This window comes from Mesorhizobium sp. BR1-1-3, from assembly GCF_020165455.1.
Taxonomy (GTDB): Bacteria; Pseudomonadota; Alphaproteobacteria; order Rhizobiales; family Rhizobiaceae; genus Mesorhizobium; species Mesorhizobium ciceri.
This window is the reverse complement of the sequence record NZ_JAIUIC010000014.1, coordinates 56135-170654: the sequence shown is the minus strand read 5'-3', so window position 1 is coordinate 170654 and position 114520 is coordinate 56135. Positions and strand designations below refer to the sequence as shown.

The 114520-nt window shown below is 61.4% G+C and carries 105 protein-coding genes, 4 tRNA genes and 2 pseudogenes (2 of these 111 cut by a window edge); 56 read left to right on the top strand and 55 right to left on the bottom strand.

Translation table 11 applies throughout. From position 1 onward, the window contains the following. A protein-coding gene (locus tag LB559_RS27020) for a L,D-transpeptidase (RefSeq protein ID WP_013531220.1) crosses the window boundary here: on the top strand, positions 1-23 show its final stretch. 406 nt of this gene lie to the left of the window's left edge; the window shows 23 of its 429 coding nt (coding positions 407-429); its start codon lies beyond the left edge, outside the window; the stop codon is at positions 21-23. Between the two features lie 60 nt (positions 24-83). On the opposite strand, the gene LB559_RS27015 is transcribed toward LB559_RS27020, so the two are convergent. The 10 genes from LB559_RS27015 to LB559_RS26970 form a co-directional block, all read right to left on the bottom strand. Further along, positions 84-1073 carry a lipid A biosynthesis lauroyl acyltransferase gene (locus tag LB559_RS27015; protein WP_224675400.1) on the bottom strand — a complete coding sequence of 330 codons (990 nt, stop codon included), beginning with the start codon at positions 1071-1073 and terminating at the stop codon, positions 84-86. Between the two features lie 4 nt (positions 1074-1077). Beyond that, entirely contained in the window at positions 1078-2106 is a 1029-nt protein-coding gene (locus LB559_RS27010; protein WP_013531222.1) for a zinc-binding dehydrogenase, read from the bottom strand. A 36-nt stretch (positions 2107-2142) separates the two neighbouring features. Further along, positions 2143-3420, bottom strand: coding sequence for a beta-ketoacyl-ACP synthase (locus LB559_RS27005; RefSeq protein ID WP_013531223.1), 1278 nt, complete (start codon positions 3418-3420; stop codon positions 2143-2145). 43 nt (positions 3421-3463) lie between these two features. Further along, a complete protein-coding gene (locus LB559_RS27000; protein ID WP_064993697.1) occupies positions 3464-4654 on the bottom strand; it encodes a beta-ketoacyl-ACP synthase in 1191 nt (396 codons plus the stop codon). A 56-nt stretch (positions 4655-4710) separates the two neighbouring features. After that, a complete protein-coding gene (locus LB559_RS26995) occupies positions 4711-4992 on the bottom strand; it encodes an acyl carrier protein (RefSeq protein ID WP_010909964.1) in 282 nt (93 codons plus the stop codon). A 230-nt stretch (positions 4993-5222) separates the two neighbouring features. Next, complete coding sequence (locus LB559_RS26990; protein WP_224675399.1) at positions 5223-6365, bottom strand: slipin family protein; 1143 nt, start codon at positions 6363-6365, stop codon at positions 5223-5225. 357 nt (positions 6366-6722) lie between these two features. Next, a tRNA-Asn gene (locus LB559_RS26985) sits at positions 6723-6789 on the bottom strand. Between the two features lies 1 nt (position 6790). Then, a tRNA-Tyr gene (locus tag LB559_RS26980) sits at positions 6791-6864 on the bottom strand. Positions 6865-7093: 229 nt separating this feature from the next. Continuing rightward, complete coding sequence (locus tag LB559_RS26975) at positions 7094-7642, bottom strand: histidine phosphatase family protein (protein WP_064993694.1); 549 nt, start codon at positions 7640-7642, stop codon at positions 7094-7096. A gap of 103 nt (positions 7643-7745) precedes the next feature. After that, positions 7746-7943, bottom strand: coding sequence for a hypothetical protein (locus LB559_RS26970; protein WP_224675398.1), 198 nt, complete (start codon positions 7941-7943; stop codon positions 7746-7748). Positions 7944-8267: 324 nt separating this feature from the next. Here LB559_RS26970 and LB559_RS26965 point away from each other — a divergent pair, with 324 nt between their 5' ends. The 3 genes from LB559_RS26965 (at position 8268) to LB559_RS26955 (ending at position 11981) form a co-directional block, all read left to right on the top strand. Continuing rightward, positions 8268-9218 carry an AEC family transporter gene (locus LB559_RS26965; RefSeq protein WP_224675397.1) on the top strand — a complete coding sequence of 317 codons (951 nt, stop codon included), beginning with the start codon at positions 8268-8270 and terminating at the stop codon, positions 9216-9218. Positions 9219-9408: 190 nt separating this feature from the next. Continuing rightward, positions 9409-10866, top strand: a complete 1458-nt coding sequence (locus LB559_RS26960; protein ID WP_013531228.1) for an NAD-dependent succinate-semialdehyde dehydrogenase — start codon at positions 9409-9411, stop codon at positions 10864-10866. 92 nt (positions 10867-10958) lie between these two features. Further along, positions 10959-11981: an aldose epimerase family protein gene (locus LB559_RS26955; RefSeq protein ID WP_027160469.1), complete on the top strand. Its 1023-nt coding sequence runs from the start codon at positions 10959-10961 to the stop codon at positions 11979-11981. Between the two features lie 10 nt (positions 11982-11991). Here the strand turns inward: LB559_RS26955 and LB559_RS26950 are convergent, their stop codons facing one another. After that, positions 11992-12912, bottom strand: a complete 921-nt coding sequence (locus LB559_RS26950; RefSeq protein ID WP_224675396.1) for a sugar kinase — start codon at positions 12910-12912, stop codon at positions 11992-11994. 152 nt (positions 12913-13064) lie between these two features. Between LB559_RS26950 and LB559_RS26945 the strand changes: the two genes are divergently transcribed. Beyond that, entirely contained in the window at positions 13065-13514 is a 450-nt protein-coding gene (locus LB559_RS26945) for a FixH family protein (protein ID WP_024503807.1), read from the top strand. Between the two features lie 7 nt (positions 13515-13521). Next, positions 13522-14721, top strand: a complete 1200-nt coding sequence (locus LB559_RS26940) for a cytochrome-c peroxidase (protein WP_063172348.1) — start codon at positions 13522-13524, stop codon at positions 14719-14721. A gap of 1 nt (position 14722) precedes the next feature. On the opposite strand, the gene LB559_RS26935 is transcribed toward LB559_RS26940, so the two are convergent. Beyond that, on the bottom strand, positions 14723-15175 hold the full coding sequence (locus LB559_RS26935; protein WP_013531233.1) for an Lrp/AsnC family transcriptional regulator: 453 nt from the start codon (positions 15173-15175) through the stop codon (positions 14723-14725). A 163-nt stretch (positions 15176-15338) separates the two neighbouring features. Here LB559_RS26935 and putA point away from each other — a divergent pair, with 163 nt between their 5' ends. Next, complete coding sequence (gene putA, locus LB559_RS26930) at positions 15339-18950, top strand: bifunctional proline dehydrogenase/L-glutamate gamma-semialdehyde dehydrogenase PutA (protein WP_224675395.1); 3612 nt, start codon at positions 15339-15341, stop codon at positions 18948-18950. Positions 18951-19064: 114 nt separating this feature from the next. Here putA and LB559_RS26925 read toward each other — a convergent pair whose 3' ends face one another. The 4 genes from LB559_RS26925 to LB559_RS26910 form a co-directional block, all read right to left on the bottom strand. After that, positions 19065-19379, bottom strand: coding sequence for an antibiotic biosynthesis monooxygenase family protein (locus LB559_RS26925; RefSeq protein WP_027039045.1), 315 nt, complete (start codon positions 19377-19379; stop codon positions 19065-19067). Between the two features lie 62 nt (positions 19380-19441). Then, entirely contained in the window at positions 19442-20275 is an 834-nt protein-coding gene (locus LB559_RS26920; protein WP_224675394.1) for a TonB family protein, read from the bottom strand. Positions 20276-20549: 274 nt separating this feature from the next. Continuing rightward, positions 20550-20993, bottom strand: coding sequence for a hypothetical protein (locus LB559_RS26915; RefSeq protein WP_224675393.1), 444 nt, complete (start codon positions 20991-20993; stop codon positions 20550-20552). A 5-nt stretch (positions 20994-20998) separates the two neighbouring features. Further along, positions 20999-23197 carry a TonB-dependent hemoglobin/transferrin/lactoferrin family receptor gene (locus LB559_RS26910; RefSeq protein WP_224675392.1) on the bottom strand — a complete coding sequence of 733 codons (2199 nt, stop codon included), beginning with the start codon at positions 23195-23197 and terminating at the stop codon, positions 20999-21001. Positions 23198-23395: 198 nt separating this feature from the next. Between LB559_RS26910 and hemP the strand changes: the two genes are divergently transcribed. The 5 genes from hemP to LB559_RS26885 are packed head-to-tail and all read left to right on the top strand — an operon-like array spanning position 23396 to position 27514. Then, a complete protein-coding gene (hemP, locus tag LB559_RS26905; RefSeq protein WP_063172343.1) occupies positions 23396-23602 on the top strand; it encodes a hemin uptake protein HemP in 207 nt (68 codons plus the stop codon). A gap of 23 nt (positions 23603-23625) precedes the next feature. After that, positions 23626-24687 (top strand): hemin-degrading factor, encoded by a 1062-nt coding sequence (locus LB559_RS26900; protein WP_224675391.1) that lies wholly within the window; start codon positions 23626-23628, stop codon positions 24685-24687. Between the two features lie 11 nt (positions 24688-24698). Continuing rightward, positions 24699-25607 (top strand): hemin ABC transporter substrate-binding protein, encoded by a 909-nt coding sequence (locus tag LB559_RS26895; RefSeq protein ID WP_224675390.1) that lies wholly within the window; start codon positions 24699-24701, stop codon positions 25605-25607. 11 nt (positions 25608-25618) lie between these two features. Further along, complete coding sequence (locus tag LB559_RS26890; protein WP_224675389.1) at positions 25619-26716, top strand: FecCD family ABC transporter permease; 1098 nt, start codon at positions 25619-25621, stop codon at positions 26714-26716. A gap of 6 nt (positions 26717-26722) precedes the next feature. Next, a complete protein-coding gene (locus LB559_RS26885; protein ID WP_224675388.1) occupies positions 26723-27514 on the top strand; it encodes a heme ABC transporter ATP-binding protein in 792 nt (263 codons plus the stop codon). A gap of 123 nt (positions 27515-27637) precedes the next feature. Here LB559_RS26885 and rirA read toward each other — a convergent pair whose 3' ends face one another. Then, positions 27638-28102: an iron-responsive transcriptional regulator RirA gene (rirA, locus tag LB559_RS26880; RefSeq protein ID WP_013531245.1), complete on the bottom strand. Its 465-nt coding sequence runs from the start codon at positions 28100-28102 to the stop codon at positions 27638-27640. 277 nt (positions 28103-28379) lie between these two features. Here rirA and LB559_RS26875 point away from each other — a divergent pair, with 277 nt between their 5' ends. The 3 genes from LB559_RS26875 to LB559_RS26865 all read left to right on the top strand — a co-directional run bounded on the left by LB559_RS26875 (position 28380) and on the right by LB559_RS26865 (position 30903). Next, the gene (locus tag LB559_RS26875) at positions 28380-29675 is read left to right on the top strand and encodes a DUF445 domain-containing protein (RefSeq protein ID WP_224675387.1); all 1296 of its coding nucleotides are present in this window, start codon (positions 28380-28382) and stop codon (positions 29673-29675) included. Between the two features lie 111 nt (positions 29676-29786). Continuing rightward, a complete protein-coding gene (locus LB559_RS26870) occupies positions 29787-30215 on the top strand; it encodes a phasin family protein (protein ID WP_024503818.1) in 429 nt (142 codons plus the stop codon). Positions 30216-30405: 190 nt separating this feature from the next. Then, the gene (locus LB559_RS26865; RefSeq protein ID WP_013531248.1) at positions 30406-30903 is read left to right on the top strand and encodes a MaoC family dehydratase; all 498 of its coding nucleotides are present in this window, start codon (positions 30406-30408) and stop codon (positions 30901-30903) included. 37 nt (positions 30904-30940) lie between these two features. Here the strand turns inward: LB559_RS26865 and LB559_RS26860 are convergent, their stop codons facing one another. Further along, positions 30941-32395, bottom strand: a complete 1455-nt coding sequence (locus tag LB559_RS26860) for an MFS transporter (protein ID WP_013531249.1) — start codon at positions 32393-32395, stop codon at positions 30941-30943. Between the two features lie 128 nt (positions 32396-32523). Between LB559_RS26860 and LB559_RS26855 the strand changes: the two genes are divergently transcribed. Further along, positions 32524-33417, top strand: a complete 894-nt coding sequence (locus LB559_RS26855; RefSeq protein WP_224675386.1) for a LysR family transcriptional regulator — start codon at positions 32524-32526, stop codon at positions 33415-33417. A gap of 49 nt (positions 33418-33466) precedes the next feature. Here the strand turns inward: LB559_RS26855 and cml are convergent, their stop codons facing one another. Further along, positions 33467-34663 carry a CmlA/FloR family chloramphenicol efflux MFS transporter gene (cml, locus tag LB559_RS26850; RefSeq protein WP_224675385.1) on the bottom strand — a complete coding sequence of 399 codons (1197 nt, stop codon included), beginning with the start codon at positions 34661-34663 and terminating at the stop codon, positions 33467-33469. Positions 34664-34897: 234 nt separating this feature from the next. Then, the gene (locus tag LB559_RS26845; RefSeq protein ID WP_224675384.1) at positions 34898-36301 is read right to left on the bottom strand and encodes a PLP-dependent aminotransferase family protein; all 1404 of its coding nucleotides are present in this window, start codon (positions 36299-36301) and stop codon (positions 34898-34900) included. Between the two features lie 104 nt (positions 36302-36405). Here LB559_RS26845 and LB559_RS26840 point away from each other — a divergent pair, with 104 nt between their 5' ends. Beyond that, entirely contained in the window at positions 36406-37296 is an 891-nt protein-coding gene (locus LB559_RS26840) for a DMT family transporter (protein WP_224675383.1), read from the top strand. A gap of 18 nt (positions 37297-37314) precedes the next feature. Here LB559_RS26840 and LB559_RS26835 read toward each other — a convergent pair whose 3' ends face one another. The 4 genes from LB559_RS26835 to LB559_RS26820 form a co-directional block, all read right to left on the bottom strand. Continuing rightward, the gene (locus LB559_RS26835; RefSeq protein ID WP_024503823.1) at positions 37315-38355 is read right to left on the bottom strand and encodes a zinc-dependent alcohol dehydrogenase family protein; all 1041 of its coding nucleotides are present in this window, start codon (positions 38353-38355) and stop codon (positions 37315-37317) included. A 94-nt stretch (positions 38356-38449) separates the two neighbouring features. Further along, positions 38450-38929, bottom strand: a complete 480-nt coding sequence (locus tag LB559_RS26830; RefSeq protein ID WP_224675382.1) for a DUF4262 domain-containing protein — start codon at positions 38927-38929, stop codon at positions 38450-38452. Next, a complete protein-coding gene (gene maiA, locus LB559_RS26825) occupies positions 38919-39569 on the bottom strand; it encodes a maleylacetoacetate isomerase (protein ID WP_024503824.1) in 651 nt (216 codons plus the stop codon). The genes LB559_RS26830 and maiA overlap by 11 nt, the downstream gene beginning before the upstream one ends. Before the next feature lie 4 nt (positions 39570-39573). Beyond that, positions 39574-40269, bottom strand: coding sequence for a fumarylacetoacetate hydrolase family protein (locus LB559_RS26820; RefSeq protein ID WP_024503825.1), 696 nt, complete (start codon positions 40267-40269; stop codon positions 39574-39576). A gap of 175 nt (positions 40270-40444) precedes the next feature. Between LB559_RS26820 and LB559_RS26815 the strand changes: the two genes are divergently transcribed. Beyond that, complete coding sequence (locus LB559_RS26815; protein ID WP_024503826.1) at positions 40445-41128, top strand: response regulator; 684 nt, start codon at positions 40445-40447, stop codon at positions 41126-41128. A gap of 35 nt (positions 41129-41163) precedes the next feature. Here the strand turns inward: LB559_RS26815 and LB559_RS26810 are convergent, their stop codons facing one another. Together LB559_RS26810 and LB559_RS26805 are read right to left on the bottom strand one after the other, a co-directional pair. Then, a complete protein-coding gene (locus LB559_RS26810) occupies positions 41164-42504 on the bottom strand; it encodes a hybrid sensor histidine kinase/response regulator (RefSeq protein ID WP_224675381.1) in 1341 nt (446 codons plus the stop codon). Positions 42505-42518: 14 nt separating this feature from the next. After that, entirely contained in the window at positions 42519-43703 is a 1185-nt protein-coding gene (locus tag LB559_RS26805) for an FIST signal transduction protein (protein WP_050592709.1), read from the bottom strand. Positions 43704-43966: 263 nt separating this feature from the next. Here LB559_RS26805 and LB559_RS26800 point away from each other — a divergent pair, with 263 nt between their 5' ends. The 5 genes from LB559_RS26800 (at position 43967) to LB559_RS26780 (ending at position 50894) form a co-directional block, all read left to right on the top strand. Beyond that, a complete protein-coding gene (locus tag LB559_RS26800) occupies positions 43967-44464 on the top strand; it encodes a (2Fe-2S)-binding protein (protein ID WP_013531265.1) in 498 nt (165 codons plus the stop codon). 113 nt (positions 44465-44577) lie between these two features. After that, positions 44578-46926: a xanthine dehydrogenase family protein molybdopterin-binding subunit gene (locus LB559_RS26795; RefSeq protein WP_013531266.1), complete on the top strand. Its 2349-nt coding sequence runs from the start codon at positions 44578-44580 to the stop codon at positions 46924-46926. 113 nt (positions 46927-47039) lie between these two features. After that, positions 47040-47837, top strand: coding sequence for an FAD binding domain-containing protein (locus LB559_RS26790; RefSeq protein ID WP_224675380.1), 798 nt, complete (start codon positions 47040-47042; stop codon positions 47835-47837). A 407-nt stretch (positions 47838-48244) separates the two neighbouring features. Next, complete coding sequence (locus LB559_RS26785; protein WP_013531268.1) at positions 48245-49267, top strand: acyltransferase family protein; 1023 nt, start codon at positions 48245-48247, stop codon at positions 49265-49267. Positions 49268-49514: 247 nt separating this feature from the next. Beyond that, the gene (locus LB559_RS26780) at positions 49515-50894 is read left to right on the top strand and encodes an OFA family MFS transporter (RefSeq protein WP_013531269.1); all 1380 of its coding nucleotides are present in this window, start codon (positions 49515-49517) and stop codon (positions 50892-50894) included. Between the two features lie 259 nt (positions 50895-51153). Here the strand turns inward: LB559_RS26780 and LB559_RS26775 are convergent, their stop codons facing one another. The 3 genes from LB559_RS26775 to LB559_RS26765 form a co-directional block, all read right to left on the bottom strand. Beyond that, positions 51154-51651: a GNAT family N-acetyltransferase gene (locus tag LB559_RS26775; protein WP_224675379.1), complete on the bottom strand. Its 498-nt coding sequence runs from the start codon at positions 51649-51651 to the stop codon at positions 51154-51156. Next, positions 51648-52406 (bottom strand): copper homeostasis protein CutC, encoded by a 759-nt coding sequence (locus tag LB559_RS26770; RefSeq protein ID WP_411970122.1) that lies wholly within the window; start codon positions 52404-52406, stop codon positions 51648-51650. The genes LB559_RS26775 and LB559_RS26770 overlap by 4 nt, the downstream gene beginning before the upstream one ends. A gap of 97 nt (positions 52407-52503) precedes the next feature. Next, positions 52504-52935: a cupin domain-containing protein gene (locus LB559_RS26765; protein WP_224675377.1), complete on the bottom strand. Its 432-nt coding sequence runs from the start codon at positions 52933-52935 to the stop codon at positions 52504-52506. Between the two features lie 224 nt (positions 52936-53159). On the opposite strand from LB559_RS26765, the gene LB559_RS26760 reads away from it, so the two are divergent. From LB559_RS26760 to LB559_RS26750, 3 genes are all read left to right on the top strand, one after another. Further along, on the top strand, positions 53160-53648 hold the full coding sequence (locus LB559_RS26760; protein WP_013531273.1) for an Hsp20 family protein: 489 nt from the start codon (positions 53160-53162) through the stop codon (positions 53646-53648). 152 nt (positions 53649-53800) lie between these two features. Further along, complete coding sequence (locus tag LB559_RS26755; RefSeq protein ID WP_224675376.1) at positions 53801-54172, top strand: hypothetical protein; 372 nt, start codon at positions 53801-53803, stop codon at positions 54170-54172. Beyond that, the gene (locus LB559_RS26750; RefSeq protein WP_318014184.1) at positions 54072-54515 is read left to right on the top strand and encodes a DUF982 domain-containing protein; all 444 of its coding nucleotides are present in this window, start codon (positions 54072-54074) and stop codon (positions 54513-54515) included. Before LB559_RS26755 ends, LB559_RS26750 begins: the two co-directional genes overlap by 101 nt. Before the next feature lie 504 nt (positions 54516-55019). On the opposite strand, the gene LB559_RS26745 is transcribed toward LB559_RS26750, so the two are convergent. Next, positions 55020-55268 (bottom strand): hypothetical protein, encoded by a 249-nt coding sequence (locus LB559_RS26745; RefSeq protein ID WP_024503835.1) that lies wholly within the window; start codon positions 55266-55268, stop codon positions 55020-55022. 664 nt (positions 55269-55932) lie between these two features. Between LB559_RS26745 and LB559_RS26740 the strand changes: the two genes are divergently transcribed. Continuing rightward, on the top strand, positions 55933-57252 hold the full coding sequence (locus LB559_RS26740; protein WP_224675375.1) for a tyrosine-type recombinase/integrase: 1320 nt from the start codon (positions 55933-55935) through the stop codon (positions 57250-57252). A 154-nt stretch (positions 57253-57406) separates the two neighbouring features. Here LB559_RS26740 and LB559_RS26735 read toward each other — a convergent pair whose 3' ends face one another. Continuing rightward, positions 57407-57721: a multiprotein-bridging factor 1 family protein gene (locus LB559_RS26735; protein ID WP_224675374.1), complete on the bottom strand. Its 315-nt coding sequence runs from the start codon at positions 57719-57721 to the stop codon at positions 57407-57409. 89 nt (positions 57722-57810) lie between these two features. Between LB559_RS26735 and LB559_RS26730 the strand changes: the two genes are divergently transcribed. Further along, entirely contained in the window at positions 57811-58473 is a 663-nt protein-coding gene (locus LB559_RS26730; RefSeq protein WP_224675373.1) for a hypothetical protein, read from the top strand. Between the two features lie 36 nt (positions 58474-58509). Here the strand turns inward: LB559_RS26730 and LB559_RS26725 are convergent, their stop codons facing one another. From LB559_RS26725 to LB559_RS26715, 3 genes are all read right to left on the bottom strand, one after another. Beyond that, positions 58510-58722: a helix-turn-helix transcriptional regulator gene (locus LB559_RS26725; protein ID WP_224675372.1), complete on the bottom strand. Its 213-nt coding sequence runs from the start codon at positions 58720-58722 to the stop codon at positions 58510-58512. Between the two features lie 315 nt (positions 58723-59037). Further along, positions 59038-59379 carry a hypothetical protein gene (locus LB559_RS26720; protein WP_224675371.1) on the bottom strand — a complete coding sequence of 114 codons (342 nt, stop codon included), beginning with the start codon at positions 59377-59379 and terminating at the stop codon, positions 59038-59040. A gap of 203 nt (positions 59380-59582) precedes the next feature. Next, positions 59583-59858, bottom strand: a complete 276-nt coding sequence (locus tag LB559_RS26715; RefSeq protein ID WP_224675370.1) for a hypothetical protein — start codon at positions 59856-59858, stop codon at positions 59583-59585. A gap of 849 nt (positions 59859-60707) precedes the next feature. On the opposite strand from LB559_RS26715, the gene LB559_RS26710 reads away from it, so the two are divergent. Then, positions 60708-61343, top strand: a complete 636-nt coding sequence (locus LB559_RS26710; protein WP_224675369.1) for a helix-turn-helix domain-containing protein — start codon at positions 60708-60710, stop codon at positions 61341-61343. Between the two features lie 327 nt (positions 61344-61670). Here LB559_RS26710 and LB559_RS26705 read toward each other — a convergent pair whose 3' ends face one another. The 8 genes from LB559_RS26705 to LB559_RS26670 all read right to left on the bottom strand — a co-directional run bounded on the left by LB559_RS26705 (position 61671) and on the right by LB559_RS26670 (position 71050). Next, the gene (locus LB559_RS26705) at positions 61671-62330 is read right to left on the bottom strand and encodes a hypothetical protein (protein ID WP_224675368.1); all 660 of its coding nucleotides are present in this window, start codon (positions 62328-62330) and stop codon (positions 61671-61673) included. 442 nt (positions 62331-62772) lie between these two features. Next, positions 62773-63183 (bottom strand): hypothetical protein, encoded by a 411-nt coding sequence (locus tag LB559_RS26700; RefSeq protein WP_224675367.1) that lies wholly within the window; start codon positions 63181-63183, stop codon positions 62773-62775. Positions 63184-63788: 605 nt separating this feature from the next. Then, complete coding sequence (locus LB559_RS26695) at positions 63789-64487, bottom strand: YoaK family protein (protein ID WP_224675366.1); 699 nt, start codon at positions 64485-64487, stop codon at positions 63789-63791. Positions 64488-65020: 533 nt separating this feature from the next. After that, the gene (locus LB559_RS26690; RefSeq protein ID WP_224675365.1) at positions 65021-66067 is read right to left on the bottom strand and encodes a cytochrome d ubiquinol oxidase subunit II; all 1047 of its coding nucleotides are present in this window, start codon (positions 66065-66067) and stop codon (positions 65021-65023) included. Positions 66068-66070: 3 nt separating this feature from the next. Continuing rightward, positions 66071-67495, bottom strand: a complete 1425-nt coding sequence (locus LB559_RS26685; protein WP_224675364.1) for a cytochrome ubiquinol oxidase subunit I — start codon at positions 67493-67495, stop codon at positions 66071-66073. Between the two features lie 2 nt (positions 67496-67497). Then, positions 67498-69795: an FdhF/YdeP family oxidoreductase gene (locus LB559_RS26680; RefSeq protein ID WP_224675363.1), complete on the bottom strand. Its 2298-nt coding sequence runs from the start codon at positions 69793-69795 to the stop codon at positions 67498-67500. Positions 69796-69968: 173 nt separating this feature from the next. Further along, positions 69969-70433 carry a DUF1348 family protein gene (locus LB559_RS26675; RefSeq protein ID WP_224675362.1) on the bottom strand — a complete coding sequence of 155 codons (465 nt, stop codon included), beginning with the start codon at positions 70431-70433 and terminating at the stop codon, positions 69969-69971. A 101-nt stretch (positions 70434-70534) separates the two neighbouring features. Beyond that, on the bottom strand, positions 70535-71050 hold the full coding sequence (locus tag LB559_RS26670; protein WP_224675361.1) for a Dps family protein: 516 nt from the start codon (positions 71048-71050) through the stop codon (positions 70535-70537). Between the two features lie 296 nt (positions 71051-71346). Here LB559_RS26670 and LB559_RS26665 point away from each other — a divergent pair. Beyond that, positions 71347-72005, top strand: a pseudogene (locus LB559_RS26665) (transposase); the annotation flags it as partial. Positions 72006-72104: 99 nt separating this feature from the next. Here LB559_RS26665 and LB559_RS26660 read toward each other — a convergent pair. Beyond that, positions 72105-72734 (bottom strand): uracil-DNA glycosylase family protein, encoded by a 630-nt coding sequence (locus LB559_RS26660; RefSeq protein ID WP_224675360.1) that lies wholly within the window; start codon positions 72732-72734, stop codon positions 72105-72107. Between the two features lie 1748 nt (positions 72735-74482). On the opposite strand from LB559_RS26660, the gene LB559_RS26655 reads away from it, so the two are divergent. The 8 genes from LB559_RS26655 (at position 74483) to LB559_RS26620 (ending at position 80661) form a co-directional block, all read left to right on the top strand. Then, positions 74483-75634: an HlyD family secretion protein gene (locus LB559_RS26655; RefSeq protein ID WP_127269550.1), complete on the top strand. Its 1152-nt coding sequence runs from the start codon at positions 74483-74485 to the stop codon at positions 75632-75634. Next, positions 75631-77196, top strand: a complete 1566-nt coding sequence (locus tag LB559_RS26650) for an MDR family MFS transporter (RefSeq protein ID WP_224675359.1) — start codon at positions 75631-75633, stop codon at positions 77194-77196. The genes LB559_RS26655 and LB559_RS26650 overlap by 4 nt, the downstream gene beginning before the upstream one ends. Positions 77197-77489: 293 nt before the next feature. Next, positions 77490-77930: a nuclear transport factor 2 family protein gene (locus LB559_RS26645; protein ID WP_224675358.1), complete on the top strand. Its 441-nt coding sequence runs from the start codon at positions 77490-77492 to the stop codon at positions 77928-77930. A gap of 9 nt (positions 77931-77939) precedes the next feature. Then, positions 77940-78428, top strand: coding sequence for a Gfo/Idh/MocA family oxidoreductase (locus LB559_RS26640; protein WP_224675357.1), 489 nt, complete (start codon positions 77940-77942; stop codon positions 78426-78428). Then, complete coding sequence (locus LB559_RS26635; protein ID WP_224675356.1) at positions 78421-79458, top strand: zinc-binding dehydrogenase; 1038 nt, start codon at positions 78421-78423, stop codon at positions 79456-79458. Before LB559_RS26640 ends, LB559_RS26635 begins: the two co-directional genes overlap by 8 nt. 42 nt (positions 79459-79500) lie before the next feature. Further along, complete coding sequence (locus tag LB559_RS26630; protein ID WP_224675355.1) at positions 79501-79857, top strand: hypothetical protein; 357 nt, start codon at positions 79501-79503, stop codon at positions 79855-79857. Positions 79858-79912: 55 nt separating this feature from the next. Beyond that, a complete protein-coding gene (locus tag LB559_RS26625; RefSeq protein WP_224675354.1) occupies positions 79913-80122 on the top strand; it encodes a DUF2945 domain-containing protein in 210 nt (69 codons plus the stop codon). A gap of 2 nt (positions 80123-80124) precedes the next feature. Further along, positions 80125-80661 carry a DUF488 family protein gene (locus tag LB559_RS26620; RefSeq protein ID WP_224675353.1) on the top strand — a complete coding sequence of 179 codons (537 nt, stop codon included), beginning with the start codon at positions 80125-80127 and terminating at the stop codon, positions 80659-80661. 140 nt (positions 80662-80801) lie between these two features. Here the strand turns inward: LB559_RS26620 and LB559_RS26615 are convergent, their stop codons facing one another. Next, a complete protein-coding gene (locus tag LB559_RS26615; protein WP_224675352.1) occupies positions 80802-81581 on the bottom strand; it encodes a carbon-nitrogen hydrolase family protein in 780 nt (259 codons plus the stop codon). A gap of 380 nt (positions 81582-81961) precedes the next feature. Here LB559_RS26615 and LB559_RS26610 point away from each other — a divergent pair, with 380 nt between their 5' ends. The 7 genes from LB559_RS26610 to LB559_RS26580 all read left to right on the top strand — a co-directional run bounded on the left by LB559_RS26610 (position 81962) and on the right by LB559_RS26580 (position 94503). Next, positions 81962-82804, top strand: coding sequence for an alpha/beta fold hydrolase (locus tag LB559_RS26610; RefSeq protein WP_224675413.1), 843 nt, complete (start codon positions 81962-81964; stop codon positions 82802-82804). A 233-nt stretch (positions 82805-83037) separates the two neighbouring features. Further along, positions 83038-84072: a DUF4331 family protein gene (locus tag LB559_RS26605; protein WP_224675351.1), complete on the top strand. Its 1035-nt coding sequence runs from the start codon at positions 83038-83040 to the stop codon at positions 84070-84072. A gap of 75 nt (positions 84073-84147) precedes the next feature. Beyond that, the gene (locus LB559_RS26600; protein WP_224675350.1) at positions 84148-84738 is read left to right on the top strand and encodes a HupE/UreJ family protein; all 591 of its coding nucleotides are present in this window, start codon (positions 84148-84150) and stop codon (positions 84736-84738) included. A gap of 548 nt (positions 84739-85286) precedes the next feature. Further along, positions 85287-85928: a response regulator transcription factor gene (locus LB559_RS26595; RefSeq protein WP_224675349.1), complete on the top strand. Its 642-nt coding sequence runs from the start codon at positions 85287-85289 to the stop codon at positions 85926-85928. Position 85929: 1 nt separating this feature from the next. Then, on the top strand, positions 85930-86307 hold the full coding sequence (locus tag LB559_RS26590; protein ID WP_224675348.1) for a response regulator transcription factor: 378 nt from the start codon (positions 85930-85932) through the stop codon (positions 86305-86307). A gap of 239 nt (positions 86308-86546) precedes the next feature. Then, positions 86547-92090 (top strand): ATP-binding sensor histidine kinase, encoded by a 5544-nt coding sequence (locus tag LB559_RS26585; RefSeq protein WP_224675347.1) that lies wholly within the window; start codon positions 86547-86549, stop codon positions 92088-92090. Positions 92091-92238: 148 nt separating this feature from the next. Beyond that, a complete protein-coding gene (locus tag LB559_RS26580) occupies positions 92239-94503 on the top strand; it encodes a PAS domain-containing protein (protein WP_224675346.1) in 2265 nt (754 codons plus the stop codon). Between the two features lie 29 nt (positions 94504-94532). Here LB559_RS26580 and LB559_RS26575 read toward each other — a convergent pair whose 3' ends face one another. Both LB559_RS26575 and LB559_RS26570 read right to left on the bottom strand, forming a co-directional pair. Continuing rightward, a complete protein-coding gene (locus tag LB559_RS26575; RefSeq protein WP_224675345.1) occupies positions 94533-95279 on the bottom strand; it encodes a response regulator transcription factor in 747 nt (248 codons plus the stop codon). A 378-nt stretch (positions 95280-95657) separates the two neighbouring features. Further along, positions 95658-96470: a sensor histidine kinase gene (locus LB559_RS26570; protein WP_224675344.1), complete on the bottom strand. Its 813-nt coding sequence runs from the start codon at positions 96468-96470 to the stop codon at positions 95658-95660. Positions 96471-96698: 228 nt separating this feature from the next. On the opposite strand from LB559_RS26570, the gene LB559_RS26565 reads away from it, so the two are divergent. Both LB559_RS26565 and LB559_RS26560 read left to right on the top strand, forming a co-directional pair. After that, positions 96699-97733 (top strand): cupin domain-containing protein, encoded by a 1035-nt coding sequence (locus LB559_RS26565; protein ID WP_206517119.1) that lies wholly within the window; start codon positions 96699-96701, stop codon positions 97731-97733. A gap of 143 nt (positions 97734-97876) precedes the next feature. Next, positions 97877-98710, top strand: coding sequence for an SDR family NAD(P)-dependent oxidoreductase (locus tag LB559_RS26560; protein ID WP_224675343.1), 834 nt, complete (start codon positions 97877-97879; stop codon positions 98708-98710). Between the two features lie 411 nt (positions 98711-99121). Here the strand turns inward: LB559_RS26560 and LB559_RS26555 are convergent, their stop codons facing one another. The 3 genes from LB559_RS26555 to LB559_RS26545 form a co-directional block, all read right to left on the bottom strand. Next, positions 99122-99721 (bottom strand): HdeD family acid-resistance protein, encoded by a 600-nt coding sequence (locus tag LB559_RS26555; RefSeq protein ID WP_224675342.1) that lies wholly within the window; start codon positions 99719-99721, stop codon positions 99122-99124. A 140-nt stretch (positions 99722-99861) separates the two neighbouring features. Then, positions 99862-100356 carry a hypothetical protein gene (locus LB559_RS26550; protein WP_224675341.1) on the bottom strand — a complete coding sequence of 165 codons (495 nt, stop codon included), beginning with the start codon at positions 100354-100356 and terminating at the stop codon, positions 99862-99864. Beyond that, positions 100343-100849 (bottom strand): helix-turn-helix transcriptional regulator, encoded by a 507-nt coding sequence (locus tag LB559_RS26545; RefSeq protein ID WP_224675340.1) that lies wholly within the window; start codon positions 100847-100849, stop codon positions 100343-100345. Before LB559_RS26545 ends, LB559_RS26550 begins: the two co-directional genes overlap by 14 nt. Positions 100850-101237: 388 nt before the next feature. Between LB559_RS26545 and LB559_RS26540 the strand changes: the two are divergent. After that, positions 101238-101513 (top strand): annotated as a pseudogene (locus LB559_RS26540) (AraC family transcriptional regulator N-terminal domain-containing protein); the annotation flags it as partial. Positions 101514-101843: 330 nt separating this feature from the next. Here LB559_RS26540 and LB559_RS26530 read toward each other — a convergent pair. Both LB559_RS26530 and LB559_RS26525 read right to left on the bottom strand, forming a co-directional pair. Continuing rightward, entirely contained in the window at positions 101844-102092 is a 249-nt protein-coding gene (locus tag LB559_RS26530) for a conjugal transfer protein TraD (RefSeq protein WP_224675339.1), read from the bottom strand. A 1-nt stretch (position 102093) separates the two neighbouring features. Next, positions 102094-102420, bottom strand: a complete 327-nt coding sequence (locus tag LB559_RS26525; RefSeq protein ID WP_224675412.1) for a conjugal transfer protein TraD — start codon at positions 102418-102420, stop codon at positions 102094-102096. Positions 102421-102592: 172 nt separating this feature from the next. Between LB559_RS26525 and traA the strand changes: the two genes are divergently transcribed. Next, positions 102593-105640 (top strand): Ti-type conjugative transfer relaxase TraA, encoded by a 3048-nt coding sequence (traA, locus tag LB559_RS26520; protein WP_224675338.1) that lies wholly within the window; start codon positions 102593-102595, stop codon positions 105638-105640. Between the two features lie 236 nt (positions 105641-105876). Here the strand turns inward: traA and LB559_RS26515 are convergent, their stop codons facing one another. From LB559_RS26515 to LB559_RS26505, 3 genes are read right to left on the bottom strand one after another with little or no spacing between them, the layout of a single operon-like run. After that, positions 105877-106416, bottom strand: coding sequence for a hypothetical protein (locus tag LB559_RS26515; RefSeq protein ID WP_140690361.1), 540 nt, complete (start codon positions 106414-106416; stop codon positions 105877-105879). Between the two features lie 6 nt (positions 106417-106422). Then, positions 106423-106971 (bottom strand): hypothetical protein, encoded by a 549-nt coding sequence (locus tag LB559_RS26510; protein WP_224675337.1) that lies wholly within the window; start codon positions 106969-106971, stop codon positions 106423-106425. A gap of 54 nt (positions 106972-107025) precedes the next feature. Next, positions 107026-107346: a hypothetical protein gene (locus LB559_RS26505; protein WP_224675336.1), complete on the bottom strand. Its 321-nt coding sequence runs from the start codon at positions 107344-107346 to the stop codon at positions 107026-107028. A gap of 134 nt (positions 107347-107480) precedes the next feature. Here LB559_RS26505 and LB559_RS26500 point away from each other — a divergent pair, with 134 nt between their 5' ends. Then, on the top strand, positions 107481-107753 hold the full coding sequence (locus tag LB559_RS26500; protein ID WP_224675335.1) for a hypothetical protein: 273 nt from the start codon (positions 107481-107483) through the stop codon (positions 107751-107753). A gap of 322 nt (positions 107754-108075) precedes the next feature. Here the strand turns inward: LB559_RS26500 and LB559_RS26495 are convergent. After that, positions 108076-108150, bottom strand: a tRNA-Asn gene (locus LB559_RS26495). A gap of 224 nt (positions 108151-108374) precedes the next feature. Between LB559_RS26495 and LB559_RS26490 the strand changes: the two genes are divergently transcribed. From LB559_RS26490 to LB559_RS26465, 6 genes are all read left to right on the top strand, one after another. After that, positions 108375-108632: a hypothetical protein gene (locus LB559_RS26490; protein WP_024503836.1), complete on the top strand. Its 258-nt coding sequence runs from the start codon at positions 108375-108377 to the stop codon at positions 108630-108632. 288 nt (positions 108633-108920) lie between these two features. Continuing rightward, positions 108921-108994, top strand: a tRNA-Cys gene (locus LB559_RS26485). A gap of 90 nt (positions 108995-109084) precedes the next feature. Next, a complete protein-coding gene (locus LB559_RS26480) occupies positions 109085-109753 on the top strand; it encodes a protein-L-isoaspartate O-methyltransferase family protein (protein WP_224675334.1) in 669 nt (222 codons plus the stop codon). Positions 109754-109934: 181 nt separating this feature from the next. Beyond that, the gene (locus tag LB559_RS26475) at positions 109935-111326 is read left to right on the top strand and encodes a TolC family outer membrane protein (protein WP_013531279.1); all 1392 of its coding nucleotides are present in this window, start codon (positions 109935-109937) and stop codon (positions 111324-111326) included. Positions 111327-111541: 215 nt separating this feature from the next. Beyond that, positions 111542-112363, top strand: a complete 822-nt coding sequence (locus LB559_RS26470) for a PopZ family protein (protein ID WP_027160437.1) — start codon at positions 111542-111544, stop codon at positions 112361-112363. A 219-nt stretch (positions 112364-112582) separates the two neighbouring features. After that, positions 112583-114520: the 5' portion of a valine--tRNA ligase gene (locus LB559_RS26465; RefSeq protein ID WP_224675332.1), read on the top strand. Its footprint extends 846 nt past the window's final position; 1938 of the gene's 2784 nt are visible here — the first part of the coding sequence; the start codon lies at positions 112583-112585; the stop codon falls past the right edge of the window.

The window sequence follows — 114520 nt, the reverse complement described above, 5'->3', positions numbered from 1 at the left end:
CGCGCATTGTCGTCACCAACTAAGGCGGTTCAGGTTCGCTGTTGTCTGCTGGCGCTGGGCTAACCCCACGCCAGCAGCTCTGCCTAAGCGTTTGGGACCGCCTTTGCCTGCGGTCGCTTTCGACGCCCGCCGCTGATCTCCCACCTTTTGTGGAACCACATCCACTGGCCGGGATCTTCTCGCACCCAGCGCTCGACGACGTCGTTGAGACGCTGGGTGGTGGCGCGGACATCGACGCTGCCGTCAGGGGTGCGCGGCAAGGTCAACTTGTCCTCGATTTCGAGCCGGAAGCGGTTGCCCGGCAGCCTGACGCAGCGCGCCGGATAGACGTCGCAGTCGTAGTGGCGGGCAAGGGTGGCCAGCACGCGATTGCTCTGGCAGGGACGGCCGAAGAATGTCGTCTCCAGTCCATTGGAGAATTTCTGGTCGACAAGGATGCCGATGTTGCCGCCGTTCTCCAGAACCCCGGCCAGGGCGAATGACGCGCCCGCCATGGATGGCAGCAACGAGCCCATGGTCGAGCGGCGCGTCGAGAGGATGTAGTCGGCGAGATAGGGATTGTTAGGCGGGCGAAACAGCGCAGTGATGTTCATGCCGAAAGTCGCGGCCGCCACCGGCAGCAATTCGAAATTACCGAGATGACCGGTGAAGACGATGTGCGGCTTCTCTTCGCTGGCTATTTCGACGAAGTGGTCAGCTCCCTTGACCTCGACGCGGCCGGGCTCGCTGGCCGCGGGGTCGTAGTCGAAGAGGGCGTCGAGAAAGATGTATTCCGCGGCCAAGCGAGCCATGTTGCCCCACATGTCGGAGGCGATCGCCTGGATTTCGGCTTCGCTCTTTTCCGGATAGGCCTTGCGCAGATTGTCGACGGCGACCTGATGGCGTCCCACCCGGGGGCCGACCAGGCGTGCGACGCGGTCGGCGAAATTCAGCGCACTGTCGGCCGGCAGCAGGCGCAGGACCGAGATGATCATCATCGCCGCCCGCGCCACCAGCCAGTAATTGAGCTGGCGCAGTTGCCTGCCGTAACGAAATTTGAGGTCCCGGCGGAACTTCTTGAATACAGAGGTCAAGGCTCTAGCCGACGCGCAGGATGATCTTGCCGAAAACGTCGCGGCCTTCCATGCGCTTCAGCGCGGCGTCGATACCGTCGAAGCCGACTTCGGTGTCGATGACGGGTGCGACTTGTCCCGCCGCCATTTTCTGCATGGCGTTGGCCATGTTTTCCATGCGGCAGCCAAAGGAGCCAAGCAGTTTCAATTGCTGCTGGAACAGCTGCATCAAATTGATCTGCGTCGACACGCCGGAGGTCGAACCGCAGGTCACCAGGCGGCCGCCACGCTTCAGGCACAGCATCGAGGCGGCGAATGTGTCGGCGCCGACATGTTCAAAGACGACGTCGACGCCCTTCTTCTTGGTCAGCTTGCGCACGACGCCCTCGAAACGGTCGTCGCGGTAGTTGATGACATGGTCGGCGCCGAGCGCCTTGGCCTTGTCGATCTTGTCGTTGGAGCCGACCGTAGTGATGATCGTGCAGCCCATCCGCTTGGCCAGCTGGATGGCCGCCGAGCCGATGCCGGATCCGCCGGCATGGATAAGGATGGTTTCGCCGGGTTGAAGCCTGGCGTTGTCGAACAGCATGTGCTCGACGGTGCCGAAGGTGACGGGCGCCACCGCCGCCCCGATGTCGGTCACGCCGGGCGGGGCAGGGACCAGCAGGCGGGCCGGCAGATTGATCTTCTCCTGCGCGAAACCGTCGAGATGGAAACCGTGCACGCCCGAAACATGTTCGCAAAGGTTGTCGCGGCCTTCGCGGCAGGCTCGGCAGAGGCCGCAGGTGCGCGCGCCATAGATCGACACCAATTGTCCGGGCAGCAGGCTGGAAACGCCGGGGCCAACCGCCTCGACCTCGCCGGATGCCTCCGCGCCGACGACCAGCGGCAGCTTGCGCTTGGCGAAGGCCATGCCGCGCCAGCCCCAGACGTCGATATGGTTCAGCGCTACTGCCTTGATGCGCAGCGTGACTTCGCCGAGTGCCGGCGGTGGAGGAGGCGGCAGGTCCACCGTCTCAAGACGGCGGTCCTCTATAAGTTGCAATGCGCGCATGGGGCCTGTCGGTTCAGTCTGGCTGAAAAAGGTCGCTTAGACCGGTTCCCGCGCCATGACAAGGCAAGTGTTCTGGCCGCCGAAGCCGAAGGAGCTCGACAGAACGGTGCGGACCTCGGCGTTGCGCTTCTTGTTCGGCACCACGTCGAGCACGATCGCGGGGTCGGGATTGTCATAGTTGATGGTCGGCGGAATGACGCTTTCGCGCATCGTCATCAGCGAGAAAGCCGCCTCGACAGCGCCTGCCGCCGACAGTGTGTGACCGATCATCGATTTGTTCGACGAGACCGGCATCGAGCCGATCCGCTCGCCGAACACCGTCGACAGCGCCAGATGCTCCATCTTGTCGTTTTCGGGCGTCGAGGTGCCGTGGGCATTGACGTAGTCGATCTCGTCTTCACCCAGTCCGGCATCGACGAGGGCGGCGCGGACCGCGGCGATGGCCGGTGAAGCGTCCGGTTTGGAGCGGGTGCGGTGGAAGTCGTCGGCCTTCTCGCCGCAACCGCCCAGGACGCCGAGAATAGTCGCGCCGCGAGCCAATGCCGTCTCAAGCGATTCCAACACCAGCGCCCCGGATCCCTCGGCCAACACGAAGCCGTCGCGATCCCTGGAGAAGGGTTTCGACGCCTTTTCGGGGATGTCGTTGTGCGTGGAGAGCGCCGAAAGCAATGAGAAACGGATCAATGCCTCGGCGGTCGCGGAACCGTCCGCGCCGATCGACAGCGCACGGTCGCATTCGCCGCGTCGGATCGCCTCGACACCGAGCTGAATCGCGGTGGCGCCTGAAGCGCAAGCCGTCGACAGCGTGATCGGCAGACCACGCGTGCCAAGGCGATCGGCAAGGCGGCCGGCGATCGAACCGAACTGGGTGGTCTCGAAAATATCCAGCTCTTTCAAGCTACGCGCGACCCGAAGCAGTCTTTCGGCGGCGGTGTCATCCTTGTCCTTGTCAGAATTGTAGAGCGAGAAGCGCTCGGCCCAGTCGAGTTCGACTGGCGGCGATGCGAGGAAGAGCGGTCCGCCGAAATCGCTGGAATCAAGACCGGCTTCGCTCACCGCTTCTAAGCCCGCAAGCTCGGCTAGCTCATAGGTGAGTGGGCTGGCGCCTTTCGAGCTCGACGGCAGGAAATCGACCATGCCGGAGATGCGGGTGTTCAATTGATCGATGGGAAAGCGGGTGATCGGGTGAATGCCCGACTTGCCGGAGGTCAGTGCCGCCCAATTGTCTGATTTGCCGACGCCAAGCGAGGTCACCACGCCGATGCCGGTGACGGCGACGATCGGCCTGCCCATGTGATCTCTGAGATTGGCCATCCGGGAGCCCTCTTATCGTTGCAGCATGGATCGTGGAGCCGCGTTACGCGGCATTGACCAGCGCCATGCCCTCGAATTGGTGATAGCCGATCGCCGTTGCAAGGACGGATTGGGGAACGCCTTCGAACGGCGTCTCGGCTGCGGCATCAAAAACAGGATAGGCGGCCTTGCGGTCGACAGCGAGTGCCGCCAGTGCCACGGCGAAAGGAAACTGTGCTTCCTTCATGTGCCCGGTCAGCGTCGAGAAGCCACGCGCGGCGATCGCCGGATTGGCATCGAGCGCTGCCTTCTCGGCTGTTGTCGCCGCATGCGCCCCCGATGCGCCCGACAGGGTCAGCAATTTGCCGTTCGGCAATGCAGCCTGCTTGAGCAGTGCGGCGATCTCGGCGTCGAGTTCTCCCCGTGGCCGCCGGGCGCGGCCGGAGACGACCGGTCCAAGTTCTGCATAGATCTTGCGGCCGCGGCTCATCGCGTGTTCGCGCTGCTCCAGCACCAGGAAGGCGCCGCCGGAGCCGGTCACGACGCCCCCGCCCTCAGTGCCCTGTCTTTGCCAAACCGGCTTCCATGGGCCGCGATGCAGATAGCCGGCGAGTTCATAGCCGAGCAGCATATCGGAATGTTCGGTCTGGAAGGCGCCGCCGACCAGGATATGCGTCGACTGGCCCGAGCGGATGCGTGCGGCGGCCGTTTCAACCGCGGCGACACCGGCACCTTCCTCGCCCATGAAGGTTCTGGACGAACCGGTGACCTTGTGGACGATGGAGATGTTGCCGGCGAGCAGGTTGGACAATTGGGCCAGAAACAGTGTCGGGCGCAATTCGGTGGTCAATTTCTCGTTGAGCAGTACATCGCGGTCATTGCGGCTTTCCGAAGCGGCGAGAATGGCGGCATCGACCGCCTCGTCGCGCTCGCCGCCGCCCGCCGCCACAACCATGTCCATGGTCGCGCAGAGTTCGTCATCGCCCTTGATGCCGGCGTCGTCCAGTGCAAGGCCGGCAGCATAGGTGCCGAGCCTCTGCCAGGTTTCCATCTGGCGCTGATCGCCACGCTTGGCGATCTGCAGGTTCCAGTCGATCTCAGGCAGCGGATGGACAGTATAGGGTGCAAAGCGCGTCGCTTCGAGCACCGGCCGCGGGCCCGGTTGCGCGAGCTTCTGCCAGTGGGCGTCAGGACCTTCCCCCAGCGAGGAGACAAGGCCGATACCTGATATGACGACGTCGCGGGGGCTGCTCATGTGCGGCTTTGTGGGTCAGGCGGCAGAGCGCGTCAAGATCATGCGCTTAACTGACGTCAGGCGGTCTTGGCGGCGACCAGCGCGTCGATCTTGGCGCACAGGTTCTTCATGACGAAGTAATCGTCGGTCGAAGCCTTGCCGTCATTGACCTCCTGGGTCCACTTTTCCAGCGGCACCTTGATGCCGAATTCCTTGTCGATGGCAAAGACGATGTCGAGAAAATCGAGGCTGTCTATGCCGAGATCGTCAATCGTGTGGCTCTCGGGCGTGATGGTGTCGATATCGATCTCGCTGGTGTCGGCAATGATCTTGGCGACTTTGTCGAACGTGGTGGACAAGGGCTTTTCCTTCGGTTGCGGGCGGAATCTGTCCGCATCTTGTTTGGGCGCTGTCTAATCGGTTTTTTCCGGCAGGAAAAGGCCTGATACGCCGGGCGCAGATGGGTAGGGTTCCTTCGAAACGCAAGAAGGGGCGCCGGTTTACCCGGCGGCCCTTCTGTTGACGCAACGTCAGCCTTATTTCGATGCGTGTCGTTTTTCCAAAAGCGGAACACTTTTGGCGACATGCATCAGCTGTCGCGAAGCTTGACCAGATCGTTCAGCAGCCCGCCCGTTCCGTTGTGGACGGTCAGCCGCTCGACCTTGCCGGCGATGGTTTCCAGCGCCTCGAGCTCCTTCAGCCGCAGCATCACCGGGTTTTCCGCCATCACCCTGGCCGTGTTGAGGAGGGAACGGGTCGCGTTCGTCTCCTCGCGGCGACGGATGATGTTGGCCTCGGCCTGTTTTTCGGCCGACACCACCTGGTTGAGGATCTCGCGCATCTCGCCCGGCAGGATGACATCCTTGAGCGCGATATCGCTGACCTCCACGCCGATCTCGGCCATGTCGGCGCGGACCTTGGCTGCCGCTTCCTCATCGACCGTCACCTTCTTTTCGAGGATCTGATCGAGTGTCAGCGCGCCAAGCGTCTTGCGGAAGGCATATTGCAGGGCGCGGTAGAGGGCTTCGGAGAAGTCCTTCACCATGCTGACCGCCTTGACCGGATCGACGACCCGGTATTCGGCTGCGATGTTGACGCGGATCGTCACGCGATCCTTGGTCAGCACTTCCTGCCCGGCAACGTCGAGCGACTGGCGCTTGAGGTCGACGACCTTGATCTGCACCATGCGTCCGACGTTCCAGAAGCCATGCACGCCCGCCGTCAGCGTCCTGACCAGGACACCGTCGATGAACAGCAGTCCGGCCTGACCATCGACGACCGGATGGACGGACATCAATTCCGCCTTCCGGGCCTGGCCGAGCCGGCGCATGATCGCCGCATCGATGGCGAGATCGACTGACGTGTCGATCAGCGTCACCTTCCACGGGCCGGCATCCGTCCACAGCACGAGCTTGCGGTCCGGTGCCAGCACGGCGTGCAGATTGCCGTCACGCTCGATGACGGCGACATCCGTGCGCCCGGTGCGAACGACGGTGAAATGACGCGCGGCCACATCCGGAAGCTTGTCGAACAACGCCTTCTCGTATGCCGAAACGAATTCCGGGTTCTTCAGATCGTGCCGAGACACTTCGAGGCTGCCGCGCCGGTTGGCGAGCCAGTGCTCGCCCGGCAGCAGGACAGCCTTGATCTCCCCCTTGTGGAGGGCGAGGGCACGTTCGTTTTCCCTTACGAGGACGCGCTCGCGTCCAAGAACCTTGTCGAGAATGGTCATTGTCTTACTCCTGTCGGGCATGGCCCCATGCGAGGCGTCACGTCATGCGTCGATCTTCCCTTCGTTTCTCGTTTCACGTCGTCTCTTGCGTCGTAGCCCGGGCACGAATGATCCGGGGACTGGTGGCATCGAGCCGTGGCGGGCCTTCGGGAGCGGATCGCGGGGCAGCGAAGCGGGCGCAGGAGGCCTTAGCCTCCCTTGCCGGCGACACCGCGCCTTGATCGTCACCGCGGGCCTGGCCGCGAGCCGATGGCGAAAGACGCTTGGGATGATCCGCGCCCGAAGGCTTGGGTCACCCGTCCAGTCTTTCGCATTCCAGTCCCCGGACCGTTTTTCGGATGGCTTTTCAAGGCCAAATGGAGAAGGAATCGAACCTTCGACAGTCAGATTAACAATCTGATGCTCTAACCAAACTGAGCTATCCGTGGTGCAGATGAAGGGACTCGAACCCACAACCTCCGGATTATGTCCGGCGCTCTCCCCGTTGAGCTACATCCGCGATCCCAATCCCCAAAGCGGCGCCGTATGCAGGGCGGCAATGCCGCCTGCACGGGCGGAGACGAAAGCTCCAACCGTTGTGCTCGCTGCGGTTCTCGTGACCGGGAGCGCGCCTATAGCCCCTGCGACGGGTTGTCGCAAGCGGCATTGTCACGGCGAATTTGCGGCTTCTTTCAACGGTGACATTTCAGCAACACCGCTTTCGGCGTCAGCGATCGCGCGCAGCACGCTCAGAAGGTGACGCGGCCGAGCACGCGCAGGCCATCGCCTTGCGGCTCGACGACGACGGCCTCACCTTCGCGCGGTGAGATGCCGGTCAGTGCCACGATGTCTTCCAGATGGGTGACCATGACCAGATTGTCGGAGCCGGAATAGGCGCGGATTTCCTTCAGGATCGCAGCGATCTGCGCGGCCTTCTGCGTCTCGTCGCCTTTCAGGAGATCGAGCGGTGCAAAGAGTTCCGGGTCGGCCTCGAAGGCGATGCGGGCGGTGTCGAGGCAGCGGCAATAGCGGCTGGACAGCACGCGCTCGATCGGTGCCGCCCGAGCGGCAAACAGAGCGCCGATCTTGCTCGCCTGCTGCTTGCCGCGCGCCGACAGGTTCATCTGGGTGGCGCAGCTGTCGATGTCGAAATTGGCCGGATCGGTGGTGCCGGTGACCATGGCATGGCGCAGCAGCACGACGTGTCCGCCATCGCGCAGTAGCGCCCAGCCTGCGTCCGTGGCGTGGGCCACGCCGGGAACAACAAGCAGGAACAACGCCAAGGCAAATCGAATCATCCGCTATCCTTCTGCGGTTCCCGGCAAGGGGTTCCGGTGGCAGGACATATAGGGACGGTAAAGCCGACCGAAAGACAAGGCGCGGTGGGCGGGAAGCGTAGACCTACTTCTTCGCCATCTGCTTCTTCACCAGATCGACCTTCTGGTCGGTGAGAGGGATGGGCATGGTGTAGCCGGCTTCGGTAAAACCCTGCTTGGCGTTCTCGAAGAATCCGATCGCCTTTTGATATTCGGCCTTGCCGCCGCCATAGCTGGCCCGATTCCATCTGACATCCCCGAGATTGTTCTGCGCGAAGGCCATTGCATCGGAGGGCTTCCCTGGTGAATACCTTCAGCATCGCCGTGAATGCGGCCTCGATCGGCGACGCTGCGCGCGTCGCTTTTCGTCTCGGCAACTGCAAGCGCGGTCGCGGCAAGACAAAGCAGTGCGGCGACGAAAGCCGTCAGCCATGCCCGCTGCAAAAGACGGAGGTCCGAGAGTCGGACAAAGGCTATTTGTCGTCCGTGTCCGCCCTGATGATCCAAGCGCTCTATAACGCTGCCAGCCGACGACGATCAAATTCAGGCGCGATTGCGTCGCGGTCCTGGCTCGCCTATCACGGGGAACCCGCCCCTCACGGTAAAAATGTCTCCGCTCACCGAAACCGTTCTTTTCGTCTTCAGCCTTGTCGCGCTCGGCTACCTCGCCGGGCTCACCGGCTATCTGAAGCCGGCGAGCGGCGAGGGGATTTCGGAATTTGCCATCAACGTGGCGATGCCGCTGCTGCTGTTCCAGACGATGGTGAAGTCCGACTTCCACGGCGTGGCGCCTTGGCCGCTGTGGGGCGCTTACTTCACGGCGGTTGCAATGACATGGGCTGCCGGCCATCTGGTGACGACGCGGATCTTCGGGCGGGACGCACGCGCAGGCATCGTCGGTGGAGTGTCGTCGTCCTTCTCGAATGTGGTGCTGCTGGGCATTCCCTTCGTTCTCGGCGTATTCGGGTCCAAGGGATTCGAAGTGCTGTCGCTGCTCGTTTCCGTGCATCTGCCGACCATGATGATGGCTTCGATCATCATGTTCGAGATATTTGGCCGCGGTGGCAGTGAGCCCGTACACCCGCTGCGCATCGTCCAGAGCTTTCTTAGAAGACTGTTCACCAATCCCCTGATCATCGGTATCCTGGCCGGGCTGGCCTGGCGCCTAACCGGCGCGCCGCTGCCGAACCTTGCCACGCGGCTGGTCGATACGCTGGCTGACACTGCCGGGCCAGTGGCGCTGTTCGCCATGGGGCTCAGCCTGCGCCGTTTCGGCATATCGGGCAATGTCCGGCCGGCGTTGGCGCTTTCGGTGCTGAAGCTGTTCCTGATGCCGGCGCTGGTGCTGGTCTTCGTCTGGTTGCTCGGCATGCCGCCCTTGACGGCCAAGGTGGCGGTGATGGTGGCCGCGATGCCATCCGGCGTCAATTCCTATCTGATCGCGGTGCAGTTCAACACCGGCCAGGCGTTGGCGTCGAACCAGATGACCCTCGCCACGGCCTGCGCCGCCGTCACCACCGCGTTCTGGCTGACTGTTGTCTTGTACGTTTTCGGGTAAGGCATCGGTGTAAGCACGTCAGCCTGCTCTCGTCTCGCTCTGGCCCAAGCCCTATATGCCATCTTGCGATTGCTTGCGTGCCTTGCCCTCGGTAAAGAGCAGTGGCTCCGGCGTGCCGGCCTCAGTCCATGGCGCACGCGCACCGAAGATTTCACAGACCCGCCCGTCAGGGCGCCGAACGGAGGATAGCATGCTTCAGAAAACCAGCCATTTCATGCGGCAGGCCAATCTCATCAATGGCGAATGGGTGCAGGCCGACAGCGGCCAGACGGTCGACGTCAACAACCCGGCCACCGGTCTCAAGATCGGCACCGTGCCGAAGTCGGGCAAGGCCGAGACCCGCCGCGCCATCGAAGCCGCCGCGGAAGCTTTCAAGACCTGGCGCAAGACGACCGCGCTCGAGCGCTCGAAGCTGCTGCGCAAGCTGCACGACGCGATGATGGACAATCAGGACGTACTGGCCGAACTGCTGACCATCGAGCAGGGCAAGTCGCTGTTCGAATCGAAGGGGGAGATCGGCTCGGCCGCGTCCTACATATTGTGGTTCGCCGAGGAAGGTCGCCGCACCTATGGCGACGTCGTGCCGTCGCCATGGGCGGACCGCCGCATCCTGGTGACCAAGGAGCCGGTTGGCGTCATCGCCGCCATCACGCCGTGGAATTTTCCGTCCTCGATGCTGGCCCGCAAGCTCGGCCCGGCGCTCGCCGCCGGCTGCACCGCCGTGGTCAAGCCTGCGTCGCAGACGCCGTATTCGGGTCTCGCCTGGGGCGCGCTTGCAGAGGAAGTCGGGTTCCCCAAGGGCGTCGTCAACATCCTGACCGGTTCGGCCAGCGAGATCGGCGACGAGATCTGCGCCAATCCGCTGGTGTCGAAGATCACTTTCACCGGCTCGACCGAGGTCGGCAAGCTTCTCATCCAGAAGTCGTCGGTCACCGTCAAGAAGGTGTCGATGGAACTCGGCGGCAACGCGCCGTTCATCGTTTTCGACGACGCCGACCTCGAGCGTGCCGTCGCCGGCGCCATCACCGCCAAGTATCGCAATTCCGGCCAGACCTGCGTTTGCACCAACCGCTTCCTTGTCCAGGCAGGTGTCTATGACAAGTTCGTCGAGAAGCTCGCTGCCGCCAGCAACGCGCTGAAGGTCGGCTCCGGCCTCGAGGACGGCGTGCAGCAGGGGCCGCTGATCGACGAGAAGGCGGTCGAGAAGGTCGAGGAACTGATCGCCGACGCCACATCAAAGGGCGGCAAGATCGTTGCCGGCGGCAAGCGCCATGCGCTCGGCGGTTCGTTCTTCCAGCCGACGGTCATCGCCAACGCGACACCCAAGATGCGCTTCATGAAGGAAGAGATCTTTGGCCCGGTCGCACCGGTGTTCAAGTTCGAGACCGAAGAGGAAGCCGTCGCCCTCGCCAACGACACCGAATTCGGCCTTGCCTGCTACTTCTACACCGGTGACCTCGGCCGCGCCTTCCGAGTGATGGAAGGGCTGAAATACGGCATGGTCGGGGTCAATGAAGGCCTCATCACCACGCCGGAAGCGCCGTTCGGCGGCGTCAAGGAATCCGGCCTCGGCAAGGAAGGCGGGCATCAGGGCATCGAGGATTATCTCGACACCAAATATGTCTGCATCGGCGGCCTCGGCCTCTGATAGGCTATCCCTGGGATGGGGAGGCCGATGGCCTGCCCATCTCTCATGGAAAAACCAGCCGAAGTCTTCTGGATCAACTGGCATTTACGGGCATGGCGATGAAGGACGGCGAGGTTTTCGGCACGACGCAGGCTGGCGAGCAGGTGCGTCGCTTCACGATCAGGGGCGGCGGCATCACAGCCAACATCATCGGTCTGGGCGCGATCATCCAGGATTTGCGCCTGACCGGGCACGATGCTCCGCTGGTGCTCGGCTATGACAGTCTGGAAGGCTACGAGACGGATACGGCCTTCTTCGGTGCGGTCGTCGGCCGCTATGCCAACCGCATCCGCGACGGCCGCTTCACCATTGGCGGCAGCCGCTACCAGACCGAGCAAAACTTCCTCGACAAGCATACGCTGCATGGCGGCTCGCAAGGTTACTCCCACCGGGCGTGGACGGTTTCCTTGCATGGCAGGGATTTCGTCACGCTGACGCTGCACGATCCCGACGGCACGATGGGTTTTCCCGGCGCGCTCGACGTCACATGCACCTACCGGCTGAAGATCCCCGGCACGCTCAGCGTCGAGCTGACCGCCACCTGCGAGGAGCCGACGCTGTGCAATCTCACCCAGCATTCCTATTTCAACCTGGATGATGGCGGCGCAGGCGACATTCTCGACCACAGGATGATGCTGAATGCCGGCGCCTACCTGCCGGTCGATGGCGACATGATCCCCACAGGCGTGGTCAAGCCGGTTGACGGCACGCCATTCGATTTCCGCCAGGCGCGGCCGCTGCGCATGGAAACCGAGGGTGATCAACTGCCCTACGACCAGAATTTCTGCCTTGCTTCGGCACGCGGGCCGCTCAAGCAGGCGGCATGGACGCAGGGCGCCAGTTCCGGTGTCGAGATGGAGGTCTGGACCACCGAGCCCGGCGTCCAGCTCTATACCGGCCAGTATGTGACGCCGCGCACCGGGCTGGAAGGGCGGAACTACAAGGCCTTTTGCGGCTTCTGCCTGGAGCCGCAGATTTGGCCGGACGCGCCGAACCGGCCTTATTTCCCGCAAGCAACGCTGTGGCCGGGCGCGATCTACCACCACGTCACGGAATACAGGTTCCGCCTGCCCTAGTTTTCCGACCTTAGCCTTCGAAAGCCGCCCGCAGCGTCTCGAACGGCGCCAGCGCGCCGCGCACTTGCACCACGGCGGCGGCGACACGATGCGCACCGCGCGCGGCTTCCTGCGGGTCGTGGCCGGCGAGACGAGCCGCAAGATAGCCGCCGTTGAACGAATCGCCGGCGCCGGTCGTATCGGCGGGGGCGGCGACATGGATCGCCGGGACTTCGCGTAGTGTTTCTCCTTGGGCAATCAGGGCGGGCTGCTCGCCGTTCTTGACGACGACCTCGCTAACCAGTTGCCTGAGTCGCTCTGCGGTCGCTTGCGGTGTTGCATCGCCAAACAGCATCTGCTCGTCGGGGAAAGTCGGCAATGCGATGTCGGTGGCGGCAAGGGCTTCGACGATCGCTGCCTGTGCATTCTCGCGATTGCGCCAAAGCCGCGGCCGGTAGTTGGGATCGAAGGCGACAAGTGAACCGGCCGAGCGCGCCTTGGCGACGGCCGCCAGCAATACGGCGCGCGCGGCCTCATCCAGAATTGCCAAAGTGATTCCGGAAAAATAGACAAGCGCCTGATTTACCAGGTTTTTCGACAATGCAGCTGGGTCTGAGGCGAGCTGCCGCGCGGCGGCGTCGCCGCGCCAGTAGGTGAAGGAACGCTCGGCCCCGGTCAGCGTGATGGCATAGAGGCCAGGCCGTGCGCCCGCTATGATCGGGCTGGAGCCGATGCCGATGCCGTTCTGGCCTAAGAAATCGATCTGGGCTTGCGAGAACGGATCGTCGCCGAAGGCCGAGACATAGGTTGCCGGCCGCTCAGTGCTCAGCGCGTGCAGCGCCCACAGCGTGTTGAACGTGTCGCCGGCAAAGCCCATGCGCCAGTTCGGTCCGGTCTGGCCCGACAGTTCGAGCATGCATTCGCCGATCGAGGCGATGCCGGTTCCCGCCATCTACAATCCTCCAGTGCTTCCCGGTGCTGTAGCTTTTTGCCATCGGCAGCGCCATGCTTGGCAAGCAGGGTTTTTTCCGCCACAGCGTTTTCCCACAGGCTGGCGGGATGCGATCCGTTCGGCAGAGCGTTGTCTGCAGAAGAGGAACCGGTTTGGCATCGATATGGCGTTATCTTCTGGCGGGTCTTGGTCTGGCTGCCTTGCTGGTCGGCATTCTCGCGGTCGTCTTCCTGACGGCGCCGCGTTCGTCGCTGCCAGCCGGCCCGGATGTCGCGCGGACGAAGAAAACCGACAACGGGCTGTACGTGGCGAGTTTCGTGCCGGAACGGGGCGTGGTGCGGCAGGGCGAACTGGAATCCTGGCTGCTGACCCTGAAAACAAAGACAGGGGCTTCGGTGGAGCGCGCCGCGATCGCCATCTCCGGCGGCATGCCGCAACACAATCACGGCCTGCCGACCAGCCCGCAGGTCACCGATTACCTGGGCGAAGGCCGTTACCGCATCGAGGGGCTGAAATTCACCATGAGCGGCTGGTGGCAACTTCGTTTCGCCATCTCATCCGGCGCCGGCTCCGATACCGTACTGTTCAACGTGGTGCTGTGAGCGATCGATGAAGCGCCTTTTCCGCTTTCTGGCGCTGATGGTCGCCGTCGTCCTCGTGGGCTGCGGCAAGCCTGATTTTTCCGACGCAGAAAAGAAGACTATCGCTTCGCTGGCGCTGTCGTCGCTGCCGGCGCTCAAGGCCGACACCACCAATCGTTTTGCCGACGTGCCGGCCGCCGCCGCACTCGGCTCGACGCTGTTCTTCGATCAGGGCATGAGCGGTGACGGGTCGGTATCCTGTTCGACCTGCCACAAGATCGACCGCCAGTTCCAGGACGACCTGCCGCAGGCGGTCGGCGTCGGCCACACCAACCGGCGCACCATGCCGCTGGCCGGCGTGGCGCACGATCCCTGGTTCTTCTGGGATGGCCGTCGCGACAGCCTGTGGGCGCAAGCGTTGACGCCGCTCGAAAATCCGCTGGAGCAGGCGGGAAACCGCGCTGCCTACGCGCATTACATCAAGGCGCGCTTCGGCGAGCGCTATGAGCGCATTTTTGGGCCGCTGCCCGATTTTTCCGGCATGCCGTTGAATGCCAGCCCACTTGGAAACGATGCCGAGAAAGCAGCCTGGAATGCCATGAGCAGCGCGCAGCGCGACGCCATCAACGGTGTCTTCGTCAATATCGGCAAGGCGATTGCCGCCTTCGAACGCTCGATAGCGCCCATGCCCGCGCGCTTCGACCGCTTTGCGCTGGACCTCGCCACCGGTGCCGAGCCGAAGGGCGATGCTGTCTTTTCCAAACAAGAAGTCCTTGGGCTTAAACTGTTCATCGGCAAGGCCAATTGCGTGACCTGTCACAACGGCCCGCGCTTCACCGACAACAGCTTTCACAACACCGGCGTGCCGCCTGTTGCGGGCCTGCCGCCGGATCGCGGCCGCATCGATGCCGTGCACCAAGTCGAGGCCGACCCGTTCAACTGCCTTGGCGCCTATCGGGACGGCGACGTTGCCGCCTGCGGCGAACTGCGCTTCATGGTCAAGAATGCGCCACAACTCATCCGCGCCTACAAGACGCCGTCTCTGCGCGGAGCGGCAACGCGACCGCCCTATATGCATGCCGGGCAGTTTTTGTCGCTCGACGAGGTCGTGGCGCATTATGCGAAGGCCGCGCCCAGCGTCGAAGGGGTATCAGAGGTTCACCCGTTGGAGCTTTCAGACCGAGAACGCGCTGCTCTGGTGGCGTTCTTGAAGACGCTTTCGGAGTGATCTACCGATCCTTCACGGTCTCCATCGCCACAAAGGTCGAGGTCTGGGCGACATGGGGCAGGGCCGAGATGCGCTCGCCGAGGACGCGGCGGTAGGCGGCGATGTCCCTGGTGCGGACTTTCAGCAGATAATCGAAGCTCGATGCCATCATGTGGCACTGTTCGATCTCCGGCACAGCCTGTACGGACCGGTTGAAGGCGTCGAGCGCGGCGGATCTGGTGTCGGACAATTTCACCTGGACGAATGCGACATGGCCTTCGCCCATGCGCTCGCGGTCGACGATCGCCTGGTAGCCTCTGATATAGCCGTCCTTCTCAAGCCGCTTCACCCGCGCCTGCACCGGCGTCTTCGACAGGCCGACCTTCGCGGCTAGTTCTGACATGGAAAGCCGGCCATCGCTTGCAAGTGCGGCCAGGATATTCCGATCTATGCGGTCCAATTGGTCTTCTGTCATCGAAATCGCAGTCCAAATGTCAGTTATATGCCGCTAGGATAGATCGAATGACCTACAGTGTCGATTTCTTTGGACCGGCCGAAATTTTGCACTTGTGCTAGCTTGCGCCATTCGGTCCGGTGACCGCCGGCCCGATCCCCTTTGCTCGATCCACGGGACCGCCATGCCAGCGCTCGATGCCATCCGCCAGCAGATCCGCGCCAACTACCTGCCCGACGAAGACGAGGCCGTGAAGCGGCTTGCCGAGGCGACGGGGCTCTCCGGGAAAGACCGCAAGGCGATCTCGGCTCGTGCCGCCGATCTGGTGCGCGCGGTGCGCGGTTCGTCGGATCCAAGGCTGATGGAAGTCTTCCTCTCCGCTTACGGTCTCTCCACCAAGGAAGGCGTGGCGCTGATGTGCCTGGCCGAGGCACTGCTGCGCGTGCCCGATACCGAGACGATGGACGACCTCATCGCCGACAAGATCGCGCCGCACGACTGGTCGGCGCATTCGGGCGGTTCGAGCTCCATCTTCGTCAACGCCTCGACCTGGGCGCTGATGCTGACCGGCCGCGTCCTCGACGAAGGCGAGGGCGGCATCGAGGGCACGCTGCGTTCTATGGTGCGGCGGCTGGGCGAGCCGGTCATCCGCAAGGCGGTGGCCGCCGCCATGCGCGAGATGGGCGAGCAGTTCGTGCTCGGCCGCACCATCACTGAAGCCGTCAAGCGCGGCCGGCCGATGACCCAAAAGGGTTATCTCTATTCCTTCGACATGCTGGGCGAGGCGGCCCGCACCGAGGCCGACGCCTTGCGCTATCACAAGGCCTATGCCGACGCGATTTCGTCGCTCGATTCCGGCTCCAACGGTCCTGATATCAGGCAGAACCACGGCATCTCGGTCAAGCTTTCGGCACTGCATCCGCGTTACGAGGTGGCGCAGAAGGACGAGATGCTGCCTGTGATGGCTGAGCGGCTCTTGTCGCTGGCGCTGGCCGCGCGCCACTCGCGCATGGGTCTCAACATCGACGCCGAGGAGGCTGACCGCCTCGATCTGTCGCTCGACGTCATCGAGCGGGTGCTGGCCGAGCCGGAGCTCGCCGGCTGGAACGGGTTTGGCGTGGTGGTGCAGGCGTATGGGCCACGCGCGGCCTTCGCCATCGACTGGCTCTATGCGCTGGCCAAGAAATACGACCGCAACATCATGGTTCGGCTGGTCAAGGGCGCCTATTGGGACACCGAGATCAAGCGGGGGCAGACGTTGGGACTCACCGGCTATCCCGTCTTCACCCGCAAGGCCAACACCGACGTCTCCTACATGGCTTGCGCCAAGAAGCTGCTTGGCATGACCGACCGCATCTACCCGCAGTTCGCCACCCACAACGCCCATACCGTCGCCGCCATTCTGTCGATGGCTGACAATCGCGACGCCTTCGAGTTCCAGCGCCTGCACGGCATGGGTGAGGCGCTGCACGAGACGGTGCGACGGTCCGAAGGCACGCGCTGCCGTATCTATGCACCGGTCGGAGCGCATTCCGATCTACTGGCCTATCTGGTGCGCCGGCTGCTGGAGAACGGCGCCAACTCCTCCTTCGTGCACCAGCTGACCGATGAGGATGTCGAGCCGGAGGACATTGCGCGCGATCCGCTCGAGACGGTCGAAAGCCAGGGTCCGGCAGTCAATCCGGCGATTGCCCGGCCTTCCCAGATTTTTGGAGCCGGGCGTCGCAATTCGAAAGGATTCGACATCACCGACACGGTGACGCTGGCGGCGATCGACAAGGCCAGGGCGGCCTTCGCCGGGCCGGATCGCTGGCATGCCAAGCCGATTACGCGGGCCGCCGGCTATGGCAAGCAGCGTCCGATCGTCAACCCGGCAAAGCCTTCCGAAGTGGTCGGCACGGTCAGCGAAGCAGCTGCCAAGCAAGTCGCGACCGCCGTGCGCTTTGCGGTGGAAGCGCAACCGGCCTGGGCGAAGCGTCCCGTCGCCGAGCGCGCCGCCATCCTCAACCGTGCCGCCGATCTCTATGAGGCGAATGCCGTCGAGTTCTTTGCACTCGCCACCCGCGAGGCCGGCAAATCGCTGGCCGACGGCGTCGCCGAGGTGCGTGAAGCCGTCGACTTCCTGCGCTACTACGCCACTGAGGCGGCCAATGCGGAGGCGGGCACGCAAGCGCGCGGCGCCATTGTCTGCATTTCGCCGTGGAATTTCCCGCTCGCCATCTTCACCGGCCAGATCGCGGCAGCGCTCGTCACCGGCAATTCGGTGATCGCCAAGCCGGCCGAGCAGACGCCGCTGATCGCCTTCCGCGCCGTCGAACTGCTGCGCGAGGCCGGCGTGCCGGAAGACGTCATCCAGTTGCTCCCTGGCGACGGCCCATCGGTCGGCGGGCCGCTCACCGCCGATCCGCGCATCGCTGGCGTCTGCTTCACAGGTTCGACCGAGGTTGCCAAGCTGATCGAGAAGCAGCTGGCCGAGACGGCCGCGCCCGACGCCATGCTGATCGCCGAGACCGGCGGCCTCAACGCCATGATCGTCGATTCCACCGCGCTGCCCGAACAGGCGGTGCGCGATATCCTCGCCTCCGCCTTCCAGAGTGCCGGCCAGCGCTGCTCGGCGCTGCGCGTACTCTACGTGCAGAAGGACGTCGAGAAGAAGATGCTGGAGATGCTGAAGGGCGCCATGGAGGCGCTCAACGTCGGCGATCCCTGGCGGATTTCGACCGATGTCGGCCCGGTTATCGACGACGAGGCGCAAAGCTCGATCCGCGAGTATTGCACGAAGATGGGCCTGCAGGGCAGGCTGATCGCCAAGCTCGAGGCGCCCAGGGAAGGTCGCTTCGTCGCGCCGCATGTCTTCCGGGTCAAGGGTATCGAGGACATGGAGCGCGAGGTGTTCGGGCCGGTGCTGCATGTCGCCAGTTTCGACGCCGACCAGATCGACGCCGTCATCGCCGCCATCAACCGCAAGGGTTATGGCCTGACCTTCGGCCTGCACACCCGCATCGAGGGCCGCGTGCAGCATTTCGTCGATGGCATCCATGCCGGCAACATCTATGTCAACCGCAACCAGATCGGCGCCGTCGTCGGTTCGCAGCCGTTTGGCGGCGAGGGGCTTTCCGGCACCGGGCCGAAGGCCGGCGGTCCGCACTATCTCCGCCGCTTCCGCAAGGGGCCGGAGGCCGGCACCCATGTGCAGGATGGCCACAAGGTCACGGCGACCGAGCTTGCCGACAATCTGCCTGATCCCACACTTGGCGGCTGGTCGACGCGTCCGGACCGGATCGCCATTCTGAGGAAGCATCTGCGCGGCAAGGGTGCTGCGGCCATTGGTGCGGCCGCCGGCATCGATTTCGGCCAGGTCGACCTGCCCGGGCCGACCGGCGAAGCCAACACGCTCTCGCTGTCGCCACGTGGACGGGTGCTGTGCCTTGGTCCCGATGGTGATACGCTGCTGGCGCAGACGATCCAGGCGCTCGCCGCCGGCAACGCCGTGCTGGCCGTTGCACCGGGTGCACCGGCGGCCCTTTCCGCTCTGACCGGCAAGGGCCTCCCACTGGCCGTCATCGACGGGCGGCCTGATCCGGTCGAGGCACGCTCGCTGCGCGTCGATATCGTTGCTTTTTCCGGCACACCAGAGGCCGCGCGCATCGTGCGCAGGGTTATCGCTGATCGCTCAGGCCCGATCGTGCCGCTGGTCAGCGAAGTGTTGAACCCGGCGGCTTATGCACATGAGCGGGCCGTCTGCGTCGACACCACCGCCGCGGGCGGCAATGCGAGCTTGCTGGCCGGAGCCTGACTCCGGCCGGTCGTTAGAGCCATTCACCGTTTCGTGGAAACAGTGAATGTCTCTATCTCTTTTGTTTTATGCATGTCGTTGTCCCAAACCGGGACCACTTTTGGGCAACATGCATTACGCGCCTTCGACGACCGAAAAACCCTCGAACTGGGGGTGGCCGAGATAGTGGACCTTCGTCGTGCCGACATTCCTGTGGGCGGCGCGGAAATTCTCGGACTTGGTCCAGGCGATGAAATCATCGTGGCTCGCCCACACCGTGTGCGATGCAAACAGCGTGTAGCCTTCGGTCTCGTTGACCGGGCCTCGCAGCAGGTGGAATTCGCGGAACCCCTTCATCTCCGCAAGGCTGGAATCGCGGTTCTTCCACACGGCCTCGAAATCGTTCTCCGAGCCGGTCTGCACCTTGAAGCGGTTCATGGCGATGTACATGGTGGTTTCCTCTCACAGGGATGTTGATGATTTGCGGCCGCAGCGTTTTGTTCTGCGCACATTCAAAATGGGCCGATTTCGGTCTCGAACTCCAAACTTGCGCTTGCTGCCTGTGGTGGAATCGAAGGGAAGGGGGCTGCTTTGCGGATAATGCCAAGCGCCGCCTGATCGAAAGCCGCCGACCCTGAGGTCTCCAGGATGCGCAACTCATTTATGTTGCCCTTCCTGCCTATGACGAATTTAACAACCGCATTGTTGCGTGCCGCCAGTTGTAGGGACGGCGGCAGAGTGCGATTGACGCTGCCGAGCTTTCTAAAGACATCGCCGCGGTAGTTATCTTCCGCGGCAGTGCCTGCCTCGTTTTGCCTTTTGCCCTTGCTGGCCGCTTGCGCCGACAGGTCCTGGCCATCCGCCGTGCCGCGCTTTTCATCCGCCGTCTTTGAAGGGGCAGCTGCCGGACTGGGCCTCGCGCTGGGGATCGGCGGCTGTTCTGGAACGGCGACAGGCGCCTCGGTGCTCCTGGGCTGAACGGTCGGCTGTGCCGGCGCTTCGGTCTTGGGAGCCACGCTCTGATCATCGGGGCGAGGGGCGCCGGCCACCAGTATGTCCGGGGTGACCGCCTGCGGTTTGACAGCTTCCGGCAAAGACTTGAGCGGCGGCTTTGCCGCTTCCGCGGCAGGTTGGGAGGCCTCCGTTGGCTGCGACGGCTTGGGCGGTGTTGCCGGCTGTGGTTTGGCCGGTTGCGGGCTGGGCACCAGTGCAACGTTTATTGCCGTCGGGTCCTTGTCCAGCGCGCTGCCGACCACGTTGGTGCCCGACTGATCACTGCCTTCCGGCTGCTCGGCATTCTGGGAACTCGAAATCCCCGAAGGCGAGATCAGAAAAGCCGCCGCCACGGCGGCGTGGAGCGCGCAGGAGACGACGATCGCCGCCGTCCATTTGCGGTTCCAAGCCGATGGCCGCGGCAGCGCGAGCGGCTCGGTTGGCTCTATCGCCAGCTCGGCGCCGGCTTCGGGGAGGGGGCTGATATCCTGCATGTCTCGCCGCGAGACCTGCAGCGACAAGAGCAGAATTGTCAAATCAAGATCGTTCGCTCGCAGCGGCAGTCGGCAGTGGCCGGCAGCTGGCCACGCCGCTTTGTTTTGCAGGAATGCGGGATGCAGTCCCACCTCAGACGCCGAAGGCGATACCGGTCTTGGTGTCCGTCTTCAGCTTGCGTATGCAGGCGTTCGGCTCGACGCCGGTACCGGTGCATTCGGTCGCGCTGTTGATCAGCACGCGGCTGACTTTCGAGCACTCGGTGCCGGCCAGATCGAAACGCGTCACCTTGGTTTTGCCCGCCGGCAATTCATTGAAATCGAGCACGGTCAGCCGGTCGACGACGCCTGCCTCGTTGAACAAGGCGATCTCGAAGGCGGCCTTGGACAGGTCGGCGCCGAGATTGTTGTTGACCACGAACGTCAGGCGGCAACCCTTGTCGGAAGGTTGCGCACCATTGAGTTCCAGGGTGAGCGCAGGGACCGGCGCGGACTCTTGCGCCCACGCCGAAACCATCGCAAGCGACATCGCCAGCATCGAGGTCAGCAGACGAAGGGGTGTCGTCAAGCTCGTCATGGCAATCAGCCTCCAAACCGCATCGTTGCCGCCAGCTTCAGCGTTATGCCGGGCTCGTAGGCCGCGAAAACCGGCTGCGGCGGCTGGCCGGCCGTAGTCAGGTTGAGCGGGTTGGCGTATTTGACATCGAACAGATTGTCGGCGCGGAAATCAATCTTCAAATTGTCCGTCGCCTGGTAGCTGGCAAAGGCATTGACCAGCGTGTAGTCCTCGGCGATCGGATTGCCCTTGGGCTTGCCATTGTATTGCACTTCGCCGCCGACGGTCAGCTTGTCCTCGAGGAAGCGCAAGCCGAGCTGCGCGGTGACCTGGGATGATGGGATCGTGGCGAGATCCGCTTCCACACCCTTGTAGGAAATGGTGTGACCATTGGTGATTGAAGCCGAGAGCCCGGCATAGCCCCATCCGGCATCATAGACGCCCTCCAGTTCGAAGCCGTCGATCTTGGCCTTGGCAAAATTCTGGTACTGGAAGCATATCGGGATACCGGGTCCGCTCGGGCAACCGGCTGTCGGGTCAAACCGCGACAGGGTAACGCCATCGATGTAATCTTCGACATCATTGTTGAAATACGCTGCCTTGATGCGCAGCGCATCGCCGGCTTCGAGGATGTCGTTCTGCTTGTAGTTGACGCCGAATTCGGTCGTCTTGCCGGTTTCCGGCCGCAGATTGGGATTGGGCAGGAACGGAAAGCTGACGCCTGCCGGATGATTGCCGCTGATCAGCGTCTCGGTGATCGATGGCGAGCGATAGCCCTCGGCATAGGTGCCATAAAACTGAAGGCCGGCAAGGCCTGCGGATTCGAACGGGGAGACGCCGACGGTGATGCGCGGCGATACCCTGTCGCCGGAAATGTCGTGGGTGTCATCTTTGAGGCTGTAGTTGTCGTAACGCAGCCCGGCGATGACTTCGAGCCACTCCCAGGTGAGCTTGTCCTGGACATAGGCGCCCGAAACGTTGCGCTTGCCCGAAGGCGTGTAGAAACTGTCGCCACCAGCCGCGCCGCCTGTCTTGACATTGTCGCCGGCCCAGTCGCCGCCATATGTCAGCTCGTGCGCGATCCCACTCGTCTCGAACCGGGACGTGTTCCAGAGGTCGATGCTGGTCGTGCCGATGTCGAATGTCGACGTCGAGCCAGCCGGCAAGACAACGGGAAGGCCGGTGACCGGATCAAAGCGGTTTTGCGGGACAAGGCTGGTCAGATCGAGGTTGGTCTTGTTGTAGGAGGTGTTGATGTGGAGATCGAGCCAGCTCTTGTCCTCATCCGTGATGTTGTAGCGCGCCGTGAAGGTGTTCGACTTCAGGTCGACGTCATTGACCGGCGCACCGCCGCTGATCTCGTTCCAGCCATCGCTTGAGCCGACCCAGCCGAGCTTCAGTTCGCTGTTGTCGGTCGGGCGTATGCTGGTCTTGAGCAGTCCGCTCAGCACGTCGAAGCCGGTGCCCTTGACGGTGTCGCCGCCGCCATCCTTGTAGTCGTCATAGTCGCGGTAGACGATGTTGCCCAGCACGTCCCAATTCTCGTTAATGCGGTAGGCGCCGGATGCACTTGCGGTCCAGCCCTTGCCGTTGCTCTCATAGCGTCCCGTGACGGAACCGGCCCATGTTTCGTCAGGCTTGAGGAAATCCTCGGCATCCTTGGTGTCGAAGAAGACGACGCCGCCGATGGCGCCCGAGCCGTAGGTGTTGGCTACAGGACCACGGATAACATCCACGGATTTGACGAGTTCGGGGTCGATGTAGAAGGTCGACTGCGTGCCGTGGTCGGAGCGTTGGAAATTCTGTCGTGCGCCATCGACGATGACTGCGACGCGACCGAAATCCTGCAGGCCGCGGATGTTGATGCTGGTGCTGACGCGCCTGGCGTCGACCTGCGCCGCGACACCGGGCACGCCGAGCAGCATCTCATTGGGCGTCGTCGCCATGCGGCGGTCGAGCTGTTCCTGGCCGACATGGCTGGCCGATGCCAGCGATTCGATCGCCGTCTCGCCGGTGCGGCTGATGACGAGGATCTTGTCGAGCAGCGTTGCTCCCGCTGGTGCTGCCTTTTCCTCTTCAGCCTTCTTCGTTTGATCTGTCGGCTGCGCCGCCTGCTGGGCGTTGGCCAGTTGCGCCGATAAGGCAATCGCCGCCACACTTGCCAGCAATGCCGCCGCGCCGTTCGCAGCCGACCGGCCGCGCCATTCCCAAGTCACAAACCCCATGCCCCAACTCCAAAGTCCAGGTTTGATGCTGGCTGGCCCGGGGCTGGCTGGCATTTTTGATCGTCGCCGGCGTCTTAAATGTTGACTCATTTAATCCGGTATTGCACTGACTAGTAAACATGATTATTCAAGTCAAGAAATGAATCGGATTACGCAACGCCTAGCCAGACGCCCGGCACAGGAAAGGGATCCATCCAGATGAACACCCACAATCCCAACGATTTTCGCTATCGCGTCCGCCGTTCCGACGATGCCTCCCCCCGTTTCGACCGGGTTCCGCTGGCGGTACGAACCCTTTCCAGCAACACCCTGTTCCAGGGCGAGCACGAGATAGGCATCGAGCATCACGGTGCACTCTACCGGCTGAAGATCACCCGCCAGGGCAAGCTCATTCTCAACAAGTAAGACAAGGCAACAGGGACCGAGACATGGATCAGCGCGTAAAATCCGCCCCGCATGAAATCCGGCGGGCACGGACAGACAATCCGAAGACGCGCGAGCGTGATCTGGCTGCCCATCTCGGCATTTCGGAAGCCGAACTGGTCGCGGCGCATTGCGGGGACGGCGTCGTCCGCATCGAGCCGCGCGTCAACGATCTTCTGACCGGCCTCGAGGCCGTCGGCGAGGTCATGGCGCTGACCCGCAATGAAAGCGCGGTGCACGAGAAGATCGGCGTCTATGACAAGGTCGTCACCGGCACCCACAATGCCATGGTGCTTGGCGAAAACATCGACTTGCGCATCTTCCCGAAGGTCTGGGCACACGGCTTTGCCGTCGAGAAGCGCGACGGCGACGAAATCCGCCGCAGCCTCCAGTTCTTCGATGCGGCAGGCGAGGCCGTGCACAAGGTGCATCTGCGGCCGGCCTCCAGCCTCTATGCCTATCAGAAGCTGGTCGCCGCGCTCGAATCGTCCAACCAGGAACCGACGGTCGACATCTCGGGGCCACTCCCCGATGACGAGATCCATGGCGACGAAGCGGCCGCCAATCTCGACGATCTGCGTGACCGCTGGAGCCGGCTGACCGATGTGCACCAGTTCTTTGGTATGCTGAAGACGCTGAAACTAAGCCGCCGGCAGGCGGTGCGCCTGGTTGGGCAGGACTATGCCTGGCAGCTCGACAATGAGGCGGTCCGGGCCATGTTTCATCATGCCGCGGAGGGCGAGATGCCGATCATGTGCTTTGTGGGAAACCGCGGCTGCATCCAGATCCATTCCGGTCCGATCAAGTCGATCAAGCCGATGGGACCATGGATCAACGTGCTGGACGAAACCTTCCACCTGCATCTGCGCACCGACCACATCCACGAGGTCTGGGCCGTGCGCAAGCCGACCAAGGACGGTCATGTCACCTCGCTCGAGGTCTATGACGCCGACGGCAAGATGATCATCCAGTTCTTCGGCAAGCGTCATGAAGGCGAAAGCGAGCGAGACGACTGGCGCTTCCTGGCGGAAAACCTGCCGCGCATCCCAAGCCCGACCGCAGCCTGAGAAAAAATGCTATGAGTGTTTTCCCAAGATTGTCGGCTGTGCGCGGATCTATTTTGGGGCCGGTGATCGGTCTCTCCATGGCTGTTATCGCACTGCAACCCGCCAGCGCCGCGGAAGGCACGGCCGTGTTTGCCGATCCTTCAAAGATCGTGGCCATTGGCGGCTCGATCACCGAGATCGTCTATGCTCTCGGCCAGGAAAAGCATCTGGTGGCACGCGATTCCACCAGCCGGTTCCCAAAGGCGGCGCTTGAGCTGCCCGATGTCGGCTATATGCGCGCGCTGTCGCCGGAGGGTGTGCTGTCGGTCGACCCGACCGGCATCCTGGCGCTGCATGGCAGCGGCCCCAAGGAAGCAGTCGATGTCTTGAAGAAGACGAGCGTGCCGTTCATCGAGGTGCCCGAGCACTACAGCCACGAAGGCATTCTCGAGAAGGTCCGCATCGTCGGCAAGGCGCTCGGCGTCGACGCCAAGGCCGAGGTGCTGGCCAAGGAGATCGATGCCAAGCTCACGGCCGCCGAGAAGCAGACGGCTTCGATCAAGGAGCGCAAGCGCATCCTGTTCGTGCTGTCGATACAGGGTGGCAAGATTCTGGCGGCCGGCAGCGAGACCGCCGCCGACGGCATGGTCAAGCTGGCCGGCGGCGTCAACGCGGTCGAGGGCTTTTCCGGCTACAAGCAGATGTCCGACGAGGCGATCATAACCGCCAGGCCGGACGTGATCCTGATGATGAGCAATGCCGGGCCTCCGGTTTCGGACGACGAACTGTTCGGCAATCCGTCGATCGCCTCCACGCCGGCCGGAACGGCGCACAAGCTGATCCGCATCGACGGCGCCTATCTGCTCGGCTTCGGGCCGCGCACGGCTGATGCCATCCACGACCTCGCTGTCTCGCTTTATGGCGGGCAGGTCACGGACTGAGCAGGCAGATCATGGTCGATCAATCGATCGCCGGCCCGGTGATGGCAAGCGTATCCGAAGGCGACCGGTCGGGCCGCGCCCGCATCGTCATCCTTCTGCTGTGCCTGGGGCTCGCGGCTGCCGTTTTTCTGTCGCTGACATCGGGGGCTTCGGACGCATCGGTCGCCAACGTCATCGGGGGCCAGCTGTTCGGCGCAGTGCCTGACGACGCCGCGTTGAGCGCCCGCGACAGCCTGATCGTCTATGACATCCGCCTGCCGCGCGTCATCCTTGGCATGCTGGTCGGCGCGGCGCTCGCCGTCTCGGGCGCGGTCATGCAGGGGCTGTTCCGCAATCCGCTGGCGGACCCCGGCCTGATCGGCGTCTCGGCCGGCTCCAGCCTCGGCGCGGTTGCCGTCATCGTGCTCGGCGCGACGATATTGGCTCCGGTGACAGTCTTGCTCGGCACGCTTGCCCTGCCGCTGGCGGCCTTCTGTGGCGGGCTCGCCACCACGCTGATGCTCTATCAGGTCGCGACGCGGCGGGGGCAAACCTCGGTTGCCACAATGCTGCTCGCCGGCATCGCGCTGGCGGCACTCGCCATGGCGCTGACCGGCATCCTTATCTTCATGGCCGACGATCGCCAGTTGCGCGACCTGACCTTCTGGCAACTCGGATCGCTCGGTGGTGCGACCTGGGCGAAGATCGCGTCGGTAGGGCCGATCATCGTCCTGGCGCTGGCGGCGATGCCGTTCCTGGCACGCGGCCTCAACGCGCTGGCGCTTGGCGAGGCGACCGCCGGTCATCTCGGCATTCCGGTGCAGCGGCTGAAATACACGGCCATCGTCGGCGTCTCCGCCGCGGTCGGCGCATCCGTCGCCGTCAGCGGCGGCATCGGCTTCGTCGGCATCGTGGTGCCGCATCTGCTGCGCCTGCTGATTGGTCCGGACAATCGCTATCTGCTGCCGGCGTCGGCGCTGCTCGGCGCCTCGCTGCTGCTTCTGGCCGATGCGGTCGCACGCACCATCGTTGCGCCGGCCGAACTGCCGATAGGCATCGTCACCGCGATAGCGGGCGCGCCGTTCTTCCTTTGGATCCTGCTGCGCAAGCGCGGCGTGGTTGATTTGTGAGGCTTGATGATCGAGGCAAAGGATGTTTCGGTTGATATCGCCGGCAAGCCTATCGTCAGTGGTGTCGATTTCCACGCGCGGCCCGGCGAGATCGCCGCCATCGTCGGCCCCAATGGTTCGGGCAAGACGACCTTCCTCAAAGCGCTCTCCGGCGAACTCGCCTATACCGGCCGCGTTGCCCTCAACGGCCGAGATCTCTCGACGATGAAGCCGGCCGAGGCAGCCGTCCATCGCGCGGTGCTGCCGCAGGCGACGACGCTGTCGTTCCCGTTCACCGTGCGGGAAGTGGTCAAGCTTGGTCTCGTCGGCGGCCGTTCGGGCGCCTTGCCGGGCGAGGATGCGCGGCTGCCGGAACGGGCGCTGGCGCGTGTCGATCTCGACGGCTTTGCCGGCCGTTTCTACCAGGAGCTTTCCGGCGGGGAGCAACAGCGCGTTCAGTTGGCGCGCGTGCTGTGCCAGGTCTGGGCGCCGGTGCTCGACGGCAAGCCGCGCTTTCTGTTCCTCGACGAGCCAGTGTCCAGCCTCGACATCAAGCACCAGCTGATCATCATGAACATTGCCAGCGACTTCGCCAGAAGGGGCGGTGGCGTGGTCGCCATCCTGCATGACCTCAATCTGACGGCCATGTATGCGGAGCGGATCTTCGTCATACATCGCGGCCGGCTGGCCGCCGCCGGATCGCCGCGGGACGTGCTGAGCGATGATCTGATCGAGAAAGTGTTCGACTGCCGGCTCAGGGTCGGCGTGCTGCCGGCGGGCAATATGCCGTTCGTGCTGCCGCAGTCGGCGGTCTATTGATATTCAGGTGAGGCCGGGCCTGCGAATGGCGGTTTCCTGCGCTTCCCGCGCCAATTGTCGAAGTCGGCGCCGCCCCTCATTGCCCTGCCGGGCATTTCTCTCCGTAGAACGGGGAGAAATACGCTAGGCAGCCGGGGCGCGGCGCTCCATCAGCATGTCGATGCCGAGCAGGTTGCGTACATTCGGCCGCGCCGCTACCAGATCGGCGATCGTATAGCGGGCGAGCACTGCGAAAAACGCATTCAGGGCCTCGCGCAGCGCCGAGTTCAGCGCGCAGCTGTCGACGAGCGGGCATTCGGCGGCATCGTTCTCGAAGCATTCGGCCATGGCGAAGCTCTCTTCCGTCACGCGCACGACATCGAACAGGCTGATGGCTTCAGCCGCCCGGCCAAGTTTGACGCCGCCATTCCTGCCACGCACAGTCTGGACGAGGCCGTGCTCGACCAGCGGCTGCAGGATCTTGAACAGGAAAAGCTCCGACACCGAATAGGCGGCCGCGATCTCGGGAATACGGCTCAATCGGTCGTCATTTGCCGCGCAATACATCAAGATGCGCATGGCATAGTTGGTCTGGCGCGTAAGCCGCATATTGTCCTCACAAGGCACTGGGGCGGTGCAACCCACGCCAGATCTGGAAATTTTGCTGATGCGGCTTTGACCCGAAATTCCGGATTCGCCACATTGGCCCAGGCGGAATATGGCCTATACCTTGGAATAATTCCAGACTAGCTTGGCGCGATAGATGAATTTTCTCCTCAACTTTGTGTGCGCAGCCGGGCAAGATGCCGGGCGAAACCGGCTGTCGCGGGTATTTCGGCCGTCGGAACACTAAGATAGGCTGAGATCGACGAGGAGCGGCTCACCCATGTCACAATCGGCTTCGCCCTTGACGCCGGTCCGTTTCGATGCCGAAGCGGATGCGAAGCTTTCCGCGTTGCGGCGGACGAAATTCCTCGCGGCGGCCGCGCTGGCGCTTTGCGTACTGGTGTTTGCGCTCGCCAAATCGTTCGAGCACATCCATGCGTGGCTCGGCTTCGTCGCTGCCTTTGCCGAGGCGGCGACCATCGGCGGCCTCGCCGACTGGTACGCGGTGGTGGCGCTGTTTCGAAGGCCGCTGGGGCTGCCGATCCCGCACACCGCCATTATCCCCGAGAACCAGAACCGCATCGCCGACAATCTCGGCCGCTTCATCGAGGTCAACTTCCTGGCGCCTGAACCGGTGCGTGAAAAGCTCGCCGAGGTCGATTTCTCGGCACTCGTCGCCGACTGGCTGGCCGATACGGAGCGCGCCGCCGGCCTGTCGCGCTTCATCGTGCCGCTGGTGCCGCAGACGCTTGCGGCGATAGAGCAATCCGGCCTGCGCGGCTTCGTCACCAGCCGCATGCTCGAACAGATCGAAAAGGTGCCGCTGGCGCCGCTGGCCGCCGAACTGCTCTCGGCGCTTACCGATGATCGCCGCCATCAGAAATTGTTCGACGAATTCACCAAGGTGATCGGGCGGTTCCTCAATGACGAAAAAGCGCTGGCAACGATGCGCGAAAAAATCCGCGAGGAACTGCCGTCGCTGTTCAACCTGTTCCGCGCCGACGCCTATCTCCTGAAGAAGATCGTCGCCTCGGCGGGCTCGCTGCTCGACGAAGTGAGGGCCGATCCCGACCACCCGCTGCGCGCCGAATTCGACAGCTTCGCCCAAGGCTTCATCGATAAGCTGAGGACATCGAAACAATACGCCAAACGGGCCGAAAAGCTGAAGCGCGACTTCCTGGGCCGGCCGGAGGTCAAGGGATTGGCCGGCGACATGTGGGCAAGCCTCAGCCAGTTCATCGAGCAGGATGCCAAGGCGCCGAATTCGGTCATCCGTGCGCACCTCGCCAACATGTTCGTCGAGGTCGGCCGGCATCTTGCCGGCGATGCGCAGATCCGGGCCGACATGAACCAGGGGTTCGTGGTGGCGCTGGCGTCGTTCGTGGAGAGCCAGAAGGCCGGCGTGTCGACATTCATCGCCGACCAGGTCAAACGCTGGGATCTCGCGCAACTGACGCGGCTGATCGAGATGAACATCGGCCGGGACCTGCAGTACATCCGCTTCAACGGCATGATCATCGGCGGCCTCGCCGGTGTCGTGCTCTATGTGGCCGAGCGGCTGTTCCTCGTGAATTGATGCGCGGCCAGACTGGCGCTCATTCCTCCGCGTCCGAATGGACTCACGGCACGCGAGTGTTATTCTCCATCCGAGGGTGCCCGCATCCGCGGCAAAGGGGAGCAAACAAGCATGGCAAAACAACCGGAATCCGATTCCTTCATGGACATGTTCGGCAGGTTCGGCCGCGACCTGAAGGTGCCGAATGTCGATGTCGAGGCGATCCTTGCCCATCATCGCAAGAACCTCGAAGCGCTGGAGAAATCGGCACGAGCCGGTGCCGCCGGCGCCACCTCGCTGTTGTCCCGGCAGCGCGAGATGCTGCAGGATACGCTGCGCGAGGTCACCGATATGGCGCAAAGCTACAGGGCGCCGGGCAATCCGCAGGAACTGATGGCCAAACAGACGGAGTTTGCCAGAAAGTCCTTCGAGGCCGCGTTGAAAAATGCCGGCGAAGTGGCTGAACTGGTCAAGAAATCCGGTGCCGAATCGGTCGACATCCTGCGCACCCGCATTAAGGAGGCGATGGAGGAAATCCGCGCCGGCTACGAGAAGAAGTAGCGGATGTGGCCGGGACCGGTTCATGGCTGCCGGCCGCCCTGAAGCCCGGAAAGCCCGAGTTGGCCTGCGACTGCGCCGGCGGCGTGGCACGATTGCGGCCGAGATCGACGGAACGGATTCGCGTAGAGCGAATTGACAGAGGCCGTCAGTTCGTGGTCCGGAGGCTCTGGAAGCGATCGGGAAACCAGGAATGAACGAAATACGGCCTAAAACGCCGCCTACCTACGAGCAGTTGAGGACGATGGCCGGGCTGGAACTCGGCGTGTCGGAGTGGACGACGGTCGACCAGAACCGCATCGATCAGTTCGCTGAATGCACCGGCGACCATCAATGGATTCATGTCGACCCTGAAAGGGCGCGGCGGCAAAGCCCGTTCCGCACGACGATCGCGCATGGCTATCTGACGCTGTCGATCATCGGCGCGCTGGCGCTCGGCATGGGCATCGTGCCCGAGAATACGCAGGCCGCCTTCAATTATGGCTTCGACAAAGTACGCTTCCTGGCGCCGGTCAGGGTCGGCGCCCGCATCAGACTGCGCATCACGCTGCTGTCCATGGAGGACAGGGGCCCGGGCCAGTATCTGATGAAGGCGGCCAACACGGTCGAGATCGAAGGCGAGGAAAAGCCTGCCTTGACGGCGGAAACGCTGGTCATGCTCTATGAACGCCGCAAGCGGGCAGGTGCCTGAGCCTGTTTGGAATTCTACTCTCTGAGCGGTGTGCGCGTCACGAAGCCCTGGATTCTGCGCGGCCTGTGGCGCGGGCCGAGAGCAGTGCGAGGAACAGCGCAGCCAGCGCCAGCACCGTCGCCGTCTGAAAGGTGACCTGCATTCCCCGGGCGGCGGCCTCGGAACTCAGAAGACCAATGCCTTCGTGCCCTTCGGCCGATGCGACGGCGAATATGGCGCCCATCAACGAGGCGCCGGTGATGAGCCCGAGATTGCGCGAAAGGTTGAGCAGACCGGAGACGACGCCGCGCTGACCCGCGTCAACGCCGGTCATGACGGCTGCATTGTTCGACGTCTGGAACAGCGCGTAGCCGATGCAGGTGACGGTGATCGCAACGACATAGCCGGCAATGCCGAATCTGGTCACGGCGAGCGACAGCAGGAACGTGCCTGTCGTGAGGCTGAGCAGGCCTGCGACCATCATCCTATGAGCGCCGAAGCGGTCGGTCAGGCGTCCGGCCACCAACGCCGACAAGGTCGAGACGAGCGGGCCGGTCGACAGCACCGCACCCACCATTGCAGCATCCAGCCCGAGCCCGCGCGACAGGTAGAACGGAGCCACCACCAGCGTCGCCATCATCACCGTGGCGACGACGAGGCTCATGGCGAGACTGGCACTCAGCTGAAGATCGCGGAAGCTGGCAAGCCGGATCAAGGGGTTTTTCACTCTCGCCTGCGCGGCGGCGAAAAGAAAAACGCCGGTGCCGGCGGCGATCAGCAGGCCGATGTTGAGCGTGCCGAAATTGCCTCTGCCCAGCGTCATCGCCAGCGCATAGGCGGCCAACGTCAGGGCCAGCAGGGCGGTGCCCACGACATCGAACGTGCCTCGGTCGAGCCGCGCGGTTTTATTGCGTGCCGGCAGGGCACGCCAGGCAAGAACGAAGGTGAGCACTCCCAGCGGGACATTGACGAGGAAGATTGCCCGCCAGCCGAAGCCGGTGATCAAAAGGCCGCCGAGCGAGGGGCCAAGTGTCGTGCCGATCGCGGACAAGGCGCCGAGCAGGCCCATGGCGCCGCCGATTCTGTCTTTGGTCACGGTTTCGGCGACGAAGGCCAGCGTCAGCGCCATCATCAGCGCTGCGCCAAGTCCCTGCACGGCGCGTGCGGCAATCAGCAGCCAGAGTGTCGGCGCCAGGCCGCAGAGCACCGATGCGGACGTGAACAGCGCGATGCCCCCAAGCAGCAACGGTCGGCGCCCGAACATGTCGGCCAGCCGGCCGGCGCTGACGATCAGTGTGGTGATGGCGAGGAGATAGGCCAGAACAACCCATTGCACGGCCTGGAACGTCGCGCCGAAATTCTGCATCAGCGACGGCAGCCCGACGCTGGCAATGCTGGTTCCCAGCGACGACAGCAGTGTGGCGAGCGACAGGCTTGCCAACGCCCAGCCGGCGGATTGCATCCGTGGTGGCGCCGATGTCAGCGCGTCCGGATTTTGCTCAGCGATTGCCACGGCGATCTCCTTCCATCAGTCCCACAACCGGAACTGCTGGAGATCTAGTTCCTTGGCGAATGTGGCGGAAGGCGCAGCATTTGCATCTTATTCGTGCGTTTGGCGCCATATCATGTCATGATCTGCCGATGACATCACCCGATCTCAACTTACTGTTCGCTCTCGACGTCCTGCTGACCGAAGGCAGCGTGGCGCGCGCCGCCAGGCGCCTACGCCTCAGCCCTTCGGCGATGAGCCGCACGCTGGCGCGACTGCGCCAGGCGACGGGCGATCCGCTGCTGGTTCGCGCCGGTCGAGGCCTTGTGGCGACGCCGCGTGCGGAAGAACTGCGACAGCAGGTAGGCCGTGTCGTCCAGGATGCGGAGGCGATCCTGCGCCCTGCCACCTTGCTCGATCTCCCGAACCTGGACAGGGTCTTCACGCTGCGCACCAATGAGAGCTTCGTCGAAGAGTTCGCACCTCGTCTCGTTGCTCGTATCCAGGCCGATGCGCCCGGCGTGCGGCTGCGCTTTGCACCGAAGTCCGACCGGGACGTCATGTCGTTGCGCGACGCGGCGATCGATCTGGACATAGGCGTCGCTGGCGAGACCGGCCCGGAGGTGCGCATCCAGGCGTTGCTTCGCGACCGCTTCATCGGCGCCGTGCGAACGGGCCATCCCTTGACCGAGGGCGCGGTGACGCCTGAGCGCTATGCCGCAGGCCGACACATCAGCGTTTCACGGCGTGGCCGCGAGAAAGGGCCGATCGACGAGGCTTTGAACCGGCTCGGGCTGCGGCGGACCGTCGTGTGCATGGTTTCCGGTTTCTCGGCAGCCCTTGCCATGGCCCGCACATCAGACCTGATCGCCAGCGTTCCGGAGCGGCATACCGAGGGCGCACGCGCCGGCATGCGCAGTTTTCCCCTGCCGGTTGCCACCGCGGAAGTCACTATCTCCATGCTCTGGCATCCGCGCCTCGATGCCGATCCGGCGCAACGCTGGTTGCGCGACTGTGTGCGGGAGGTGTGTGCGGCGTCGCGCTGACAACGATGAGAAGCCTGCGCCAACCGCCCAGGCTTCTCATCTGTCCAGTCTATTCGGTTTGGCGTTTCTGCAAATGCCTCAGTGCGCTTAGTGTGAGCGTCGCCATGACCGAACAGTAGGCGACCAGCGGCCACGCCGTGTCTCCGCCGAGCAGGACGACGAACAACGTGCCGAAGATGCCGACGACAAGGCTCTGGATGCAGAAGTAGAGTGCGACTGCGGTTCCCGCGACATCGCCAAACGCCTCGAGTGCACCGTTTGCGGTGACTGAGACAATGAAGACGATACCCACGGCAACGACCCACATCGGCAAGATAAATGTCGCGAAGGACGGCTGTGCGAACAGTTGCCCCACTGCCAATAGCGCCGCGCCGAACAGCAGCATCGCCATGCCCCTGATGGCACTGCCGGCGATGCCCCAGCTTGCAATGAACCTTCTGGCGAAGTGGGTGGTGACGATCATCACCAGCGCCGCGGTGGCGAAGGCTAGACTGAAGCCGAACTGTGAAAAGCCGGCCCGATCCATGAGCACCCGTGGCGCAGTCGAAAAGAACACGAAGAAGGCGCCCATGGCGGCACTGAATGCAAGCGTGTAGGTCCAAAAGGCAAGACTGGAGAGAATGGGTCGAAGCGCCATTCGCCTGGTATCGCCATTCGAGGGGCGGGTTTCGTGCCATTTCGGCCATGCATTGAGGGTAGCTGCCGTGGCCAGGACTCCGAGCGTCAGGAAGATCGCCCGCCAGCCGAAATTGTCGGCAATCAACGCACCGGCAACCGGCCCCAACGCCGGCACGAAAGCCAACATCGAGCTGAACAGGCCGTAAATGACGGCACTTTCGGGTCTTTGCGCATAGACGTCGCGAACCGTTGCGAAGGTTGCAACGAGAATGGCGGACGCACCAATGGCCTGCACGACGCGCAGGACGACGAAGACAGCGGCCAGCGAGGTGCTGGCGAGCAGAAAGGAAGCGCCTGAAAACAAAAGCGCGCCACCGATCAGCACCGGGCGCCTGCCGATCCTGTCGGAAATCGGGCCGAAGACGACTTGGCCGAGCCCAAGACAGATCATGTAGAGGCTCAGCGTCAGCTGGATGACATCAGGCGATGTCTCGAGGATCCCCGGCATCGCCGGGACAATCGGGAGGTAGATGTCCATGGCCAGCGAGGCCAGGATGTCGAAGGGCGCCATCAGCACCATGGCTGCTGGCAGGGAAGTGGTCCATGTCGGGTTTTTTGGAAAAGGCATGATTGAACATCCGCTCAAATGGCTACATTTGGCGGCGATCTGCCGTTCTCAATGAAGATGGGAAATGACGGGCCGCCGCAACAACGAAGTGCTGTTGCGGCCTACTTGTCTGCTGACTTGCTGGTTCCCATAAACGCTATCCCGGAAAATGACGGCGCAGACATTCTCTCGAGTGCGCTCGCGTTTCCCTAGCAGCCGAAGGTTGCCCAGGCAACAGGATCAGCTTGATGCGCGTCAACGCGCCATCGCCGCCTCGAGCACCCTGAAAATCCGCTCGTCCGCGCATTGGGCAACGTTGAAGCGCAGGAAACGGCCAGCCGTTCCGGACAGGCTGAATGCGTTGCCGGGCGCCAGCACGATGTTGTCGGCCAGCGAGCGGCGGGCGACTTCGGCCGCATCGACGCCGTCCGGCAGGCTGCACCACAGGAAGAGGCCAGCCGGCTGGTCGATCCACGGCGTGATGCCGATCGCTTTCAGGTGGGCGGCCGTCTCGCCCATGGCGCGCGCAAGCTTCGCGCGCAGCAAATCCATGTGCTTGCGGTAGCTGCCGTCCTTCAGCAACGTCAGCACCAGTTCGGCCGCGAGCCGGCCGCCGCCGAAGGTCGTGGCGATCTTGAGGTCGGTCAGGGGCTCGATCCAGTCGCGCGGTGCGGCGATGAAGCCGCAGCGAACCGATGCCGACAGTGTCTTGGAGAAGCTGCCGATATGGACAACGCGGTTGAGACCATCGAACGCCGCCAGCCTGGGGGCGGGCGCATGTTCGAAATCGGCGAAGATGTCGTCCTCGACAATGGTCAATTGCGATTGATCGGCGAGTTTCAGCAGCCGGTGCGCGGTGACTGGCGACAGCACCGCGCCGGTCGGATTGTGGATGGCGGAATTGGTGATGTAGAGGCGTGGCCGATGCTCGGCCAACGCCTGCGCGAACAGATCGATATCCGGCCCCGACGGCGTGTAGGGAACGCTGACGACCTTGGCCCGGTGAGCGCGCAACAGGGCGTGGAAGTTGAAGTAGCAGGGGTCGTCGACCAGCACGGTGTCGCCGGGCTCGATCAGGAACCGGCACAGGAGGTCGATGGCCTGCGTGCCTGATTCCGTCAGCATGATCTGCTCGGGCGAGGCCTCGATGCCATGCCCGGCCATGCGCCGCGCCAGCAATTGCCGCAGCGGTGGCAGGCCGAGCGGCGTGCCGTAATCGGCCAGTGCGACATCGTCGGCACGCGCCACCGTGCGCAGCGCCCGGCGCAGCCCTGCCTGTGGCATCCATGAAGCGGGCAGCCAGCCACAGCCGGGCTTCAGCATGTCATCGCCGGCCTCCAGGGACTGGCGCGAGATCCAGAGCGGATCGACGGCGCGGTCGAGGCGGGGGCCGATTTCGGCCAGCGACAGCGGCGCCAGCGATCCGGCGGCATAGAAGCCGGAGCCCGGCCGCGAGCGGATCGCGCCTTCGGCGGCGAGCCGCTCATAGGCTTCGACCACGGTGGATTTGGACACTCGCATGGATTTGGCAAAGGCGCGGATCGACGGCAATTGCGCTCCCGGCGTCAGGCTGCGCGCCGCGATCCGCTGGCGGATCGTCGCCATGACGCCTTCGACCAGCGTACCGCCGCTCTCGCTTCCTGTAGTCTGCTTGTCCATCCGTACTGCTCTGCTGACCATGACAGTTTTGCATAATTGTACCGCATTGTCTCTGGCGATACTACCGGCTCCGCGCGATACGGAGCCGACAAACGGAGCATACGATGGACAAGACCGCGAGTGGCTGGATGAATGGATTCATCGGCGTGTTGATCTTCAGCGGCTCGCTGCCGGCGACGCGCGTGGCGGTCAGGGAATTCGATCCGACATTCCTGACCTCGGCCCGGGCGGCGATTGCCGGACTGCTTGGCCTTGCGCTGCTGCTCCTGTTTCGGCAGAAACGCCCGGAGCGCGGCGATCTGCTGTCGCTGGTGATCGTGGCACTTGGCGTGGTTGTCGGCTTTCCCTTGCTGACCGCGCTGGCGCTGAAGCACGTCACCACGGCCCATTCCATTATCTTCGTCGGCCTGCTGCCGCTGGCCACTGCGATATTCGGGGTGCTGCGCGGCGGCGATCGGCCGCGCCCGGCGTTCTGGTTGTTTTCATGCATCGGCAGCGCGCTGGTCGCGGGCTTTGCGCTGACGCAGGGCGTGACTGCCTCGCCGGTCGGCGACGGTCTGATGCTGGCTGCCATCATCGCTTGCGGCCTCGGCTATGCCGAGGGCGCCGCGCTGTCGCGCAGGCTCGGCGGCTGGCAAGTGATCTGCTGGGCGCTGGTGCTGTCGCTGCCGATCATGCTGGTGCTGACGCTGCTGACAATGCCGCCGTCGTTCGACGGCGTCGGCGTCAGTGCGTGGATGGGGCTTGCCTATGTCTCGTTGTTCAGCATGCTGATCGGCTTCGTGTTCTGGTATCGCGGGCTGGCGCAAGGCGGCATCGCCGCGGTTGGACAGTTGCAGCTGCTGCAGCCATTTTTCGGGCTGGCACTGGCAGCGACGCTGCTGCAGGAGCAGGTCAGCCCGCTGATGGTGGTCGTTACGCTTGGCGTCGTGCTTTGCGTCGTAGGCGCCAAGCGATTCGCGAAGCAGGAATTGCCACGACGCGCGATTGCCTGACGACGGTGCCGTCCTCGCCTAAAACTTCGTGACCACCCCAATGCCGATGCCCTCGAAGCCGCCCATCGCCATCAAGGCTGCGGGCGCCTCGTCGAGGCTGATCTTCTTGCCGACGAGCAGTTCCGGCTTGAGCTTGCCGTGGCGGATCATCTCCATCATCGCGGGGTAGCGATAGGCCTGCATGCCGTGACTGCCGAGGATTTCGAGTTCGAAGGCGATTACCTTGTCCATCGGCACCTGCGGCCGGGCGTGTTCGCCCAACATCAGGCCGACCTGCACATGGCGGCCGCGCCGACGCAGATTGGCGATCGAGTTGAACGAGGTGGTCGGGTGGCCGAGCGCGTCCATCGACATATGCGCGCCGCCATTGGTGATCTGCTTGACCGCCTTGACCACGTTCGGCGTTGTAGATGCATTGATGGTGGCGACGGCGCCGATCTTTTTGGCGAAATCCAGTTTCTCGTCGGTGAGATCGATGGCGATGACATTGGCGCCCATGGCGCTGGCAATCATAATCGCCGACAGGCCGACGCCGCCGCAGCCATGCACCGCGACCCATTCGCCCGGCTTCACCCGGCCCTGGTCGACAATGGCTCGAAACGAAGTGACGAAGCGGCAGCCGAGGCTGGCGGCGGTGGCGAATTCCATCTCGTCGGGCAGGCGCACAAGATTGGTGTCGGCATGTTCGATGGCGACATATTCGGCAAACGAGCCCCAGCCGGTGAAGCCAGGCTGTGTCTGGTGCTCGCAGACCTGGTGATTGCCCGAATTACACTCGAAGCAGCGGCCGCAGCCGACGGCGAACGGCACTGTGACGCGCTCGCCGGCCTTCCAGCGCGTGACCTGCTTGCCCGCGGCGACGACGATGCCGGCAAGTTCGTGGCCCGGCACGTGCGGCAGCGTGATGCCTTCGTCATGACCCATCCAGCCATGCCAGTCGCTGCGGCACAGACCGGTCGCCTCGACCTTGATGACGACGCCATCGGCTGCCGGCTTCGGATCAGGAACGGTCTGGATCCTCGGCGCTTCGCCGAATTTCTCGAAGACGACGGCTTTCATCGATGTAACTCCAAATAATTTCACGGACCACGCGCATCGAAGCGCGAAGATAGCCGATTCCTTGGCGCGGCGAGTCCGAAATTGATGCCGTCGATCAGGCCTGGGACGCGGGAGCCGTGTCGAGCAGCGGCTGCCAGGCTCGGAACCAGTCGTCGGCCTCGGCGTCCCATGGCCAGATGCCTTCAGTCGTCGGAAAAATCAGCTGCACGACACGGAAATCCGGGCCGTCGTAGAACCAGAGATCCCAGCCGAAATGCTCGGGGTAGTGCTCGATATGAACAGCGTCGAACTGGCAGTCGAAGTCTTTGACGAAGCCGGACGTTCGCTGTCCTGGTTCGAAAACCTCGCCTGAGTGGACCCGTCTGCAATACTCGTTGATGATGGACTGCGAGATTTCAGGCCTCAGACCTATCACGACCAATTCTGGAGCCCCGAAATTGTGCTCGATACCGACTGAATAGGCGAAGGGCGCCAGGTCGCCTTCCTCCAGCACGTACAGGATATGGCAGCCATAGGCCTCGATGTCGGCAAGCACCTTTACTTCCTCTGGATCGGTGGCTTCTCTATTCGGCATCGATCTGGTTCTGGGGCGCCGCTTTCTGGAAGGCCGGCAGCGCCATGCAGGCGGCGTTGATGCGCGCGATCGTCGGGTAGGGCGTCAGATCGACGCCAAAGCGGGCATTGCTGGCAATCTGTGCGGCGAGGCAGATGTCAGCCAGACCCGGCGCGTCGCCATGGCAGAATGTTCCGGTCTCCGCCGACAAGGCCAGGATCTTTTCAAGCGGCTGAAAGCCCTCGTTCACCCAGTGGCGGAACCAGTTGACGACGTCCTCGTCGCCGGCGCCGAACAGCGTGCGCAGCGAGGTCAGCACGCGCAGATTGTTCACCGGGTGGATGTCGCAGGCGATCATCTGCGCCAGCATTCTGACCCGTGCCCGACCGGCCGCATCCCCTGGCAATAGCGGTGGTTCCGGGCTGGTCTCGTCGAGGAATTCGATGATCGCCAGCGATTGCGTCAGCAGCGTGCCGTCGCCGAGCACCAGCGCCGGCACCAGCCCTTGCGGATTGACCGCGAGATAGGCTGGTTCGAGGTGCTCGCCATGGCGCAGATGATGCGGGATGTAGTCGTAGCTCAGCCCCTTCATCTCCAGCGCGATCCGCACCCGGTAGGAGGTGGAGGAGCGATAGTAGTTGTGCAGGACGAGTTTGCTCATGCGCTCACTTCGGCTGGCCGATGGTTATTTCGATGGTGCCGATGCCGTCGACGCCGCCGGTCATCGTGTCGCCGGGGCCAACCGCGCCGACGCCTGCCGGCGTACCGGTGAAGATCAGGTCGCCGGGCTCGAGCTCCATCGCCTCGCTGCAGATCGACACGATATCCGGTATCGGCCAGATCAGTTCGGCGAGGTCGGCATCCTGCCTGACCTTGCCGTTGACGGCGAGCCAGATGCGGCCCTTCTGTGGGTGGCCGGATTCGTGCGCTTGCACCAACGGGCTGCAAGGGGCGGAGCGGTCGAAGGCCTTCGACCAGTCCCAGGGCCGGGCGGCCTTCTTGGCCTCGTCCTGCAGATCGCGGCGGGTGAGGTCGATGCCGACACCATAGCCCCAGACATGGTCCAGCGCCTTGTCGCGGGGAATGCGGAAGCCGGCTTTGCCGATCGCGGCCACCAGTTCGATCTCGTGGTGCAGATTGGCCGTCAGCGGCGGGTAGGGGATAGCGGTGCCGGAATCGACCACCGCGTCGGCCGGCTTGGTGAAGAAGAAGGGCGGATCACGCTCGTCATTGCCGAATTCGCGGGCATGCGCCGCGTAGTTGCGGCCGACGCAGTAGATACGGCGCACCGCAAAACGATCGGACGAGCCGGCAACGGCCACCGATGCGGTTGCGGGCAGGGGAAGGACGAATTCTGTCATCAAGGGTCTCTGCTTGGTTGCCGGAACATTCGACCGATTTGGGGGCCTGGACAAGGCGATTTGGTCGAGAAAGTGCCGGCGGCACTTTCCGCCGGAGATGGCGATATACTATTTGGCAATAATCTGGCCATGGTGGAGAGGTTATTCTAATCGCTCACGAACTGAAATGAACCCCATGACCGCAACCCACGATCGCGCCCGGTTCCTGATCATCGACGACCATCCGCTGTTTCGTGAGGCGCTGCACAGCGCCGTGCAGATGGCCTATCCGGAAGTCGACACGGTGGAGGCGCGCTCGATCACCGAGGCGCTCGATCTTCTGGCCGATGCCAAGCCGTTCGACCTCGCGCTTCTCGACCTCTCGATGCCCGACGTGCACGGTTTTGACGGCCTGCTGCAACTCCGGACCCGCTATCCGCGCCTGCCCGTGGTGATCGTCTCTGGTTACGAGGAGCCGAAGATCATTTCCGAAGCGCTGTCCTATGGCGCTGCCGGCTTCATCCCGAAATCGGCGCGCAAGAGCGACCTCGCCGCAGCCATCCGCTCGGTGATGGAAGGCGCGATCTATGTGCCGGAGACCTATGAAGGCCGGCCGCCGGACGCCGACAGCGCCGACCGCGCCGACATGGTGCAGCGCCTGTCGACGCTGACGCCGCAGCAACTGCGCGTGCTGCAGATGCTGCGCCAGGGCCTGCTCAACAAGCAGATCGCCTACGAGCTGCAGGTGGGAGAGACCACGGTGAAAGCGCATGTGTCGGAAATCCTGCGCAAGCTCAATGTGTACAGCCGCACGCAAGCGGTGATCGAGGTGTCGAAGCTGGACAATGCGGAGTTGTTTCGCGATCAGGCTGGGTTTTGAGCTTTTACCCTGCCGTTCAAGGGGAGGGTATGAAGCTAAGCCAGCAAATGCGCCAGCAGCGCCCTTAGTTGGGCCGGCTTCAGCGGCTTGCGCATCAGTTCGATGCCGCCGGAGCGGGCGGCCTTGGCGACGGCTTCCGAACTGTCGGCGGTGACGATCAGCGCCGGCACGGCGCGGCCGAGATAGTCGCGGACTTCGGCGATGGTCGTGGTGCCGAGATCGCCGCCGTCGAGATGCTGGTCGGCAATGACGATGTCGGGCACCCAGTCGGTGTCGCCAAGCATGTCGAGCGCATCGTCGGTCGAGGTCGCGGCCCGCACCATGCATTGCCAGCGTTCGAGCAGGAAGGTCATGGCTTGCAGCACTTCGATATCGTTCTCGACCAGCAGCACCTTGGTGCCGAACAGGCCATAGCCGCGCGGCCGTTCCATGTCGGCAACGCTGGCGATGGCATCGGCTGGCGCACCGATGCCGACGGGTACATCGATGTGGAAGATCGTGCCGCGTCCGACCTTCGACGAGAATGTCACGGGATGACCGAGCGCGCTGGCCATGCGGCGCACGATGGCGAGCCCGAGCCCGAGACCGCCACCGTCCAGTTCGGCATTGGCCGGCGAGGTGCCGCGGTGGAACTCCTCGAACACCGCCTCGCGCTGGTCGTCGGGAATGCCGCAGCCCGTGTCGGCGACGTCGATGCGGATGGTGTCGCCGCGATGCCTGGTGCCGACAAGCACGCCGCCCGAGCGTGTATAGCCCAGCGCGTTGGAGAGAATGTTCTGCAGGATACGGCGCAGCAGCGTGCGGTCGGAGCGGACCACCGCATGGACCGGCCGGAATTTCAGCGACAGGCCTTTCATCTCCGCCACCGGCAGGAAATCCGAGCGGAGCGACGAGAACAGCGCCTCCAGGCTGACGTCGCTTATGTCGGGCTGCACCACGCCGGCATCGAGCTTGGAGATGTCGAGCAGGGTTCGCAGCAGGTCCTCCATCGTCTCCAGCGAGCGCTCGACCTGCCGCACCAGTTTCTTGCCCTCGTCGCTGGTCTGAACTTCGGCGAGCGCCGAAACCGAAAGGTGGGCGGCATTCAGCGGCTGCAGCACGTCGTGACTGGCAGCGGCGAGGAAACGGGTTTTTGACAGGTTCGCCAGTTCGGCGTTTTCCTTGGCGGCACTGAGGTCAATGTTCGACTGCTCCAGCCGCCGCAAGGTCGAGTGAAGTTCCTCGGTACGTGTACGCACCCGGTTTTCCAGCGAGATCGTGGTCTGGAACAGCGAAAAGGCGTTGCCTTGCTGGTCCATCGAGCGCTCGACGCGGCTGACCAGTGCCGCGTTGATCTTCTTCAGCTTTTCAAGATCGTTTATGTCCCTCAGCGGCATCTTGTTGCGCCGTCCTATTCCGCCGCCTGGCGCTCGCCGAAGGCGATGCCGGTGAAAGTCTGGTTCAGATGCATCGACCGGTACTGTTCGCCATAGGTGCCGAAGCCGATGACATTGTTGACCCGGTAGAGTTCCGAGATCTCGCGAAACACCTGCCGATTGCGTGCGTCCAGCCGGCGCAGCACGCAGTCGAAGCCGAGGATCATGTCGATACCGCCAAGCCTCTCCTCGACGTCGCGCAGGGCGGCGCGCGTCGATTCGACCATGTCCTTGGGCTGAGCGATCGACAGCACGACGCCATCGTCTATGGCGCAGAAGAACGACAGCGAGCCGTCGGCATGCATCTTCTGGATCGACCGGCAATAATATTGTCCGCCCACCTTCACCACCACGGGATGCGAGGCGAAGCTCAGTGGCGTCAGCATCTGCGCGACGATGCCGACGGACGCGGCATATTCCTGCGCCGCATTGGTGGCGTTGAACTCGCGCACGATGCGGTGATCTGGATCGGAAGCCGTCACCACCAGTTTCTCATCGGTGGGAACGAAATTGTCGGTCTTGAAGACATGGAAGGGAATTTCGGTCGATATCAGCACGATGATGGCGCTGTCGGAGGTGACCTTGCCGTTCGAGATCAGGCGCGTCGTCTCGAATTTCAGATCGTCGCCGGCGGAGCCGCCAAGCAGCGGAATGTCATCGAGACCCCAGTGGATGGCTGAACTCACCGCTTCTTCGGCATAGGAGAGCCCGTCGATGAAGCAGAGCGCGAAAGTGCCTTTGGTCCGATCGCAACCGAGGCGCGCGCGCAGCGATCGCCGCAGGGTCTCGACCTCGCCGGTGATCCTGTCCATACCCGACGAGGACAGATTTTCGACCATCACGCTGACGGCGGTAAACGCGGTGGACGGAAGCAGCATGGCCAGCACATGACCATCCTCGAGACCTTGCGGCGTGATCTCGCCGGCAGTCGAGCAGCCGGCGTGGTGGAGCGCCGGCGCGTGGGTCATGAGCGCCTGGGAAAGGGCGCTGGCTTCGACCAGGCTCTGGGAAAAGAACAGCAGGGCAAAGCCCGCGTCGATGGCGGCTGCTTCCAGTGCGATCGCCTTGGCGAACGCCTCCATGTCGGGCTCGTCCGTGGTGAGCGCCGACAGGCCGCATGCATAGCGCGTCTGTGAATTGGCCAGCGATGTTCTCCGCATTTCCTCCGACGCTTTTTTGTGCGCGGCTGTTTTAAATGCTTCTGGCGCGCGGGCGTCGACCGACATTGTTGCCTTCAATCGGCGGTTTGGCAATGGGGCCACCGGCACCGCATGTTTGGGGGCGGCCATGACCGAAAGTACAATGTGCCGCGTTTGCGACGTGCTGTTTTTTGTCCGATGTGCGGTGTACCAATAACGCATGGCCGATGCGCCAACGCCGCGTTGGCAACGTGATGACCAAGGTTGATACCCAGGGAGGGACCATGTCGGACGTTTCGTTGATGGTGAACGGAAAGCGGGTCAGCGGTGCTGCCGAGGACCGAACACTTCTGGTTCACTTCCTGCGGGAAAATCTCGGCCTTACCGGCACGCATGTCGGTTGCGACACCTCGCAATGCGGTGCCTGCGTCGTCCACGTCGACGGCAAGGCGGTCAAATCCTGTACGATGCTCGCGGTGCAGGCCTCCGGCTCGACCGTGTTGACGATCGAGGGCCTGGCCAATGGCGCCGACCTGCATCCGGTGCAGGCCGCCTTCAAGGAACATCACGGGCTGCAGTGCGGCTTCTGCACGCCGGGCATGATCATGACGGCGACCGACATGATCGGCCGCCACCCCGAAGGGCTCGACGAGGCGACGGTGCGTGCCGAGCTCGACGGCAACATCTGCCGCTGCACCGGCTACCACAACATCGTCAAGGCGATCCTCGCCGCATCGACGACGATGAAGGGGTCGAAGGGTAAGGCGAAACAAGCGGCTTGAACGAGGCAGTAGGGCAATAAGGCAGTAGGGCAGTAGGGAATCGGAGCCAATTTTTCCCTACTGCCGTACTGCCCTACTCACCTACTCCCCTACAATCTCGGGAGGAATTTCTGATGGGCATTGAAGGTGTTGGCGCTCGGGTCGCGCGCAAGGAAGACAAACGATTCATCACGGGCGCCGGCCGCTATGTCGACGACATGGTGGTTCCCGGCATGAAGCACGCCGCCTTCGTGCGCAGTCCGCACGCGCATGCGCAGATCAAGAAGATCGATGTGAAGAAGGCCCAAGGCATGCCCGGCGTCATCGGCGTGCTGACCGGCAAGGAACTCAAGGCCGATGGCATCGGCAATCTCATCTGCGGCTGGATGATCCACTCCAAGGACGGCTCGCCGATGAAGATGGGGGCATGGTCGCCACTCGCCTTCGACCGGGTCCGTTATGTCGGTGACGCCGTCGTCATTGTCGTCGCCGAGACCAAGGGGCAAGCGCGTGACGCCGCCGAGGCGGTCGAGATCACCTACAAGGAGTTGAAGGCCGTCGTCGACGCCTCCAAGGCGATGGACAAGGGTGCGCCGCAGATCCACCCCGAAGCGGACAACAATCTGATCTTCGACTGGGACATCGGCAATGCCGACGACACGGAAGCGGCCTTCGGGAAGGCAGCCCATGTGGTCAAGATGGACATCATCAACAACCGGCTGGTGCCTAACGCCATGGAGCCGCGCGCCGCACTTGGCCATTACGACAAGGCCGAGGATCACTACACCTGCTGGACGACCTCGCAGAACCCGCATGTGGCGCGGCTGGTGATGAGCGCCTTCTACAATGTCGCGCCGGAAAACAAGCTGCGCGTGATCGCGCCCGATGTCGGCGGCGGTTTCGGCTCGAAGATCTACATCTATCCCGAAGAGATCGTCTGCCTGTGGGCGTCGAAGAAGACCGGCGTGCCGGTCAAATGGGTGGCTGACCGGACCGAGAGTTTTCTGACCGACGCGCATGGCCGCGACCATCACACCCATGCTGAAATGGCCTTTGACAAGGACCACAGGATCCTCGGCCTGAAGGTCGAAACCCAGGCCAATCTCGGCGCCTATATGTCGCTGTTTTCGTCGGCGACGCCGACCTACCTCTATGCGACGCTGCTGTCGGGCCAGTACAATATCCCGGCCATCCATGCCAATGTGAAGGCGATCTATACCAACACCGCGCCCGTCGATGCGTATCGCGGGGCAGGGCGGCCGGAAGCGACCTTCGTCATGGAGCGCATGATGGAGACGGCGGCCCGCCAGTTCGGCGTCTCGCCGGCCGAGCTGCGGCGCAAGAACTTCGTCACAGCGTTTCCGCATCAGACGCCGGTCATCATGTGCTATGACGCCGGCGACTATGCCGCTTCGCTCGATGCGGCAATGAAGGCGTCGGATTATGCCGGCTTTGCCAAGCGCAAGGCCGCCGCCGCCAAGAAGGGGCTGCTGCGCGGCATTGGCATGAGTTGCTACATCGAAGCCTGCGGCATCGCGCCGTCTGCTGCCGTCGGCTCGCTCGGCGCCGGTGTCGGCCTTTGGGAATCGGCGGAAGTGCGCGTCAACGCGGTCGGCACGATCGAGGTGCTGACTGGCTCGCACAGCCACGGCCAGGGCCATGAGACGACCTTCGCGCAACTGGTCAACGAGCGCTTCGGCGTGCCGCTCGATTCGGTCTCGATCGTGCATGGCGACACCGACAAGGTGCAGATGGGCATGGGCACCTATGGCTCGCGCTCGGGTGCAGTCGGCATGTCGGCCATCGTCAAGGCCCTCGACAAGGTCGAGGCCAAGGCCAAGAAGATCGCGGCACACCTGCTCGAAGCCGACGAAGGCGACATCGTCATCGAGAACGGCGCACTGAAGGTGGCCGGCACCGACAAGAACGTGCCGTGGTTCCAGATGGCGCTGGCCGCCTACACTGCCCACAACCTGCCGGGCGGCATGGAGCCCGGGCTGAAGGAGACGGCGTTCTACGATCCGTCGAATTTCACCTTCCCGGCGGGCTGCTATATCTGCGAGGTCGAGGTCGACCCGGAAACCGGCGTCACCGAGATCGTCCAGTTCGTCGCTGCCGATGATTTCGGCAACATCATCAACCCGATGATCGTCGAGGGCCAGGTGCATGGCGGGCTGGCGCAAGGCATCGGCCAGGCGCTGCTCGAAGGCGCCCATTATGACAATAGCGGCCAGCTTTTGACCGCGAGCTACATGGACTACACCATGCCGCGCGCCGGCGATCTGCCGTCGTTCAAGGTTTCGACCTCGAACACGCCTTGCCCGGGCAATCCGTTGGGGATCAAGGGCTGCGGCGAGGCCGGCGCCATCGGCTCGCCGCCGGCGGTGATCAACGCCCTCACCGACGCCATCGGCAGCAACGATCTTGCCATGCCGGCTTCGCCGTCCACCGTCTGGGCCGCGATCCGCGCAACGAAACACTGAAAGCGAATAGCGAATAGGGAGTAGCGAATAGGGAAGAGAAGGCGGTGCGACGGGATAGTTCCTATTCGCTATTCGCTACTCCCTATTCGCCCTTTCACACAAGGGAGAATTCCATGTACGCAGTCAACTATCACCGCGCCGCCTCGGTCGCCGATGCTGCCAAGCTGGTCAAGACAGGCGACGCCAAGCTGCTTTCGGGCGGTATGACGCTGATCCCGGCGATGAAGACGCGGCTTGCCGCGCCGTCCGACCTTGTCGACCTGTCGCGGATCGCGGAGCTGCAGGGCGTCAAGGTGTCGGGCAAGACCGTCACCATCGGCGCCGCGACCACGCATCACGCCGTTGCCAATGACGAGAAGCTGAAGAAGGCCTGTCCGGCGCTTGCCCATCTGGCGTCACTGATCGGCGATCCGGCGGTGCGCCACAAGGGGACGATCGGCGGCTCGATCGCCAACAACGACCCGGCGGCCGATTATCCGGCGGCGCTGCTGGCGCTGGGCGCCACCATTATCACCAACAAGCGCGAGATCGCCGCCGACAAGTTCTTCAAGGGTCTGTTCGAGACCTCGTTGAAGGAAGGCGAGATCGTCACCGCGGTCACCTTCACCGCGCCGGCCAAGGCGGCCTATGAAAAGTTCCGCAATCCGGCATCGCGCTACGCCATCGTCGGCGTGTTCGTTGCCAAGGGCAAGGATGGCGTCAGCGTCGCCGTCACTGGAGCCGGCGATGACGGCGTCTTCCGCTCGAAGGAGATCGAGGCAGCATTGGCCAAGAATTTCGCGGCTTCGGCACTGGAAGGTGTGAAAGTGCCGGCGAAGAATCTGATGACCGACATCCATGCCTCGGCCGATTATCGCGCCAATCTGATCACGGTGATGGCCAAGCGCGCGGTTGCGGCAGCCAACGCCTGAGAAACTGTTTGGAAACTCTACTCCGGCGGCCATCTGATGGCGTTTTCTGTGCTTCCGGTGCTCACGTACCAAAAGTACGCTCCGCTCCGGTTCTCGAAACCACCACCATATGACTCGCCAGGGCGAGTTTCGAAACAGTTTCTAATACGATCAGTCGCAGACAAGGAAAGGGGGCCTCCGTGGCCCCTTTTTTGTCGTGCGGCGGCCTGCATCCGTTCAGTTGCTGCTGGCATGGCCGCCGCACTGCTTGAAGCAATTCCGGCCGATACATCGCCCGGACCTGATCCGGCAGCAATCTCGCACTTGCACAAATTCATATTGCACTGCAATATGGACTGGGCGGGAATGCGAGCTGGGTTCGAAATGTACCGTCGTACCCTTCGCATACCTATTGCGAGAGGATCGGCATGACCGACATTTCCGCGACGCATGTCGTTCCGTCCCGATCCGCCGCCGACAGATCAACCAGAACAAGACTGGCCTATCTCGACGGCTGGCGCGGGCTTTCGATCGCGCTGGTTCTGATCGGCCATTTCTTTCCGGTTCCGGGAATCAATCTTGGCGTGCTGGGCGTCGAATTCTTCTTCGTGCTCAGCGGCCGGCTGATGGGCGAGATCCTGTTCATCGAACGCTACCCGCTGAAAAAATTCTTCAAACGTCGCTTCTCCCGCATCTATCCGGCTCTTCTGGTCTTCGTAGTCGTCGCGATGATCGCGCTCTCCGGCACGTTCCTCGCCTTCAAATGGAAGGCCGCGCTGACGGCGCTGACATTCACCTACAATTATGCCGGCATTCTCGTGGCTCGGGCAGGGGCGCTCGACCATATCTGGTCGCTCTGCATCGAGGAGCACGCCTACATCATCCTGGCGCTGATCAGCGTCATCGTCTCAAGTCGCTCTCGCGTGGTCGTGCTGCTCCTGGCGCTGGCCTTGCTGGCCATGGCCAATGGCGCGGTTTCGTACTGGGTCTTGGGGATGGACTACGAAACCACTTATTGGCGCACGGATGTGCACATCGCGTCGATCCTCCTGTCGGCTTCGATCTGCCTGCTCAAGGCCGACGGCAGGCTGCCGGCGTTTTTGAGAGGCAAGCATGTGGCCCTGGTGGCAACGGTCTGTGCCGTTGTCCTGTTCCTGGATCGGGTGCCGACGCCGATGCACTATCTCTTCGCGGTGCCGCTGCTGGCTCTGGCCGTCAACGCACTCGATTTCAGCCCACGGTATTTTTCCGGATTGCTGTCGTCCTGGCCGATGGCGACGCTGGGGCTGTGGTCGTACTCGCTCTATTTATGGCAGCAGCCGTTCTACAAATTCGTCTATGAGCAAGGCAGCGCGCCGATACCGATGCTGGCCGCGGTCTTCGCTTGCGCGGCCTGCAGCTACTACCTCATAGAGCGCCCGGCGCGCGAATGGCTCAACCGCAACTGGTGAATGCCGTCGTGCCCGGCCAGATGATCGTGAGTGCAGGTGGAGGGATCGCGCTTCATAAGCAGACAGTCAATTAATTGTTTCTAATCTAACTTTCGGGAAAGCAATGACCTGCTTTCCGATATGGGCCAGTCTCATTAGACATTGGTCGTATGGCAGGCATTCCTTATTGCCTCGCCGGCTTACCCGCCTAGTTTGTTTGCAGGACACATCTGAGAAGATGGTTCGAAGACGCATCTGGGAGGATGGAATGGATACGACCGGGGAAAGGGCGGGCGGCTGGCTCGACCGCTCACGCACCGTCGCCGAGCCTGGCTTCAGCAGGTGGATGGTGCCGCCGGCGGCGCTCTGCATCCACCTTTGCATCGGCCAGGCCTATGCGTTCAGCGTTTTCAACTTGCCGATGTCTAAGCTGATCGGCATCACCGACTCGGCGCCCGACGACTGGAAATTGACCGGCCTCGGCTGGATTTTCTCGATCGCGATCCTGTTCCTGGGCATTGCGGCGGCGTTCGGCGGTGGCTGGCTGGATCGCGTCGGTCCGCGCAAAGCCATGGTCGCTTCTGCCTGCTGTTTCGGCGGCGGCTTCATTGTCTCGGCGCTCGGCGTCTATCTGCACCAGTTGTGGATCATCTATCTCGGCTACGGCGTGCTGGGCGGCATCGGTCTCGGCCTCGGCTATATCTCGCCGGTCAAGACGCTGATCACCTGGTTTCCGGACCGGCCGGGCATGGCAACCGGCATGGCGATCATGGGCTTCGGCGGCGGCGCCTTCATCGCCTCGCCGCTGTCGGTCTATCTGATGAAGCTGTTTTCGACGCCTGAGCACATCGGCGTCGCCGAAACCTTCCTGGTGCTGGGCATCGTCTATTTCGTCTTCATGCTGATCGGCGCCGTTATCGTCAGGGTGCCGCCGGAGGGCTGGAGGCCTGCCGGATGGACGCCGCCGGCGGCACAGAATGCGATGGTGACGACGTCCAATGTCCATCTCGACGATGCGTTGAAGACGCCGCAGTTCTGGCTGCTGTGGGGCGTGCTGTGCCTTAATGTGACGGCAGGGATCGGCGTGCTCGGCCAGGCCTCGGCGATGAGCCAGGAGATGTTTCCGGGACGCATCACGCCTGCCGCTGCCGCCGGCTTCGTCGGCCTGCTGTCGATCTTCAACATGCTCGGCCGCTTCTTCTGGGCCTCGACCAGCGATTATATCGGCCGCAAGACAACTTATGCCATCTTCTTCGCGCTGGGCGTCGTCCTCTATGCGGCGGTGCCGTGGACCGGCCAGACCGGCAGCGTTTTCCTGTTCGTGCTGTTCTACGGGATCATCCTCAGCATGTATGGCGGCGGCTTCGCCACCATTCCCGCTTACCTGCGCGACGTCTTCGGCGTGCGTTACGTCGGCGCCATCCATGGCCGATTGCTGACCGCGTGGTCGGTGGCGGGCGTGCTTGGCCCGGTGCTGGTGAATTATATCCGGCAGTACCAGATCGACAGCGGCGTTGCGAAGGCCGACGCCTACACGGTCACCATGTACATCATGGCCGGCCTGCTGGTTGTCGGCCTCCTGCTCAACCTGATGATGCGGCCCGTCAATGCGCGCTTCCACATGAAGACCGAACCAGCGGTGGCTTAGAGTCAGTTCCATCCGATAGAATCGGGATGGGCTCTATCTTATTGTTTGAGCATGATCTTTTCCGAAAACCGGAGTCCACTTTTCGGGATCAGCTCTGAGGAGACCGACCATGGCGCAAGACAACGAGAATTCGATCAAACTCACGCTGGCCTGGCTGCTGGTCGGCATCCCGTTGGTCTGGGGGTTCTGGATGACGCTTGTGAGTGCGACAGCCCTGTTCCAGTAGTCCTCATCTTCGTGCGCAGATCTGCCTGGTCTGTCAGGCGCTGATCTGCCTGGCGTAATAGCGCACCGCTTTCTTGCCGCCATGGATGACGGCGTCGCCGGCCTCGACGAAGCCGAGCGCGGCGTGAAAGGCATCCGAGGCGGGGTTCGGCGGGGCGGTGTTGACTTCGCAGGTGACCAGCGTGTGGCCGGCGCGCTCAACATGGCCGAACAGGTCCTGATAGAGCCGGCGGGCGTGGCCGCGGCCGCGTGCGTGCGCCGCCACGACGACCCGGTCGACATAGACGAAGCGCTCATAGCGTTCGCGGAACCACAGGAAATTCGGGCTGTCGTAGCGGGCGTCCTGGTCGAAGGTCATGATGAAGGCTTCGAGATCGCCGATGCGCCTGGTGTAAAATGCTTCGCCAAGCAGGAAGGACAGCCGCTCAGCCTCCAGCCACGACAGTTCGGCGGCATGCTCGTTGTTGAGCGCCAGGATCGCCGCTTCGTCTTGGGCCGATACACGGGCTATCGGGGCAGGGGTCGAGGTCATGCCTTGGCTGCCGCGATCGTTGCCGCTACCAGCGGTGTGTCGGTCAGCGTGTTGCGGTACTCGCGATCGAGATCGGAACCACCCATGCCGACATGGGGATTGCGGTAGTCCATGGCACTCGGCACATCCTTGAGGGCGGCAAAATGCATTTCGGACAGGCCGGTTCTGCTGCGCACTTCGGCAATGTTGTGCAAATCCAGTCCGCCGCAGCCGAGGATGACGATGCGGTCGCCGGCCTGCCGCACCAGATCCGCCAACAGCGGCAAGCCTTCGATGGCAGTGTCACGCTGGCCGCTGGTCAGCACGCGGCCGACCTTGCTGCGGATCAGCGATTCGAGCGCCTCGGCCGGCTCGCGCGTCATGTCGAAAGCGCGATGGCAGGTGACGTTCAAGGGGCCGGCCGCCTGCGTCAGTTCGCTCATACGCGCCTCGTCCATGGTGCCATCGGCGTTCAGGCAGCCAAACACCACGCCGGGCACGCCGAGTTCGCGCAGTGCCGAGACATCGGCCAGCATCGAGGCATATTCCGTCTCACTGTAGAGAAAATCGCCGCCGCGCGGCCGCACCATGACGTGAAACGGCACGTTTGCCTGCTCGATGGCGGCGCGGATCGTGCCGAGGCTTGGCGTAATCCCGCCTTCGACGAGGCTGGCGCACAGTTCGACCCGGTCGGCGCCGGCGGCTTGCGCCGCGAGAAGACCGTCAATGCCTTCGACACAGATTTCGATCAGCGGCAGGCGGAGAGCTTTGGTCAAGGGGCGATCCATTCCATGATTTCCCGGCCAGCCCTACCACCGCGCCGGTTGCTGCGAAAGCGCGAACAGACTTTCGCGCCGGGCACGGACTTCGCGGTTATTGGCGCAATTCCGTGTTCTTGGCGCCTTGCTCGACCTGATCGATCACCAGAAGCTTCACCTCGATATCACCGATATTGGTGGCCTGATGCCACTGGCCGATCATTTCGATGATGAAATCGCCGGCCTTGTAGGTGTTGCTGTCGCCGGTCTCGACATTGGTGACCTTCAGCGTGCCGGCCTGGACATAGGCATAGCGCGGGAAAGGGTGCCTGTGGACCGGCAAGGTCGCGCCCGGCGCGATGTCGTAGGTCGAGACCAGCACCTGCACGTTCTTCTGCGGCAGCGTGATCGGTTGGCCGGACGCGGTCGTCGTGCGCGACGCAAGAGGGGTCACGACGACAGGCGTGCCGCTGCTGTCCAGCGCGTGGGCCGGGTTCGCGGAAAAGGCTGCCGCGAGCAGCAGTGCTGACATCAAAATTTTTCGCATGATTCGCATCCACCCCTGGCGTCAACATCGCGCAGTGGCCACCAGCACGCAAGGCAGCGCCTTGGGCACCTGCCTGCCGGCCAAAAATATTTTTGTCGCCCCTCTTGAAGGAAAAAAACACGATTACCAGATCGTTTTCCGTCGAGGCTTCGGCTCGACATACTGGCGTCGCAGCGACGCTGCGACAGCCTCGTAATCCATGTTGCTTCACGGAGGATATGGCTATGAGAAGCTCTGATTATACCCCTCTTTACCGCACAACGGTCGGCTTCGACCGTCTCTTCGATATGCTCGAAAAAAGCGTACGCTCCGACTGGCCTCCCTACAATATCGAGAAGACCGGCGAGAACGACTATCGCATTACGATGGCTATCGCCGGCTTCGCTCTCGATGAGGTCGAACTCATGCAGAACGGCCCCGAATTGTCTGTCGTCGGCCAAAGGAAACCCGACCAGGAAAATCGGGAGGTCCTTCATCGCGGCTTGGCGACGGGCAACTTCAAGCAGGTGTTCAAACTTGCCGACCACGTAAAGGTCAAGGCGGCCAACCTCGAGAATGGCTTGCTGTCAGTGGACCTGGTCCGCGAAGTGCCCGAGGAACTCAAGCCTCGGCGCATTGAGATAGGGTCCGAAGCCAAAGCGGTTTCGCTCGAGCAACCCGGCAAGAAGCAGTTGATCGACTCGGATGCGGAGCCTCAACGCGAGGTCGCCTGATTCCCTGGACCTAAATCTACGGTCCGCCTCCCGGTTCGGCCGGGAGGCACAGATCGCGGAGAATGGAGATGAGAACCGACACTTACAGTTTTCACCAACCTGAACCGAAAAATCTTGCCGCGGAATCCGCCGGATTGCGGACGCCGGATGATGTGCTGAACGAGGAGACGATGACGATCGGTGCAAAGCGGGCTTTGCTCGCTTTCTGGGCTTCCGACGTTCATGCGGTTCCTGACAATCCCGCGTTGCGGCAATTGGACAACGGCGCCATCGTGGAAGTCAGCGACATACTTCGCGCACTCCGCCTTCTGGACGAAACCGGGCGGGAACCGCGTGTTTCAAAGGAGTCGGGAACCGTCAGCCTGTCTTTCGACCGACGCCGCAAGAAGAGCCGGCTCGGTTGGATGCGGCGCCCCTGGCGAGATGACGATGATGATCCGCCGCCAATCCCGGCCTTTGCAACGGTGCCGCCCGGGCGTGGAGGCGGCGGCATGTTGGCCGAGCCGGAGCATGCAATCGCATGATGACCCGAACCAACAACAACCCACGTGCGGAATGGAGGATCACATGAGTTACAGGACGTTCGACCGACCGGTCCTGGTCAAGAATGGCGAGTTCGTTCAAGAAATAGGGTGCCTCGACGATGCGTTCGACTTCTTTGACGAGTGGCCAAGGGAGCGGCGGGGTCCGATTTTCGAAACGGCCTTTCGAGCTTGCCAGCGTGCTCACGACGGCCAGGTTCCGCTGACGGTGGCGCGCGATGCCGTCGCCGGCTTCGCAAGATCCGTCAAAATCTTGCAGGACCCGCTTGCCCAATTCCCTTGGATGGACGGCACAAGGTCAGGTCGTGGTGGGGTAACCGCTTAGCCTTGATAAGGGGCGGCGCCATCAGGATGGTTCGGCTGCATGGTCGTCGTTTCCGCATCGCTACAAGGTGAGCTGCCCTGCCAGCTCACCTTTGGCGGGCGGTTGTTGTTCGAGCCGTTAGTACGGTTTTTTGGCGGGCGCGTCCGCGTCGCCATCAGCGGCATGCGACACTCTCGCAGATTATGCCACGGCCCTCAGCGGAGGCTCCGCCATTGTCCCCAGGCCGTCGCATTCCGTGCAGGCACCCGTCTTTCCGGGGCAGCCACCCCGATGGGTTCCCTGCGGGCAGCAGTGCCCGTTTGACGCATACCATTTGGAGCAGTCGAAAATCCTGCCGCTGCCATGACAGCGCAGGCATTCCATATTTGATGAAATCATACCCAATTCTTGCCCAACCCAAACGCACTCGCCCCATGCCGCAAGTAACAGGAATCATTGCGCTTTCAAGCACACTGCCCTGACTTAAATTGGGGGGATCGACGGATGGCCGGCATCGATGGCGAACTATCGTTGCGCCGTAATTACGTTGCTCGTGAAAACCTTGCTCGTCACAAGCCGGGTTGGGCATTGGTCGGCACCAGCAGGCTGCGCCGCCTTGTCCGGTTCCTTGTCGGCAGTGACAGCGACTACGTCGCCGGGCTGCGCGTTGGCGGCCTGTGTGGCCGTGGACGCGAAGAGGACCGTCTGAGTGATGAGAGCCGAAACCGCGGCAACCTGGACCAGCACGGCGGCAAGGGCGATCTTCTTGAGCATGCGAGAAAACGCTTTTTGGCGCTCCCGGTTCCCCCATTCAGGTTTTCGGCTTGCTGCGGGAACAAGGGACCGGCAGTGCGGTTAACTCGATTATGCCGAGCAAGATCAAAGAACCACCATCGAAGCCCGAACCGGAGAAGCTACCTGTCCGACGTCGGGACAAAGAAGCCCCGCCAGAGCTTGAACATGTCGACCCGCCACCACGAGATGTGCGAGAGGCACCGGCACCCAACCCGAACGGTGACAAGAGATGAAATCCTGATGAGATCGCGGTGAAGAGATCGCCGTGATCGAAGCGCGCTGCATAGCGGCGCCAGGTCAAGTTGAGGATCAACCTGCGGCTGCCTGCGGTTTTCCAGACATGCCATAGATCAGCCCCTATGGGCGACCTGACCGTCTCAACGCTTTGAAGAATTTGGCTCCCCGGGCCGGATTCGAACCAGCGACCAACCGGTTAACAGAGGGTTTCCAATGCGACTTGGTGGACCAGCGTGCGACAGCCTGAATTTCTAAAAATTCTATTGATAACAACTAATTAGCGTTTCATTCCGTCGCGACCTGTCGCAGCCGGTATCGACAAAGCTCGTGGTTTTCTGTAGATTATTCTGTAGATCACTTACGGAACCCGGGCAAGCCGGTTGTAGCAAGATTGGTCGCTGGACAGATGCCGAAACTCGAACTCACCGACAAATTCTGCCAGGCCGCCAAGGCCGGCTCCGGCCGGAAAGCCGACTATTTCGATACGACCGTAAAAGGTCTTGTGCTGCGCGTCTCGGCGGGTGGGCAAAAGACCTGGTTCGTGGTTTACGGGCCGCCCGACAAACGGCAATGGTTGAAGCTCGGCACCTATCCCGAGACACCGCTCGGCACCGACAAGGGTGCTCGCCAGAAGGCCAAGGACACTCGTGCAAGCGTGCAAGAGGGCGGCGACCCTGTGGCCGCCAAGAAGGCGCACGCCGCCTCGATGACCGTCTCTGATTTGGTTGAGAGCTATCTCACCCGCCGGGCATCATCGCGGCGGTCGGTCGATGAGATTGCGCGCCGGCTGCGCAAGAATGTGTCCGGCTATGACGCTGACGGAAAGAAGGTCGAGAAGGCATCATCTGGCTGCATCGGCGAGGTGAAGCTCGCAGACCTGCATCGTCGCGACATCACCAAGGCGATCGACGCGGTGAAGGACCGGGGCGCGGCCGTTGAGGCGAACCGGGTGTTCGAGGACATTCGCGCCATGATCCGATGGGGGCGCGGTCGTGGCGATCTGGACAGCAACTTGACCGAAGGTATGGCGAGGCCGACTGAAACGGTCGAGCGCAACCGCGTGCTGACGGCCGACGAGATCAAGACGATGTGGGCAGCCTTGCCCGAAGCCGACATGCGGGAAAGCACCCGCCGCATTCTGCGCCTGTGCCTGGTTTCCGGACAGCGTGTTGGCGAGATCGCCGGCATGGAGCACGGCGAACTGGACTTGACACGCGGCCTTTGGACGATACCAGCCAGGCGCGCGAAGAACGGCCGCGACCATGTTGTGCCACTGTGCGAAATGGCAATCCGGATCATCGGCGATCAGATCGCAGACGTGAAGACGCTGTCGGAGCGCAAGGGCAGGGCGGTACCGCCTTTCGTTTTTCCTGGACCGGGCGGCCGTGCAGCCGTCACCGGCGCATCTGTCCCGAAAGCAGTGAAGCGAGAAGAGATCAGCAAGCGCGGCGTGGCAATGATCATGGGCATTGCACCGTGGACGCCGCATGACCTACGGCGATCTGCTGCGACGGGCATGGAAGAAATCGGCATTTCGCCGTTCATCGTCGGGCAAGTGTTGAACCACGTTTCGGTGACCAAGAGTACGGTCACGTCGCGGGTATATGCGCGCTACGACTATATGAGCGAGAAACGGGACGCCTTGGAGCTTTGGGCCGATCGGCTTGCCGGCATTATTGCAGGCAAGGGCAACATCGAACCTCTGCGAGCGAAGGCAGTTGCATGAACCGGTCTGCCCAGTCGTCGTTCGACCCGAATCTTTCCTGCTGCTCACGAAGTCTTCGCGGTTGATCTTGATCCCTCTGACTGCCGCCGCAATCGAATGATTGTCGGCTAATGGACGCGCTTTGCCTTGCCTACCGGGAGCTACTTCACCGATCCTACGTCCTTTCGGAACGCCGTGACAGACGCACGCCGACACCACCGCCATTTTCAGGAATGAACTCGATGCCGGCATTCTCAAGCGTTTTTTGGAGGAGGTATCGCGTTCCTGTTTGAGGAACAGAACGGTCGTTTTCGAAATTGCGAATGGTAACAGCACTCGCGCCGGAGCGGGTGGCAAGGTCCTCTTGCGTCCATTTCAGCAGCGCTCGTGCGGCGCGACATTGAGCAGAATCCATGTCGCAAACTGGTAATAACTCATGAAAATCGCAAGCTTTTTCGGAAAACGTTGACAGTGGCTTTCTAAAAACCAATAATCCTTTCGTTTTCAGAAAGCGGCCGCACCGAATGCGCGAACACTCGATGCGGCCTCACCACACCCCAGCTGTTAGGAGCTCGGATCATGGCTGATTCCAACAATAGCATGAGTGCGTTTTTCGTCACCCGGCGGCGCTTGCTAGCGGGTGCGGCCACGGCCGCGGCGGCATGGCCCTTCCAGGTAAAGTCGCGGGCCGCCGAACTGACGGACGGCAGCAGCGCGGCCGATCCTGCTCTTCGTCTGTGTGGTAACTGGCAAAAGATCCACGATGAGACACTGGCGCTGTGCCGCGAACAGCAGCGGTTGGAGACACACCTCGCCAGGACGGTCGGCTTTCCCTGCGCCAAGCTGCGGCTTGCCGATGGTACGGACGTGACGCTCCATTCCATCGAAAGCCTGAACGATGCCTACTCGCCTGAAAACGAAGTAGAATGGGGCAGGGCGCTTGCGGATTTTGCGGCCCACCAGGCGCGCTGGGACGCTGCTGATGATGAGATCGGCTATTCGAGAACAGACGAACTGATCCGGCAATCGGAAACAGCCGAAAGCGCACTTCTGGATGATCTACCGGAGACAGCGGCCACGTCCATCGAAGGCATTTTGGCCAAGCTCAAGGTCATCTTGCGTGACGGTGAGCACTGGGAACATCCAGACGATTTCCCCTGGCCGCATATCCGATCTGTGCTGGGTGACCTCTCGCGCCACCATGAATATGGATCCGGCGACGCCATGACCGCTGCGTTTTGATAAAGGCCAGCCTTTCGCGCAGGGCGGATCACCTCATCACAACTTGTCGCCCTGGTCTTGCGGCCGCCACGAAGCGGGATTGACGATCCAGCGGCTGATGGCGGATTCGTGCCATCCGGCGCCGTGGATACTGATCTGGATCTGGGGTGGGAACGTACCTTCGGCGATCTTGCGGTAGATGGTGGACCGGGACAGACCGGTCCGGGAAAGGACGGTTTTCAGGCGAATGATACGGTCTGGTTCGGGCATGGTCGTGCTGCCTCCTACTGGCTGTTTCTGGCTGCTGCTGATCCAGAAAGGAGAGACAGTTACGGGCGCGCAAGAGGGCTTTGCTCATCGTCGTAGCCCGACGTAGAGACGGCGGCAAATAGGACGGGTCTAAAGTCCAATGCCGCGGCCTCGGCTAAGGTCGTGATTGAAGGCGAGTTCCAGGCCGAAACGAAGGCCTGACACTGAAGAAACCCTGCCAGGAGACGGCCCATGTGCGCCAGAGTCCAGTTTGCCTGGGGTTCTTGGAAGCTTTTCGAACTTTCTGCCTTGCGCCTCCGGCCGAATTGCGTGGGCTTACTCAGGACGTTGGGGCGGCTGAACTAGCTGCGGTGCAAACTTGATCGAGATGCTCATCTGGGGTTCGAGCCGATCGACCGTATCGCCGACGTTCAGCATGGGGGCAAAAATCTTTCTCGCGGTGACTAGCCCGGCTACTTGAAACTGGAGCTTTTGTCGCGTGCGCTGAGTCGGGTTGCCAATGAAATGGCTGCTCTTGAAGATCCCCAGCCCGAGGCTGCCGGCCCGCTCCGGCGGTGCTGGCTCTTCACGTCCGAAGAGGCAGCGATGCCAACCGCCGTTGCCATGGCGGGGACGATCCAGCGCGTCGTCATCGTGGTCGGACCGCTCCGGCGTCAACGCCAGCGGATCCGCCAGTCCTGATCAACGGAGGTCCGATAGGAGGGTCCCTTCTTCGATAGCGTTGAAGGGCGTGATCCGGCGACCTAAAGCGCGTTGCGCTGAAGCGGACTTATGCGACGCACTTTAGGTTCTTTTTTCTATTTGCATGTCGTCCTCTGACAACCGAGGTCAATTTTTAGGCGACATGCATTACGCGCGTCCTAGTTGTGGCCGCCGAGCGTGTTCACGGTCGCGCAGAACGCGGTGAATGGCTGCATTACCTCACCCGCGCACTCACCCTTCATCTGTGCCTGCTTTTCGGCCGGCATGGAAAAAAAGATGCGCTCAAAATCAACCCGAGGCCTCATGGTTTTCATGCTGGAGTCGGTGAAGAACGGCATCATCGTGTCCGGCTCATCCAATGCCCCGGCCAAAGCATGGCCACCAAAAATCGAAAGACTGAATGTTGCAGCGAGACAGATAGCTTTGATGTTCATAAGAAATTTCCTCTCGTGTTAAACGGTTGCCCCAACGACAATCACGTTGGAATTCACAAGGTAGCATCTTCCCGGCTACAGTATTTCCGATGGGCACGGTCTTTTCTGCCTGAACGATGCTTGTGAGAGGGCAACTCGAAGCTGGTTTGGGAACATCAAGACAGAATGACTCCGCCGCCTATGACCTGCTGAACACGCAGCATCAACTTCCTTAAGCATGGATTTCGAACAACGTGCCTGTTCGCTGACGCCGACATCATCCCGGTTGTCAAACCGGTCAAAAAGCTATTCGCCGATGCGAAGACGGTGGCATTAGCACCGAGATCGAGGAAGAAACTGTTAGCGGGCTCGAAATGCAGGGAGCAAGAGACGACGGCCCGAGTGCAAGCCAACCGGAGCACGATTGAAATGGCGCGCCGATCATTCCAGATCGGAAAGATCGCGCAAGCCTTGAGACAGCCTGGTCCATACGGATAGACATAAGGATTATATCTAGGTAGGGGGAGTTCGAATACATGATGTAGACTGGTGAACTCCCGTAGAGTTGAGCACCTTGCCTGCCCGAATATTCTGAGCCCGTACTCGCCGAGGGTTTATCGGATAGGGTCGGAGCAGAAACGCGGAAGTCAGGGGTCCTGTTGGTCCCGCTACCGCCGCCCAATCAAGCTTCGACGGCGATCCGTTCCCTCCAAGAAACACAGGTTTCATGAAGGGCATAGGCCAATGACTATTCAGTCGCTTCCAACTTTTCCGAGAGGGATGGCTCCCATCGGTCTCCTGGTATCGAACGCCGTGTGTGAGCCTGAACGGCGCCAATCCGCAAGTGCTGCGGCGATGGGAACATCGAGTATGTCGCCGGAGACCGCGGGCTCGACCTTCCGGATCGACGTCCCCTACATGGATATGGTGCTTTCGATCTCCGCGCAGCCCTCGGGCTGCGCTAGTGATGAGGCAGGTTTCACGAGAACTGTGGCGTCCCACGGGATGCCGTTTGATCCGGTCATCGAGCGGCTACTTTCCCAGTTCGAGCAGGCTGTTAGGCCGGAGGGAGTTGATGGGGTCCACGGAGACGCCATCCTCCACGCCATCATAGCCCGCTGGCTCTGGCTGCGATCGCCGTCCGAGGTCCAGCAGGAGGCCAACCACGGCGCACTGCAGAAATGGAGGCTGAAGCGGGCGATGGCTTACGTTGACGAGCATATCGGTGAAGCCATTTCGCTGGCGGATCTCGCTCGGGCGGCAGGCCTCAGCCGGATGTATTTCGCCGCGCGATTCAGGATGGCGACCAGTCTTCGTCCTCACGAATACGTCCTGCGCCGCAGAATCGAGCGGGCCAAGGACATGCTGATTAAAACCAATGACAGCCTCGTCGAAATCGCGTTCAACGTCGGCTTCCAGACTCAGGCACATTTCACCACGGTCTTCAAGCGCTTTGCCGGCATCACTCCCGGCCGCTGGCGCCTGTCCAACCGCCTGCAAGCATGAAGCTTTCGGCCCACAATGACCTCGCGGCGCCCTGCCTGCGCGATATATTTTCCTCGGAGTTGAGACTGCAAAGGCCTCCCAGCCATTGCGATTGTGGTAGCGAGACGCCGATACTGGAGTGTGGAAGTCTGGGCCGGTATATGGTGTAAGTCGAGTTTATGTCTGCCGTAGTGCACTTCGCTTCCCGGGGGCATCCCTCTCAGCACTCGCGTTCGGGGCGGTAACGCAACCTCTTGGCCCGCTCAGGCAAAAGTACGGCATCAAAGACCTTCATTCCATCGCGAAGTTCTGCGAGCGCTTACAAAACTGTCTTACGACGATTTTCATTCAACGTATTGCATTTCCGCTCAGAAGGCGACTGAACGCTAGCGCGATTCCCCGAAGCGGAGATGTCTGCTGCGGCAACACCGACACGGCATTTCCCAGGACGTGAACGCTTCCGTGCAGGACCGCTGCTGGCCAGCCAAAGCCGTCCGGAACGTTGCCATCGGCGATGAAGGGGTAAGGGGCAAATAGCAGTGCGACAAGCAGCCGCTTCACCGAAAAATCATCGCTGAGGGTCGGCAGAGCCATTATGGCGCACCGCCAGATTTCGCCATCGAGTGCCCAGGTCGCCCTGCTGATTGCTGGCACCCTCGTTGCTGCGGCGCGGACGCAGACGCGACGGAGATGGCTGCGGCTCGGCTGGGGGAAAGCCGACAACCGATCTGCGAGATGCGAGCCACCGCAAACTATGTCCAAGGCGGCGCCCCATTTCGAAAAAACGAAATCGGCACCGTGCTCGACCACCAAAACCTCGGCTAGATACGGTTCAAGCACACCAAACTCGTTGGGAAGGAGACTGCTCTCCGTTCGTCCGGCGTCCTGCCCGAACCTAGCGACCCAAGCCTCCACGATGCAGCGGGCAGCAACCTTGAGGTCGCGGTCTTCTAGCCGGATGAAGGGCGCTTGGTGCCGATCTGCACGATACTGATCCAGGTGGGTCATTTGTCGCTCCGACTTCAGAGGTAGCGTCTCATTCTCAGTAGATCGTGAGAGCCGGAATGTATTACAGTTGAAACCGCTGATTTTCAGAAGGAACGGTTTGCCGCACACATTCTCCGTTCATGCGGTCCGATAGGACGCAGGAATTTCGGAAGCACCGCGAGCCGGAACCGGAATTGGCTATCATGTATCAAACCGCCGTCGAAAAAGTGGGGACGGCCTTTTCGAGGTGTGACACCCGCGGCGACTGAAAGCAGGCGCGACGAGCAGCCTGCGGCACGGGGCCTGCTGGACGGGCCTTGGCTGGCGATCCCGGAGGTAGACCAGCCGGAGCGGGTATCCGCCCGCGGAAAATGCGAATGCTAGGGCCATCCTGCATGGAGAAGGAAATCGGCGCATCTGGCGATGTCGTCGACGTTCAGCGCACTACGGCAACCGTCAGGCTCTACCGGCGGAGATCATCGGCATCACCGATGAGATGGTAGGTGGACAAACGGTCGATCCCGCCGCTCTCGGTGCGCTTGTCGATCTGGCCAATCTCGTCAATTGGCCACAGTGCGGGTTTCGACAGGCGTCTATCGCAATCTTTATCCCGAAACCATGTGTGTGCCCGGTAACCGAAGTCGCTCGCCGGATCACGGGGTTTGAAGGGACCAGACCTGTTCCATGATGGAAATCGCGCGGACGACGATTGCCACGCCGTTTCCATGAATGGTGTCGCGAGATCAATGTCGCTTATACCGACAGATTCCGGTTTTTCGATCCGCTCGAAGCCTTCGGTGAGTATCCCGAAAGAGGCGCCCAGGACATCGACCGAGTCTCGCTCGTCGTTACGGAGTCTTGCGGGGGGAACCACGAGATCTCCAGCCGGAGGAGCAGCTCTTGCCGGGGAGGGGGAGCGACAAGGCCTGGGCTTCCGACGTGGACCGCGTTGATGTCCTGGGCTGGTGCGATATTTACCTGGAAGGAGCAGCAGCGTCTTTTGAGAACGCGGCAGCAATTTCCATATCGCCGGGCGGAAGGTTATCTGGCCAGCGGCCGAGGTTCCTCAGTTCCTCGCCGTGCAAGGCGAAGTGAGCCACGGAGGGACGTCAAAGCTGGAATGCGTCGCCACCGGGAATCCTGTGCGCGCACGTGACTCTGCATCCTCCACCTCCTGAAGAGAGCAATTGCGTTCAGGACGGAATACGATCGCGGATATTGGCACCCGAAGGCGGGCGGCAGCGCCGGCGCCATGTTCCGCGCGCCCTTTGCAGAAGCCGCGCGGTTCCTATGCGTCCTAGCTTTTCCGGTTCCGGGCCTGCGCTAGGCGGTTGCGACCCGAGCCGGTGCGGGCCTATTCGCTGTGGATGCAACGGCCACGGCCTTGTCGGCGCCAGTAGATGATGACCGCGGCATCGACTGCAACCATCACCAATGTGCCGATGCCTGTGCGAAAGCGGAGTGGTGACATGGCCACATTCACGCCAGTCTTGACGCTTGTGTGGCGTCTCTCGCGACGAAGACAAGTAAAAAGACGATTGCAGCAGGAATAACAACGCCGCCCAACCCTATCATTTGAAAGACGATGGCGCCCACGGCCACACCGATGAAGAAACCCGCGATGATCATGAAAGTCGGCAGCAGATTCAGTGAAAAGGAGCGGTTCAAAATGCTATCCGCCAGGTCTATGGACAATTGGGTTGTGTTAGTTGTCATTACGTTGGTCGACCCGTAGCCGGTCAGCAACAACCGTGCCGTGGCGCTCTGCACACCCATGGCCGCGAGCCCGAACAGAGCAACCTCCGCATTCAGTCCATCCGATGCCCGGAACAGCCAAGTCGCTGCAAGTACAGTTAGTAGCACCGCCTCGACACCTAGCATGACCGTTAGGGCTAAACGATCAGTGCGGGCGACCAAGCGTACGACAAAAGTTGCGAGCATGCCGGAAACGAGGAACACTGGTATCGCGAGTACTTTTAGCCCGTACTTGTCATTGGGGTTCAAGAGTTCAGAGCCTGCAACAACAAAGCTCCCCGTCGCCTGCGCAACAAAAAATCCCTGGAAAGCTAGGAAACTGCAGGCATCTACAAAACCTGCCACGAACGCCAGGGTGGCCGGTAAGATCGGCTTCGGGATCAAGGTTGGCTTGGTCGGTTCACGAACGATGGAGCTATGCATCTGAGAGCGGCCCTTCGGTGGTTCTACCATCGCGGTATCAAGGACAGCCTACACACGGGGCGGCAAGATAGAATCCTCCCCATGTATATTATTTAGACCAATGATTATTATCTCTGGTATGCGCAAGTACGATGCCGTTGATTGATGGTACAGATGGTTTCGAAGGAATAATGTCAGCTGCATGATACGAACATCGTGCGCAAATCCCTAGAAGGCGAAGCTAAATACGCATGCTTGTGGCTGTTATGTTTCGCTTCGGCCTAAGCCTGGGTCTTTGTATTTGAAGAGCCAGCGAAAGGTGCGCATCAGGGGTTGTCAGACCGCTCGGTGGCGTCGCCGCCCCCGAGGGCTTGGGGCTTGCTACCCGAAGTCCTGTAGCAGTTCGATGCTGGCGGTGGCGAGACATACCGAAGCTAAATGAACAACGAGAGTCTTGATGGCTCACATAGAATCGGCCTTGCGGTCGCGGTAGTGCGCGAAGCTCAGCTAACGAGTTCATTCCGGGAGGGCGTGTATTCCAGCAGTCGAAGCCTTCATTCACTTTCGGGGAGGGCCTGCGTGACGTAGCCGTTGCCACTGTGATGGCGGGTCTTACCCCGGAACACCCAATAGGCATGGGCTTGATAGGCCAGGACGATCGGGATGACGATCATGAGCCCGGTACCGGCGAAAGCTAGCGTCTGAGGATCGGCGGCGCCGTTCCAGATGGTGATTTGTCGCGGCACGACATAGGGCCACAAGCTGACGACGAGGCCGCCGAAACCGAGCAGGAAGATGACCAGCGCCAGCAGGAAGACCTCGGCCTCGCGGCCGATCCAGATGCGGCGCCAGATGGTCAGCAGCGCGGCGACCGTGAGCGACGGCACGGGTGCGAGGAAAGCGATGTTCGGCCAGGCGAACCAACGCGCGGCGACCTCCGGAACACTCCAAGCGCTCCACCCACTGACCGCGAGCATCATGCCGGAGGTGAGGATCAACGCAGAATGGGCGATCTCGCGGGCGAACACCTGCGTCGGCCCATCCGTCTTCCAGATCAGCCATCCGGCGCCGAGCAGCGCGTAACCGCCGACCAGCCCGGCTCCGCAGGCAAGGCCGAGAAGGCTGACGAAATCGAACGTGCCGCCGGCGAATATGCCGTTCTCAATCGTCACCCCGTTGATCAGGTTGCCGAGGATAAGCCCCTGACAGAGCGTTGCGAGCAGCGATCCACCGGCGAAGGCGATGTCCCAGATCCAGCGGAATTCGCCTGCTTGCAGACGGAATTCGAAGGCGATGCCCCGGAAGATCAAGGCGAACAACATGAACATTACCGGCAAATAGAAGGCGGGCAGCAGAACGTAGTAGCCGGCGGGAAAGGCGGTAAGCAGCAGCGTGCCGCCCATGACCAACCAAGTCTCGTTGGAGTCCCACACGGGTTCGATGCTGGCCATCATCAGGTCGCGGTCCTCGTTGCGCGGCGCAAGCAGGAACAGCATGCCGACGCCGAGATCAAAGCCGTCGGCCAGCACGTAGATGGTGACGCAGAACGCCGCGAGTGCTGCGAACAGCACAGGAAGATCGGCTGCGAAGAATGCGGACATGGCTTACTCTCCTGATGCGAGGCGGGTTTTGTCGGCGAGCGCGACAGCCGGAGCCGACCCGACGATCGCCGGGCTGCCCCGGTCGAGGCCCGGACGGACAAGGCGCGGATCGCTAGCGCTGGTATCGCGCGGCCCGCGGATGGCGATGCGTCCGGCGAACCAGAGGAAAGCCAGCAGAAGAACCATGTAGACAACGACGAAGATGGCAAGCGTCGTTGCCACCGCGCCGGCCGCGACCGGCGCAACCGCGTCGATGGTGCGCAACTGGCCATAGATGACCCAAGGCTGGCGGCCTGCCTCGGTGGTCGTCCAGCCGGCGAGCACCGCGATGAAGCCGAGCGGCGTCGTCGCCATGGTGATCAGTTGGAACCAGCGTGTGTCGTAGAGGCGATGGCTCCAGCGCAGCGCCGCGCCGGTGACGGCGGTGGCGAGAAGGATCAGCCCGATGCCGACCATGATGCGGAAGGCGAAGAAGACGATTGGCACATAGGGCTGGTCCTCGCGCGGCACCGCCTTCAGGCCCTCGACCTCGCCGTCCCAGGAATGGGTGAGATAGAGGCTGGCAAGATGCGGGATGTCGATCGCGTAGAGATTGCGCTGCTCCTCCATGCTGGGCCAGGCAATCACGGTCATCGCGGGTCCCTTGGTGGTGTCCCACAGCCCTTCCATCGCGGCGAGTTTTATCGGCTGATAGGCAAGCGTGTTGCGTCCGTGCAGGTCGCCCAGCAGGATCTGCGTCGGGGTGAGCACCAGCGCCATCCACATGGCCAGCGAGAAAGCGAGGCGGCTGGCCTCCACATGCTGCCTGCGCCAAAGATGGAAGGCAGAGACGCCGGCCACGACGAAGGAGCCGGTAATGAAACTGGCGCAGACCATGTGGGCGAGCCGGTACGGGAAGGAAGGATTGAAGATGACCTGCCACCAGTCGACGACATGAAAAATGCCGTTGGCGTCGGCCACCGCGCCCTGCGGCGTCTGCATCCAACTGTTGGCGGCGAGGATCCAGGTGGCCGACGTCAGCGTGCCGCCCGCCACCATGCAGCAGGCGAAGAAATGCAGTCCCCTGCTGACCCGGTTCTGGCCGAACAGCACGATGCCGATGAAGCCGGCCTCGAGGAAGAAGGCGGTCAGCGCCTCGTACATGAAGAGCGGGCCGAGGACGTTGGAGACCGAGCGCGAGAAGCCAGCCCAGTTGGTGCCGATCTCGTAGCTCAGCACGAGGCCAGTGATGACGCCCATGCCGAAGGCCAGCGCGAAGATGGAAATCCAGAAGCGCATGAGATCGCGATAGACCTCGCGTCCGGTGCGCCACCAAAGGCCGCTCAGTAGCGCGACGAAGCAGGCGAGCCCGATCGTGACCGTCGGCCACAGGATGTGGAAGCCCATTGTGAAGGCGAACTGGAGTCGGGCAAGGATGACGGCATCCATGGTCAAGCCACCTCAACCTGGACCTGCGCCCGCACAATGCGGATCGGAATGCCCTTGTAGGAGGGTGTGAAACTCATTGGATCGTGGGCGTGAAGCGGCACCAGCGGATTGGTCTCTGGGTAATAGGCCGCGCAGCCGCCGGCCGGGAATGCATGGGCGACCAGCTTGAAATTGCGAACCACTCGCTCCACGCCGTCGTCTGAAACGGTGACTAGGTCGACGCGGTCGCCCGGCTTGAAGCCGCGCTTCTCGATTTCCTCGACGCTTATGAACAGCACGTCGCGTTGGCCAAACACGCCGCGATAGCGGTCTGAGAGTGAATAGAGCGTGGTATTGTACTGGTCATGGCTGCGCACGCTGGTGAGCCACAAAACGTCCGCATCGGATGCGTTATCCTCGCCGAGCCCATCGAACGGCATGAAGTTCGCCTTGCCGGTAGCCGTATTCCAAATACGCTCGCGCGCCGTCGAGGGGAGGTGGAAGCCGCCGGGTACGCGGATGCGAGCGTTGTAGCCCTCGAAAATCGGAAAGACGTCTTCGATGGCGTCGCGTATCAGGTCGTAGTCGGCGACGAAGATCTCCCAGTCCACCACTGAGCGCATCCCGAGGGTGGCGCGGGCCATGCCTGCAACGATCGCGGGCTCGCTCTTCAGGTGCTCGGAGGCAGGTTCGTTCATGCCGGTCGACGCGTGCACCATCGACATAGAGTCCTCGACGGTGATGGATTGCGGGCCTGCCGCCTGCAGGTCAACCTCCGTGCGGCCTAGGCAGGGCAGGATGAGCGCGTCGCGGCCATGGATGATGTGGCTGCGGTTAAGCTTGGTCGAGACGTGAACAGTGAGATCGAGACGGCGAAACGCCTCCTGCGTGACCTGCCAGTCTGGGATGGCAGCGACGATGTTGCCACCCATGCCGATGAAGACGCGCGCTTTTCCCTCGACCATGGCCTCCAGCGCGGTGACGACATTGTGTCCATGCTCAGCAGAGGGCTCGAAGCCAAAACGCTGTCCCAGCCGGCCGAGGAATTCAGGGGTCGGAATTTCGGTTATGCCGACGGTACGGTCGCCTTGGACGTTGGAATGGCCGCGCACCGGGCACAAGCCGGCGCCTTCCTTTCCGATATTCCCCTTGAGCAGGCAAAGATTGGCAAGCTGCTGGACGCTTTTCGCGCCGTGCCGGTGCTGGGTGATGCCCATGCCATAGACGACGATCGCCCTCTTCGCCTTCATATAGACATGGGCGGCTTCCTCGATCGCCGAGCGCGTGAGGCCCGACCGCCGCTCGATGTCTTCCCAGCATGTGGCCTTGAGGTCGGCGACGAGCGCCTCGATGCCGACGGTGTGGCCGCGGATAAAATCCCAGTCAAGGGCCTCGATCTGGTGTTCGGCGCGCAGCCGCTCATCCTCCTCGACTAGCACCTTCATCAAGCCCTTGAGCACTGCGATGTCGCCGCCGACCTTGACTTGGTGCAGGCGCGAGCTGATCGGGGTGGACGTCAGCGTCGTCATCTCGATCGGGCTCTGCGGCGCCTGAAAGCGCTCCAGCGCCCGCTCGCGGAACGGATTGAACGAAATAATGGTTGCGCCGCGTCGCGAGGCACTGCGCAGGCTGGTCATCATGCGCGGGCTGTTGGTGCCGGGGTTCTGGCCGAAGATGAAGATGCAGTCAGTCTTGTCGAAATCGTCCAGCAGCACCGTGCCCTTGCCGACGCCGAGCGACAGCGGCAAGCCGACGCTGGTAGCCTCGTGGCACATGTTGGAACAGTCGGGAAAGTTGTTGGTGCCGTATTCGCGCACAAAGAGCTGGTAGAGGAAGGCGGCCTCGTTGGAGGTGCGACCGGAGGTGTAGAACTCCGCCATATTCGGATTGGGAAGGGCGCCCAGATGCCGACCGATCGTGGCGAAGGCGTCGTCCCAGTTCACCGACAAGTAGCGATCGCTGGCTTGGTCGTAGGCCATCGGATGAGTAAGCCGCCCGACCATTTCGAGTTCGTAGTCGCTCCATGTCGAAAGCTCGGTGACGGTGTGAGCTGCGAAGAACTCCGGCGTGCAGCGCTTCGCCGTCACCTCCCAGGCGACTGCCTTGCCGCCGTTCTCGCAGAATTCGAAGGGCGAAGTGTGTTTGGGATCTGGCCAAGCGCAGCCCGGGCAATCGAAGCCAAGCGGCTGGTTCATGCGTAGCAGCGTTGTCGCGCCCTTGATCGCAATATCCTGCTCGACCAGGTGCTCGCCGAGCGCCTTCAGCGCACCCCAGCCGCCGGCGGCCTCGTCATAACGCTCAATACGCTTCTTGCCACTCATTTCTATGCCCCTGTGTGGATTCAGCTACCGGCCGGCCCTGTCAGCGAAGCCCCGCCAGTCGTCGAACCGCCCGCGACATCTTCCGATCCGCGCGAGCGGCACGCCGAAGCGGCTCTGCTGGCCTATCAGTGGGTAGCGCGAAAACGGTCGCCAACCCTCGACCACGCGTCAGATCAGAAGCCGAAACCGCTGAGACCAGGATGGTCGTCGGGGCGACGACCCAAAGGCCAATGCAACTTGCGTTCGGACTCCGCGATTGGATGTTCGTTAATGCTGGCGATCCGGCGGCGCATCAGTCCTTCCGTATCGAACTCCCAATTTTCGTTGCCGTAGGCCCTGAACCATTGGCCGCTGTCGTCATGGTATTCATAGGCGAAGCGGACAGCGATCCGGTTTCCCGCAAACGTCCAAAGTTCCTTTACCAGCCGGTAATCGAGTTCCTTGTTCCATTTGCGGGTGAGAAAACCCTCGATGGCTTCCCGGCCTGTCACGAACTCGGCGCGATTACGCCAGGCACTGTCAACCGTATAGGCGAGCGCGACACGGCCCGGGTCGCGCGTGTTCCAGCCGTCTTCGGCTGAGCGCACTTTTTCTATGGCGGTTTGTTCCGTGAAGGGTGGAAGCGGTGGGCGGGACATGGCATTTTCCTGTGAGAGAGCAACGGGAAGTCGCAAGCGGCGACCGCTTGCCGCAGATCGGGGCGACGCCATTCCGCGCCGACGGTCCATGGCCTTGGGGGTCAGTCCGCCATCCGCCCGGCTTCGAAAAGGAACCAGGTACGGCGCTCGGCCTCATCAATCCAAACCTCGATCAAGCTGGTCGTCGCGACGTCGTCGTGCTCCTCGCACACTGCGTGCACGGCGCGCAGGAGACTTATGAAGGTGCGGTTGTCTTGGGCAAGCTCGGCCAGCATGTCGTGTGGCGTCACATAGGCCGCGTCATTGTCGGAGATTCGCTGCTCCTTCGCGATCTGTCCGATAGAGCGGAGCGTGGTGCCGCCGATCTTGCGACAGCGCTCAGCGATGTCATCGGTGATAGCGAAGATTTGCTCGCCTTGTTCGTCGAGTAACATATGGTAATCACGGAAGTGCGGCCCTGACATGTGCCAGTGGAAATTCTTCGTCTTGAGGTAAAGCGCGAAGGTATCGGCTAGCAACCCGGTGAGAGCGGCAGAGATATCTGTCACGGCATTCTCGCCGAGATCGGAAGGGGTACGGAGCGGTGCGGCGCGAAGGCGGAGGGCGTTGGTGGTCATGGGGATGATCCTTGGTCAGCGAGCTCAATGCGTGCTCAATTGCGCCAACCTAGGCCCCGAAAAGCCGTCTGGTCTTCTGCAAATGCCGGGTTTTCTTTCTGAATGCCCGGAAAGGACGGGCTCTTCATCGGCCAGCGAGGGGCGTCACGGCGGTCAGCGCCCGGACGCCGCCAGCCCTGCAGTTTCATTTTCGCTGGGCCGCGAGACAAGGTTGTGTGCTGTGAGTTCTGCAAATTCGCTGAGAAAGGGCGGTCATGGCAGGCTGGTGATATTCAACGTCACCGAGTTCCGCCACCATGACCAGAGCTGAAGGTAAGTCCGCCAACGCCGCCGTCAAAGACATTCTGCTTTCGAGCCCTGATGGGCTGCGCGATGTGATCCGCGCGGTGTTGCAGGAAGTCCTGGAGGGCCAGATGGATGAGGTGCTTGGAGCCGAGAAATGCTAGCGCACGCCGGAGCGGCTCGCCTATCGTTCGGGCCATTACGGTCGCACGCTCGTCACGCGCGCCGGCAAGCGCGGTCTCAGGGTGCCGCAGAACCGGCAGGGCCGCTTCTCGGCGGAGTTGTTCGGGCGCTACTAGCTTTCCGAGCGGGCGCAAGCCGCTGGACGAGAGCCTCCCCGCCTTTGCCAATCGCCCGTTCCAGGAGCCGTTCCCTTACCTCATTGTTGATGCTCGCTACGAGAAGGTCTGCGAAGTCGGCATTGTCATGGGCCAGGCGGGTGCTGATGTCCGTCGGGATTGACTGGGACGGAAGGCGCCAGAGCCATCGAGATGGCCAATCGCGACAACCGCTCGACCTGGCGGGATTTCTCGTCGGCTTGAAAGCGTGAGGCCTCAGGGACGTCGAACTGGTCGTGTCCGACGATCGACCTGAACAAGCGCCGAAATGCACGGTCGTGTGTTCCGAAGTGCTCTGGTGGAGATGCCATAGCCGAAACATCGCCGACTATTTGATCGTCCATTGGATGGCGGTCTCTCGTGTGCTTGGGCCCGGATAACGTCACGCCTGCGGTTCTCGCGATCTGCGCGGAGAAGGTCGCCGCGGGCTTGCCTTATCGAGAGCGTGTGGCCGGTTCATGAAGGGTAATGGCGCCGCTTAGAATGGCAGCGACCCGAACGCGCAGATAGGGCGCCAACTCATTCTCGAACCATGAGTTGCGCCGCAGCCAGCCTGCACATCTCCAGGAGGGGTGCGGCAGCGGGATCACCGCAGGCCCATAGGTGCGCCATGCCGCGACGGTCTCGGTCATCGAACGCCTCGGCGTGTCTCCCAACGCCCACCGCTGAGCATAAGCGCCGACCAGCACCGTCAGTTCCACCTTCGGCAGACATGCCACGAGCGACTGCCGCCAGAGCGCGGCGCACCTGGGCGGTGGCGGATAGTCGCCGCCTTTGGGATTGGTCCCCGGAAAGCAGAACGCCATGGGGGCCACGCCGATACGCGGGTCCGCATAGAAGGCGCGCCGATCCACTCCAAGCCACTCGCGCAGCCGGTCACCCGACGGGTCATCGAACGGAAGTCCGCTTTCATGCACGCGTCGCCCCGGCGCCTGTCCACAGATCAACAGCCGGGTGCCGGGGGCCACCTGCACCACCGGGCGCGGTTCATGGCCGAACTCCTCGACGCACACGCGGCATGCCCGAATGCTCGAAAGCAACGCGTCAAGTTGCGACTGTTCCAACCGGCCGCGCGTTCCGTCGTCGCGCGAATGTGCCACGAAGCTATGACTTGCAGAAACGTCTACCACGTCGTTCCGATCCCTAGTGTTGCCTCGCCCTGTCGTCAGTTCAATTACTGACCAGAGGACGTAGGATTTTGGATAACATTCGACCAGCCGCCGCCGGAGTTGCGCGACGCTTCACCGCGGGAACGTGCAGAGCTTCTGGACAATTGTTTCCTTCGATTCCATAGCACGCTGAAACCGTCCAACCGACATGCCGTGGCAGGTGATTGCCCTGGTAAGAATTTGCCCGCTTGCTGTGGTGCGTCGACAACCTTGGTCCTCGTCGCGCTCGTTCACAATGGGAAGCGCAGGTCGTCCCGAGTTGCTAAGGAAAACCTGACGCTTGGCAGTTGTGGTCCAAATGATGCTGGCGGCTCCGGCTGCACGCCTTTAACTGTTGGCTGCTCCAAACTTCAAAGAGACGCGAAGCCAGTCAGTGCGGACCTACGGATTGTCGAATAATAACACGGCAAACTCTGGCACAACGAAAGGAAGCCGATCACTGCGTACTGGCAATCCAGCTATCTGATTGAATGGAGTTCTAGAACCGCCTGATCCACGGCCCCCTCGTCGCCACCCCAGCCCAATCGGGTTCCATGCTCATCGAGTGTTTGGCGGGTGGCCGTCAGTGCAGTTTGCAACATGGCGAGTTCAGCTAGAACTGAAGATGACAGAGGCCCGCCATCTGCCGCGATGGTTTCGACAGCATTCGTCCTCGCAGCCTCGAGCGCTGCGGAAAGTGCGCGAACTGGATGGACGCTGGACATGGGCTTCTCCTCGTCAATAACTTGGTACCGACCCGTTCGTGGATCGGCAGATTGTGTGCCTTACGTGCCGCAACGATGCCACACGCGGGAGGCAGGTTCTTTTCCAAAGGCATGCTGCGTTTCGTCTTTGACCGTTGCAGGGATCAGGCACGCTCTCAACCGGTGTTCGTCAATTTCTGCCTCGCCGACTAGCGCCTTTAGGCCCCAATGGTTTCGGCAGAACTAGACACATGACCTGGACCCGCCAATGAACTCGGCGCGCCTAAGAAGGCGACGATTCTGCTGCTCCTGATACCCTCCGCCGTAGGATCTCAATTGAGAATGGGGAGTCTGCCGTTCCTTCTTGAAGCCGCCCCGCCGGAGGGGAAAGTCCGGAAATACGGTATGAGATATCGCTCGTCGTTCTCGCCGAGATGCGCAATCCATGACCTCACGTCTGGCATCGCTGGACGCAAGTATGATTTCGCTCAGTCGACGGCAAATACACTCTTGCGGCGCTTCCTCCCAAAGCGTGGGCCGCAAGGAGTACGACGATGCCAAACGTACGACATGTTTGGATAACAATTGCCTGGGCCGCGCTGTTAGCGGCAGGCTCGGGTTTGGCGGCCTTGGCTCATGACGGGGGCCACATTAGTGGCGGCCAAGGAGAGGGCCACGGTCACCGCCACAGTGACGAAGGATGTGACGCGGGAGGGCCAAATGACCCTTCAAAGGCCGGGAGCATCGGCGGTCGCTGCCGGCGATCAGTTCTCAGAATTCTGATCTCATTGAGGCGAGGATTCCATCACCTGCAGAGGTGTGCGGCCAGTCGGGAGAACCAACTCGATACAGCGGCCGCCGAGGTCTTCCCGCGAGAATCGCTTCTTTGAATGTAACGAGACGAACCAGCATTGGTCCGGGCGCGCCCCGGATGGGCCGGCCTCCCCGGCAGGAGGAATCATGAATATCAATCATCCCGGCAAACCGGAGACGGAGGTCGTAGCATTGACCTTACCGCGTGCCAAAGAGGGGAGATTTGTCCGCGCGCTCCGCATCGTCGCATTTGGCGTTGCTGCCCTATCTGCGTTGTCCGCCGCTGCGTATGCCGGCCGGCAGTATTGGACGGTCTGGCGTTTCGAGGAATCGACCGACGATGCCTATGTGGAGGCCCACATCGTGCCAGTTGCACCTCAAGTCGCCGGCTACCTCGCCACTGTGCTGGTCGCAGACAATCAGAAGGTCAAGGCGGGCGACGTGTTGGCGACCATCGATCCGCGCAGCTTCAAGGCAGCCGTCGATGAGGCGAAGGCAGACGTCGCCGAGGCGAAGGCGAAAATCGTGAGCATCGACGCCCAGTTGGCTGAGCAGCGCGCCCTCATCGACGAGGCGGATGCCACCCTAAAGGCCGACCAGGCCACGGAGGTCTATGCCGCGCAAAATGACGAACGCTTCGAAACGCTTGCCAAGGGGGGATATGGCTCCGTCCAGAATGCACAGCAGGCAGCATCCCAGATCGGCGCCGCGAACGCATTGGTCGCGAAGGACAAGGCAGCCCTGGAGGCGGTGCGGCGAGAGGTCGGCACTCTCGCGGCCCAGCTTGATGAAGCAAATGCTGCTCTGCAGCACAACCAAGGAGCACTCGAGGAGGCAGAACTGAACCTAGGCTACACGGTTTTGCGGGCGCCCAGCGAAGGCGTTGTCGGTATGCGCCAGTTGCGGGTGGGCCTCTACGTCCAGCCTGGCATGCAACTACTTGCGGTAGTCCCGCTCGACGGTATCTATGTGGTCGCCAACTACAAAGAAACCCAGCTCTCCGAGGTCACTTCGGGCCAGAAGGTCAGGATCGACGTTGATGCTTTCGCCGACACCCCCGTAAGGGGCATCGTTGACAGCATCGCGCCGGCCAGCGGCCAAGAGTTCTCGCTCCTGCCCCCCGACAATGCCACCGGAAATTTCACGAAGATCGTTCAGCGGATCCCCGTCAAGATCGCAATAGACCGGGATGATCCTCTCGCAGGGTTGCTCCTGCCCGGAATGTCAGTCACCGCCACGATCACCGTTAGCCAACCGCCGCCAGATACAGAGCATGGCAGGTCTCGAAACCAGCCATGACCGAGACCCTACCGATGACATCGCATCGCGACAGGGAGGGTGCGACTTTCCGCGATTGGATCTGCATTTTCGGATGCATGCTCGGCGCGTTGATCGCTGTGCTGGACATCCAGATCACCAATTCCTCGCTTCCGGAGATCGAGGGCGGGATTGGTACGGGCTCCGACAACGGAACGTGGATATCCACCTCCTATCTCATCGGAGAAATCATCATGATCCCGCTGACGGATTTCTTCACGCGAGTGTTTTCGTTCCGCAGGTTTCTGCTCGGCAGCACCTGCCTGTTCCTCCTCTTTTCAGTCGCGTGCGCTTTCACGACAAGCCTCGGGCAGATGATCGTCCTCAGGGGTTTTCAGGGCTTCGCCGGCGGCGTGATGATCCCAATGGCATTCACCCGCGTGCTGACGTCCTTGCCACAACGCCAGCAGCCGGTTGGCTTGGCAGCATTTGCGCTCACGGCCACTTTTGGGCCTGCGATCGGACCGACTATCGGCGGTTACCTCACCCAGCACTATGGCTGGGAGTTTATCTTCTTCGTCAATCTCGTGCCGGGAGTCCTGATGCTCGGCCTGCTTTTTCCAACCCTCGAGCGGGAGAGGATGAACCTTTCGCTGTTGAAGGAGGGGGATTGGTATGGCATCGCCTTCATGATTGTTGGGCTTTCCTGCCTCCAGACCGTGCTCGACGAGGGCAACAAGAATGGCTGGTTTGGCTCGCCGCTCATCGTTCATCTATCGATCGTTGCCGTCGTCGCCCTTGCGGTCTTTGTCGCCATAGAGCTGACCGTTGAGAGGCCTGCCGTTCAACTGCGGGTGCTCGCCCACCGTAACTTCGCGCTCGGAACCTTAGCCAACATGCTGGTCGGCGTCGCGCTGTTTGGCTCGGTCTATGTGCTCCCGGCCTATCTGAGCCAAGTCCAAGGGTACAATTCCGAGCAGATTGGTATGGTGTTGGCCTGGGTCGGGCTGCCCCAACTGGTAATTATTCCGTTCGTTCCCTGGTTGCAGAAGCATTTGAGCGCACGTGCAATCGTCTGCGCCGGGCTCGCGATCTTTGCAGCGAGCTGTTTCATGAACACGCATCTTAACGTGAATGATGGCAGCGATCAGTTCGTGACCACGAATTTCATCCGTGCATTCGGCCAGGCCATCGTCCTTGCTCCGCTTGCCGGTATTGTGATGGTCGGCATACCTAGCGAACTCTCCGGTGCGGCGTCCGGGGTTCTCAATATGATGCGCAGCCTCGGTGGGGCGCTGGGAACGGCCATGCTGGCAACACTGATCACCAGGCGGGAGCAATTCCATTCCAACATTATCGGGCAGTCTGTCACGCCCTACAGCGAGCCCACCGAGCAGTTCATATCTCGAATGACGGAATACATTATGTCGCGCGGTGTCTCAGACGAGAGTCTAGCACGCCACCAGGCGGAGGCCTTTCTCGGGAAGCTCATCGGGCAGCAGTCCCTGATCATGGCCTTCTCCGACACGTTCTACGTCCTTGGCATCATCTTGCTGGTGGCGGCGGTGGCGGTGCTGTTCACCCGGAGCCGTAGTCCAATGTGACAGGGTGCCGCGAGATCGACCTTCCCGCAGCTTCCGTCGCCGCGGTAGCCCGACAGGCCGAAGACGTCGTCTGGCTACTGAATTCTCGTGTTGAACTGAAGTCGATTGCCACGGCCCGGAGGCCGACGAGCGTCATCGACGCATCCAGCTGCGTGCCAGTCATCCCTATGAATACTGGAACAGCCAAACCACAGAGCGAGCCGGACTGTACCTTCAGACGACCGGATCGGCCGATCTGACAGCTAATCGCGTGGGTCTACCCCGACTTACATGCATCTAAAAGGAGTAGAGCAATGAATTCCCAACTAACTGACATCGAACAGGTCCGACGTGCCAAGGCGAGATACTGCCGTTTCGTCGATACCCGAGACCTGGAACAATTCGCCTCCCTTTTAGAGCCGACAGTCGAGGTTCGGGTCTTCAGCACCGAAGGCGAGCTCATCGCAAGCTTCGATGATCGCGAGAGCTATATGGACGCCATGCGGAGCTACATTCAAGGTTCGCACTCGATCCACCAGCTTCACAACGACGAAATCGATCAGATTTCGCAAACGGAGATCACCGCCATTTGGTCGATGGAGGACGTGCTTGTCTTTCCTGGAGCGGCCGCCGGTCTTCCGGCTCGGATCAAGGGCTACGGACATTATCATGAGCTATGGCGACTTGGCCCCTACGGTTGGCGTCTCGCGCGCATGACGCTTCGCCGGGCGATTTTCGAAGTCACCAACGCGTAGGAGGCAATCATGGTTGGAAATCCGATTCATGTCGGAATTATCGGAGTGCACCCCGAAAATGGCTGGCCGACGATCGCACACAAGGCGGCGGATGAAAGGCTGCTCGAATATCGCGTCACCACCATCAGCAGCAACCGGGTGGAGGTAATAAAGGTTGCAGCCGAGGGATTTGGCATCCCACACGCCGATACGAACGAGACGCTCGTCAATGATCCGGGCGTAGGTGTCGTCGTCGCGGTCACGGTGACGCAGCACAGGGAACTCGCAATCCGATTGCTCGAAGCAGGTAAGATCGTCTTCTGCGAGTGGCCTCCGGAGGCCTACGGTGCCACACGCCTTCAGGAAGTGCCATCGCTGAGCGTGGGCCTGAGTTCCCCGCGTCCCGTCTCCGACTTGAGGAACAACGCCCGCCTCGCACAGACCTTGGACGGCGCGGTTGACCTCCAGAGTCTAATCAATGCGATCGAATGTAGCGAGAGGGAGGCGGTCGATGTCTGAGACGATGCTGGCGCTTGTAATGACGCGGGCGGGCGGACCCGAGGTCATGGAAACGCGCGAGATCGCCCGGCCGCGCATTGCGAACGATACGGATATTCTGGTTCGCGTGATGGCGGCGGGGGTCAATCCGGCCGACTGGCAGAACCGCCGCAATGGCGCGGTGTATGGGACTGGCCCGCGCGACGCATTCACCATCCTCGGCATTGACGGTACTGGGATTATTGAAGAGGTGGGTTCGGCAATCACCCATCTCCGTCCCGGGGACGCCGTCTGGTATGTCGATGGCGGCTATGCCGGCAATTTCGGCAGCTACGCCGAATACAAGGTGCTCAACGGGCATTATGCCGCGCGGAAACCCGTCAGCCTAGGCTTCGTCGAGGCAGCGGCGTTGCCGACGGTGGCGCTCACGGCCTGGGAGGCAGTATTCGAGAAGGCCGATGCCAAGCCGGGTAGCTTCGCCCTGGTGCATGGCGGCGCAGGAGGACTTGGACATATCACTATACAATACCTGCGCAAGCTCGGCGCCCGTATCGCGGCAACCGTCTCAGGCGACGCAAAAGCTGCCTTCGTGCTGTCACTGGGTGCTGAACTGGCGATCCAATATCGCGAGGAGGACGTTGCCGCCGCCTTGCGCCGTTGGACCGGAAAAGCCGGCGCGGATATCGTCTTCGACTTCGTGGGGCACGAGAATTTTGCGCGAAGCTTCGACCACGCCGCGCCGTTCGGCACTCTGGTGAACACCGTCGTCTCGCCATGGCCGAAGGGAAGCAACGATTCAGCGGAATGGAACAATCTCGACGTCCGCTTCGTCAATATCGGACAGCCGCAGATCGCGGGCGATCATCTTCGCCGGCTGAGACAGACCGATGTCTTGCGGCGGGTTGCCGGGATGGTCGATCGCGGCGAGCTGCACCCTCATGTCGACCGGGTGGTGTTGTTCGGCGGTGTTGGCGCGGCACACGAAGCTTTGGAGAACGGCCGTACGATGGGTCGTGTCGTCCTTTCCATTGCTCCGGACCTGGCTGCCTAGCGCCGGCGACCAACCACTGTTCAAGTCAGTAAAGATCACACCATGGACATGGGACTTGTTGGAAAGCGCGTCCTCGTGACCGAACCGAGCACCGGGCTCGGGGCGACGGTGGAGGTATTCGCCGCGGAAGGTGAAGCCGCTTTCGTGCAGGGGCGGGACGAAGCCTGCGCGCAGGCCTTGGCCGAGTCGATCTTTGACGCCGGCGGTCGAGTCCAATGCGACCGCGTGCAGCGCTTCATCCGGCGGGGGGGACCGGGGCGCGACGCTGCTCGTCGACTGCGTGAAGCAGTCCGCATCGGCCGCGAGTTCGGGGTGCTTGGCATCACTTTCTCGAAGTCAAGATGGAAGTCGTGGGCCGCTCGAGCCGAGTTGAATCCGAAGGCCGACCCATTCACCTGAAAAGACCGAGCCCGAGTTCTTCACTAACAAGATCTTTATGATGAAAAGGTGAACCATGCCGAAATATCACATTGGCGATCACGTCACTTGGAACTCGGAAGCGGGATCTGCGAGCGGCAGTATCATACGAATCCATGAAGAGGATTTCGTTTTCAAGGGATACACCCATCACGCCTCCAACGAAGAGCCGCAATATGAAATAAGGAGTGACAGAACGGATCATATCGCAGCCCATAGAGAGAGGGCGCTCTCCAGAAAGCTGTGATCATGCAGTTCTATTCAATTGGCCATTCTACACGCTCTTTTCGCCAGTTCGCGGCGATTCTCGAACGCGCCTCTATAGACCTGATTGCCGACGTGAGAGCGTTTCCCCGGTCGCGCCGTAATCCCGAGTACAACATAGACATATTGCCGATCACTCTGGGCGCGTACAGTATTTCTTATGAGTATTTTGCTGACTTGGGTGGCCGCCGACAGTGGCAAGTCGACGTGCCTGATTGCTGCAATGCGCTTTGGCGAAATCGCAGTTTTCACAACTACGCGGACTATGCACTATCAGACGCTTTTCAAGACTCTCTCGACGCGCTGATCTCACGAGGCAGCACAAACAAACTGGCGGTGATGTGTTCGGAGGCCGTCTGGTGGCGTTGTCATCGACGAATAATCGCGGACCATCTTATTTCACGCGGCCACGCCGTTTGTCACCTGATGGGCCTGGGGCAAATGAGCCGGGCGACGCTCACCGCAGGTGCGGTTGTTATAGAGCATGGACGTGTGGTTTATCCGCCCAGTGAGTCTGACTAGCGAAGCTGGCCCCATTTTACCGCCCTTAGGTCGACCTGATGGGGCGTCGCCGATGCGTTGAGTGCGTCGAAGGATCTGAATCACGACCAGATCAAATGTATTCGCGAACATCCGTCGTGGGCGTTCTCTGTATGCTGAAGTCACTGGCGTGCCGGTTCCGTGACATAGCAGGGATAGTCTGCCTGCGCCCGCGAAGACCTTGCAGCGTCCAACTCGATAGTGACGATTGGTCGGTCAGATGATGTCGTTGCAAGCAGTCGCCCGCCGGGAGCAAAGGCGAAGCCGCGACCGCCGAAGAGCGGCCCCTGATGTCCAAGCCGGCCGCTCCGGTTTGAACTGACCACGTAGCAGCCACTCACAAGCGCAGCCATCGCGCCGGCGATCTGCCAGGACCGGTAGTCTGGGCCAGTTGCGCGCGGCAGAGCAATTAGGCTGGCGCCGTTGCGTCCATATGCGCGAGCGTGTTCATTGAACATCGCCTCGGTGCATAAGAGCACACCCGCCATAACGCCGCCAACCTGCGTCGTCGTGAAGTCGCGCGCGGCGGTGGCATACCACTCGGTCTCGTGCCATCCGGGCTCCGCTGGAAAATACTGTTTTCGGTGTATTGCTCGGATCTGGCCATCCTCGATCACCACCGCCTCATTCGCAAGACGATCTTCTTCCCAAATCGGGCGCGAGGTCAGTACCGTCGGCACCTCCAAAGCAGACAGCGCCGCTAAACCCTGATCGTGGAGCGCAATGCTAGCCGTCGCGATGACCGCACTGAAACGGCTGCCTGAGGCAATCCAATTTCCAAATGGCAATTCGTTCGTGATGAGTAAGTCGGGCCGCTCGCTACGAACGCGTCTAGCGATATCGGTCCAAAGCGAACCGCGAGGTTGCAGGCCGTCTGGCCATTCGACAAAGCCGATACGCATTTACCCTCCGCCACAGCTTTCTCATCGTGGATTTTATGCGACGCCGACGACGGGAAATGAATGTAATCTCTCTCGCCTTGGGAGGCTTTTGACAGCACGTGATGGTCCATTCTAGCTGGCCAGCCAGCCGTTCGGATTGTGCTCATGTCTAGTCGAAAAAACCAATGGTACGATTCTCGCTCTGCCGTTTCCTGACTAGCCTCCAACCGTGAACTTAACCCCTGGAGGCGATGGACATGGACGTACAAGCACTTACTCCGGCATTCGGATTCAATCGCCGCGAGATGGTGGCCGGTATGGCGATCCTTGCGGCCACGCCCCTGCTTCCCGTTCCAGCGTCCGCGCAGGACGCCAACCCTCTTTCTAAAGGAGAGCATCTAATGAGCAGCGGATACGTCAGGACAAGGGACGGCACGGAGATCTTCTACAAGGACTGGGGCCCCAAAAGTGCCCAACCTATCCATTTCCACCACGGCTGGCCGCTGTCTGCCGACGACTGGGACAACCAGATGCTATTCTTTCTGGCGAACGGATATCGAGTCGTCGCCCACGACCGCCGCGGCCATGGCCGTTCGACCCAGGTAGCCACCGGCAACGATATGGACCATTACGCCGCTGACGCCGCCGCCGTGGTCGAGCATCTCGACCTCCGGGATGTCATCCATATCGGCCACTCGACGGGTGGCGGCGAGGTTGCCCGCTATGTAGCCAGATATGGCGAGCCGCAGCGCCGCGTCGCCAAGGCCGTTTTGATCAGCTCGGTTCCGCCCCTGATGCTGAAGACCCCCTCCAATCCTGGAGGTACGCCGATCGAGGTGTTCGATGGCTTTCGCAAGGCGCTAGCGGCCAGCCGGTCGCAGTTCTATCTCGACGTCGCCTCCGGCCCGTTCTACGGCTACAATCGGCCTGGCGCCAAGGTCTCGCAGGGTGTAATCGAGAATTGGTGGCGCCAAGGTATGATGGGTGGCGCAATTGCACAGTACGAAGGCATCAAAGCCTTTTCCGAGACTGACCAAACGGACGACCTGAAGGCGATCACCGTGCCGACCCTGATCATGCAGGGAGAGGACGACCAAGTGGTTCCCTACAAGGATGCTTCGGTGCTCCAGCACGAGCTGATCAAAAACAGCACGCTGAAGCTTTACCCTGGCTACCCCCACGGCGCCTTTACCATCCATGCAGACGTGTTCAATCCGGAAATCCTGTCCTTTCTGAAAGGTTAGTAGTCGAGCACCCAATCTGGAGAAGACGTTCCGTACGCCTTCTCCAGGCCGCTGTCTTTGCCCATGCAGGCATTGGGGAACGCTCACACTTCTGGACAGGCCAAGACTGTCGGACGTGCGCCGACCGAGCGCGACATGCTCAAAACATCGGCCGGGCCGGGCTTTTCGCGACCAACTGTTGAACCCTACGTCACTCGCCTGGCCCGGCCGGTAGAGCTTTTTTGGAGATCGTTATGTCCCACCATCTTGATTCCCCGATCGCACGCCAAGACATCCGCCTCGACATCACTGACCTCTATGTCTTTCGTGGGACGACAGGCACGGTATTCGCGATTAATGTCTGCCATTCGATTTTTGGCAAACTTCCGGTGCCTGGGTACCATCCGGAGGGAATGTACGAGTTCAAGATCGATCTCGACGGCGATGCGATCGAGGACATCACCTTTCGCGTAACATTCGATGCTGCGGACGCGGATGGCAATCAACGCTTTATGTTGCGTCGGATCGATGGGACGGATGCTAGCGATCCGAACTCGCCCGGGGTGGCGATCATCGATGGGGTCACCAACCGAGGCGCGACAACGGCCGATGGGCTTCGCTTCTGGGCGGGAAAGGCCGCCGACCCGTTTTGGATAGATCCTGACGTCCTTCACGCGGTAGGCCACGCATTCCAGGACGGCACAGTGATCAACCTTGTCGGATGGGATCCGGCAAAGGCCCGAAATCTCTTTGCCGGGCACACGGTATACTCGATCGTGCTCGAGGTTCCCGACGACGAACTGCTGATCGGGGCCATTAGCAAGCGCCTCGGCGTGTGGGCTGTTGCGACGTTAGCCACCGACGCGGGCGGTTGGCGCCCGATCAATCGCATCGGACTGCCGATGATCCACCCGCTGTTCACGCAATTCGACGAGGATCTGGGCAACAGGCTGAACGCCGGCCGGCCGGCCGACGATTTTGCAACTTACGGTCTCCGGACTGCCAACGCCATCGCGGCGGTCGTCGCCGCCAACGGTACCTCGGAGGACCCTGCAGGCTACGGTTCGACGGTCGCCCATCGTTTCTTCCCGAACATCTTGCCCTACGAGGTAGGCACGCAGGCGACATTCGGATTTGGACAGTGGAACGGCCGTTCGCTGACGGACAATGCCGCCGATGTCATGTGCAGCATCGCGGCCAACGCGCCGATCCGCCTCGGCATCGGCAAGGAGTCTGTGACGTCGAAACCGTCAACGATCTTTCCTTATATGCCGCCGGTCGTTGCTTAAGGCTCCCCAAACGAGAGTCAAGCATTGAGCTCCGATTCTTACATAGAATTTTGAGAGCCGAGAAAGGAATTCGACATGTTGAAACAACTGTTTGTCATAACCGTAACCTTGATGTTCAACGTCATGCCGGCGTTCGCACATCTTAACCCGGAGGAGCATGGCTCGCTTCTCGCAGGCTTCTCTCATCCTTTGTTTGGGCTCGACCACATTCTGGCGATGATCGCTGTGGGCTTGTGGGCTGCTCTGCTCGGTGGGCGGTCCACATGGCTCATCCCCTCAGCGTTTGTCGGAACCATGGTCGTCGGCTTCGTTGTGTCCATGCTCGGTGGTGACCTGCCATTCGCAGAGCCCGTCGTTGCAGCGTCAGTTCTCATTCTCGGTCTGCTGGCTTTCGCAGCACTTCAAGTTCCAACATCGGTGGGAATGGTATTGGTCGGCTTCTTCGCATTTTTCCATGGGTACGCACATGGCGGTGAACTTGGTGAAGCGGGAGCGTTTCCGTTCCTGGTAGGGTTTGTCATCGCGACTACTCTGCTTCATACCCTCGGCGTGAGGATAGGTCTTGGGCTATCGCGGCCTGCGATTGACGGAGTGCAACGTTGGGTCGCCCAAATGGCTGGCGGCCTCACGGCGCTCGCCGGTTTATGGATAGTCGCCGGCGGTTAGTAGGCTCGTGTTCTTCTAATGATCATAGGTGCGCTCGTAGCTTCGGCCGCAGGCTCCCCGCCACCCCTTTGAGGTCAGCAGGCCACGCAGTGGTCGTTACGCCCGCGCCGCGCCGATTAGTTCGTCGAAACATGTCGAAGTTCGGCGGCCGTATCGTCCGAATGACAGTCGACATGGTTGATCATGCGACTCCATGTTCGGCAGTGCGACAATCGTGAACAACGCGGACTGCTGCGCATGCCACACTCGGTCCAAATCCTGAACGTTTAGCGAGAGTCAAATGCGACGAACGCCTCAGTAGCGCGCAACAAGGCACGACTTGACAATTGCCGCAACTCCGAACGCGCTGAAAATCCTGTCTCGCGGCATAGAGAAAACCGACCTGCGGTGATTTGATCATCATTCACCGCAATCGAGGGATAGCGGGGCACTCTGAAGAAGGCCCGCAATTATTGTTTTCTATTACATCTCATGCCTCCCATGTCTGCTAGTCTAGCGAAAGGGGCGGGCTTGCCGCTTGGTTTATGGCAGGGAACGGAGAAATCGGCGTGGAAGGTTCCGACCAGGTCATCTTTCTCGTGGACGACGATATCCATGTTCGGGAGTCGATCAGTGACTTCCTCGCATCGGCGGGCTTCCGGTGTGTCGCAGTGGGCTCGGTAAGCGAGTACCTCGAATACCGTCGGCCCGACTTACCAAGCTGTATCGTGCTTGACGTGGAGCTCCCCGGCGTAAGCGGGCTTGAGTTTCACGAACAGATCGCCAGCGGCGATCATCCGCCAGTTGTGTTTATTACGGGCCATGGGGACATCCCTTCGACGGTCAGGGCGATGAAACGGGGTGCCGTTGATTTCCTCACGAAGCCCTTCCAGGAGTCGGATCTGCTCATAGCTATCAAAGCTGGCATTGAGAGAGATCGGGAGCGCCGTTCGAAGCAGGACGAATTGGCCGTTCTCCGACGCCGCTTTGCTGAACTTACACCCCGAGAGCGGGAGGTATTTCCGCTCGTCGTCAGCGGGCTAATGAACAAACAGGCGGCGGCAGAACTCGGAATACGCGAGGTGACGCTACAGGTTCACAGAGGCAAGGTCATGCAGAAGATGCGGGCTGCCTCACTTGCCGATCTGGTGCGGATTGCAGCCATGCTCGATATTCCGATAACTCATTCTCGCCATGCAGGAGCTTTGTGAAGTGAATTCTCGTCAGTGGGTCGTCGCGATCGTGGACGATGACCCGTATCTACTAGAGTCCCTGGGAGATCTCCTGGAATCTGCCGGGCATAAGGTGCGTCCCTATGACACTGCTTTGTCTCTCCTCCAGGGTGATCGGCTGTCGGAAGTAGACTGCCTGATCACTGATATCGGCATGCCGGTCATGGATGGAGTCGAACTGCAGCGGAGGGTAAATGCTCGACTTCCCAACCTCCCCGTCATCTTCATCACAGGCAGACAGGAACTGGCGACTCAAAGGCGAGTGACTGAAGCTTCTGTTTCTAGAGTATTTCAGAAGCCATTTGATACCAGAGCATTGCTGGATGCAGTATCGGACGCTCTCTTGGCTCGTGATTGACGCGGATACAAATCCACGATCGTCTGCGTGGCGGTTTGCAGAATGGGACTTGTAAAGGATTTACCGTCGACCAACCGAGGCCGTAGTCCGGTGTTATTGCTCTCTGGTCGTTACGAGGGGACGATGCGACTGAGAAAGCAACTGCGACAGAGAAGCTGTTCAAGGACGGTGACAGCGCGAGTCTGGCTGATTACCGTTGGCATCGGCGACTTGACGCAACGAGACTCGGATAGAGCCCTATGACGAACACGCGCAGGCTCGTAGATCTCTCGAATGTTGACCTCAAGGTCCTCGCCGAAGACGAAGAGCGTTTGCTAATGAGGGCGAGGTGCCGAGACGGCAACGCTGAGAAGACCGCGCTCGTTGTCAGGCCAAAATTGGACCAGTTACGGTTGGGCCTCGCAGCGCGCCTCGTTCATGAACACAGTCTGAAGCCATATATCGAGGGCACGTGGGCCGCGCGCCCGATGGCGCTTCTGGGGGAAGGAAACGTTACCGAGCTTCTACTCGAGGATCCCGGCGGCGAGCCGCTTTCGCGGCAGGTCGGGGCACCGATCCCGATCCGGCGGTTCTTGATATTGTCCATGGCAATGTCGGATGCGACGGGGCAGATGCATGAAGCTGGTCTAATCCACAAGGATATCAAACCCGACAATTTTCTCATAAGTGGCTCCGGCGATCGCGCTTGGCTGATTGGCTTTGGCATCGCTTCGCGGCTTCCACGCGAGCGTCAGACTCCGGTGCCTCCCGAGGTGATCGCCGGTACCTTCGCCTATATGGCTCCGGAACAGACCGGACGCATGAACCGGTCGATCGATGCTCGCAGCGATCTCTACGCTCTCGGTGTTACCCTCTATGAAATGATCACCGGCGCCCTGCCATTTGTCGCTGCTGACCCAATGGAGTGGATTCATTGTCATGTGGCCCGTCAACCTGTCCCTCCTTCAGAAAGGTTGACCGGAATTCCGGAGCCTGTTTCAGCCATCGTCATGAAGCTCCTGGCAAAGGCTGCGGAGGACCGTTACAGGACTGCCGCTGGCCTGAAGGCGGATTTGCAGCGCTGTCTCGAGGAATGGGAGGCGCGCGGGGCCGTTCGGCCGTTTGATCTTGGCACGCGCGACACGCCAACTAAGCTAATCTTCCGGGAAAAGCTCTACGGGCGTGAGGACGAGATCAGATCGTTGATCACTGCGTTCGATCGGGTCGTGGCGAATGGCTCTCCCCAACTCGTTCTTGTGTCCGGCTATTCGGGGATCGGCAAATCGTCGGTCGTCAACGAATTGCACAGGTCGCTTGCGTCTCGGCGCGGACTTTTCGCGGCTGGTAAGTTCGATCAATACAAACGCGGAATTCCATACGCGACGCTGGCGCAGGCTTTGCAAGGCTTGGTTGCACAATTGTTGAGCAAACAGGAGGCCGAGCTAGCGCTGTGGCGGAATGAGTTCGCCACAGCGCTCGGGCCGAACGGCCAATTAATAGTCAATCTCATTCCAGAATTGGAAACCATTATCGGCGAACAACCCAAGGTGCCTGATCTTTCCGGTCCTGAGGCGCAGAACCGGCTACGCCTTGTGGTTCGACAGTTCATCGGTGTGTTCGCACGCCCAGAGCATCCCCTCGTATTGTTCCTCGACGATCTGCAATGGCTGGATTCGGCGACCCTGGACATCGTCGAGAACTTGGTGACCCAGACCGAAACGGGAAGCCTTCTCCTCGTGGGCGCATACAGGGACAATGAAGTTGCCTCAGATCACCCCCTGTATAGACGCCTGCGCTCCATCCGAACGTCAGGAGCGCCGGTTCAGGATATCCAATTGAGCGGAATCCGGCCGCAGGACATTGTCCACATGATCGCAGATGCGCTCGACGATCATCCACAGAGAGTGGCTCCGCTTGCCGACAGCATATTTGCGAAGGCTGGCGGCAACCCCTTTTTCACCACTCAGTTCGTAGCGAGCCTCGTCGACGAGAACCTGCTCGTATACGATCCGGATTCATCGGGCTGGAGTTGGGATATCGACCAGGTCAATGCGAGGCGTGTAAGTGACAGCATAGTCGATCTCATGGTCGAGCGTCTGCGTCGCCTTCCGGAAGCCTCACAGCAGGCGCTGAGGCAAATGGCTTGCATGGGCAACGCTGTGAAAGCCCTGACGTTCCAGCGGATTGTCGAAGCATCTGCCGAGAAGGCACACATGCTTCTCCATGACGCTCTCCTGGCCGGTCTGCTCTTCCAAGTCGACGATGGCTACGCGTTTGCGCATGATCGCATCCATGAAGCAGCCTATGCCACCCTTCCCGAACCCGAGAAGGCCGCCACCCATCAACTGATCGGATCGCGACTGCTGGCAACGCTTGATGAAGCCGAGATCGATGCCGATGTCTTCAACATCGTGAGTCAGTTCAACCGCATCGAAATCGGAAGCATCGCACCTGCGGAGCGCGCGAAGGTCGCAAACCTGTATTTGCGTGCTGGTCGGAAAGCCAAGGCGTCCGCCGCCTATTCGGCGGCGTGCGGGTACCTGGCAAGGGGACGATCGCAGCTCGTCGATGTCGGCTGGACGACACATGCCGAACTTGCATTCGCGCTGGCGATGGAGCATGCCGAATGCACCTTCCTCAGCGGCGATCTTGCGCAGGCCGATCAGATGATCTCTGCCTTGCTGACCCAAGAAACTACCAATGTGGAGAAGGCGGCGGTCTACCGGCTCAAGGTGGAGCTTTGCGTTGTCAAGTCGGACAACAGCGGTGCGGTCGAAAATGGCGTGGAGGGGCTGGGGCTTCTCGGCTTCAATTTGCCGATACGCCCTTCCTGGGAGGACGTCGAGCGTGAATACGACGAGATTTGGAGGAACCTCCAGGGCCGGCCGATAGAGAGCTTCGCCGATCTGCCACCCATGACAGATCCACAAGCACTCGCGGCGATGCGTCTCTTGGCGGAGATGCAGCCGCCGGCGTATTTCTCCAGCTTCAACATGACGATCCTGGTAATCTGCAGGATGATTAATCTTTCCCTGACTCGGGGGGCTGCGAGTACGTCGGCGCAGGGCCTTGTTCTGTTGGGCTACGTCATCGGCCCCGCCTTCGGTCGCTACGAGGACGGGTATCGCATCGCCCGGCTAGCGAGTGACCTTGCCTCAGAGCGAAACGGGCCAGTCGACAAAGCGCGCGTGAACCATTTGACGGGACTTGCCGCCGCATGGACGGAGCCGCTGCCCGTTGTCCTCGATTGGCTGCGTGCAGCATTCAGAGGCGGAGTCCAAGCCGGCGATCTCTATTACGCCTGCTTCGAGGCTGCCGTAATCGTCCTGCATGTCTTTCTCAGCGGCCAGAAGCTTGAGGATGTCGACCACGAGTGTAAGCGTGCGCTCGATTTTGCCCGGGACACCGGCTTTCAGGCTGGAATGGATTTGGTGATAGCCACCGAGCGCGCCGTAGCGTGCCTGCGGGGTCGGACGCGAGGACTTTCGGAGTATAGCGACGAAACCTTTGACGCTGGCGCCTTCGAAGCCAATCTCGCACGCTCGCAGAACTCCGTCGTCATGTGGTGGTACTGGACCCGCAAAACCATGGTTCATTTCCTTGCGGGGGAGTACGAGGCTGCCTTGGCCGCCGCGGATAAGGTGCAATCGCATTTCTCGATCCGGAACATGCAGATCGAGCAGATGGACTGCTTCTACTATGCCGGGCTTTCGCTCGCTGCACTCATTGATGAAGCTCCCGTTGGCGAGCGTGGCGCAATGCACGCGAAATTGGCTTCGCGGCACGCGCAATTGCGGGCTTGGGCCGAGGAAACGGGATCTCCGACATTTGCCGACAAGCATCTCCTCGTCGCCGCAGAGATCGCGCGGGTAGACGGACAAGATCTGAAAGCCCAGCGCCTCTATGAAGAGAGCATTCGCTTGGCGAAGGAAAACGGCTTCCTGCATAACGAAGCCGTTTCCAATGAGATGGCCAGCAGGTTCTATGCACGACAGAACTTTGAAAGAATCTCCCTGATGTATCTACGGGAAGCCCGCCTCTGCTATCTCCGCTGGGGAGCTCACGCCAAAGTCACGCAGATCGAGGCCGCGTATCCGCAACTGCGAGAAGAGCAGCCAGTGGCGCTTTCGACCGGCACGACGTTCGCGCCGGTCGAACAACTCGAATTAGCCACGGTGATCAAGGTCGTTCAGACTGTTTCGGGAGAGATCGTCCTCGACAAGCTGGTCGATGCGCTGATGCGCATGGCGATCGAACATGCAGGTGCAGGGAGAGCGGTCCTTGTGCTGAGTCAAGTTGCGGGGACTCATATCGAAGCCGAAGCCGAGATGACTGGCCACGGCGTGGTGGTCAGGTTGCGGGAAAACCTGAACTCCACAAGTGCCGCGCTGCCGGATGCAATTGTCCAGCACGTCCTCGGCACGAAAGAAACGGTTATCTTGGAGAATGCACTGTTGACCAGTCCTTTCACCACCGACCCATATATCCTCGACCGGCATGTGCGCTCGCTTCTGGCGCTGCCTCTGATCAACCAAGGAAAGCTGATCGGCCTGCTTTATCTGGAGAACAATCTTGCCGCCAACGTATTCACGCCCAGTCAGATAGCCATTCTGAAGCTGATCGCGTCCCACGCCGCCGTAGCCTTGGAGAATACACGTCTTTATCGCGACCTCGCCGAACGCGAGGCGAGAATCCGCCGCCTGATGGATGCCAACATCATCGGCGTCTTCATGTGGAGGTTCGATGGCCTGATATTCGAGGCGAACGACTCGTTTCTTGACATACTAGGCTTCGATCGCGACGATCTTGCTGCGGGACGGGTTTATTGGACTGATTTGTCTCCACCTGAAGGTTGGGAAAACGACGCCAGAATGGTCGCGGAAGTAAAGGCAACGGGGATAGCGCCACCCTGGGAGAAGGAGTTCTTCCATAAGGATGGAAGGCGGGTTCCCGTGCTTCTTGGCGCCGCCACATTTGGCGATCCCGAATCGGACGGTGGGGTCACCTTCATTCTGGATCTGACTGCGCGAAAGCAGGCGGAGGAGGCTGCTCGTGCAAGCGATCGCCGTTATCGCGACCTTCAATCCGAATTGGCCCACGCGAGTCGGGTCGCTACGGTAGGGCAACTCTCCGCCGCAATCTCCCATGAGCTGCGGCAGCCTCTAGTGGGTGTGGTCACTAGCGCTTCGGCAGGCCTGAATTGGCTATCGGCAGGACCACCCAACATTCCGGCAGTCCGGCGTGCACTCGAGCGGGCGATGAGCGAGGGGCACCGGGCAGCCGAAGTGCTCGATCGCACGCGCGCCCTTGTCACCAAGATGCCGCCCAAGAACGACCTGGTCGACGTCAATGCAATCGTCTCCGACACTGTCGCGCTGGTTCGAGAGCAACTCGTCCTGAACGAGGTGTCGCTTGAGCTGAGGCTTGACAAGACCCTCTCTCGCGTCTTGGCGGATCGCGTCCAGTTGCAGCAGGTCATCCTGAACTTGATGCTCAATGCCATAGACGCCATGGCAGGTGTCAACAGTCGGCCGCGCGAACTGAAGATAATCTCCGGACGCGAATCCCCTCATGTTGTCTATGTCGCAGTGCAAGACACTGGACCTGGCGTTCCATCCGGCCTGGAGGAAAAGCTTTTCGACGCCTTCTATTCGACGAAACCGGATGGGATGGGAATGGGACTGGCAATTAGTAAGACAATTATCGAATCCCACGGTGGCTCGCTCGGAACGACGCGTAATGAGCCACAGGGCGCAATCTTCTCGTTTTCCCTGCCAATCGACGCTCCTGAGCCGCCGTCTTAGTGCTCTCGCAGGGAACCCCGATAATGCCCAGTGAAAGACGCCAGTCCTTACTCGAATTTTTGTTCTGTGTATGTCTATAATTCAGCTTCGACCATCTCAGCCACATCGGCATGTATTTGCCTTGGCATATCCATAGGGGACATCTCGGATGTTCCGGAACGTTGCACGACCCGTTCTGGCGATCTTCCCTTTGCTTATGGCAATCGTTCTCGTCTTGGTGAGTGGTGAGCCGTGGCTCCTGATCATGGGCGTCGTGTCGGTCTGTGCCTTTGATGCTTGGCGTATCGGCTTCATTGGGGCGATCTTCGTGACGATGCTTTTTTCCCTAGCCCACTTTCCGCCCGCACATCTGATGACAGAGGGCGACCTCTCTCCTGCAATGCAAACCGCGCTGTTTGGAGGGGCAGCCTTGGTGATTTTCACCGTGATTAGGTGTGCAATGATTTTCCCCTCAAAGGCGGATGATCGCATGCGGTTCGCGGCAGCCATCGTTGACAACATGCCGGCCATGGGGTGGTCTCTGAACGGCAAGGGCGAATACACGTACACAAATAAGGCGGTACAGAACTATGTCACCGGCAACGATCGTCAGGCAGACTTGGACGACTGGAAAAATGCCATTCCGCTTGTGCACCCTGCCGACGTGGAGCAGACGTTTGGCCGGCTGGTGGAATGCCTCGCCAGCGGCGAGGATTTTGTAACCGATTGCCGCATCCAAGGACATGACGGCAGCTATCGTTGGTTTCGTGCAGTTGCTCGCGCTGCCCGGGGTGCCAAAGGAGACATTACCGGCTGGTACGGTACGTCCGTGGATATACACGAGCAGAAGCTCGTCGAGGAGGCCCTCAGAGAGAGTGAGCGAGAGCTTAGACAACTCGTTGACGCCATTCCTGCCCTGATCTGGTGCGCGACGCCCGAAGGTGAGCCGTTCTACGCTAATAAGCAGGTCAAAGCGTTTGCCGGCATCGCGATTGGCGACTTGGAGGTTCCAAACAAGACCCGCCTGCGTGAGGCCCTCGACGTGACCGTGCACCCCGACGATCGAATTCGGGTCGGTGACGCAATGATGCGGTCATTCTCGACGGGCACCTCCTTCGCGGAGATATACCGGTTGCGCCGTCATGACGGCGTGTTCCGCTGGGTCGACAGTCGTCTTGCACCTCTATGCGACGACACGGGAAAGATCATACGCTGGTACGGCGTACTCATCGATATTGACGAGAGCAAGCAGGCCGAGGAAGCCCTGCGCGCGAGTGAGAGGCAACTGCAGCTTCTGGTCGACACGGTGCCTGTCATGGTTTGGTGCGCTTCTGCTTCGGGCGAACCAACTTACATCAACAGACGGCTCAACGACTACGCCGGTATCCGCGCTGAGAAGGTCGACCAAGCGCGGTTCGATCGCAACCAGCAGATAGACCGGTTGATCCATCCAGACGACAGGGAACGATTCCGCCGCGCCCTGGTCGACTCTTTTGCTTTAGGCAGGCCGTTTACGCTGCGCTATCGTCACATGCGACACGATGGGCACTACCGCTGGGCCGACAGCCGGTCGGAGCCGCTTCGCGACGGGGATGGCCGACTGCTGCAGTGGTATACGGTCATCACCGATATCGACGATGAAACCAGGATGCAGGAGGAACTGAGGTCGGCACATGAGAGACTTGCGAGCGCCTCGAAGGCTGCCAGCCTTTCCGAGCTGACCGCATCCATCGCGCATGAAGTCAATCAGCCACTGGCCAGCATCGTGGCAAGCTCACAGGCCTGCGAACACTGGCTGAAAGCTGATCCGCCTAACATAACACGCGCGATCGCCAACGTGGGCAGGATCACGAGGGATGCAAATCTGGCCGCAGACATCATTCGCCGAATCCGTGTCCTGTTCTTTAGAACCTCTGAAACTAGGACGCCGGTTAGCATCAACGAACTCGTCTTGGACGTCTGCCGGCTCATGGAGAACGAGCTTGCGGTGAACGCAATTCAGATAAAAACCGGCCCGGATGACGGCTTGCCATCGGTAATAGGGGACCGTATCCAGCTTCAGCAGGTTCTCGTCAACCTGATCCGGAACGGCATCGATGCCATGGAACGCATGCCTCCGGAGGAACGAGTCCTTGAAATCGGCTCGCGACTTATCGCCGGAAACCGGATCTCGGTGGAGGTTCGCGACCAAGGATCCGGAATGGAAGACCCGCACATGATCTTCGAGGCGTTCTACTCGACCAAGGCGAACGGCAAGGGCATTGGACTGGCGATCTGCCGTTCCATCATCGAGGCGCATGACGGGGAGATACGGGCTGAGAATGGCGAAAACGGAGGCGCCGTATTCACCTTTACGTTGCCTATTTCCAACCAAGGCAAGATAGAAGAGACGTCGCGTGACGCGACCACAATAAGCACTACAACAGCACGGTGAACCGCGTAAGAAGAAATAGACTAAACTAACTAAAGCTGCTGCGATTGCCGAGGTTCGATGCTCTGAGCCATGATGTCGGCCATGCGTACTAGGTCGGGAACGGTCCGCACATTCAGTTTGCGCATGACGCTGCCTCGATGCAACTTCACAGTAGACTCGCTTATACCGAGCTCGGCGGCAATCTGCTTATTCATCCGTCCCGCAGCGACCAGCCAGGTCACATCCAATTCGCGTTCGGTCAGACACGAGAAACGCCGTCGCAAGTCATTAATGGCTTGCTGCTGACGTCGCCTCGCGCGATCCCGTTCGAGAGCTGCGGAAACGGCGTCTAGCAGATCCTGATCCCGGAATGGTTTGGTGAGAAAGTCGACCGCTCCTGATTTCATAGCGCGGACGGTCATCTGTATATCCGCATGGGCGGTAAGGAAGACGATCGGAGTCTTAACTCCCGACCGGGCGAGTTGCTCTTGGAACTCAAGTCCGCTGAGCCCCGGAAGCCGGACGTCCAGGACGATGCAACTTGGGTTGTCAGGCGACCTGTTCCGCTGAAGAAAATCACTGACCGAACCGAATGCTTGTGAGGAGAGATCGATGGATTTCAAAAGATCTTGAAGAGCTTGGCGAACCATAATGTCGGCATCAATTATAGATACGCTGGAGTCCCTACCGGCAAACTCGCCTCGGGACGTTTGACGACGAGAGGTGCCGTCGCCCGATGAAGCTAGGAATGCACCCGACGTCACGGTGTCAAGAAGCTCTTTTGCCGTATTTTCCATTGGTTCGACCTTAATTTTTAATTTCTCTTCGAGTTCTACTCAGAAAACGCGTGAAAGAGGTGGCACAATGATCAAAGATTGGCAGCATTGCGTTGGCAAACGGTGCGCCTGTCTGGTTTCTGGTCATAAACCTGTGTGTAATGAAGACCGTGATTCAGCACCATTAAACATTTCCATTAGACCTACGTTTGACCGATCAGACGTCCGCATCCAGTTCGACGCACTTCCCATGCGATTGTGCAGTGCCCCTCTCCACCCACGGGAAGTTCACACTCAGAGCCGAGAACGGTTTGCTGATCAAGTGATCAAGGCGAGAGCAATGGGAGCGTTGTTCACTCCGAATTTTAACTCTCGCTCCGGTGCAGTGCCGGAGCGAGATTATCTCGATCTGCGCGAAGCACGGAAGTTGCGGCGCAGGGTCATTCTTTCCGTGCCGCTGGGACTTGGTCGGCCTCTCAATATGCGTTCGACACTATTTGCAAGAGGCAGTTCGACGGAGAACGTCGATCCGACATTTTGGATTGATCTCACCGCGACTTGATGGCGAAGCAGATCCGCAGTCTGGCGGACGATCATAAGGCCAAGACCCATTCCGTCCCACTCAGCGGAATCACCGCGCTCGAATGCGTCGAAGATGCGTTCGAGGCGTGCTGCGGGGATGCCGGCGCCGTCGTCCTGCACGTCGATGCACGCTCTGTGGCGCCTGGTCCGGCACACCAGTCGGACATGGCCACGCGGACCGCTATACTTAATCGCATTGCCGACCAAATTGCGCAGGATCGTGTGGAGCATTTCAGGATCCGTTTCGACGATGCTGTCGGATGAGATTATCCGAAGCTCGACGCCGCAAGCCTCTGCATAGAAGCGCCAGTCGCTTTCGACCCGCTCCAGTACTTGAGCAAGGAGGACATTCTGGCGGCGCGGTTGCAACGTCTCGTCCTTCTGCGACAAGCGAGCGATGTCATCGAGTTCGCTACCGAGGCGCTTCATGGCATCAAGTGCGATGCGGAGACGATCTGCAATAAGGGCCGGCATACCAGCTTCTGCCGCGTAGGCGAGCGACATCATCGCGACATGCAGCGGTTGCTTCAAATCGTGGCCCGCTACCGCCATCATCCTCGCCATTGCGGCACGCGATGCTAATGCGCGCTCCACTGCTTCTGCACTCGCTTGCTCTGTCGTCATCTTCATTCCCGATCTTCGCCGTTATGCTCGACGCCACGCTACGGCGAAGGTCGATCGTGAATAATCCCACGTAGCGGCAGTCGCGGTCGCCTACACGGGCGAGCGACCGTACTTATGTACGGAAGAACGATCCCTTGCGCCGATATCTGAAGTGCCAACCGCCGCTTAGCTTCACACAATCTGGGGGACCCAGTACGGCAAGCCTACCGTTTTGTTGAAGCAAGGGAATCAAATATGACCATGCCTTCGTTCCGATACCAACTCGAAAAGTCCATCCCACGTGTCGGCAACGGCGGCATCACACGGGGCGCGTCGATACACCAGTTTCCCGCCAGCATCGGTATCGCCGGCGTGTCGATGCGTCTCGATCCTGGCGCCATGCGCGAACTGCATTGGCATGCCAACGCCGCGGAATGGGCATATGTGATTTCTGGCAACTGCCGCACAACGGTTCTTAATCCAAACGGGGGAGCGGCGACCGATACGTTCGGCCCGGGTGATGTTTGGTATTTCCCGCGCGGATGGGGTCATTCTATCCAGGGCCTCGGACCCGGCGAATGCCATTTCATTCTCATCTTCGACAATGGCGATTTCTCAGAGGATCATACCTTCAGCATCACCGACTGGCTGTCTTGTACGCCAGCGGAGGTCGTACGACAAAATCTAGGCCTTTCCGCTGAGTGCCTGTCAATGCTGCCGCACGGAGAGGCCTATTTCGCAACCGGCCCGGCGCCCGATGACCGGTCCCGGGATGCCGAGCCGCGGCCGGTTCCGGAACTGACAACATTCCATCGCTACCCGCTTTATGCTCAGCAACCGCGACGGGTGCCGGGCGGGGGAACGCAAAGAACCGTGTCGGTAGACGAGTTTCCGATCTCTACCACGATGGCCGGTTCGTTGTTGGAAATCGAGCCTGGGGCGATGCGCGAACTGCATTGGCATCCCAATGCCGACGAGTGGCAATACTACATCGAAGGCGCTGCAGAGATGGCGGTGTTCCTTGCCGAGGGACAGGTTGTCATTGAGCAGTTCGAGGCAGGGGACATCGGTTATGCGCCAATGGGTTCCGGCCACTATATCCGCAACACGGGGCCAGGAGTCCTGCGGGTCCTCGTCGGGTTCAATAACGGTCACTACGAGGCGAACGACCTCTCCGCCTGGCTAGCGGCCAATCCGGTCGACGTGCTGGCGGCGAATCTAAGCTTGCCGAGGGTGGCGGTGGCCGGTCTGAGGGCCAGACCGGGTTTTCTGGCGCCCGGCGCCCCGTGACGGACGCGGCTGAAACCGACCGCGTCACCCATCGCCGTCTCCCCGACTACTCTCCTCCTGGCGCGTAGGCTCGTTCTCGGTCGAGTGGTGGGCGAGAACGGAGCGGGGCTGAACACTGTGTTTCATCCAGAAGGAAAGCACAAATGAACACACCGGTTTGGCTCATCACCGGCGGATCGAGCGGGCTGGGCGCGTCTATTGCGCACGCGGCTCTGCGAGCCGGACATCGCGTGGCTGTCACGGCACGGGACAGCTCTCGCCTGGACGCGCTGGCCGCGGATTATCCAGGCGCGGTACTGCCCCTATCGATGGATTTGACTAGCACCACCGAAATAGAGGCGGCCGTTGCGGCGGCCGAGGGATGGCATGACCATATCAACGTACTCGTGAACAATGCGGCGGTCGGGTACCTCGCCCTAATAGAGGAAGGGCAAGACGAGAAAGTTCGTAAGCTATTCGAAACCAATGTGTTTGGCGCGGTTGCGGCCATACGGGCTGCCCTGCCTGGCATGCGCGCACGCGGAAGCGGGACGATCATCAATATCTCCTCGACCAACGGCATCGTCGCCATGCCGTCCCTCGGCTACTATAGCGCGTCGAAATTCGCTCTCGAAGCGCTCACTGAAGCGCTGGCGCAAGAAGTCGCGCCGCTTGGCATACGCGTGATGTCGGTCCAGCCGGGGGGCATGCCGACGGGCATAGTCTCGCGCAATCTCCGGAGCCCGAGGATCGAGGGCTACGATGCCCGGGCGCATGCCATCATGGATCTTCTGGAAAACGACAGAGATGGCGCCCTTGCGCCGAGCGACCCCCATCGGATTGCACAGATACTTGTCGGTCTGGTGATGGCTAAAACCATGCCTCGGCAACTTATACTTGGCCCCGACAGTTGGGAGGCCATTACGTCAAAACTGATCGCGCAGCGTATGGAGTTCGACGCGTGGAAGGATATCGCCTACAGCACGGTCGCACTGTGAACGTTCCACGAGTTCGTCCGGGGATCGGTCAAACTGTCCGGAGAAGCTTCCGACCAATTAACGCGGACGATACAGAGGTGGGAGCTTGCTCCGTCTCGAGCGAGGCCGCTGGTGTGTCGATCGAGAGGCGAAGGCGATCAGCTAGGATGGTCGCTTTCCCGGGCGTCTAGCCTCAATCTTCGTTCTCACGAGTGAGTCCTGACGTCCTGCCGCAACTCGGACGGCCCTGCGGCGTTCGCGTTGTGCTCGCTGGTGTAGGGTCACGCGTGGACGGCACGTACGCCATGTTCGGCTAATGCGGCTGCGTTGCAGCCGTGTCAAACGGTTCGGTTACGCCGGAATCAAACCGAGATCTGCCAGGAGACTGGCAGATCTCGTCGGATCTATGGGTCTGTCTTTGCGGGTAGCAGGTCAGGCGGCGACGGATCGGCTGCTGATGCGACGATTTTGTCGTGAACGCAGGGATAGCCCAAGACCAATGAAACCGCCGCCCTGGAACAAAAGGTCGACGGTGAGAACTGCGCCGAGGAGCCACAGGCCAACGGCAGGCCAAGTGGCGACAATGAACATGCCAACAACTACGGTGAAGACGCCGCTGCCGGCGATCCATCCCCACCCACCCTGGCTGCGAAGCTGCAAGCCAATTACAATGCGAAGGGTGCCAGCGGCAATGAGCAGGACGCCGAGCACCAGGGAAATGCCGACGGCGGTTAAGACAGGATCGTAGACCGAGATCGCTCCGGCAGCCGCATAGAGCAGTCCGGCCAGGAGGTAGAGAAAGCGGCGGCCCCAGCTGCCAGTCGTGAAGGCGTGGATGATCTGCATCGCGCCACCGGCGATCATCATGGCGGCAATATAGAGAACGGATACGAGCGTCGCGAGCAGGAGGTTTAGGCCCGCAATCGCACCGGTGACCAGAAGTCCAATGCCAAGCGCTACGAACCAACCCCACTTGCCGTGAAGTTCCTTCAGTCGCGCTCCGGGCGAGCGGTTGATGGTGGTGTCGAACATTTCAGGTCTCCTTCTTTGCTGGATCGGATAGGCTTGGTGCATCTGGCCAAGGGCCAGAAGATCGCGTGGCGACCACGGAATAGCCGAGGAGGTGCGCTTATCGCTGAGCGCCTCAGAACGCTGGATGGACCGCTCGCCGGCTACCTGAGAGCGTCCTCGACGGTCGTCGCGATCCATTGTTCGACGGTGAGGCCGACGTCGCCCGCATGAACTGCCGCCGCGGCCGCCACGGAGGGAGGTAGCGGTACGTCGTAGATGATGTCCTGGATGCTGTTGGCTGCAAGCACTTGACGCGTAACGTTGTCGGCGAATTGTCTCACTCTTTCGAGCTTCTCCTCGTGGCTGCCGTCGGTACTGGCCGACACGACCGGACAGTAGAGCGCGATAAGGTAGTTGATCGTATCGTCGCTGGACATTCCGTGCTCCCGCAGAAGCTGGATTGCCGTCTGCAACTGGGCGGGCTGGTCAAGCGTGAGCCCTTTAGGAACGAATCCCGTGACCTCGCCCTCTAGCGTGGAAACGTGGAGGTCGGCCGCGGACGGGCACTGCAGTTCTTGGGCATAAAGCCGCGCTGGAACCGCGACGAGCGCGACGTAGGCGGTCACCACAGCAACGACCAGGTTACAGGATTTCATGGCCATCTCTCCTGGAGAGGGAGTAAAGGGAGGGAAAGGCATAGAGCACCCGCCATCGCCGACGTGTTTCCCCGGCAAAACGCTTGAAGACGGTGGACAAATGTGCCTGCGCCTGGAAGCCGACGCTCAGTGCGACCTCGACCAGTGAGTATGTGTTTTCGGCGAGCACGACCTTGGCGTGATGGGTCCGCCTGCGCACCACATACTCGTGCGGACGAAGATCGGTTGCCGTCCGAAGCTGGGCTGCAGAATACGTCCTGCTCAGGCCCGCTTGACCCGCGAGATTACCAAGGCTGATCGTGTCAGCAATGTGGTCTTCGACATATAACGCCCGCTTCAGCCGCCATTTCACCAGGGCATTTCCTGGGGTATGCGCGTTTTGGATGACGCACAGTCCGAGCCAACGGGCGGCGACCGCAAGCCTGATCACGTCATCGTAGATGCCTCTAGACATGAGTTCGGGGTTGTGAGTCGCAGGCGTATTGTCGAACATGCACGGCCCCTTATGTCTCATTCCGCATAGGCCGGGCCGGTTGCGCTCGTCGTGGGGATCGTCGATCCTTTCCCCAGATGCGACAGCAGTAGGACTGCTCAACACGCCGAAATGACGGTCCGGTTACCCGGGGAATCTGAACGTCACCCGTGCTCGGCTCAATTCGTACAATCGTCTTGCAACACGTACCCTCGCTTAGGGTTCCCATGCTTTGGATTTAGACAACCTGCCGATGCGGTCCGCGAAGCCTTCCTGCGGCCAAGCGTCTGGCGCTCGGACGTCCGCGGTCGAGGCGCCAAGCCAACGTCGGAAGAGCGAGCGGAGGTCGCTCCGCTCCGGTCAGCGGCTTCATGTTCGAAGCCAGCGCCCCGGTTCTTATTCGTCGTGCGCCAAGCTCTTCGCGCTCGGCTTCGCCATATCGGTCGGCTCGGCTCGCACACGATCGGGTAGGACGCGCCCCGTTACACCTGAACTGCTCGATTCCAGGCTTCGCATGCTGAGCCGCATGGAGCGCCCGGACCAGGTTCCGGCCCTGGCCCCGGCCTACCAGCGCGAAATTCTCTTCCACGTGCTGCAGGGGCCACTCGGCTGGATGCTGCGGGATATGGCGACCCCAGATACCACGCTTTCACGGGTCGGCATCGCCATTCAGTGGCTCAGGGAGCCATGCCGCTGGCTCGCACCCTGGCTATAGAGTTTCTCTCAACGCGCAGTGTGCACGATCGCATCTTTGTAGCGTGGGAGGTTTCGAGGGGAACACGATCTGGCATTTGAAGTTTGCTCATAATGGAGCGCCTGCTTTGACGAGCTTCGCCCACTCAAGCCTTGCGCCCTTCATCATCTGGATCAAGGCTCGCGAGATAGGATTTTCGCCGGTAGCGACGAAGATCGCGAAAGCTTCCCGCGCAAGCGCTTGACTGCGGCGTCGGCGCTGGCGCATCGGCGGAAGTCTACTGTTCGGGCTCGTGCCGACCGCTGCTCGCCCCAACTGTGGCTACGATCGCGGTCCCATCTGCTCTTCACGCCATTCAGCATCGAAGGCCTGCCGACCCTTCGCGGTCCAAAGGTCTCGGGCATGCTCACCTTCATGGCTCTGCAGCTTGCCGGCGATCCAGAGCAGCGCTCCATAGATCGCAGCGCGATCGTCGTTGGTCAGATCAACGATGCCTGCCTTGGCGACGAGGCCGCCCAGTTCGATCAGATGTCGGGTGCGCTGGCGTCGCTCGACCTGCCACGTCCTCATGTCATGCCGAGCCCGTGCCGCTTGCCGGCGATTGCGGGCTGCCCGGTTGCGCTGGAGCGCCGCGTTGGTTGCGCTGAGATACCGGAGCAGTTCGCCGGGACCTGCTTCCGAAAAACATCACCCCACGCTTGGCCCATGCCTCACGCTTTGCGGTGTCTTTCGTCTCGGTGATTGCGACCAGTGCACCGGCCAGTTCGTCGCTGCTGAGCTGATCGGCGCCGGTGGCGATCACCAGCTCGCCAAGCTGCTGCACCTTTCTGGTTTTGAGTTCTCGCGCCTTGTCATCCAGCGCCTTCAGCTCGGCGTCGAAGTCTCGTGGTTTGCGCATGGCTGCCTCCATTGATTGTCGATGCGGCGATGATAGGTGACAGCTTGCCGGAAGGCTCCGGGGTTGCCGAGACAGCCCGGGACGGGCTGGTCCATCCCGAGAATTTTTTGAGGGAGGGCGCGCTTATACGTCGTGCCGACGTACGCTTTGACGTGCAAATGATCTGGTCGCGATGGCGATCTATCATCTTCACGTCAAGGTCATTGGCCGCAAGGCAGGCTCGAGCGCTGTGGCATCTGCTGCCTACCGCTCGGCTTCACGGTTGCGCGACGAGCGGATCGAACGTACGCATGACTTCGCCGCCAAGCGCGGTGTCGTCCATTCCGAGGTGATGCTGCCGGAGGATGCACCGGAGGCCTGGAGCGACCGCGAGAGGCTGTGGAACGATGTCGAGGCATTCGAGGTACGCAAGGATGCCCAGCTCGCCCGCGAGGTCGAGTTTGCGCTCCCGCGTGAACTCAGCCAGGCGCAAGGCATCGAACTGGCGCGCGACTTTGTACAAGTCGAGTTTGTCAGCAAGGGCATGGTCGCCGATCTCAATGTGCATTGGGACAGGGCAGAGGATGGCAGTCCCAAGCCGCACGCTCATGTCATGCTGACCATGCGGTCCGTGGACGAGAATGGTTTTGGCGCGAAGGTTCGAGACTGGAATGCCACCCAGCTGGTCGAGTGCTGGCGCGAGCGATGGGCGGAACTGGCCAATGAACGCTTGGCCGAACTCGACATCGACGCACGCATCGATCATCGCAGTCTGGAAGCGCAAGGCATTGCCCTGGAGCCGCAGACCCAGATTGGAGCACCGGCGCAACGCATCGAGGGCAGCGGCCTGGACGCTGGCGACATTGAAGCAGATCGCGCCGAACTGCATCGCGAGATTGCGCGCAACAATGGTGCGCGCATCATTGCCGATCCATCCGTGGCGCTCGATGCCATCACGCATCAGCAATCGACCTTCACCCGAAAAGACATTGCAAAATTCTCGCATCGGCACAGCGACGGGATGAAGCAGTTCAACGCGGTCATGGCAGCCATCAGCAGCGCACCCGATCTGGTCGAACTCGGCAAGGACGGACGCGGCGAAGACCGTTTCACCACAAGGCAGATGATCGAGACCGAACAGCGCCTGCATCGCGCTGCGGAACACATGGTCGGGGACGAGCGACACGCGGTGAGCAACGCACATCGCGAGGCAGCGCTGGCGCGCGCAGCGCAAAACGGTCTTGTCCTTTCGGGCGAGCAGAGAGATGCGCTTGCGCATATCACCGACGGCCGCGGTCTTGGTGTCGTTGTCGGTTTTGCCGGAACGGGCAAGAGCGCCATGCTGGGCGTTGCGCGCCAGGCATGGGCAGCGGCGGGCTACCAGGTTCGAGGCGCGGCACTTTCCGGTATCGCGGCCGAGAATCTGGAAGGCGGATCAGGCATCTCGTCGCGTACCATCGCCAGCATGGAACATGGCTGGGGACAGGGCCGCGATCTGCTCACCGCGCGTGATGTCCTAGTGATCGACGAGGCCGGCATGGTCGGCACGCGCCAGTTGGAGCGCGTGCTTTCCCATGCCGCCAACGCTGGCGCAAAGGTCGTTCTGGTCGGCGATCCGCAGCAGCTGCAGGCGATCGAAGCCGGCGCTGCATTCCGTTCGATTCACGAGCGTCACGGCGGCGTCGAGATCGGCCAGGTGCGCCGGCAGCGCCAGGACTGGCAGCGTGAGGCCACGCGCGATCTTGCAACCGGCAGGATCGGCGCTGCGATCGACGCCTATGACGCGCAGGGCATGGTGCACCAAGCTGCGTCGCGCGATGAGGCACGCAGCGATCTTGTCGAGCGCTGGGATCGGGACAGGCATGCAGAGCCTGAAGCGAGCCGGATCATTCTCACCCACACAAACGACGAAGTGCGCGCGCTCAACCAGGCAGCGCGCGAGCGCATGCGCGCGGATGGAGATCTCGGCGACGAAGTTCAGGTGGATGTGGAGCGCGGTGCAAGGACCTTCGCACGCGGCGACCGGGTCATGTTCTTGCGCAACGAGCGGTCGCTCGACGTCAAGAACGGCACGCTCGGTGTGATCGAAGAGGTCAGCGTCCAGACGATGACGGTTCAAACCGATGACGCCAGGTCTGTGCGCTTCGATCTGAAAGACTATGCCCACATCGACCACGGCTATGCCGCGACCATCCATAAGGCCCAGGGCATGACGGTCGACCGCACCCATGTGCTGGCAACGCCGGACATGGATGCGCACAGCAGCTACGTGTCCCTGTCGCGACATCGGGATGGGATGGAACTGCATTACGGCAGCGAAGACTTCGCGACCCGCGAACGACTTGTCCGCGCGCTGTCACGCGACCGCTCCAAGGATATGGCGTCGGATTACGACCAGATCGACCCGGCGCAACACTATGCCGAGCGACGCGGGATCAGCTTCCGTCAGCGTGTGGTCAAGATCGTGCGCCGGATCGTTCCGGAGAAGCTTCGCGACGGGATTGAAAGGATGCTGGACGGGTTGCGCTCGCCCGGACAAGCAGAGCCCGGCCAGGACCGTGCGTACTGGCCGAAAGGGGGAGAGGTTGGAACGCAAAACGGCGATGCCGGCGCCGAACCAGGAAGGGAAGCGGGCGCCAGGGGAGCGCAACGCGGAGCGGATGCGTTGTTGGACGAGGAAGCGGCGTTGCGCAGAGCTCGCACGAAGGCTCTCGTGCGCCACGCGCGAGCGCTCGACGCTATTATCAGCAACGGAATTGTGGACGGGCAGGGTAGTCCCGGGCAGATGCGCGAATTGAGGGATGCACGCAACGCGTTCGATAAGGTTCGGCCGCATGGCTGGCGCGATGCCGAAGCGGCCTATATCAAGAATCCCGAGCTGGTTCGTGAAGCGGGAGCCGGTAGCGTCAACCGTATCGTGTTCGCTCTCCAGCTTGAAAGCGAAATCCGCACCGGACCGGAAGCCGATCCGACCCGCCGGGCCGACCGTTTCGTGGAACGCTGGCAGAAGCTCCACCGGACAAGCCAGGACCAATACCAGGCTGGCGACATGTCCGGCTACAAGTCAACCCGCTCGGCCATGTCCGACATGGCCAAGAGCCTCGAGCGCGATCCGCAACTGGAATCGCTTCTTGCCAACTATAAAAAGGCGCTTGGCGTCGAAGTGGAGTCCGGCCGGCGCCTGGGCGCGGAACTCGCGTTCAGCCACGGTATTGGCATTGGGCGTGGCATGGGCATCTAAACTTATTACGAAATGGCATGTCGAGCGTGTCGTCGACGAAGGTAGTTCCCATCGACAACGACGATGATGACCATGAATGAGATGGAGTCGTCGAACTCTCCCTTGGTAAGGGAGTAGTCTATCGCTGCATACCGCCGGATTTTTCGCTGCGATATCGGGCGCTTGCTCGTTCGCCGTTTTCGGAAGTGGTGTGAGCTGGTGCACGTGTAGTGCCCGGTCCGCATCCGCTGCCGGCCTCATTCGATGTAAGCCGGTCCGTCCTTTTTCACCGGTCCCCACATGCCTCCGGTGAAACTATCGCTGTCGGCGATCTGCAGGACGTTCGGCGGATCGTCGCGGTATTTCTTGCCAAACCAACCTTCGTATTCGAGTTGGATCGGAAATTCGGCTTGAGCCTTCCAAAAGCTCTTCTTCGGAATCCTATGTGTTAGGCCAAAAGAGCATGTCGTCTGCGCGCCGTTCTGAAGAAGACGGATCACCATCGAGGACTCAAAACAGGCCAGCCAAAGGCCGCGTGCCTCGGCATCGGCGCCAGCGCCAAGGGCAGCCTCGAGCGCCGCCTGGTCTCGTACTATCAACCTGATGTTCTTGGCTGGGATCGACCCCGAATTCAGTACCACCAGATTATAGGCGATCGCCTCGTTACCTCCGTCATGCGTCTGAACCATCGCCGTTACGATCGGTCGGAACTGGCGCCGCCAAAAGAAGATCGATAGCCCGAACGCCAGGATCGAGACGACTAAGGCTACTACGGATACCGCGAGTTCCGCTGTCATCGTCGCCTAATCGCTCCATCGGATTTTGCTGCCGCGAAGGTGCTGTGTGTCGGCTGCGAACTGGATTTGCGCTATGATGAAGGCCTTTTCGACGCCCGGCGCGACCGCGGCGATCAGGGCATCGAGGGGAAGGACGCAATGCTTCGGGCCAGGAATGGATAGATTGAAGCCAGTGGGATAGCGCAGGTCGTAATCCTGATTGACATGGGAGAGCTGGATCGCCAGCGCTTTCATCATCTGGTCGGCAACCACAAGGCCTTGCTTTTCGCACTCAGCGAACACTTGTCCTGTGTCATGTCGCAATGGTCTTTTGCCAAGCTTGCTCTTCGGCGTGCCCTTCGCCACCAGATATGATTTGAGAATGACCTCCACGGCGTGCGCGAGGAGGAAATAGGCCGGATAGCTAAGACCGGGTTCGTTACGCTCGGCAAGGATCTGGAACGCTTGATAGTAGGATCTTCCCCGCTTCAGCAGCTCGCCGGCGTAATCCCCCAAAGGCTGGGGCATCTCCCATAGGTTGGCCGATACCTGGTTAAGCGCGACGGTCGCCGCCATATATGGATCCCCTACTCGCTGGCTGAGGCGCGACGCGATCGGCCGCCGCTTACCTCACACCTCATCTTCATCCTGCTGCTGACTGTGAAGGTCATCAATCAGGACGTCATCAATGACTGAAAGAGCCAGACGGGCATCGATCTCGGGAACGCAATCCTTATGAATGATCTGAGTGAAAAGGCGTTGAAGCTTTTGCCGACGGTCGTAAGCGTCCATCTGCCTCCAGTCCAAGTTTACGGCTCCATACGTTTTCACATGACCATAGTCGTGCTGCGGCAGTGGAGCGGTTGTGACCATGATCGTCCCCGCCATAGGGCGGTCATGGAAGGGCGGCCTGTCTGGCGTCCAGCAGATCACAGCGTCTTTTGCAAGCATCGAAGGCTCCCCCGTGTCGCGATGGACTCGCCGAGTGTCGCAGGAAAGAATTGGCACCGCAATTCGGAGGCGTACCGCTTCCGGTCTTGATCTACTGGAAAAAGGAGATCACCTTCGACAGGGAGGTTTCAATCATGCCCGACGAAATGAAAGTGCTTCTCCGGAAAAATGTCGACTTTCGGGACGATCCCGGTCCGCCGCTCGACAGGCGTTACGAGACCGTCACCGTGCACACAAGCCGCGAACCCTTCGTTTTCGTTGGCGAAGGCGACACCGCACGTCACGTTTTCGACTACATCCGCCGAGCCCACGCCAAGAGTGGGTCGTCCAAAAAACTGAGAGACTGCCACGCGGCCGTCAAGGCGGACGGAGGCGCAAGGTCTGATGTTGTCTTTGCTTCGGGCTAACTTCACCGCATAGGTTTTTGCACCCGGAGGGTTTCATTAACCGCCTAGAGCCATACCGACGGCAATTCCGACGCCGATCGCCACGCCGGTTACTAGGTTCCTTGCCAAGCGAATCGTCCAGGCCGTCGCGGCGGCTCGCCAATTCGATCTCGGCTGAGTCTCTGCAGGCCGATCAGCTCATCAAAAACGTGTTCCATGGTGATTTCTCTCCTTCGGGCGATTCCGGTGTAGATCGGCGCCTAGCGAAGTCGAGTTGTGTAGACATGCTGTAGATCAGCCTATTTTCGGCCGTTCCTGAAAACTCTGAAACCGTTGGAAATGTTGGCTCCCCGGGCCGGATTCGAACCAGCGACCAACCGGTTAACAGCCGGTTGCTCTACCACTGAGCTACCGGGGAACGGAGGCTCTTATGTGAGTGGCGCAGCCTATAGCTGCCCTTTTCGGCTTTGCAAAGAAGCTTTTCACATTTTTCCGAGGCTTTTTCGCATAGGCCTTTCTCGCAATCGTCGAAGGATGCCCTCATATTAGCCGTCTTGGCAGGGATATGGAACCGAAAGCGCGGCGGCGGCTTTGGTTTGAGCATGCTTGCGAACGATCGAAACGGGTCAATCTTTCGAGACGATGACAGCACAAGACAACCAGATGCCGGCGCGCAAAATCTCCGTTTTCGGGCGCGAGTTCAAAATGCCGCGCTCGCGCGGGCTCAGAATCACGATCGGCATCCTGCTGACCATCGGTGGCATCCTCGGTTTCCTGCCGATCCTCGGCTTCTGGATGGTTCCGCTCGGATTGCTGGTGCTGTCCTATGAATTCGCCATGGTTCGCCGTCACCGGCGTCGCTTTGTCGTCTGGTGGGAACGGCGTCGCCGGCCCGATTGACCGCCGATAGCGCAAGGTGGTGTTTCAGTGGGCGGCCTGGTCTTCCAGTGCCTCACGGATCTGCTTGAGAACAGCCGCGGCCGAGGCAAGCCTTGCCCTGTCATGCGGCGACAGGATGCGTTTCTTCTCCCGTCAGGCTATGCTTAACTGTCCGCTAATAAAGCGGTCCGATGATTTGCCGGACGCCGTCCGGAGTGACGCGAGGAAACCGTTCGGAATGCAAGGTGGCCGCTTGACGGCATTTTCGCCGCAACCTATTGGAACCGGGTGGAACGCCGGGAGCAATGAGGCCTCGTGGCGGAGTGGTTACGCAGAGGACTGCAAATCCTTGCACCCCGGTTCGATTCCGGGCGAGGCCTCCAATGCCCGGGCCCCCGCGCGGCAGCGCAGGGGCCTGAAGTTCCTGACACAATGGACCGCGGTTCTGGCGCGGCAAGCGGACTGGTTGGGACATGAGCGCTGATTTCTCCGAACTACGCGTCAAGATGGTCGACGGCCAGGTCCGCACCACAGATGTGACCAGCGCGCCGCTGCTCGATGCAATGCTTGTCGTCCCAAGAGAGATGTTTGTCGGCGCCGCCCAGCGCGATCTCGCCTATATCGACGAGGACATCCGCATTGCAGCCGGCGCGGACGGTTCGCGCTACCTGATGGAAGCGTCGCCGTTGGCCAAGCTTATCCAGCTGGCCGAGATCAACCCGACCGATTCGGTGCTCGATGTCGGTTGCGGAACGGGCTACGCCTCGGCCATCCTGTCGCGGCTGGCCGGGTCCGTAGTGGCGCTCGAAAACGATTCGGCGCTGGCGGAAACCGCCAGATCGACGCTTTCGTCGCTTGGCTGCGGCAATGTGACCGTCGTCCAGGGCGCGTTGCCGAAGGGGCATGCCGCCAAGGCGCCTTATGATGTTATCTTTATCGGTGGCAGTGTCGCGGAAGTGCCGGCCCCGTTGCTCGACCAGCTTGCCGAAGGCGGCCGACTCGTCGCCGTCGAAGGGCAGGGCAATTCCGGCGTGGCCCGTCTCTTTTTCAAGGCCGGGGGGGTTGTAACCGGAAGACGTGCATTTAATGCGGCAATTAAGCCACTACCGGGGTTTGAACGCATTCGTGCTTTCGAATTCTGAATGATTTGGCCTTGCAGCAGAGGCTTTGTCATGGTCGCTTGCATTTGAACGATCGCTGCTGATGCCAAACTGGGGGCACTTTGGGGGTGAGCAGCAGGGAACACGAACACGCGGCGCCGGCTGATCTATGAGAGAAGCAGGCGCGGCGCGGTTCCCATGGAAAACGAATGAGGGTTTAACCGTGCCGTCTTTACGCAAGTCACTTTTCACCGCCGTCCTCGTTTCGGCGACCATGCTGTCCCCACTGGCCGCTTCAGCCGAAACCATCTCCGGCGCGCTTGCAAAGGCCTACCAGTACAATTCTTCACTGAATTCGGCCCGTGCCGGCGTTCGCGTCACCGATGAGGGTGTCGCCATCGCCAAGTCGGGCTACCGCCCGGTTGTCACCGGCTCGGCGGATATCGATTATTCGAGCAGCCATCTCAACGGCACCAATTCAAGCGTGCGGCTGACCACCGGCAATTTTGGCGTTCAGATCGACCAGACGCTGTTCGACGGCTTTCAGACCAGGAACAATGTTGCTGCCGCTGAAGCGCAGGTCCGGGCCTCGGTCGAAAGCCTGCGCAACACTGAAGAGGGCATCCTGTTCAGCGCGGCGCAAGCGTATATGAACGTCATTCGCGACCGGCAGGTCGCCGTGCTGACCGAGCAGAACCTGCAGTTCCTGACCGAGACGGCGCGCGCGGCGCGTTCGCGTTTCGAAGTTGGTGAAGGCACACGCACCGATGTCGCCCAGGCCGACGCCTCACGCGCCGCCGCCGTGGCATCGCTGAGTGCTGCCCGGGCGCAGGCGCTGGCAAGTGCGGCGCTCTATCGCCAGATCGTCGGCGACGAGCCGGGCAAGCTCAAGGGCGCTTCGCCGGTGGCAAAGCTGTTGCCGTCGAGCCTCGCCGCCGCCGTCGGGGTGGCCTCGAACGAGCATCCGGCCATCCTTGCCACGCAGCATCTGGTCGACGCCGCCGCGTTTTCGGTGAAGTCGGCCGAAGGCGCGCTGTTGCCGCAGCTGTCGGCTTCCGCCGGCGTTTCGAGCGCCTATCGCAATACCTCGCCTTTGCCAGGCGTCGGTTCGCAGGATGGCACGACCAATTCGGCCAGTGTCGGGGCAACGCTGACCATCCCGATCTATTCAGGTGGCCGCACCTCGGCGATCGTGCGCCAGAACAAGGAATCACTCAGCCAGGCCCGCATCCAGGTCGACGTCAGCCGCGACCAGGTGCGCCAGGCCGTCACCGCCGCCTGGACCGAGTACACCGCCGCGCAGCAGCAGCTGACGGCCAACAGGCAAGTGATCGAAGCCGCGAAGCTGGCACTGAACGGTGTCATCGAAGAGCGCAATGTCGGCCAGCGCACCACGCTCGACGTCCTCAATGCGCAGGCGACGGTCATCACCGCCCAGATCAACCAGGCCGGTTACGAACACGATGTGGTGGTGGCGAGCTACGCCATCCTGCAGGCGACCGGCCGTCTGTCCGTCGACCGCCTTGGCTTGCAGGTAGCGAAATACAAGCCTGAAGAGCACTACAACGCGGTCAAGGACAAGTGGTACGGGCTGCGCACGCCGGACGGCCGCTGAGGCGTTCGGCCTGAACTGGCCGTGTTCCCTGCTTGAGCAGGATCTTTCGCGCTGCGGCTCTCGGGTTCAGATGGCGCTAATCTGTTGAAATCCCACAAGTCCCCAGATTGGGGATTCTCGTGCGGCGATCCGTCGGTTACGCTGTGGCCATGATTCGATCCGGCTCTGCCGGAGCGGAAAACCCAACAGGGGTCACAAGGGCGGCGGATGTGACGATGGCAACGGCAAGCAGCGCACAGCGCGAACCTTCCATGGAAGAGATACTGGCTTCCATCAGGCGGATCATCGAGGACAGCGACGGCGGCCGCAAGCAGCCGGGCGACGCCGATGATCTGAGCCAGGATCTGGAGCGCGCGTCGAGCGCCTATGCAGCCCCCGACGTGGAAGCATTTCGTGCCGACCTGCATGCCGCCCCCGAGGGCAGGAAGCCGGTCACGCTGGCGGAAGTGCAGGCACAGCTGCCGACGGCCGAGCCGGTGGTGGCGCGCATGGAAACGCCGGTGCGCCCCGATCCCAGCCCGGCAAGGCCATCGATGACACTCGCCGAGGTCAGCGCCCGCGTCGCAGCGGAGCCAATCACGGCTGAAGCGCCAATATCGCGTCCTGTCGCCGACGCTTCCATCGCCGATTGGCGTCGCGAGATCGCCGCGGTTGGCGAGCAGGCGAGGGCGGCGGTGCCAGACCGGAGCGAAGCCCGCAAGACGGCTTCCCAGCCGTCGATGGAGGCTCCAGGGGATGAACCGACCGCGAAACCGGCTACCGAGCCGTCTCGTCCGGATGCAAGCGTGGTGCGGCCGGTGGCGGCCAGCGACGCGCCGCGTCCGGCGATCGTTTCCGAGCACACCGGCCGTCAGGTCGCGGCTGCCTTTGGCGAGCTTTCCGACGCGTTTGCCAGCCGCAGCAAGAAGACATTCGACGAGATGGCCGAAGAGATGCTGCGGCCGATGCTGCAGGATTGGCTCGACAACAATCTGCCGACACTGGTCGAAAGGCTGGTGCGCGAGGAGATCGAGCGCGTGGCGCGCGGGGCGCAGTAGTTCCCCATGCCGATTGCCCAGAGGAAACGGCGCCTTCGTGGCGCCGTTTCTTTTGGTGAAGTCGTTGTCGGCAGGACGACGGATCGCTTTGCGTTGAAATGACTGAGGCCGCGCCTATCTGCTTGTGAGGGTCCGAGACAGCCCTTGCGGTTGACTTGGCCAAAACCTTCCGATTTACACCGGACCAGCAAAACTCCCGACAGCGCGGACCATTTTCCCATGCTCGAAAAGACCTACGACGCCAAAACCGTCGAGCCGAAGATCGCCAAAGTCTGGGAAGAGGCCGACGCGTTTCGCGCCGGTGCCGGGGCCGAGGAGGGGGCTGAGGCCTTCACCATCGTCATCCCGCCGCCGAACGTCACCGGCTCGCTGCATATGGGCCACGCGCTCAACAACACGCTGCAGGATATTCTTGTGCGCTTCGAGCGCATGCGCGGCAAGAACGTCTTGTGGCAGCCGGGCATGGACCATGCCGGCATTGCCACGCAGATGGTGGTCGAGCGGCAGCTGATGGAAAAGCAGATCCATCGCCGCGACCTGACCCGCGAACAGTTCATCGAGAAAGTGTGGGAGTGGAAGGCCGAATCCGGCGGTGCCATCTTCAACCAGCTGAAGCGGCTCGGCGCCTCGGCCGACTGGTCACGCGAACGCTTCACCATGGACGAAGGCCTGTCCAAGGCGGTGCTCGAAGTGTTCGTCACGCTCTACAAGGAAGGGCTGATCTACAAGGACAAGCGTCTTGTGAACTGGGACCCCAAGCTGCTCACCGCGATCTCCGATCTCGAGGTCGAGCAGCAGGAGGTCAATGGCAATCTCTGGCACTTCCGCTACCCCGTCGAAGGCAAGGTCTTCGACCCGGAAAACCCGAAAACCTTCATCACCGTGGCGACGACGCGCCCGGAGACGATGCTGGGCGATACGGCCGTCGCGGTGCATCCCGACGACGAGCGCTTCCGGCATCTGGTCGGCAAGAACATCGTCCTGCCGATCGTTGGCCGCAGGATTCCCGTGGTGGCGGATGAGTATTCCGATCCGGAAAAAGGTTCGGGCGCGGTCAAGATCACGCCGGCGCACGACTTCAATGACTTCGAGGTCGGCAAGCGCCACAAGCTGCCGGCGATCAATATCCTGACCACGGAGGCGGCGGTAAGCCTCAGGGATAATGAAGATTTTCTCGCCGGCCTCGAGGTGACGCCGGAGCGCCAGGCGGTTTGGGACGAACTCGACGGCCTCGACCGCTTCGTCGCGCGTAAGAAGATCGTCGAGCTGATGGAAGAGGGCGGCTTCCTCGAAAAGGTTGAGCCGCATCGCCACGCGGTGCCGCATGGCGATCGCGGCGGCGTGCCGATCGAGCCGTTCCTGACCGAGCAATGGTATGCCAATGCGGCGGAGCTGGCCAAACCGGCGATCGCTTCAGTGCGCGAAGGTCGCACGAACTTCGTGCCGAAGAACTGGGAAAAGACCTATTTCGACTGGATGGAGAACATCCAGCCCTGGTGCATCTCGCGCCAGCTCTGGTGGGGTCATCAGATTCCGGCCTGGTACGGGCCCGACGGGCGCGTCTTCGTCGAGAAGACCGAGGAAGAGGCGCTGAGCGCCGCGATCGAATTCTATCTGGCGCTGGAAGGACCGTGGAAGGCCTGGGTCGAGGACAAGCTGGAGAACTTCAAGCCGGGCGAGATCCTGACCCGCGACGAGGACGTGCTGGACACCTGGTTCTCGTCGGCGCTGTGGCCGTTCTCGACGCTGGGTTGGCCCGATGAGACTCCCGAGCTGAAGACCTACTACCAGACCGACGTGCTGGTGACAGGCTTCGACATCATCTTCTTCTGGGTCGCCCGCATGATGATGATGGGCCTGCACTTCATGGACGAGGAGCCGTTCCACACCGTCTATGTCCATGCGCTGGTGCGCGATAAGAACGGCGCCAAGATGTCGAAGTCGAAAGGCAACGTCATCGATCCGCTCGACCTGATCGACGAATACGGCGCCGATGCGCTGCGCTTCACGCTGACGGTGATGGCGGCGCAGGGCCGCGACGTGAAGCTCGATCCGGCGCGCATCGCCGGCTATCGCAATTTCGGCACCAAGCTGTGGAACGCGACGCGTTTTGCCGAGATGAACGAGGTCGCGCGCAATGACGATTTCTGGCTGAAC

Bases quoted from the DNA above. Each gene is read 5' to 3' on its own strand.
- LB559_RS26835 (WP_024503823.1), bottom strand. From the start codon at position 38,355: ATGAAAGCCGTCGTCTTCGAGAAATTCGGCGAAGCGCCGAGGATCCAG.
- LB559_RS26975 (WP_064993694.1), bottom strand. From the start codon at position 7,642: ATGATTCGATTTGCCTTGGCGTTGTTCCTGCTTGTTGTTCCCGGCGTG.
- maiA (WP_024503824.1), bottom strand. From the start codon at position 39,569: ATGAGCAAACTCGTCCTGCACAACTACTATCGCTCCTCCACCTCCTAC.
- LB559_RS26480 (WP_224675334.1), top strand. From the start codon at position 109,085: ATGAGCGCTGATTTCTCCGAACTACGCGTCAAGATGGTCGACGGCCAG.
- LB559_RS26500 (WP_224675335.1), top strand. From the start codon at position 107,481: ATGCCCGACGAAATGAAAGTGCTTCTCCGGAAAAATGTCGACTTTCGG.
- rirA (WP_013531245.1), bottom strand. From the start codon at position 28,102: ATGCGGCTTACGCGCCAGACCAACTATGCCATGCGCATCTTGATGTAT.
- LB559_RS26965 (WP_224675397.1), top strand. From the start codon at position 8,268: ATGTCTCCGCTCACCGAAACCGTTCTTTTCGTCTTCAGCCTTGTCGCG.
- LB559_RS26570 (WP_224675344.1), bottom strand. From the start codon at position 96,470: ATGAAGATGACGACAGAGCAAGCGAGTGCAGAAGCAGTGGAGCGCGCA.
- LB559_RS26745 (WP_024503835.1), bottom strand. From the start codon at position 55,268: ATGCTCAAGAAGATCGCCCTTGCCGCCGTGCTGGTCCAGGTTGCCGCG.
- LB559_RS26895 (WP_224675390.1), top strand. From the start codon at position 24,699: ATGAGTGTTTTCCCAAGATTGTCGGCTGTGCGCGGATCTATTTTGGGG.
- LB559_RS26695 (WP_224675366.1), bottom strand. From the start codon at position 64,487: ATGCATAGCTCCATCGTTCGTGAACCGACCAAGCCAACCTTGATCCCG.
- LB559_RS26645 (WP_224675358.1), top strand. From the start codon at position 77,490: ATGAATTCCCAACTAACTGACATCGAACAGGTCCGACGTGCCAAGGCG.
- LB559_RS26780 (WP_013531269.1), top strand. From the start codon at position 49,515: ATGGATACGACCGGGGAAAGGGCGGGCGGCTGGCTCGACCGCTCACGC.
- cml (WP_224675385.1), bottom strand. From the start codon at position 34,663: ATGCCTTTTCCAAAAAACCCGACATGGACCACTTCCCTGCCAGCAGCC.
- LB559_RS26675 (WP_224675362.1), bottom strand. From the start codon at position 70,433: ATGTCCCGCCCACCGCTTCCACCCTTCACGGAACAAACCGCCATAGAA.
- LB559_RS26610 (WP_224675413.1), top strand. From the start codon at position 81,962: ATGAGCAGCGGATACGTCAGGACAAGGGACGGCACGGAGATCTTCTAC.
- LB559_RS26805 (WP_050592709.1), bottom strand. From the start codon at position 43,703: ATGCGGAGAACATCGCTGGCCAATTCACAGACGCGCTATGCATGCGGC.
- LB559_RS26690 (WP_224675365.1), bottom strand. From the start codon at position 66,067: ATGTCCGCATTCTTCGCAGCCGATCTTCCTGTGCTGTTCGCAGCACTC.
- LB559_RS26530 (WP_224675339.1), bottom strand. From the start codon at position 102,092: ATGAGGACGTGGCAGGTCGAGCGACGCCAGCGCACCCGACATCTGATC.
- LB559_RS26990 (WP_224675399.1), bottom strand. From the start codon at position 6,365: ATGACCATTCTCGACAAGGTTCTTGGACGCGAGCGCGTCCTCGTAAGG.
- LB559_RS26845 (WP_224675384.1), bottom strand. From the start codon at position 36,301: ATGGACAAGCAGACTACAGGAAGCGAGAGCGGCGGTACGCTGGTCGAA.
- LB559_RS26970 (WP_224675398.1), bottom strand. From the start codon at position 7,943: ATGGCCTTCGCGCAGAACAATCTCGGGGATGTCAGATGGAATCGGGCC.
- LB559_RS26560 (WP_224675343.1), top strand. From the start codon at position 97,877: ATGAACACACCGGTTTGGCTCATCACCGGCGGATCGAGCGGGCTGGGC.
- LB559_RS26725 (WP_224675372.1), bottom strand. From the start codon at position 58,722: ATGCCCGAACCAGACCGTATCATTCGCCTGAAAACCGTCCTTTCCCGG.
- LB559_RS26840 (WP_224675383.1), top strand. From the start codon at position 36,406: ATGGACAAGACCGCGAGTGGCTGGATGAATGGATTCATCGGCGTGTTG.
- LB559_RS26515 (WP_140690361.1), bottom strand. From the start codon at position 106,416: ATGACAGCGGAACTCGCGGTATCCGTAGTAGCCTTAGTCGTCTCGATC.
- LB559_RS26785 (WP_013531268.1), top strand. From the start codon at position 48,245: ATGACCGACATTTCCGCGACGCATGTCGTTCCGTCCCGATCCGCCGCC.
- LB559_RS26790 (WP_224675380.1), top strand. From the start codon at position 47,040: ATGTACGCAGTCAACTATCACCGCGCCGCCTCGGTCGCCGATGCTGCC.
- LB559_RS26935 (WP_013531233.1), bottom strand. From the start codon at position 15,175: ATGACAGAAGACCAATTGGACCGCATAGATCGGAATATCCTGGCCGCA.
- LB559_RS26885 (WP_224675388.1), top strand. From the start codon at position 26,723: ATGATCGAGGCAAAGGATGTTTCGGTTGATATCGCCGGCAAGCCTATC.
- LB559_RS26510 (WP_224675337.1), bottom strand. From the start codon at position 106,971: ATGGCGGCGACCGTCGCGCTTAACCAGGTATCGGCCAACCTATGGGAG.
- LB559_RS26950 (WP_224675396.1), bottom strand. From the start codon at position 12,912: ATGGCGGGAACCGGCATCGCCTCGATCGGCGAATGCATGCTCGAACTG.
- LB559_RS26525 (WP_224675412.1), bottom strand. From the start codon at position 102,420: ATGCGCAAACCACGAGACTTCGACGCCGAGCTGAAGGCGCTGGATGAC.
- LB559_RS26815 (WP_024503826.1), top strand. From the start codon at position 40,445: ATGACCGCAACCCACGATCGCGCCCGGTTCCTGATCATCGACGACCAT.
- LB559_RS26580 (WP_224675346.1), top strand. From the start codon at position 92,239: ATGTTCCGGAACGTTGCACGACCCGTTCTGGCGATCTTCCCTTTGCTT.
- LB559_RS26670 (WP_224675361.1), bottom strand. From the start codon at position 71,050: ATGACCACCAACGCCCTCCGCCTTCGCGCCGCACCGCTCCGTACCCCT.
- LB559_RS26830 (WP_224675382.1), bottom strand. From the start codon at position 38,929: ATGCCGAATAGAGAAGCCACCGATCCAGAGGAAGTAAAGGTGCTTGCC.
- LB559_RS26655 (WP_127269550.1), top strand. From the start codon at position 74,483: ATGAATATCAATCATCCCGGCAAACCGGAGACGGAGGTCGTAGCATTG.
- LB559_RS26685 (WP_224675364.1), bottom strand. From the start codon at position 67,495: ATGGATGCCGTCATCCTTGCCCGACTCCAGTTCGCCTTCACAATGGGC.
- traA (WP_224675338.1), top strand. From the start codon at position 102,593: ATGGCGATCTATCATCTTCACGTCAAGGTCATTGGCCGCAAGGCAGGC.
- LB559_RS27000 (WP_064993697.1), bottom strand. From the start codon at position 4,654: ATGAGCAGCCCCCGCGACGTCGTCATATCAGGTATCGGCCTTGTCTCC.
- LB559_RS26710 (WP_224675369.1), top strand. From the start codon at position 60,708: ATGTCGCCGGAGACCGCGGGCTCGACCTTCCGGATCGACGTCCCCTAC.
- LB559_RS26810 (WP_224675381.1), bottom strand. From the start codon at position 42,504: ATGCCGCTGAGGGACATAAACGATCTTGAAAAGCTGAAGAAGATCAAC.
- LB559_RS26605 (WP_224675351.1), top strand. From the start codon at position 83,038: ATGTCCCACCATCTTGATTCCCCGATCGCACGCCAAGACATCCGCCTC.
- LB559_RS26740 (WP_224675375.1), top strand. From the start codon at position 55,933: ATGCCGAAACTCGAACTCACCGACAAATTCTGCCAGGCCGCCAAGGCC.
- LB559_RS26855 (WP_224675386.1), top strand. From the start codon at position 32,524: ATGACATCACCCGATCTCAACTTACTGTTCGCTCTCGACGTCCTGCTG.
- LB559_RS26760 (WP_013531273.1), top strand. From the start codon at position 53,160: ATGAGAAGCTCTGATTATACCCCTCTTTACCGCACAACGGTCGGCTTC.
- LB559_RS26705 (WP_224675368.1), bottom strand. From the start codon at position 62,330: ATGACCCACCTGGATCAGTATCGTGCAGATCGGCACCAAGCGCCCTTC.
- LB559_RS26910 (WP_224675392.1), bottom strand. From the start codon at position 23,197: ATGGGGTTTGTGACTTGGGAATGGCGCGGCCGGTCGGCTGCGAACGGC.
- LB559_RS26775 (WP_224675379.1), bottom strand. From the start codon at position 51,651: ATGACCTCGACCCCTGCCCCGATAGCCCGTGTATCGGCCCAAGACGAA.
- LB559_RS27005 (WP_013531223.1), bottom strand. From the start codon at position 3,420: ATGGCCAATCTCAGAGATCACATGGGCAGGCCGATCGTCGCCGTCACC.
- LB559_RS26765 (WP_224675377.1), bottom strand. From the start codon at position 52,935: ATGCGAAAAATTTTGATGTCAGCACTGCTGCTCGCGGCAGCCTTTTCC.
- LB559_RS26730 (WP_224675373.1), top strand. From the start codon at position 57,811: ATGGCTGATTCCAACAATAGCATGAGTGCGTTTTTCGTCACCCGGCGG.
- LB559_RS26490 (WP_024503836.1), top strand. From the start codon at position 108,375: ATGACAGCACAAGACAACCAGATGCCGGCGCGCAAAATCTCCGTTTTC.
- hemP (WP_063172343.1), top strand. From the start codon at position 23,396: ATGAACACCCACAATCCCAACGATTTTCGCTATCGCGTCCGCCGTTCC.
- LB559_RS26585 (WP_224675347.1), top strand. From the start codon at position 86,547: ATGACGAACACGCGCAGGCTCGTAGATCTCTCGAATGTTGACCTCAAG.
- LB559_RS26630 (WP_224675355.1), top strand. From the start codon at position 79,501: ATGGACATGGGACTTGTTGGAAAGCGCGTCCTCGTGACCGAACCGAGC.
- LB559_RS27010 (WP_013531222.1), bottom strand. From the start codon at position 2,106: ATGCGCGCATTGCAACTTATAGAGGACCGCCGTCTTGAGACGGTGGAC.
- LB559_RS26680 (WP_224675363.1), bottom strand. From the start codon at position 69,795: ATGAGTGGCAAGAAGCGTATTGAGCGTTATGACGAGGCCGCCGGCGGC.
- LB559_RS26955 (WP_027160469.1), top strand. From the start codon at position 10,959: ATGGCGATGAAGGACGGCGAGGTTTTCGGCACGACGCAGGCTGGCGAG.
- LB559_RS26635 (WP_224675356.1), top strand. From the start codon at position 78,421: ATGTCTGAGACGATGCTGGCGCTTGTAATGACGCGGGCGGGCGGACCC.
- LB559_RS26875 (WP_224675387.1), top strand. From the start codon at position 28,380: ATGTCACAATCGGCTTCGCCCTTGACGCCGGTCCGTTTCGATGCCGAA.
- LB559_RS26625 (WP_224675354.1), top strand. From the start codon at position 79,913: ATGCCGAAATATCACATTGGCGATCACGTCACTTGGAACTCGGAAGCG.
- LB559_RS26505 (WP_224675336.1), bottom strand. From the start codon at position 107,346: ATGCTTGCAAAAGACGCTGTGATCTGCTGGACGCCAGACAGGCCGCCC.
- LB559_RS26470 (WP_027160437.1), top strand. From the start codon at position 111,542: ATGGCAACGGCAAGCAGCGCACAGCGCGAACCTTCCATGGAAGAGATA.
- LB559_RS26820 (WP_024503825.1), bottom strand. From the start codon at position 40,269: ATGACAGAATTCGTCCTTCCCCTGCCCGCAACCGCATCGGTGGCCGTT.
- LB559_RS26650 (WP_224675359.1), top strand. From the start codon at position 75,631: ATGACCGAGACCCTACCGATGACATCGCATCGCGACAGGGAGGGTGCG.
- LB559_RS26960 (WP_013531228.1), top strand. From the start codon at position 9,409: ATGCTTCAGAAAACCAGCCATTTCATGCGGCAGGCCAATCTCATCAAT.
- LB559_RS26940 (WP_063172348.1), top strand. From the start codon at position 13,522: ATGAAGCGCCTTTTCCGCTTTCTGGCGCTGATGGTCGCCGTCGTCCTC.
- LB559_RS26925 (WP_027039045.1), bottom strand. From the start codon at position 19,379: ATGTACATCGCCATGAACCGCTTCAAGGTGCAGACCGGCTCGGAGAAC.
- LB559_RS26715 (WP_224675370.1), bottom strand. From the start codon at position 59,858: ATGAACATCAAAGCTATCTGTCTCGCTGCAACATTCAGTCTTTCGATT.
- LB559_RS26900 (WP_224675391.1), top strand. From the start codon at position 23,626: ATGGATCAGCGCGTAAAATCCGCCCCGCATGAAATCCGGCGGGCACGG.
- LB559_RS26795 (WP_013531266.1), top strand. From the start codon at position 44,578: ATGGGCATTGAAGGTGTTGGCGCTCGGGTCGCGCGCAAGGAAGACAAA.
- LB559_RS26615 (WP_224675352.1), bottom strand. From the start codon at position 81,581: ATGCGTATCGGCTTTGTCGAATGGCCAGACGGCCTGCAACCTCGCGGT.
- LB559_RS26545 (WP_224675340.1), bottom strand. From the start codon at position 100,849: ATGTTCGACAATACGCCTGCGACTCACAACCCCGAACTCATGTCTAGA.
- LB559_RS26600 (WP_224675350.1), top strand. From the start codon at position 84,148: ATGTTGAAACAACTGTTTGTCATAACCGTAACCTTGATGTTCAACGTC.
- LB559_RS26750 (WP_318014184.1), top strand. From the start codon at position 54,072: ATGACGATGATGATCCGCCGCCAATCCCGGCCTTTGCAACGGTGCCGC.
- LB559_RS26550 (WP_224675341.1), bottom strand. From the start codon at position 100,356: ATGAAATCCTGTAACCTGGTCGTTGCTGTGGTGACCGCCTACGTCGCG.
- LB559_RS26865 (WP_013531248.1), top strand. From the start codon at position 30,406: ATGAACGAAATACGGCCTAAAACGCCGCCTACCTACGAGCAGTTGAGG.
- LB559_RS26870 (WP_024503818.1), top strand. From the start codon at position 29,787: ATGGCAAAACAACCGGAATCCGATTCCTTCATGGACATGTTCGGCAGG.
- LB559_RS26565 (WP_206517119.1), top strand. From the start codon at position 96,699: ATGACCATGCCTTCGTTCCGATACCAACTCGAAAAGTCCATCCCACGT.
- LB559_RS26915 (WP_224675393.1), bottom strand. From the start codon at position 20,993: ATGACGAGCTTGACGACACCCCTTCGTCTGCTGACCTCGATGCTGGCG.
- LB559_RS26620 (WP_224675353.1), top strand. From the start codon at position 80,125: ATGCAGTTCTATTCAATTGGCCATTCTACACGCTCTTTTCGCCAGTTC.
- LB559_RS26800 (WP_013531265.1), top strand. From the start codon at position 43,967: ATGTCGGACGTTTCGTTGATGGTGAACGGAAAGCGGGTCAGCGGTGCT.
- LB559_RS26555 (WP_224675342.1), bottom strand. From the start codon at position 99,721: ATGTTCGACACCACCATCAACCGCTCGCCCGGAGCGCGACTGAAGGAA.
- LB559_RS26890 (WP_224675389.1), top strand. From the start codon at position 25,619: ATGGTCGATCAATCGATCGCCGGCCCGGTGATGGCAAGCGTATCCGAA.
- LB559_RS26575 (WP_224675345.1), bottom strand. From the start codon at position 95,279: ATGGAAAATACGGCAAAAGAGCTTCTTGACACCGTGACGTCGGGTGCA.
- putA (WP_224675395.1), top strand. From the start codon at position 15,339: ATGCCAGCGCTCGATGCCATCCGCCAGCAGATCCGCGCCAACTACCTG.
- LB559_RS26640 (WP_224675357.1), top strand. From the start codon at position 77,940: ATGGTTGGAAATCCGATTCATGTCGGAATTATCGGAGTGCACCCCGAA.